We start from the raw sequence: 115343 nt of genomic DNA, 5'->3' as shown, positions 1-115343 counted from the left end.
ATGTCCTTGGGGACGTGTCATGGGTCGTGCCGCACAAATATATCGGCATCTGGTGGGACATGCACATCGGATTGGCGACGTGGGGGGCGGGTGATAAGCACGGCGCGACGACGGAACGGACGAAGGCCTATATCGATTTTGCCGCCGAGCATGGCTTCAGGGGTGTGCTGATTGAAGGCTGGAATCTCGGATGGGATTCGGACTGGTTCGCACGCGGGTTTGATTTTGATTTCTGTAAGGCCTATCCCGATTTTGATCTTGAGGCGGTGGCGGCCTATGCGCGTGAAAAAGGCGTGCGGATTGTCGGCCACCACGAGACAGCGGGCAATATCGCGCTTTATGAATCGCAGCTTGAGGCGGCGCTCGATCTCTATGCGCGGCTGGGGGTCGATTCGGTCAAGACGGGTTATGTCGCTGATGTCGGCGGGGTGCGGGCGCGCGATGACAAGGGTAACATTGTCTATGCCTGGCACGACAGCCAGATCATGGCGCGACATCACCTGAAGGTGGTCGCCGAGGCGGCAAAGCGCAAAATCTCCATTAATGCTCATGAACCTATCAAGGACACGGGGCTTCGGCGCACCTATCCGAACTGGGTCGCGCGGGAAGGGGCGCGGGGTATGGAATATAACGGCTGGGGCAATCCGCCTAACCCACCGGAACATGAGATCAATCTGGTCTTTACCCGCCTGTTGTCGGGGCCGATGGACTATACACCGGGTATATTGAGCCTTGAGGGCAATGGCCAGCCGCTGCAATCGACGCTGGCGCGGCAACTGGCGCTTTATGTCGTGCTCTATTCGCCGATACAGATGGCCGCCGATACGATGGAGAATTTGGCGCGGTATCCTGAGCCGTTAAGATTCATCGCCGATGTGCCTGCCGATTGGGCCGAGACCCGCGTGCTGAACGGCGAGATCGGGGATTTTGTCACCATTGCGCGCAAGGACCGGCATAGCGACGACTGGTATATCGGGGCGGCGACCGATGAGGAGGCCCGCACGCTTGAGGTGGTGCTCGATTTCCTTGAGGACGGCAGGTTCTACGAGGCGCAGATTTACCGCGATGCTGACGACACGCACTATATCGGGGAGACGCGTCATAACTATGTGCAGGAAACGAAGCGGGTCAGAACGGGTGACCGGCTGACGCTGAAACTGGCGGCGGGGGGCGGGCAGGTCATCCGGTTTACGCCGCATTCGGTGGGATAACGTCGGTTTATATCGGGTTCGGCTTGGCAATTCAGCGGCAAGGCGCTAAACACGCAAAAAGTGAATGAACGTTCACTCCGATTCGTGAGGCTTGCCATGTTGAAAATTGCCCTGTCGGGTATCGTCCTGACGTCTGTCATTAGTCTTGTGTCGCCAACTCTGGTTCTGGCGCAGGCGCAGCCGTTCAAAGCAGTGGAACAGCCACGTGACTGGACAGTGGATATTGGCGGCGGCATGGTGCATGGCTTCAGTCCGGCAGGTAAAGACCCCAACAAGACACGCTTCACGCCTTGGGCTAGCGCCAACTGGAAAGGGCGGGTCTATGCCAATGGTCTGGACGGTTTGGGCATCAATACGTTCAAACGCGATGATTTCAATGCCGGTTTTCAGTTGCGGCCGCGCTATTCCGGTCAGTCTGATCTTGAGGGGCTTGATCTGCCCGGTCGCGGGGTTGATCTGGCGACCTATGCCTATAAACGGATTGGTGACCATACAGTGATCGGCGGGCGTATCGCCAGCGACATCAGCGACGAGAGCCGGGGCATGGATGTTTTCGTGTCGGTGGCGCGTCAGGACATAACGCGTGTCGGGCTGTTGCAAAGCATGGTCTATGTGCGCGGTGGCGATAAAAACACCAACCAAGCCTTTTACGGCGTTGACGCCCGCGAAGCGGCGGCGACAGGTCTTGAGCGATATGAACTGGGGGGCGGCCTTCAGAGCACGGGTCTTGTGCTTATGATGATGACGCCGATTGGTGACAAATATGGTGTCGGCACTTTTGTGAATGCCGAACGGGCCCTTGGCGATGTCGCCGACAGCCCTCTGATTGAACGGCGCAAGCACGGGGAAATGGCTTATCGTGGCGGTATCGTCGTCGTGCGCCGTTTCCATAGTCAGTAACCGGGCGATGTCTCCGAAAATTGATTTGACGTTTACGTTTACGTCAAGCATTCTGTGGATATGTCCTCCCAAATGCCGCATTATCCGACACCCTGGGCGCGTCATGCCGATCTGATCGTGCATGGCGTGGGTCTGGTGTTTGCCCTGTTTGGCGGTGGTGTGGCGTTGGGGCTGGCGGTCAGTCACGGCCTGATGGGTATGGTGGCGGCAGTGACGGTCTATGTGCTGGGCATTATCGCCATGCTGGCCTTTTCGACGACCTATAATTTTGCGCGCCCTAACTGGCAGCCGTTTTTACGGCGTCTGGATCATGCGGGCATTTTTCTGATGATCGCCGCCAGCTATACGCCCTTCACCACGCAGGTCTTAAGCGGCGGCTGGGCCATAGGCATGAGCGTCGCCGTCTGGTCACTGGCGGCCATAGGCATGCTGGGCAAGCTTTTTCTGCCCGGTATCGGCAAGGGGTTCTGGGTCGCGCTTTATCTGATACTTGGCTGGCTGATTGTTATTGCCATTGTCCCTATGGTGCGCGAAGTGCCGCTGGCGGCGACGATATTGCTGGTTATCGGCGGGGTGATCTATTCGGTCGGCACCCTCTTTTATATGATGAAGCGTCTTAAGTTCCGCCGCGCTATCTGGCATGGCCATGTCATTGCCGGTGCCGCTCTGCATTATTCGGCGGTTCTGGTCGGCGTGGTGCTGGCGGGCCATAGTTGAGCCTTTACTTTTAACGCGCCATTGCGTATCGCGCAGGCATGAGCCAGTCCCCCGCTATCGAAGCCCCCCGCCGTCGCACCTTTGCCATTATCGCCCACCCCGATGCCGGTAAGACGACCCTGACCGAGCATATATTGCTGGCCGGTGGGGCGATCCGTGCGGCTGGGGCCGTTCGGGCGCGCGGCGAAAACCGTCGGGCGCGCTCTGACTGGATGAAGATCGAAAAAGAGCGCGGCATTTCGGTGACAGCGTCGGTCATGACCTTTGAGCATGACGACAAGATGTTCAATCTTCTGGATACGCCGGGCCACGAAGACTTCTCGGAAGACACCTACCGTACCCTGACGGCGGCGGATTGCGCCATCATGGTGCTTGATGCCGCCAAGGGGATCGAGCCGCAGACGCTCAAGCTGTTTGAGGTCTGTCGTTTGCGCGATATCCCGATCATTACCTTTATCAATAAGCTTGATCGTGAAGCGCAGGACCCTATGGCGCTTCTGGATGAAATCGCCTCACGGCTTCAGCTTGATCCGGCCCCGATCTGGTGGCCGGCAGGCAGCGGTAATCACCTGCGCGGTGTCGTTGAGGTCGGCACAGGCCGTTTCCAGCCCTATGCGCGGAAAGCCGCAGGCGCGGACGTTGATCCGGATCATCCGGCTCCCTTGCCTTTGTCGGAGGCCTCGTCCTATTTCAGCGGCAACGAGTTTGCCGAAACGGTTGAGGCGCTGGAACTGGTGGAAGCCGGTTATCCCGTATTCGACCGTCAGTCCTTCCTTGAGGGGCATATGACGCCGGTTCTGTGGGGATCGGCCCTGCGTCACTTCGGTATCGAAGACCTGCTGCGCGCCATTGGCGAATGGGCACCGGCCCCGAAGGTCATGAAGGCGCGTAAAGAGTCGCCGCCCGAAACCCGTAATGCGCCGGAGCCTCAGGATATCGAGGTTGACCCGCGTCAGGACGAAGTCACAGGCTTTGTCTTTAAGGTTCAGGCCAATATGGACCCGAACCACCGCGACCGTATTGCCATGTTCCGCATGGCCTCAGGCGGTTTCAAACGCGGTATGAAGCTTAAGGTGCAGAACACCGGCAAGCAATTATCGGTCAATGCGCCGATCATGTTCTTCGCGTCCGATCGTGAACTGGCCGAAGAAGCCTATGCAGGTGATGTCATCGGCATTCCGAACCACGGCGTTTTGCGGGTGGGTGACAGCCTGTCCGAAAGCGGACTGGTGCGCTTTGCCGGTTTGCCGAACTTTGCGCCGGAAATCCTGCAACGGGTGCGCGTCAAGGATCCGCTTAAGGCCAAGCACCTGAAGAAGGCGCTGGAGTCTCTGGCCGAGGAAGGCGTAACCCAGTTGTTCCGTCCGTCTATCGGGGCCGATTTTATTGTGGGTGCCGTGGGACAGCTTCAGATCGAGGTCATGGCCGATCGTCTGTCGAACGAATATGGTCTTGAGTGCGTGTTTGAACCGGCCCCGTTTGCCGAAGCGCGTTGGCTTAAGGGCACGCCCGCCAAGATCGAAGACTTCGCCGGTAAGTACCGCAGTGCCATGGGCTCAGATATCGATGATGACCCTGTGTTTCTGGGGAAATCGGCCTGGGAAATCAACTATGTGGCGGAACGTTTTCCCGATGTGCAGTTCCTGAGAACTAAAGAGCGCGGCTAGCAGGGGCAGGGCGGCGCTCAAGCAGCGCAGCGGTAGCGCAAAACCAAGTCCCTGCACCCGTTTGACCCGAGGTGTGCGGTCTCTTCCATTGTTTTTTTAAATCTCCTCCCCGCATAGCAGGAAGGAGAAGGGGCACATCTCAGAAAGCGGCGGGCGCATGAAAGGTTAGGATTTCGGCGCTGGCCGGATGGGGCAGGCTTAGGCGTTCCGCATGGAGCAGCAGGCGTGGGCTAAGGCGTCTTGTGTCTTCGGGGGCATAGAATTCATCGCCGATAATCGGGTGACCCATGGCCATCATATGCACGCGCAACTGATGCGAGCGCCCTGTGACTGGCTCTAGCTGAACCCGTGTGCGGTTGGTTTCGCGGGACAGGACGCGATAGCGGGTCAGGGATGGCTTGCCGATGTCATGATCGACCATCTGACGCGGGCGGTTGGGCCAGTCACAGATCAGCGGCAGATTGACTTCGCCCGTATCGGCAGGCACCTGACCGGCGACGATAGCGACATAGGATTTATCGACGCGACGCTCAGCAAAGGCGATAGACAGGGCGCGGTGGGCTTCGGCTCCGCGGGCCATCACCAGAAGGCCGGAGGTAGCCATATCCAGACGATGTACGATCAGGGCATCGGGAAATTCCGCCTGAGCGCGCAAGGCCAGACTGTCCTTGTTTTCCGGCAGGCGTCCGGGAACACTGAGAAGTCCTGCGGGTTTATCAAAAACCAGCAGATGGGCATCGTGATAAAGCGGTTGCAATGTCACTCAGGCGTTCGGATTAGGGTTGGGGTTGGCCAGTGTGGAGCCTTCGAGCACCTTGGCTACGGCATCGCGCGCCGCCACCAGAATGGCGCGCAACTGACAGTCCTCAGGGGTCGGGCAATCTTCACATTCGGCATAGGCCGTGCGGCTGGCGCAGGTCGAAAGCGCCAGCGGCCCATCGACGATACGGATCAGGTCGGCAATCGAGATCAGATCGGCCGGTTTGGCCAGACCATAACCGCCGGAACGGCCGCGCTTTGAGACCAGCAGGCCTTCGCGGCGCAGTTGCAGCAGGATGCCTTCGAGAAAATGCAGGGGCGATTGGGTGCGCGTCGCCAGTTCGGTCGCCTGCATGGTCTCTCCCTGAGGGAGCTTGGCCAATTCCTGCATTGCCCGTATGGTATAACGGGCGCGCTGAGATAACATGATCCTGCCTGTGATAGTCTGCCTGTAAGGCGCTGTGTGTAACTATACCTAATCCGATTTTGTTTAAATCTCAATAAGTGTAGTCGGGCTTTATGTTCGCGGACTTTGCGGCTATCGTTTGCAGATGACAAAAATCACTCAACACACCACAGCCTTTAAGGTCCGCGATTCTGAATGTGATGCACAGGGCGTGGTGAATAATGCCACCTATCTCGTCTATCTTGAACATGCGCGGCACGAATATCTTGAGGCGGTCGGTGAGCGGTTCTCCGACCTTGTGGCCCGCCATATTTTTCTTATGGTGTCGCATATGGAGATCGACTATCTGCGGCCTCTGAGCGGAGGAGAGTTGTTCGAAGTGTGCTCAACCGTGCGGCGTGAAAAGACCAGGGCGGTGTTTGATCAGCAGATTATCCGGCAGGGCGATGGCGCAGTATGCCTTAAGGCGCGGGTGGATATCATCTGCAAGATCGACGGCAGGCTGACGCGCGGTGACTATTTTGATGCGTGGGTGGCCTGATGACCTTGAAGATCATATCAAGCGGCAGTGATCAGGGCAGTCCCTATAACGAAGACCTTTATGGGGCGGTAAGGGATCGTGTCTGGCTTCTGGACGGGGCCACAGGTCTTGCGCCGTCACGCTTTGAAAATTCCAGCGATGCCCAATGGCTGGTCAGGGCGTTTTCCGATTATTTCAGCACGGCAGACGGCGACACGGTTGAGGTGCTGAAGGGCGCTATTGACACGATGCGGGCGCAATATATCGCGACGGGGCCTTTGCCGGAGGTGCTTTATGCCATGCCGTCAACGGGCCTGAGCATGGTGCGTGAGGTGGGGGCAGACATAGAAATTGCCTCGTTAGCGGACGTGAAGGCCTATGTGGTGCTGAAAAGCGGTGAGGTTCAGGTCATAGGCGGCGGGCCGCTTGAGGCGCTGGATGCGGCTCTGGCGGATGAACTGGTTAAGGTGCAGGCGGTGCATGGGGCTATGGACCTCAAGGCCTCGCGGGCGCATGTGGAGCACATTATTCGCGCCAATCGCGAGAAGATGAACCGTGACGGAGGCTACTGGGTCTTAAGCCTTGATCCGGTCTGCCTGACGGGGCTTGAGGTCGTGCGTATTCCAACAGAGGATGTGTCGCATATTCTGCTGGCGACGGACGGGTTTTATGACCTCTGGGAGCGCTATGAGCCGAAAAGTTTCGCCAAGGTCGTCCATGCCCTGATGGCCGGAAAAGGTGAGGCCCTGATTACCCGCCTCAGGGCCATTGAGCGTCATGACGAATGGGGCGAACAGTTCCCGCGGGTCAAGTTGCATGATGACGCCTCATGGGTGCTGATAGAGGTAGGGCTATAGAGGCCCGCCCTCACCGTTAATCCACACGCCGCGTACCTGAAGCGCCTTGTCGAGCCACACCAGATCCGCCCGTGCGCCGATCTTAAGCTGGCCGTGGTCAGGGCCTAAGCCCATGAATTGCGCCGGTGCGTAGCTGGCCATGACCGAGGCATCGGCAAGGCTTACGCCCAGTGTGTTGACGGTGTTGCGCACGGCGGCGGCCATATCGAGATCGGAACCGGCCAGTGTGCCGTCAGGGCCGACGCAGACGCCGTTTGCCGCCACAATATGTTTGCCCATCAGGTTAAATTGTTTGGTGTCAGAACCAACCGTCGGCATGGCATCGGTCACAAGCATGAAGCGGTCATAAGGCTTGGTGCGCAGCGCAATGCGTAAGGCGGTGGCATCGACGTGGTGGCCATCGACAATGATGCCGCAATAGATCGACTGATCCTCCAGCGCCGCACCCACTACACCGGGGGCGCGATGGCTCAGGGGGGACATGGCGTTGAACAGGTGGGTGACACCGGTAATGCCGGCCTCGATGCCGGTGCGGGCCTGCGCATAGGTGGCGTCCGTATGGCCTGCGGCAATCACCACGCCTGCGGCCTTTAACGTGCGGATAAATTCAGGTTCGGCATGTTCCGGTGCAAGGGTCACAAGGGTCTTACCGCGTTTCAGTGAGGACAGCAGTTTTACGCTGTCTTCGGTCAGGCGGCGGAATTTGTCGGGGTCATGAATCCCCTTGCGTTGTTCCGAGATAAATGGCCCTTCGATATGGATGCCTAAAACACCGGGTACGCCCTGAGCAATGGCGTCTTCGGTGGCGCGCATGGCGGCGTCTATGACCTCAAGCTCATCGGAAATCAGAGTCGGGAGAAACCCTGTGGTGCCGTAGGGGCGATGGGCCGCACCGATAGCCGCTATGGCGTCAGCGGAGGTATCATCGTTGAAGAGGACGCCGCCGCCGCCATTGACCTGTGTGTCAATGAAACCGGGCAGCAGATAGCCGCCGTCAAGATCAAAATCGCCGCCGTTTATTGGGGCGATTTCAGCGATGCGGTCTTTTTCGAGCGCCAGCCCGCCTGAGATCAGGCCGTCTTTCGTTGCGATGTGGCCATTGAAAAATGCGACAGTCATATTGTCTACCTATGCCCCTGCAGCGGGGGGCTGTAATCCGTTTGAAACCCCGTGCGCGAGGCGCAGTGCGCCATAAAGCGCGTCCTGTTCGGGGGCTTGTAAAAGAGAAAGGGCGTCCGGCGTCAGCCAGGGCCTGAGCACCTCGGCCATGCCACCGACCAGACACACGGAGGTCCCGGACAGGGTGTGCAGCTTGCGCAGATAAAGGCCGAGATCGGTGGCCGCCTTACGCAGCAGATCGCTGGCGATGGCATCACCCTTAAGGGCATATTCCACAATCAGCGGGGCGAGTGCGCCATAGTCACGCGGTGCGGCACCTGTGGCCCAATGGACGACATCAGATGGCTGGCCGCCGAAATGGGTCATCAGGGCACGGGTAAAATCCGTATGCGGGCCTAAGCCGTCATGTCCATGCAAGGCGGCAGCGACGGCTTCGCGCCCTAAGACAGCGGCGGAGCCATCATCATTGACCTCAAAGCCCCAGCCGCCAATGGCATGGCCCTGACCGTCGGCCCACGCATAGCCCGCGCTGCCGGTGCCGCTGATCATGATGGCGCCGTTGCGTCCTGAAAAGGCCCCCAAACAGGCGATATGCGCGTCTGTGGCGGCATTGATGAATCCGAAAGTAGGGCCAGCCTCAGTGGTGCGGGTGGCGTCTTCGTGAGTGGTAATGCCCGCAAGCCCCAGCCCCAGAGCCGTGTCAGGAAAGACGCTGCGGTCAAGGCCCGCCTGTGACAGGGCCGCGTCAATAGCCTCCAGCATATTGGCCCAGACGAGATCAAGCCCAAGGCGGATATTGGCCGGGCCGCCCAGACCTTCGCCCAGCGTGGTGCCGTTCGCGTTCTGTAAACGGGCGCGGCATTTGGTGCCGCCCCCGTCAATGCCGATATAGTATGCGTAAGCGGACATCAGGCGGCTGTTTCAACCTTTGCGCGGCTGCCCCACAGGGCGAAGAACAGGATATAGGCATAGGCCGGGGCCATAACCACCAGAAACGACAACTGGAAATCCATATTCTGTTTTAAGAGCACATAGAGTTGCGGCAGAAGCGCGCCGCCGCAGATGCCCATGATCATCAGGGCGGAGCCGATTTCGGTCAGACGCCCAAGGTTGCGGATGCCCAGCGGGAAGATGGCGGGCCACATCATGGCATTGGCGAAACCGAGCGCAGCCACGAAGCCCACCGAGACATAGCCCTGCGTCATAAAGGCCCCGATGCTGAACAGAATGCCGAGCATGGCGGAAAAGGCGAGATAGCGTTCCTGAGAAACGAATTTAGGGATGACCGCCAGACCCACCAGATAGCCGATCAGCATACCGCCCAGCGTCAGCGAGGTGAACATACTGGTTTGTTCCAGCGGCAGGCCAAATTCGGCGCCATAGGTGCCGATGGCGTCACCGGCCATAACCTCAACGCCGACATAGAGGAACAGGCAGACCACGCCGAGCCACAGATGCGGGAAGGCCAGAAGGCTTTTGCGGGCACCGGTCTGTGAGGGTTTTTCCTGATCGCTGCCCTTGATTTCAGGCAGGGGTGATTTGACCACCAGAAGCGCCAGCAGGGCCAGCAGGGCGGCCATGCCCATATAGGGCCACAAAACCTTTTGCGCGAAGGTATCAAGAAGCGCGGCCTTGGCCGCCGGATCAGCGGTGGCTTCAACCTGAGCGCCGAAACTGTCCACGCCCTGCATTACCAGAACGCCGAAGACGATTGGCGCCAGAATGCCCGCGAACTTGTTACATATCCCCATGACGGCGATGCGCTGGGCGGCGCTTTCGATAGGGCCGACAATGGAAATGTACGGATTAACCGCCGTTTGCAGCAGGGCAAGTCCGCCGCCAATGACAAACAGGCCCGCCAGCGCGCCTTCAAACATGCGATGGGTCGCTGCCTGACCAAACAGAACCGCGCCCAAGGCCATAACCAGAAGCCCCAGCGCCATGCCTTTTTTCATGCCCGTGGCCTTAAGGATAAAAGCAGAGGGCAGGGCCAGAAACAGATAGGACATATAGAAGACCATCAGCACCATAAAGGCGCTGACGTCATCCAGCGTAAAGGCCAGTTTGAAAAAGGTGATCAGCGGGCCATTTAGCCATGTGACAAAGCCGAAGATGAAGAACAGCAGCCCTATCAGGGCCATGATCATCAGCGGCGAGCGTGCCGGTTGCGGGGCGGTTTCCGTCATGGCGTTATGACCTCTTATTGTTTTTGGTATTGTATGAATAAGACGTCAATTCGGGGATTTGTCTAGGGGATTCCTTATGAAATTGAAAAATAATAAACGGGAACAAGCGTGATGGCGACAGGTTTTGTCTATGCTTTCAGGCAGGGATAATTTAGAATATTTTATATAAAGTTATATAATTCAATTAATTGAGGTGTATAGTTTTGTTTGGATTCGCTTTGGCTATATCACGTGAGGCGTGAACCTGTGGTGGGCATAAACAAACCCCTTCGCGCCGGATCAGGGGCGTGAAGGGGTATGATAATTGGAATTATATTGGATATGTTTTAAGGGATTCGCGGCGGCTTTACTGCCCCATATTCAGCACAAAAGCCGGGCCGAGATCGAGTTTCACGGCCTGTCCCCCCAGTTGCAGGGCGATATTGGCCTCCCCTGCGGCGTAATCAGTGGGAGATACCCCTTCAAGCGTCGCCATTTTCCATTCGGATGTGACCGTCAGGGTGCTGGCGACAATGGGCGTATAGGGCGGGGAGCCTTTTTGGATAACCGCCGGAATTTCCACAGTGCCTTCGCCCTCATGACGCGCCCAGACAATCAGGATCAGCTTGTCTCCGGCCTTTATCGCACCGGTAATTGGAGCCGAGGCGCCAATATCCCAGACATTGGGGCGTGCGGCGGAAATATCTATGCGCAAGGCCCCGCCGCCCTGAACGTCCTTGTCTTTGCGGAACTTATGGCTCTGGCCGTCACCGTACACGTTCCAGCCTTTGACATCGGGGGCATTGATCAGGTTCTTTTCAATACCGTCCTGAGCTATTGCGGCGGGTGACGCCAGACTGAGGCCTGCGGTCAGCAGGATGCTTACAAAACGCGCTTTCATTTTATGCTCCCTAAATTTGGCCTAAACCTTGATGATCCATTTTTTACGACGCAGATACTCAATCGGCAGCCAGATCGCCAGAATGAACAGGAAGACAGGGAACAGGGCGGCGACGGCTTCGCCGACATGGTCGCGTGTCAGGAAATAGGTCTGGGTCAGAAGCTTCCAGCCCATCAGCGAATTCATCAGGAAATGCAGCACATAGGCGGCAATGGCGTTGACACCGAAGGCCAGCGCAAAGGTTACCGGAATGGTGGCCAGACCGCTGACCGGCTTACCCTTATCAAGCCAGCCATGCAGACCGGAAAGCGCGATGACGGTGATGCCTGAGGTCACCAGCACGAAGCTTGAGGACCAGATATCTTTGATGACAGGAAATACAAGGCCCCATGCCGCGCCGACCAGAACCATGATGACCCCCACACCCAGAAGCGTCAGGGCCGTTTTCTTTTCCTTGTTTCGTATCAGATATTCGCCAATGGCCATGCCGATCAGGCCCTGTGCAATGGCCGGTAACGTGCCTAACAGGCCTTCGGGGTCATAGCCTTCGGGGCCTTTGACATAGTTGTGTCCGCCTGCGCCGAACATCACCCGATCAACCGAGGCAATGAAGTTCTGGCCCCGCGCCCACAGGTCAGTGGCAATGCCGTCTAGCGAGGGGATGAGCGCTAGCGGCCAATAGAGAATAAGTATGGCGGCGATCAGCCATAGCCTCAGTTTGGGCGACAACAGGAAAAACAGGACGGCACAGGCGCCATAGACAAGGGCGATACGTTGCAGCACGCCCCAGAAACGCCAGGGCTCAGCGAAGGTTGCCAGCCAGCTCAGGTTGGACAACAAAAAGCCGATCAGAAACAGACGAAAGGTGCGCCAGAAAATCTTGCGACCCTGCTCGGCATTAAGGCCGGTGGTGGCTTTGGCCTTACCCAGCGCCATCGGGATCGACACGCCGACCATCAGCAGAAAGGCGGGAAACACCACATCGGCGATTTTCAGGCCGTCCCAGTGGGCGTGCAGCAAAAGCGGAAACACCTTGGCCTCAAGGCCGTAATACATGCCGGCGGTAGCGTTGACCAATATCATGCCGATGACCGTCAGTCCGCGCAGGACATCCAGCGAAATCAAGCGTTGTACAGGCGCGGACATATCAGTTTCCCCTTATCGATTTTGAGGCAGTTGAAGGTAAAAGCGTGATTTGATCAATAGCCCAGACCGGATCGATGGACGGGCGATTAAAGCTGAAGCAGATATCGTCTGTGCCACTTGTGGCGGGCATCTGACCCGTTAGGGTGGAAAGGGTCGGGGTTTTTGTATTATTTGCACTGAGGGGCAGGGTGGCCAGTATCTCACCGGTGCATTGATCTGTGGTGTCTGTACGGCGGCGGATGAGTAATTCACCGAGTGGCGTTTCCGGTTGCCCGACAATGACTTCACGTCGTCCACCGGCAAGCTGGAAATTGAAGGGCACCTGCCCAATGCGGACGGTGACGTCATAGGTCTGGCTCAGGTCAATCTGCGGCCAGATCCAGCAGGATTTATAGACATTGATGGCGAAAACGGCGCGCTCACCGCTGGTCGGGGCATCGTCTTCTAGGAGGTGCGGGAAGATGTCGGCGGCACAGGGCAAGAGCTTATGGCTCTGACGGGTGTGGGCCGCTTCTGTGGTCAGATCGTAAACGCGTTCCGGCCCAAGGGGTTTGCCGTTAAAATGCGTCTGCGCCCGTAAGGTCACGGGTAAGGCCGTATCGAATGCGCCCTGATAGGGGCGGTAGGCCGCGTCATTCAGACGATAGTGAACCTGACCAATTTCCAGCGGCAGGGTGAGGCTGACGCGCGCCTTGTCGCTGCCGTTGGGGGTAAGGCTTATGTCTGGTGTGAAGGGGATGGCATTATATTTCACGCCTATTTCATCAAGGCGTTTCAGGCCTGAGGGGAGGCGGTTGCTGAAGTCTTGCCAGTTCCGATTGGTCTCGCTTGTCCAGCCAACTTCGGACAGGGCCAGCAGGCGTGGGAAGGTCATCATTTCCAGCCGTTCCGAGGTGCGCATATGTTCGGTAAAGGCATTGGCCTGAACGCCGATAATGTGCCGGTGCTCGGCGGCGGTCATATCCTCAGGTGTTGAATCAAAATCATAGACCATGCGCAGGGTGCTTAAGGCACCTCTGCCGGGCAGGCCGTCGGGCGTCAGGCTCTGGCGGCTGTCGAGATAAAGCTCAGGCCAGGGCGACAGGACCGTGTCATGGCCCATTCGGGCGGCGGCCTTGGCCCCGTCCAGACCTTGCCAGCTCATGACCGTGGCGTCAGGGGCCAGGCCGCCCTCGAGGATTTCATCCCAGCCGACCAGTCGCCTTCCGCGTTTGGTGAGGTGTTCGCCTATGCGGGTGATGAACCAGCTTTGCAGTTCATGTTCGTTTTTCAGCCCAAGTTCGCGGATGCGGCGCTGGACGTAAGGGCTTTGTTCCCACTGGTTCTTGATCGCCTCATCGCCACCAATATGGATGTAGGGCGAGGGGAACAGGTCGATGACCTCATCGAGTATGTCGGTCAGGAAGGCGAAGGTCGCGTCATCGACATTATACAGATAGGGATAGATACCCCAGTCATTCATATCTTCATCAGGCGTTTCGCCGGTCACGCCATACTGGGGGTAGGCGCGGATGGCCGATAGGGCGTGGCCCGGCATCTCGATTTCCGGCACAATGGTTATATGGCGGGCCTGCGCGTAGGCCACCAGATCACGCACCTCTGCCTGAGTATAAAAGCCACCATAGCTTACGGGCTGGCCATTGGTATCAAAGCCTTGCGCGCCGGCGGGCTGGCGATGGGCGGAGATCTCGGTGAGGCGTGGATATTTGCGGATCTCAAGCCGCCAGGCCTGATCATCTACCAGATGCCAGTGCAGCAGGTTCAGCTTATGGGCCGCCATGGCGTCAATAATACGCTTCAGCTCATCAGGTGTTTGAAAGTGACGGGCGGAATCAATCATCAGGCCGCGCCATTTGTAACGCGGCGCGTCCGTAATCGTCATGGCGGGCAGGGTGGTGCCGTGAGTGGTCATTACCTGCCACAGGCTGACCGCGCCGTAAAACAGACCGGCGCTGTCGCCTGCCTCGATGCGGATGCCATCGGGGGTGATGCGGAGGATGTAGCCTTCGATTGGTATCTTATGGTCAGGGTTAAGGATCAGGCGGATTGTCGGAGTGTGAGCCGAAATCTGGGGGGCGGATGTGTCGGTGGAGGAAGTCAGACGTAATCCCGTGGTCTTGAATATCTGGTCAGCGAGATATTGGGGGATGTGCGCGGCAGTACCCTCGTCCTGAAGATGTATGATCGTGGTGGCTGTCAGGTTAAAATGACCTGTCGCTGCCTGCCATTGGGATGGGGCAGGGGTGATATCGGGGGACGCTGCAGACAGGGTTTGCGCATGTCCAGCACAGGCCAGACCGAGAATAAGGCAGGCGCTGACAGGTAATCGTGAGCGCAACAAAGACCTGATCAGGTGCCGCCGCTTTTCAATCATTGTTTCGCCCCTTTCCCTGACCTGAGTCGCCTTTGTTTATGTATCCAATTAAATACCAAATGGACATCGTGCGCTCAGTTCTTTGTTTAAAAAGGATTTGTTTGGGAACCTCTGTCAATGTTTTTTTGCAACAGTTTTAATGAAATGGGTATTATGAAACCGCACAAAATATTATAGAAAATCAAAAATATTTAAAAAAATCATTTTTAAACAATGCTGTAAGTGTGTTTCACGTATGGATAATATTTGTGTCAGATTTTTATAGACAATATAAATATTTTATAGTCTAGTTGTTATGCCAATATGGAAATTGGTTATGCTTCTGCGAATGTCAAGATGATTGTGTTCAGGCTCGGTTGGCTGTTCAGGCTTGAGTTATAAGTAACTTTTGTCTGCATCCTCCCTGCAAAATGGTAATGCCCTTTCTGGTTTGAATTAGTCTGGAAGGCGAGTTTTCGGCATTGTCAAAGGGCTTGGGCGTGTATTTTCGAGACCGTTTTCAGCGGCATGGCAACAGCGTGAAGTAAATCTTGCAAAATGCGTCCTATCGATGGGGCGCTATGTGAGACAAAGCTCTGAGATTTCCAGGGAAAAGGCATTAAAAATAAAAGCTTATGTCTTCTTTGGCTAAATTTGCCAGAGAAGGGGAGTAATAAGACCAATAGGCGACTGGTCATGAAGAGGCCGTGCTGAGGATAATAATAGGAGGTTTAGGGTTATGAGTAATACAAGACGAATACCAGAGGGGCGATATAACCTCATGCGCGGTACGGGTCTGGCGACGATTGCCGCCTTTGCGATGTTTGGTACACAGGTTTCCGCACAAGAAGCGCCAGCTTCTGAAGTGACCGAAGTGGTTATTGTCGGCGCACGGCAGAACCTGAAATCCGCGCAGCAGCTTAAACGCAGTGCAGACACGGTTGTGGATTCCATCACGGCCGAAGATATGGGGTCTTTTCCTGATAAATCAGTGGCCGAAGCGCTTCAGCGTGTGGCAGGTATTACGGTAACCCGTTTTGCCGGTACGGATGATACCTCGCACTTTTCAGCGGAACCCTCAGGCGTGCTGGTGCGTGGCCTGACGCAGGTGCGTTCGGAATTTAACGGGCGTGACACCTTTACGGCAAACTCTGATCGTGGGTTGAACTGGGGTGACGTCTCGCCGGAACTGATGGCGGGGGTAGATACCTATAAGAACCAGACCGCTGAACTGATTGAAGGGGGGATTGCAGGCTCGATTAACCTGCGAACACGCGTGCCGTTCGATTCCCGCGGAAGAATGATGGCGTTGAGCGTGGATTATTCCATGGGCGACATTGCTAAAAAATGGACGCCACAGGTATCGGGCATCTGGTCTGATCGTTGGGATACAGAGTTGGGTGAGTTTGGCCTTATGGCTAACTTTGCCTATTCAAAGGTAATAACGGCCAGTCAGGGCCTCCAGTTGGAGCGGTATATTGCCTTTGATGTACCGGCCTTTGGTGATGGTCTGAAATATCTGCCCGGTGCCGTCTGGGCGCGGGATAATACCTATGACCGTCGTCGTAATGGTGTGGCGCTGGCCGCGCAGTGGCGTTCGACCGATGGGAAAATGTTGCTGACCGGGCAGTTCAATCGCTCGGATTATGATAATTCCTGGCAGGAACGTGCGGTTGGTGCCTGGCTTTATGATACGCACCAGAAGCCGACGACCTATATTGAACGAGACGCGACGCAATTTATGGTTCTTGAAGGCACCAGTCCCTTTGAGTTCGATAGCAAGGGCAACTTTATCTACGGCAGCCCGGCCACCTTTGGCGGAAGCTGGGTAGGTAATGACGATGCTGAGTCCGCCTTGCGCGCCGCTAATGCGGCGGGGGACCCCTTCCTGAGAGCCTGTTATGGCTGGGCGGGGTGTACGGGGCCATCGACACGGGCGCCAGCTTTGCAGACACAGGCGAATTTCCTGAAGAACAAGCAATATACTCAGGATGCGTCGCTTAACTTCAAGTGGAATCCGACTGAGCGTCTGGGACTGAATTTCGACCTGCAATATGTGACGTCGGAAGTGAAGAACTATAATGCCTCTGTAACCATGAGGTCGTGGGCAGAACTGGTAATCGACGCTCGCGGTGATCATCCGACACTGACCTTCAATGATCAGGATATCGATAATATCAACCTGTCTCCCGGCGGTCTCGATAACCCCAACAACTATCACTATTATTCGGTGACCGAGCATACGGAAGACAGCGAAGGCAAGCAGATTTCAGCCCGTGCTGATCTTGACTATGCCTTTGATAACACATGGCTTAATTCACTGCGGGCCGGTATACGCTACGCCGACCGTGATCAGGATATCTATTGGGGCGCCTATAACTGGGCCAATATTTCGAACCTGTGGTCGAATAATGCGGATACCTTCAACGCCGATAAGCCGGTATATGATCAGGATCTGTATGAAAGAGCGGCGATTTCGAGTGATTTCTACGGCGGGGGTGCCTTGAATCGCAACGAATTCCTGTTCTTCAATATGGATAAGCTGGCCGACCGTCAGCAACTGGCGGCGGGACTGGGATATCCCACCCTTGGGTTCGGTGGCGAGCCTTATTATCCCTCTTGCTCAGGTATCGGGCACCGGGCGACCGAAGTCGTTGAACGGGAATATGGCTGTTATAAGCCGGGTGAAATCCTGAAAGTGAATGAGACGACCAATGCGGCCTATGTCATGCTCAAGTTTGGCGGGCCTGATGCTTATATTGGCGGAATTCGTGTTTCGGGTAATATCGGTGTTCGTTATGTCGAAACACAGGACAGAACGGATGGGTCTACGACCTATGCGTCACCCTGGACGACCGAACAGCAGGTGTGTACGCGGGGCGTTGATGGCAATAATCAGCCTACCGCGACAGTGGGTTGTGTAATTACGCCGGATGAACTGGCGTTCAATGATGGGGCGCAATTCCTCACACGATCCAATGCCAAGCATAAAAACACCTTGCCGAGCTTTAACCTTAAGCTTGACCTGAATGATCAATGGGTTTTGCGTTTTGCGGCCTCACGCGCACTCTCGCGCCCGGATATTGGTTTCCTGAAAAACTACATTCAGATTCAGCGTGTTGCGCCTGATCTGGACAATCCCAATAACGAGCGTGTCACACGCAATGCGCAGGGCGAAGCCATTGCCTATGATTTCCAGTACACGGTGCGGCAGGGCAACCCGTATCTGAAGCCTATGACGGCAGATCAGTTTGACGTTTCGCTTGAGCACTATTTTGCGGAAGTCGGGTCGTTCACGGCAACCGTCTTCTTCAAGCAGTTCAATGACTATGTGCAGTTCCAGCGCTTCACACAGGATTACACCCATAATGGGGTAACCCGTGAGGTTGAGGTGGGGATGCCGGTCAATGGTGATGGGGCGAAGATCAAGGGCTTTGAACTGGCCTATCAGCGTTTCTTCGACTTCTTGCCCGCACCGTTTGATGGTCTGGGGATACAGGCAAACTACACCTACGTATCTAATGACGGGATCACCAACTCCAATCTGGTGTCTGCATCTGCGGACGGTAACACAAACACCGGAGGGGGCGGGCTTAATCAGGATACGGACTCGATTAACCCCAATGCTCTGGAAGGCGTATCGCCACGGGCCTACAACTTCGTGGTTATGTATGAAAAGGAAAAGATTTCCGCACGTGTCGCCTATAACTGGCGGTCGCGCTTCCTGGTTACGGCCTTTGATTGCTGTACCGCAGGGCCTGTGTGGCAGGACTCTACGGGCTATCTGGATGCCTCATTGCGCTATAGCGTGAGCAACAATCTGGAAATCGCCATTCAGGGGTCGAACCTGCTGAACAGTGAAACCGTTTTGAAACAACAGCTGAACAATCAGCGCCATTTGGCCCCTAATGCCTGGTTCAAGAACGATCGTCGAATTCAGATGGGTATCCGCCTGAAGTACTGATGCGCCTGTTTGTGTGTAAATGACTGAAAAGCGCGTTGCCTTTTGACCAAAGGTGACGCGTTTTTTGTTTTGTGAGCTGAGCGGTGAATTGCGCTTGATTAAGGGCGGAAACTGCAAGAGGTTAGAGGAAAACAAAAATGGAGCGGGGAGTATCATGACAAGACCTTTGAAGGTAGTCATCGTTGGCGGCGGCACGGCCGGTTGGATGTGTGCCACTGGGTTGGCGGGGGCGGTCAGGCCGGGGCTTTGTGATGTGACCCTGATTGAATCCGATGAGATCGCCACGGTTGGCGTAGGTGAGGCAACCTTACCGCAGCTTAAGGATTTCAATGACTTTGTCGGTATTGACGAGGTCGAATTCATGCGCAATTCGAATGCGACCTTCAAGCTCGGGATCGACTTTGTTGACTGGGGCAAGAAGGGGAACCGCTATATGCATCCCTTCGGCGTCTTTGGTCAGCCTATGGGCGGGGTCGCGTTTCACCATCTGTGGATGAAGGCCAAACAGGCGGGGCTTGAGCACGCGCTTGAGGACTATTCCTATCCGATCGTGGCGACACGCACCAACCGGTTTGAATTTCCTTCGGAAGATAAAAGCTCGGTGTCGGCGGCCTATGCCTATGCCTATCATTTTGACGCGTTTCTCTATGTGCAGTTCTTGAGGGGCTTCACGCAGGCGCGCGGCGTCAAGCGTCAGGAAGGCCTGATTGTCGAGACAAACCTTGATCCGGATACCGGCTATATCCGTTCGGTGACACTGGCTTCGGGGCAGGTGATCGAGGGCGATCTGTTTATCGATTGCTCAGGCTTTCGGGCGCTGCTGATTGATAAGGCCATGAAGACCGAATTTGAAGACTGGTCGAAGTGGCTGCCGAATAACCGCGCCTTTGCGGTTATCTGTGAACGTAATGATGAGAATTTCACCCCCTACACCCGTTCGACTGCGCGCGAAGCGGGCTGGCAATGGCGTATCCCTTTGCAGCACCGGACAGGTAACGGTTACGCCTATAGTTCGTCCTTCATCAGTGACGATGAAGCGCGTCAGACCCTGCTCGATAATCTTGATGGCAAGGCGCTGAATGATCCCTGGCAGCTTAAGTTCGTCTCGGGGCGGCGTAAGGACTGCTGGGTCAAGAACTGCGTGGCCATAGGTCTGGCCAGCGGGTTCCTTGAGCCGCTTGAGTCCACCTCGATCTATCTGATCCAGATGGGGGTCATTCATCTCATCAGGCTGTTGCCGCGCGGGCCGGAAATGGAGCCGGTGGCCATAGAGGAATATAAGCGTTCCATGGACGTGGAATATCAGCGAATACGCGATTTCCTGATCCTGCATTATCACGCCAATGAGCGCGATGATGCCGAACTATGGCGCTATACGCGCAACATGGACATCCCCGACAGCCTGAAAGAGAAGATCGCCGCTTTCCGGCATCGGGGCCATGTACCGTTTTATAAGGACGGTTTGTTTGCCATGCCGAGTTGGGTTTCGGTGTTTTACGGACAAGGGATTACGCCTGAAAACTATGACCCGTTGACGGATAATATGGAACTTGAGGCGGCTCTGGCGCGTATGCGTGACATGCACGAAAAGATCAGAACCCACACCGCTGCCATGCCGAGCCATGATGAATTTATCCGTGGCTATTGTCCGGCGGTGGATACCGAAGTGAGAGCCACACGAAAGGCAGGCGCACGATGATGACCGGAAATCGTATCAGCCGTGTCGTGATTGTAGGTTCGGATGAATCCGTGTGGCTCAGTGCCTTGGCCCTGCATCGGGGGTTTGCCCGCTCAGGGGTGTCCATTGAGGTCATTGAACTGCCGACCCTGTTGCAGTCGTCGGATGTCTGCGCAACCCTGCCAAATATTCGCAATTTTCACAGGCTTATGGGGCTGGATCAGGCGGAGCTTATCCGCCACTGCGGGGCGTCATTCACCGTGGGCCAGCGGTTTGTCGGATTTGCGGAGAAGCCGTTCCTGCATGTCTATTCTTCGGCAGGGGCCAGCATGAAGGGGCTACCTTTCGTTCAGGCCTGGCTTAAGGCGCGGACGGAGGGGCTTGAGGTCCCCTATGAGGAATTTGCTGTAGGCGCAGGTCTGGCCAAAAGCGGACGCTTTGCGCCGCCGCGTGATGCACTTGAGGCCGAAACGTGTGACTATGCCTACCATATCCATGCGGCGTCCTATGCCGGATGGCTTAAGGCCCATGCCCTGCATCGGGGCGTCACGGTCAGTTCGGTGCCGGATATAACGCCGCAGGTGGGTAATGGGCGGATCGAAGCCATCATATTGCCTGATGGGCAAAGGATTGAGGCCGATCTGTTTGTCGATGCGACGGGGGCGCAGGGGAAGCTTATCGCGGCGCTTGAGGGGGATGATTTCGAGGACTGGTCTGAGTGGTTGCCGCTTAATCGCCTGCTGGTGACGGCGGGTAAGGGCCTGTCGCCCCTGCCGCTCTATGCGCAGATTACCGCCCATGCGCACGGCTGGGCTGGGCTTTATCCGCATCAGGGGCAAACCGGTATGGTCATGGCCTATGACGGGGCGGCCTTGAGTGATGACGAGGCGCTTAAGGCGCTGGTGGCGCTTACCGGCGTTCAGCCCACGGCGGGGGCGACGGTCAACGCCTTTACCGCCGGACAAAGACGCAAGCCGTGGATTGGCAATTGCGTGGCGATTGGCGAAAGCGCCTGCGTGCTTGATCCGTTAGATGCCAGCCGGTTGCATGTCACCCAGATTGGCCTGACGCATCTGATGTCACTCTTTCCGATCGAGCGTGAGGTGATGCCGGAGCAAAAGCTGTTTAACGATGATGTGCGTTCGCATTATGAGCGGCTGCGCAATGTCTCGGTTGTGCATTATAAACTCAATCAGCGGCAGGGTGAGGGGCTTTGGGACAGGGCGCGCGACACCGAAGTGCCGCCGGAACTGGCCTATAAGCTGAAGCTGTATGCAGATCGCGGGCTTTTGATGCACATGGATCATGAAAGCTTTACCGAAGACAGCTGGCATATGCTGCTGCTGGGGCAGGGGCTTATACCGCGGACCTATGATTATAAGGCCGAAAACATGTTCTCCGATAAGCGTGAGGCGGTGCATCGCTTCCAGAGCCTGCTGGGCGGTATAAAGGCGCAGGTTATGACCTTGCCGTCGCACGAGCAGGCGCTGGCACGGGCTGCCGGATTAAGTGGCGCGGACAGAGGGCGCAATGCAACCGACTGGCTGAGCAGTGCGGCGGCAACATCGGCGCCCAGCGAAGTACGTCGTGATGGCTGGCTCAGGCCGGATCAGGCGGAGGTGTGGGCGAGGCGTGGCTAAGAGACGGTTTGAAAAGGGTCGTTTTCTGGCCTGCAAAGTCGCGTCTTCTGCGCTTCCGATACTCACGTACCAATGTACGCTGCGCTTAGGTTCTCGAAGACACGCCTTTTCGTCACAGACTCCAACCCTTTTGAAACAGTCTCTGGCGGAGCGTTTTGCGAAAAGCGCTCTAAATATCGTTCAGTTCCGCAACGACATCATAGGCATCGCCGCGATAATAGGACTGGGTAAATTCGGCGGCGCGGCCATCCGCAAGGAAACCACGCCGTTCGATAAACAGACCCGGATCACCGGCCTTGACGCCAAGCGCGTCGGCCTGTTCAGCGGAAAAGGATACGGCGCGCAAACGCTGAAGGGCGCGGACGGGGCGGTGGCCCGATTTTTCCAGTGCTTCATAAAGTGAGCTGCCGACCGCTTCTATGGCAGGCAGGCAATAGCCGGGCACGGTGGAATATTCGATGGCCATGGTCGCTTCGTCGGCATAGCGGATGCGGTGAAAGCGATAGACCAGCGAACCGGGTGACAGGCCGAGCGACAGAGCCTCTTCGGGGGTGACGCCACCGGCAGAGCGGTTAACCCAGACGCTGTGGGGTTTGCGCCCGCGTGAGATCATGTCCTCGGAAAAAGAAGACAGTTTTGAGAAGCTTTTTTCCACCCGCGCGGCGACAAAGGTGCCTGCGCCACGACGACGTGTCAAAAGCCCTTCGTTGACCAGTCCGTCTATGGCCTTGCGCACCGTGATGCGGGAGACATCAAATTCTTCGGCCAGATCGCGCTCAGGCGGAATGGCGTCGTCAGCGACAAAAACGCGGGTGCGGATGGCATCGCGCAAAACCTTTTGCAGTTGCAGATAAAGCGGTGCGGGATCGTCTTTTTCAAGACGGCCAACAGTTTCAATAAACGACATGATTTCAGGGCTCCGCTAATCGTCAGATGGCTTTTTGAATCGTTAGTTGACGCGCCTCTGCAACGGGTCAGGTCTATTATATTGGTATTGGCTAGTCAAACCTAATCTTGAGACGGAAACGGGCGGGATGGCGGTGTGAAAATCGAGCGATTATCATTTAACTGTAAGGGGTTTTGGAAATATGAAAGTTCTGGATAAACCCAATATAGTGGTAGCGCTCACCCTTATTGGTTCTCTATTGGCGCTGTTAAAAGCCCGCAGACTTTGCAAAGAGGGTAGACAAAAAGACATGAAACGGACAGGATCGTTTCATCAAAAAACAAATATAAATTTGTGGGGATGCAATGAAAACGACCTTGATGGCCGCTCTGGCGGTAAGTGCTGGCCTGTGTTTTGCGGGGTGTCAGGCTGAGCCTGCCAAGCCGGCGGGGGAACAGCTACTGCTTACGGGCACCTACAGTAATGAGGCGGCCAAAGGTATTCAGCTTCTGCGCTATGATGCTGAAAAGGACAGCTTTACGGCAGTGAGCAACTTTGCCGAGGTCGAGAATGCGTCTTTTGGGGTCTATGATGCCGAAAACCGCAGACTCTATGTCACGGATGAGCGCGATGACGGGCGGGTGGCGGCCTATGATGTGGCAACCGGTGAGATCGCCCTTACGTCCATCAATGCGGTGTCATCCGGTGCCGGTGCACCCTGCTATCTGGCGCTAAGCCCCGACAAGCGCCGTCTGGCGGTCGCCAACTATCACGGGGATATTGTGGCGGTCTATGCCATCGATCCGGCCACCGGCGCGATTGACGGTGAGCCGCAGATTCTCAAGGCGGCTACCGAAGGCGAGGGCCATGCCCACTGGGTGCAGTGGTCGCCGGAAGGGGATCGCCTCTATGTCGTCGATCTGGGGCATGACGAGGTGCGGGCCTACGACTATGATGCGCAAACGGGACGGGCGGGCGCCCCCGTGACGGCGCTGAAGCTGCCGGCCAAGGCCGGGCCGCGCCACATGGCCTTCAGTCCGAACGGCAGCTACGCCTATGTGCTGACCGAATATGCCAATACGCTGGTGGCGACCAAACGTGAAGCCGACGGCACGCTGACGGAAATTCAGACGATCTCTACGCTTCCGGCGGATTTCACCGGTAAGTCCTTTGCGGCGCATATATCCATCAATGCGGCGGGTGATCGGGTATATATTACCAATCGCGGGCATAATTCGATCGGTGTCTATGAGATTGCGGCAGATGGTCGCCTAAAGTCTTTGCAAACCATCGCTACCGGCGGCGACTGGCCGCGTTTCTTCCTGCTGCTTGAGGCGGAAAAACGGCTTTTGGTGGCACATCAGAATGACCATGTCATTACGGTATTTCACCTGAAAGACGATGGCACGCTTGAGGCGACGGACAAGCGCTTTACGTCCAACCTGCCGGTGTGGTTGCAGCCGGTAAGTTAGTTCAGAAGAACGGTGCTGAGGAGAACCTTGGCACCTTTTTTCTTCAGAACCTCGTCTGTGGCGGCCTGAAGTTCCTGAGTCATGTAATCGAGATCGACCAGACTGCTGCGGTTCAGGCTCAGAGCATAGGTTTGCAGGCGACGCACAAAGGCATCGCGCAGGCGCGGCAGGCTCATGGCGATGGTCTGCCTCAGGGCCTCATCTTTGGTGTCCAGACCCATTTCGACAGTGAGCGTGCCATGCCGCTGATGCCATGATTGCGTGAAGACGGTAATCATCGGCAACTGAGTATAGGAGGCACCACCGCCCTTCTTCTTCACCGGCCCGGCCGCGAGGGCAGGCAGGGGTAGAAGGGTACAGGCGGCGGAAACAGACAGAAAGGCTCTGCGCGATAAGGCTCTGGAGGTCATAGGCCTATCTGTAGCCCAAAGACTTTGATAAGCGATTTATCTCTATGCTTAACGCGTCTTAAGACCTGCAATAATCAGGCGTACCTGCACATCAAGCCACTCAGCTACCTCAACGGCCCCCAGGCCGCTGTAGAAGGCACGACGAATATTGGCATAGCCAACATCTTCGAGAATTTCAGCGGCCACCGCAATATTGGCGGTCTCAGGCAGTTCCTTAAGCTCAACGGCGTGTTTCAGGGTATCGGTAATTACCTGACGTGCCAGATCACCCTGGCGATTAAGGTCTTCGGGGGTAGCGGATTCGGGGCGCATCCAGTCCATGACAAAGGCCGACAGGATCAGCTGGATATCCTGCTGGGCGGCCTCATAGGCCACGACCATCTGTTTGATCAGTCGATCTTCAAGCGGCAGAGACGTGTCATGCGCGTCGATCATGGCCGTCAGAATGCGGGCCGTTTCCTCTTCGACAATCTTGAGGAAAATCTCGTTCTTATCCGAAAAATTGGCAAAAACGGCACCGGTAGAAAGCCCGGCTTCGGACGCAATATCGCGTAAGGTAGCGGCTTCGTAGCCACGTTCCCGGAAAAGGGTTCGGGCAGACGCCAGAATCTTCAGGCGGTTTAGCTCCTTCGATCTCGCTCTGGCCCCGAGGGGCAAGCGGGGCTCTTCCTGAACAAATTTCTCTTTCAACAGATACGCCTTATACATAATCGCACACAAATTAAAGGTTACGCCAATAGTGCCCCCGTAAGGGGTGCGTCTCGCATATGGGGAGGGCAAGACGCAAAAACATCCCTATGCCAATTGTGGCGGAAGGATAAAGTGGGTTTGCCATCACAAAACGGCGGTATTGGGGCATTTACAGGTAAAACGTGAATGAGCGTTCATTTCCGTCGCGCAAATTTGAAAAAAGCCGGATAAAAAAACCTCGTCTCAGGGCACAAAAAAGCGTATGAGCAGGCCTATGAGCACGTTCTTATTCTATCTGACGCTGGCGGCCATGGCTGCTGTTTTGGTGGTGCTGCTGATCGGTGTGTTCAGCATGGCACGCGGTGGTGAATTCCGTGATCGCTGGTCCAACAAACTCATGCGGTTGCGGGTATTGCTTCAGGCAATTGCCATACTGTGTCTGGGCGCCTTTATCTGGTGGCAGGCTAATCACTAAGTCCGATGGTCAGGCTCAATCGCATCTACACAAAAACCGGTGATGAAGGCACGACGGGGCTGGCCGACGGGACGCGCCGTTCCAAGGCCGACGCCCGCATTGGGGTCATCGGCAGTGTGGATGAACTCAATGCCTCTCTTGGGGTGGCGCGGTTGTATGCCAGCGGCGAAGTGGACGCGCTTTTGGGGCGGGTTCAGAACGATCTGTTTGACCTTGGGGCGGATCTGGCGGTGCCACAGGCCACCGAGGATCACAGCCGCGTAGTTTTACGGGTAAAACCTGAACAGGTGCTGGCGCTTGAAGGGGATATTGATGCGCATAATGCGGAACTGGCGCCCCTGACGTCTTTTGTGTTGCCCGCAGGCACGGCCCTGAGCGCGCATTTGCACGTGGCGCGTACCCTGGCGCGGCGGGCGGAACGTGACGCTTTTGCGCTGCATGAAGTTGAGCCGCTTAATGTCGCGGCCCTGACCTATCTTAATCGCCTGTCAGACCTTTTGTTTGTACTGGCGCGGTGCGCCAATGACGACGGCAAGGCGGATGTTTTGTGGGTGCCTGCCGGAGGCAGGCTGTGATGACATCTGTAAACCTGTTCTCCTATGGCACCTTGCAACTGGAACCGGTGCAGATGGCCACTTTTGGCCGACGGCTGGAGGGACAGGCGGATGCGATGACCGGCTGGTTCATGGATCAGCTTGAGATCACCGATCCTGAGGTGCTGAAAACCAGTGGCGAACGGTTTCATCCGGTGGCGAAAGAAACCGGAAAGGCACAGGATGAGATCGCGGGGAAGGTGTTCCGCATTACGCCTGAAGAACTTGCGCATGCTGATGCCTATGAGGTGTCGGACTATAAGCGGGTCGAGGTGACGCTGAAGTCCGGTGAACGCGCATGGGTCTATGTTAAGGCCTGAGCCTGACGAGACGTCTTTGGGACAATGAGCGCCACAGCCATTCAAACGGCCCGTAGCGGAAGTGTCTGAGCCATATAGGGCTCCAGATGATCTGAGCGACCCAGATGACCGCAACAATAGCCATAAGTTGCACATAGCCCATAGTGCCAAACAGGCCCAGACCTCTGCCACCGTAAAAAAGGGCGGTCATAATCAGGGATTGCGTCAGGTAGTTGGTAAAGGCCATACGCCCGACCGGTTCCAGAAGGCGTGTAAAACCGCTGCCTGCGCGGGCCAGTGACATCAGAACAAGCGCATAGGCCAGACTGACGAGGGGGGATAAAAATTCATTGGCCAGACCATAGATGGCTTCGTGGTCGCCCGGTGGGAATCCGGCCCGCATGTCCAGAAGATTCTGCCAGCCGATCAGGCCCAGAGAAATGGCTCCCGCCGCTATGAAGGGCCATGCCGGATAGCGGCCCTCAAAGAAGCCGGTCTTGAACAGGCCGAGACCAATCATCATCAGGCCCAGAATCTTGGGCATATAGAGGATCAGCGTAAAGATTAGTCCGTTGGTCCATTCATTAAGGTTACCGCTCAGGGAGTGCAGGAAGTTGCCGCGCATAAGGGCGGTCTGTGCCATGACACCTGCCTGCGCCTGAGACGCGAAGTCGGGATGGGAGGCATAAAGCGGTTTCAGGCCGAACAGCATGCTTGCCATGAGGGCAGAACCGGCCACCCAGAAAACCGTGCCCCACAGAAGTAACTTCGGCCCGCTCACCGTGCGCCAGCGCCAGAAAACAAAGCCGGTGACGGCATACATCACCAGTATATCGCCCCACCAGATCAGCGCCCCATGGATCAGACCAAACAGCAACAGCCAGCCCAGTCTTCCGGTCAGGGGGTGTTTGGCAAACGGGGTTGCGCTGTCGGCCTTTTGCCCCACCAGAAAGAGGCTGATGCCGAACAGCATGGCAAACAGGGTGTAGAATTTGGCCTCGAAGAAGGTGTGTATGCCCCACCATGTCCACAAATCCGCCGGTGACAGGGCTATGGGCCACAGGGTCGGATTATTGGCCGATTGCATGGGGGCGGCAAAGGAGGCGGCATTTACCGCCAGTATGCCCAGCACGGCCAGCCCGCGAATATAGTCAAGGCTGGCCAGACGCGCAGAACCCATGCCTAGCCTGCCTTTGGACGTTCGGGCGACAGGATAATCTGTTGTAGTAAGGTGGCGGATGGCAAGGCCAGAAACAACTGCCCCAGCATCATCAGCAGGGCATATCCTGAAAACAGCAGCAGGTTACCGGGCGCAAAGGCGACATTCTGAGCCACCATCCAGTTGAAAAAGGCCACCGCTGACCCGAGCAGACAGACGACAAAGGCACAGGCCATGATGTGAAACAGGGCCGTCAGCCGGTTCTTAGGCGGGCGCATGGACCACAGCGCTATGGCGCTGACCATCCAGAACAGGGCCAGTATCACCTGTCTCTGGGTTTCATAAAACGCTTCTGCGGTGTCCATGGCAAAGGCACGGGAAAAGAACCACGCCAGACCATGCAGGCTCAGTGCCCCGATCAGGCCGGTAATGATCCACGGGAAGGCAGGTGGGCGAAATTGCATCTATTACCGTGTGGGCACCGGCTTGTCGCCGCGATAGTCATAGAAGCCGCGTCCGGTCTTACGCCCAAGCCAGCCCGCCTCGACATATTTCACCAGAAGCGGGCAGGGACGGTATTTCGAATCCGACAGGCCGTCATAGAGCACATTCATGATCGCCAGAACCGTATCGAGACCGATAAAGTCGCCAAGCTCAAGCGGCCCCATCGGGTGGTTGGCCCCCAGCTTCATGGCGGTGTCGATGGCCTCAACCGTGCCGACGCCTTCGTATAGCGTGTAGATGGCTTCGTTGATCATCGGGATCAGAACGCGGTTGACGATAAAGGCCGGATAGTCCTGCGAATTGGCGGTGATCTTTCCCAGAGATTCGGCAAAGCGAACAGCGGCTTCGTAGGTTTCGGCGTCGGTGGCGATACCGCGAATGATCTCAACCAGCTTCATGACCGGCACAGGATTCATGAAGTGCAGGCCGATAAATTTGCCCGGCCGGTCTGAAGCGGTGGCCAGACGGGTGATGGAAATGGACGAGGTATTGGACGCCAGAATGGCTTCGGGTTTCAGGTGCTCACTGACGGCCTTGAAGATTGCTTTTTTGATGTCTTCGTTTTCAGTTGCCGCTTCGATCACCAGATCGCAATCAGCCAGATCGCTGGCGGAGGCCGCAGGTACCAGAAGCGTGCGCGCCTTTTCACCGGCATCGGCGGTGATGATGTCTTTTTCGACCGAGCGGGTAATGCCCTTATTGATACGCTCAAAAGAGTCGGCAACGGCCTGAGCCGATTGGTCAAATACAATGACCGTGTATCCGGCCTGCGCACAGACCTGTGCAATGCCTGATCCCATCTGACCGGCACCGATAATGCCTACTTTTTTGATATCAATCATGTAATCCGAACCTGATGCAACTGAGAGACAGAGACTATAGTGCCCCCGAATATAATCAAGGCCCTGTCACCGGTTTGACAGGGCCTTGAAAACAATAAACGCCGAGGGTGACCTTATGGCAACCTCAAGGCCTAACCCAGCGCCTTCAGAAGATCAGGCAAGGCCGTCTTGTAGTCGGCCACCAGACCGAAGTCGGCGACCTGAAAGATTGGGGCTTCGGGGTCTTTGTTGATCGCCACAATGACCTTGGAATCCTTCATGCCTGCCAGATGCTGAATGGCACCGGAGATACCGACGGCGATATAAAGATCAGGGGCGACGACCTTGCCGGTCTGACCAACCTGATAGTCATTGGGGGCGTATCCCGCATCGACGGCGGCGCGCGAGGCACCAATGGCGGCCCCAAGCTTGTCAGCCAGAGGCTCAAGCACCGAGGTGAATTCTTCGGCTGAACCCAGCGCCCGTCCACCGGAGACGATGACCTTGGCCGCGCCCAGTTCGGGACGGTCGGAGGTGACTTTTTCGTCGGAGACAAAGCGGGTTTTCAGGGCCACGGCGGGCGCGGAAACGGCTTCGACGCTGGCGGACCCGCCGGTAGCGGTGACGGCCTTAAAGGCGGTCGGGCGTACCGTCAGAACCTTTTTGGCGTCCGAGGTTTTAATGGTCTCCAGCGCGTTGCCGGCATAGATCGGGCGCGTGAAGGTGTCGGCAGATACGACGTCGATGACATCCGAAATCAGCGACACATCAAGCTTTGCGGCAATGCGTGGTGCGAAGTTTTTGCCCGAAGCCGTGGCCGGAATGGCGATGGCTTCATAGTTGTCGGCCAGAGACAGGATCAGGGCGGACACGGCTTCGGCGATATCGGCCTTAAGCTCAGGGCTTTCGGCGGTCAGCACCTTGCGCACACCGGCGAAGGAGGCGGCCTGAGGGGCAACGGCTGAGACGCCTTCGCCATAGACAAGCACATCAATGTCACCCGATAAGCCTTGCGCCGCGCTCAGGGTTTTCAGGGTCGTGTCACGCAGATGCGCGCCGTCATGATCGGCAATAACCAGAACAGCCATATCAGAGAACTCCCGCAGTTTTGAGATTGGCCACCAGCGCTTCGGCGCTGTCGACCTTGATGCCCGCCGAGCGTTTGGCCGGTTCAGTGACCTTAAGGACGCTCAGGCGCGGGGCGATATCGACGCCGTAATCAGCGACCGCCTTGGTATCGAGCGGCTTTTTCTTGGCCTTCATGATATTGGGCAGGGACGCATAGCGCGGCTCATTGAGGCGCAGGTCGGTGGTCACCACGGCAGGCAGGGCCACGCCAAGGGTTTGCAGACCGCCATCGACTTCGCGGGTCACCAGAAGCTCAGAGCCCGATACCTCAACCTTTGAGGCAAAGGTCGCCTGCGGCCAGTCGAGCAGGGTCGACAGAATCTGACCGGTGGCATTGTTGTCGCCGTCAATTGCCTGCTTGCCCATGATGATCAGATCAGGCTTTTCCTCTTCGGCAACGGCCTTAAGCAGTTTGGCGACGGCCAGAGGCTCAAGGTCTTCGTCGGTCTGTATCAGAAGAGCGCGATCCGCACCCATAGCCAGAGCTGTGCGCAGAACGGCTTCGGCCTGTGCCACGCCGATTGAAACGGCGACAATCTCGGTGACTGTGCCTTTTTCCTTCAGGCGCACGGCCTCTTCGACAGCGATCTCGTCGAACGGATTCATGGCCATTTTCACATTGGCCAGATCAACGCCGGACTGGTCACTCTTAACTCTGACCTTGACATTGTAATCTAACACCCTTTTTACAGGCACCAATATCTTCATGCTGTTTGTCCTTCACGAAGCGGAAACAGACGGTTTCGCCAATGCGGGATAAGTGACGAGAGGCGCGGCCAAAGTCAATCACAGAAGTGACAAAAACAAGGTTTAAGCCCGTCGCGACAGTAAATTGCACATGACCTTAGGGCAGTGTATGAAGGCGGAAATTTAAGGACATCGAATGAAAAACGCCAATAAATGGATACTGCGGGTAAAGCTGATCGCGCTGGGTGTCTTTATTTTTGCCAGTGCCGGTGTCCTGCTTTATGGCAACTATTATGAAATGCCGCGCCGCAAGTGCGAAGCCGAAGGCATGTGGTGGTCAAACAAGTACCGGAGCTGTTCCGCCCCTATCTATCTGCCGACCCTGACGGGCCGCACAGAAGGTGAGCCTCAGAAGATTATATGGCCGTCCGAAGATGCCGCCCGCGTATCAAAACCGGCGGCAAGGACGCAGACGGCTCCTGCCTCAGCAACCGCTCATTAACCTAAACGGTTAAAAGCGCCGCCGCGTCGTCGGCGGCGGCGACCAGTGCTCTCAGGATGCCGATGTCGGAAGACGAATGACCGGCCTTGTTGACCACATTGAAACGGGCTTCGGGCCAGGCTTTGTGCAGTTCCCACGCCGTCTGCATCGGGGTGACGACATCGTAACGGCCCTGCACGATCCAGCCCGGCACGTCTTTCAGGGCATGGACGTTCTCAAGGATCCAGTTATCGCTGTCGAAAAAGCCCTTATTGTGGAAATACCATGACTCGATGCGGGCAAAGGCGATGGCAAATTCCGGTTCGGCAAACTTTGTGGCCGTTTCCGGAGGGCCTTCGATTGACAGGGTGTTGCCCTCCCAACCGGCCCATGCGAGGGCGCAGTTCAGTTTCGCTGCATAGTCGTCACCGTGCAGACGCTTGAAATAGGCGCTCATCAGGTCGTGACGTTCGTTTTCCGGAATGGGAGCCAGATAGTTTTCCCAAAGGTCGGGATAGATCTGCGAACAGCCCTCCTGATAGAACCATTCAAGCTCAGAGCGGCGCACCAGAAAAATGCCACGCAAGATCAGCGCCGACACACGATCCGTATGTTTGATAGCATAGGCCAGTGACAGGGTTGACCCCCATGAGCCGCCGAACACCACCCATTTGTCGACCTCAAGTTTTTCCCGCAATGCTTCCATATCGGCAATCAGGTGCCAGGTGGTGTTGTCCTCAAGCGAGATATCCTGTGAGGCATGGGGGCGCGATCTGCCGCAGCCGCGCTGATCGAACAGGATGATCCGGTAAAGTTCGGGGTTGAAATAGCAGCGCAGGTTCGGGCTGGTGCCGCCGCCGGGGCCGCCATGGACGACGACCACCGGTATGCCCTCCGGATTGCCGCTTTGCTCATAATAGATTTGATGTTTGCCGTCGGTCGGCATATAGCCGTAGTCATATGGCTCTATGTCGGGGTAGGGGCTATGTACGGGTCTGCGGCTATGCGAAGCGCTGTGTTGATCGGTCATCATGTCTTTGGATTACGCGTAGTCGGCCAATGTGCCGTTTTTTGATCAAACACTGAAAATGCCGCTCCCGCCAACCCTTTTTAATTTTTCCACCCAATGGCGACAGGCCATCTTCTACGGCTTACTGCTGATCGGTACGGGAGCCAGCCTGCCCTACATGCCTTTGTGGTTTGCCGCCAAGGGCATGTCAGGGGCGCAGATCGGGCTTATTCTGGCTATTCCCCTGTTGCTCAGGGCGGTGTCGGGGCCGGTGATCGGGATATGGGCCGATACGTTCAGGCTTTATCGTACACCGATGATCTTTATGGCCGCGGCAGGGGGCAGTCTCTATGCGCTTCTGGCCCTGTGGCCCCTGTTTAACGACAATCGGTTTTTGTTGTTTGTCATTGTCTGGTTGCTGGGCTTTACCTGCACGACTTCCATGACGCCTCAGGCGGACGCCATGACCATGGAGCTGTCGCGGCGGCAAGGGTTTGACTATAGCCGTGCGCGCGCCGTGGGGTCAGTCTGTTTCATTGTCACCAATATTGCGGTGGGCTTTCTCCTTAAGGTGTTTGGCGTCGATCTCATCCTGATATGGATTATCATGGCCGCTGCCCTGACGGCTTTGGTGGCGCGGTTTATCCTGCCTGCGGCCCCCAGATTGGAAGCGGCCCCAGAAGTAAGCGCGCCGACAACCAGTGGCTGGGCGCGCGTAAAGGTGCTGGCGCGGAATTCAAATTTCATCTGGCTGATGATTGCGCTCGGGTGCATTCAGGCGGCCCATGCCTTCTATTACGGCTTTTCCAGTCTGATCTGGAAGGGCGAGGGCTATGACGGCTTGAGCATCGGCTATCTCTGGGCCACGGGCGTGTCTACCGAGGTGCTGATGCTGGCCTTTGGTCTGAGGATGCGGCGGCGGTTCGGGGCGTGGAACCTGTTGCTGGTGGCCGGTGGTTTCAGTGTCCTGCGCTGGGCGGCCATGGCCTTTTCACCGCCCATGTGGATGCTGTGGCCGTTGCAGATGTTGCATGCCCTGAGTTTCGCGGCCTGTTATCTGGCGGGGCTTGAGCTGACGCGGAAATTTGCACCCGAAGGGTATCAGAACCTCGCCCAGACCATAAGCGCGGCCTATGTTATGGGGGTGATGATGGGGCTGGCGACACTGGCGGCGGGGCCGATCTATGATGTGCTGGGTGCGCGCGGCTATGGGGTGATGGCGCTTATGGCAGCGGTCGGTTTTGCCGTGGCGCTTTGGCTTTATCGCAAGCATATGGGGCAAGCGGAGCCTGCTTAGCCCCAAAGCGCCGGTTCGGGCGGTTCCAGTATGGACCCGATGGTCCCAAGACCCGGTTCGCGATCCTTCGCCAGCAGAAGCGCCCCGTCGAGGTCGATGAAATCAGCCCCCTGCGCCAGTAACATGGCGGGGGCCATCGACAGGGAGGTGGCGACCATGCAGCCGACCATGATCTTAAGGCCCTTGTCCTGAGCGGCTTTTTTCAGAAGCAGGGCCTCGGTCAGGCCGCCGGTCTTATCGAGTTTGATATTCACGGCATCATAAAGGGCCGCACAGTGATCAAGGGTATCACGGGTGTGCAGGCTTTCGTCGGCACAGAGCGGCACCGGACAGCGATAACCCGCCAAGGCGTGATCCTCACCGGCCTTAAGCGGTTGCTCAATGAGCACCACGCCCAGCCTGTGCAGTTCGGGGGCGAGTGCCTTAAGGTCGTCCAGCCCTAAGCCCTCATTGGCATCGACGATCAGGTGTGGATTGGGTGCATGGGCACGCACAGCCTCAACGCGCCTGAGGTCATCCGGCCCGCCGATCTTGAGCTTAAGGGTCGGGCGGCGGGCATTAAGTGCGGCCTGTTCGCCCATGGCTTCGGGGGTGTCCAGGCTTAAGGTGTATGCGGTTTTCAGGGGCTTGAAAATCTCAAGGCCGGCGGCGGCAAAGGCGCGGACGCCCGTCTGCTTGGCACGTAAATCCCATAGGGCACAATCCACCGCATTGCGGGCGGCACCGGCAGGCATCAGCGACATAAGCGCCTCAGGTGTCACGCCTGCTGCGATCTCAGGGCGCACGGCTTCGATGGCGGCGACAGAAGCCTCCATAGTCTCGCCATAGCGGGCATAGGGCACGGCTTCGCCATGACCTGAGTGATGGCCGTCGCTCAGGCGCACATAGAGCAGATGGGCTTCGGTTTTTGAACCGCGGGCAATGGTGAAACGCCCGGCGATGGGCCAGACCTCGGTGCGGACATCCAGCGACAGCATCAGATCAGATCGCTGATGGCCGCATCGAACATCAGATAGGTGCGGCCTGCCGGATTGCTCAGAAGCTCGGTCAGGGCCGTTTGTGCATCCGGCGTCAGAAGCGCGATATTGATCTGGCGATCCAGAGCGCCGACAAATTCATTGACCTGTTCGCGCAAGGTGGCATCGGTGGTCAGGCGGCGGCTCAGGCGGCGGATGGCGGCAGGCGCGACGCGACGGATAACCAGACGTGCGCCTTCGTTATCATCGGCGATAATGGCGGCGATGATCTCATTCAGGCGGGTACGGTTAAGCAGGGAGTGGGTATCGACCCCCATGGCCGTAACTTCGGCGACCAGAAGATCATCAAGGCTTTCGTAAGACTCAGCCTGCGGTTCCGGTGCGGACGATTTTTCAGGTTTTCGGGCCTCAGGTGCCTTTTCGCGGCCCTCCATGCCATTCAGGAGATCGCGCCACGACCAGCCGTCCTGAACTGATTGTCGCTCATTAGAACGCTCAGGGGGGCGTTCGGTCGTGGGTTCAGCGGAGCGTTCATTCTGACGGTCCGGGCGCGGTTTGCGCGTCGGCAGGATAGGGGCCGGTTCAGGACGCAGAGGCTCGGTCCTCACGCGGGCAGGTTTGGCGGTGTCGCGGCTGCGGTCGAAGCGTTCGACATAGGGGTTGGGAGCAGAAGCCGCCGAAGGTTGCGGCTGGCCACCGACCACACCCATCAGGCGCACGGCTTCGGTCAGCATTTCATAGTTGCGCCGGACACGTTCCTGAAACACCTGATCGACAGCTTCGGTTTCTTCGGTAGCCTTACGGGCGGCGTCGGTCATGGCCATAAGGCCTTCCTCAACCGAGCGGCGAATTTCCTCAAGGCGCGCCTTTGATTGTTGCGGCAGTTCGTCAACGCGGGCATTGATCTCGTTCAAAGCCTCATCGACCTGCGCAATGGCGTCACGGGCATGGGCGAAGCTGTCGTCCAGCCTTTGGGCAGCCTTGTCACCGGCATCGTCAATCAGTTCGACAGAATCTTCGATCAGGCGACGGGCTGAGGCCATGCGGGAATCAAATACATCTTCGGCTTTTTTGCCTGCCTCGAACAGGGATTCATTCAGGCGATCGACCCGCGTCTGGGCCGAGGTGGCGGCCTGATCGGCGGCGGTGCGGGCCTCAGTTGCCGCCTGATGCAGTTGTTCAAGGGCGCGCTGGGTCTCGCTGACCATCTCATCGCGGGCATCAGCGGCCATCAGCGAAATATTGGACAGGGTGGAATGGATGCGGGTTTCAAACGCCGTGCGCTCGTTTTCAGCACCGGTCAGCACCTGACGGAACTGGGATTGGGCGTGCAGCACCAGATCACGCAGCACATCTACGCCGCGTGACGAGGTTTCCCCCAGTTCGACGGTTGCGGTGCGCGTGACATTGAGTGCCTCGGCCAGTTGCGCGCGCTGGTTTTCCAGATGCACGGCAAAGTCTTCCTGATCCGCTCTGAGCGACAGGGCGGCGGACACCAGACCGGCGCGTTGCTGACTAAGGCCTTCCTCAACGGTGCGGATCTGATCGGCGACGCCGGTGCCGGCGGTTTCCAGACGCAGGGTCTGACGGCCAAGATCTTCGGCAATGACACGCACGCTTTCCTGAGCGTCATTGGCGGAGGTGGTCAGGTCAGCCGCACGGGCGGCAAGGGCGGCTTCGGCTTCCTGAAGCTGGGTTTGCGCCAGATCAGAGGCATCGGCGACCATACGTGCCTGACGGTCAACGGCTTCGATAACGCCCTGTGCCTGTTTGTCGAGAATTTCGCCCATGGCAGTAATGGCCGTGCGCTCATGGCCCAAGGCATCGGTGATGGTTGAGGTGGTCGAACGGGCGAGGTTTGCGGCCTCGTTCAGGGCTTCGGTTTCCGATTTCAGGCGCTGGCTCAGGTCGCTCAGGTCGCTATGGGCCACACGTACGGCGCGCACCGCCTGTTCGACCTGCTGGCGCAGGCTGTCCACCAGTTGCGAGGTTTCAGCGGCCGCGACCGTGGCAGGCGCAATCATGGCATCGGCCAGAGCGGCTGTGCGGCGCGCTTCCTGAGACAGGGCGGCGGCATGGCGCAGGGCGACTGCCGTGGCGACAATCAGGCCGATGGGAAACAGAGCGAGCGCCCCCAGTATGACCAGCCGGAACGGTTCAGTCGTAAAGGCATTGAGGTCGGTTTCCGCCCCGAGCACAAAGGCGGTCAGGCTTAGGGCCCACAGCAGGCTGACGAAAATCGTGCCGCCCCAGAAGAGGCCGCCCGAGCCGCCGGAAACCTTAAGGATGCCATTGGGCCGCGCCTTCAGGGGAGGGGTATGGGCAGGCGGCGTTTCGTTTGCGGTTGCCGGTTCGGTTGTTGTGTCCTGAGGTGCCGGTGGCAGGGTTTCCGGCGGAGAGGGTTCCGGTGGCGGGGTCAGTGTCACGTCTGGTTGTTCGGCAAAGGTCACAGGCTCAGGCTGACGTCCCGGTATGTCCAGATCATCGTCCGCTGCACTTTCGACTTCGTTATCCAAAGGCGTGTCCGTTTCGGAACGCACCTCAGAGGAGGACAGGTTAAGAGGGGTAAGAGGGGGGCGTATGCGTGATTTCATCTGCCTGTCTGTTCCTGTCGCGGGCCGGATCGTAGGTAAGGGGTTCTCCCAGGAGGCGAAAGGCTAATGCCAAGTCAGGGAATAGGCAAAGTTTATTTGAAAAACGCATGGAATTTTTGCGGATTTTGACGACGGGCGACAGGCGGTTTGCCACACTGAATTTTTATTATGTGACGGCTAGGCTGGGGCCTGGCGTTACCCTTAACCCTTCAGGAAAATCCGATGGCTAATCTGTCTGTTGCTGTCATTGTCGGCAGCCTTCGCAAGGACTCATTTAACCGCAAGCTGGCTGAGGCGCTGGTTAAGCTGGGGCCGGATACTGTGAGCTTCGAATTCCTGCGCATTGATGACCTGCCGCTTTATAATCAGGACGATGACGGCAATCAGGCTGAGGCGGTTTTGCGCCTCAAGCGTGAGATCAAATCGGCGGACGGGCTTTTGTTCGTCACGCCGGAATATAACCGCTCTGTGCCAGGGGTATTGAAAAATGCCATAGATCATGCGTCGCGCCCCTATGGCCAGAGCGCCTTTGCGGGTAAACCAGCCGGGGTTTTAGGGGTGTCGGTCGGGGCCATTGGCACGTCTCTGGCCCAGCAGCATCTGCGTAATATTCTGGCCTATCTCGATGCGCCGACCCTTGGGCAACCTGAGGCCTTTTTACAGGCGACCGATAGTCTTCTGACCGCAGACGGGCAGGTCGGTGACAAGAGCCGTGATTTCCTTCAGGGGTGGCTGGATGCCTTTATTGCCCATGTCCGGCGTTATGCGGACTGAAAACGCAACAAAATGACCCGAAGAGGGCTTTTGGGTTGAAAATGTCTCTTGTGGCGCGCCATGGCCGCATATAATCTCAATTTCATGGCTGGGAGCGATAAATTTTCCGATCTCGATTCGTTTGACCGTGAACTCATCAAGGTGTTGCGCGCTGACGCCCGTGCGACGGCGGCGGAACTGGGTGAAAAGGTTGGTTTGTCGCCGTCTGCGGCGCACCGGCGGGTCAAGCTGCTTGAGCAGCGCGGCGTGATTGCCGGTTATCGTGCGGTCATTGCCGAAAGCGTTCAGGGCAAACAGGGCGTGGTTTTTGTCCACGTCACCTTGCAGGATCAGCGCCGCGAAACCTTTGAAAAATTTGAAAAGGCCGTGGTTCAGATTGCCGCCATTGAGGAATGCCATCTGATGTCGGGTGAGGCGGATTACCTGCTGAAAATCGTCCTGCGCGAAAGCCTGTCCTATGAGGATGTGCACCGTGATGTGTTGTCGACCATGCCCGGTGTGTCCAAGCTGGTGTCGCTGTTTTCTATCCGCACCGTAAAGGTTGCCTGAGATCAGGCCTTAATATTCAGCAACTGTCCGACCATGTCGTCGGCAGATTTCAACACCTGTACATTGGCTTCAAAGGCGTGGCGCGCTTCGATCTGATCGACGAAATCGCTCAAGACATCATTCTTGCCGGCATTGGCGGCAATTCGGCCTGCCGATGAGGCAAAGGCCTGCGACGCATTTAGTGCGCCGGCAGCAGCTATATTAAACGCAGACATGACCACTTATCCCATTCAACGGCGCCCTATCCGTCCACTTTAGAATAGGCCGGAATGTTTAAGGGCGTGCTGAGAGAAAGGGTTAAGCCCGGTTAACTGAAATAGCCGAGGTTTGACGATCCGAAGCGGCCAATATTGGGCAGAACCGTCGGCAGTTCCGAATTTGATACCCCGAACCAGCGCGCCAGTGTCGCGCCCATCTGATCAACCGAGGTGGAGGGCAGGAGGCGTCCCTGACCGACCTGATCATCGCTTATGATGGATATGTGCGGTGCCGTGCCGAAGTAGCGCCCGCCATTGACCGCACCGCCAACGACAAAGTGGTGACTGCCCCAGCCGTGATCCGACCCGTTACCGTTTGATGACAGGGTGCGTCCGAAATCAGAGGCTGTAAAGGCGGTTACCTTGTTGGCGACACCCAGTTCAACGGTAGCATTATAAAAGGCGGTCATGGCATCGGACACCTGACGCATCAGGGCCGGATGGTTTTCCATCAGAAGGTCGTGGTTGTCGAATCCGCCCAGCGAGACAAAGAATACCTGACGTTTAGCACCCAATGTGTTACGCGCCCCGATCAGTCGGGCGACGATACGCATCTGCGCCGCCAGCGAATTATTGGCAGGGAAGGCTGTGTTCAGACTGACCGGCGACAGGGCGGCATTGACGATGCCCTCCATTTCGATGGATCGCCGCGTGACCCTGGTAAATTCGTCCTCAAGCACATGGGAGCTTGTGCGGGTGATCAGGGTGCGAAGGGCGTCTCCGGCGGCCTGAGAACCATAAAGACCGGTCTGAAGCGGGTTGATGGCCACGGCCCCATTAGGGCTGATCTGGTATTGCAGGGCCTGATCGCCGGAGACGAAGACCGCATTACCGGCCGCGGAAATACAGGTCAGGATCGAGCGGTTATTGCTCGACATAGCCAGATCACCGATGCGCCCGCCCCATCCAATGGTTGACCCTTCGGACGCCAGAGACTGCCAGACCGATTGCTGGTCATTGTGGGAAAACAGCTTGGGCGGCAGGGGATAGAGCACCCGGTTGGGGCTGTTGAATTGCGCCAGTGTCAGGGGCGTCATTAATGGCCCGACATTAAGCTGAATGGCGGCTTTTCCGGCATCGAACAGGGATTTCAGGCCGGTCATCTGCGGATTGAGTGCATAGCGCAGATCATCGGTCAGGGTTTGTGACGCCAGAGGCGTCAGGGCGGTGGCGCTCAGGTCGGCGCGCGCGACGGCAATATGACCGGCGGTACGACCGGGGCCGCCGCCGCGAATAGCATGATAGCGATCGTAATTATCAAGGTCATAGGGGATCAGCGTATTGTTATGGTCCGAGCCGCCATAAAGGAAGACGCAGACCAGCGCCTTGTAGTCGCTGTTATCGAAGGCGGCGGCTTCGCCGAAAGCGGCCAGATTCATCGCCAGAGGCAGGGCCGTGCCGGTCATGGCCAATCCTAAGGCTCTGCGCATCATGACGCGGCGGGTAATGTCGTTGGTTTTGTCGATATGCATGTCCGCGTCCCCCTTACTTTTGCACCAGATATTCCGGTGAGGCCATCACCAGAAGCGTTGCCGCGTGCAGACGTCGGCGTTTTTCATCATCCGAACCCGAAGGCATAGTGTTTATGGCCTCGCGGATGGTGGTGCGCGTATCGGCGGATAACTGATTGGCGGTGAATTTCATATTCAGCCAGTCAACCAGCGCTGTGGCATCAGTGGTACGGCTGAGGTCCGTATAGGTCATGCGTACATCATTATAGCCCCACGGAATAAACCAGTTCAGGAAGTTGATATATCCGGCGGTGGTGGTTTCGTTATGTATCTGAAACTCAGGGGCCACCTGGCCATGGGTCGCCAGCGCCGTATTGGGCGGCACATAGCCCGGTCTGAAAAAGTTGAAAACGGACGGCGAGCGGACAGGGCTTTGGCCTAAGCCATTGTCGCTGGAGGAGGTGTCATAGATCTCATACTGGCCATTGGTCGAGGTGTGGCCAAAGGTGCGCACCAGTTGCACGAAGCGCACCATAGGCTCGCGCACCTTGCCGCCGTTGGGGGCAGTGTTGAGGGCGCGGGCCTCGGTATCAGTCAGGATGGCACGCCACACGGCCTTAAGGTCACCGCGCACGCCTGAGCCATTATTGGCAAAGGCCGCAGCCACGCGTCCGACATAGGCCGGAGAGGGGTTGGAGGTGATCAGCCTCTGGATCATCTGTCTGGCGAAAAACGGGCCGGTATTGGGATGATTAAACAGGGTATCAAGTGCGGTTTTCAGGGCTGCCGCCCCGCTGGTATTGGCTGGAATATGGGTGCCCAGGAAATCGACGGCTTCGGGCGAATGGTTGAGGGCGGAAAAGCCCATCCGGTCGCGTACCAGTTCGGTTGAGGGCGCATGATAGCCCAGCCAGGGCGCATAGGTAAGGGTGACGCGGGCATAGCTGAGATCATAGCCAGTAAAAACGCGCGCCAGATTGGTGATGTCGGACTGGGTGTAGCTGTCTATGGGGTTGCCGTTGCTGTCTTTTTTCTCGGTGCCGTCGGGATTGAGTTCATGCAGGCCTATGGTGAACAACTGCATGACTTCGCGGGCATAGTTTTCATCCGGCACGCGGCCCGTGGTCGGATCAGCCCTGAGATTACCACGCGTATTGAGAAAGAACCCCATCGCCGGATTAAGCGTGATCTCTTCAAGCAGGGCGCGGAAATTACCAAAGGCATGGTTCGTCAGGTGATCCCAGTAGGCGGCAATGGCATAGCCCGGCCAGAAGCCATCCAGAGGCGTCAGGGAGACCACAAAAAATTCAGACAGGGCCAGCGCCATACGTTTGCGCATCTGATCCGAACCGGTCAGCAACTGGTTCCAGATCATGAAGTCGCCGTATTGCGGCCAGAAATAGCGGCCTTCGGCGGTGATCTGGTTGTGGCCGATGCTGTCAAGAAAGGCGACGCCGGTGCGAGACGGCGGGGTATTAAACTGGGTGTTCAGCCAGTTTGAGTAACCGGCGGTGCGCAGGGCGCTGACTTCGGCATCGGTCGCGGAAAACTGCGCCTGAAGCAGGAAACGCGTGGCCTCAAGTTCCGTCAGTACAGGGACAGGCGGCGGGGGCGGGGGGCTGATGCCGCCGCCACTTCCGCCACCGCCTCCGCCCCCACCGCAGGCACTCAAGGCTGTCGCGGAAAGGGCCATAACCGAGGCGGTGGTGAATGTGGTGGCGTGCTTAAATTGCGTAGAAAGGCTTGGTGTGCCCGCGCACGGCTCTGCTGCCGTTTCCGGCCCTGTTTCCTGCATCCTGTCCCCGACTAAATATTTTGTCTTTATTTAGTCGGAGGCTAACACGGATAAAGGAAATTACCAGACGTGAAATCAGACGCCAGATCAGGCCCGCAGCGTCGCCCCGATTTTCTGAGCGGCGGCAACGATTTTGGCTGAAACGGCCTCGATTTCCGGGTCGGTAAGGGTCTTGTCGGTCGGTTGCAGCTTGACCTCGACCGCCACGGACTTCTGACCTTCGGCGACGCCCTTGCCCTGATAGATATCAAAGACGGCGGCATCGGCAATCAGCAGCTTATCGGCGCTGCGGATGGCTTTGACGACGGCATCAGCGCTGACGGTGTCTTCGACGACAAAGGCGAAGTCCCGCGACAGGGGCATCAGGTTCGACAGGCTAAGCGCGCCCTTCGATTTGCCGGATTTGGCCTTGGGTTGCGGCAGGTTGCTGAGGCTGATTTCAAAGCCGATATAGGCACCATCAAGATCAAGCGCCTTCAGGACCGACGGGTGCAGTTCACCAAATTCAGCGACAATGTTCTTGGGCCCCAGTTGCAGGCGCGCCGAGCGTCCCGGATGCCAATGGGCCGCGTTTTGCCCCTGCACCAGTTGCAGCGAGGCGACCGGCACATTCAGATCGTCAAGCAGGGCGAACAGGTCGCTTTTGAGGGCGAACAGAGTCGATTGCCCCGCCTGTTCCCAGTGGCGGGTTCGGGATGGGGCGGCAATGGCGGTAATGGTCGTTTTTTGATCCTGCGGCTCAAGGCCCTGATAGACCGGCCCGATTTCAAACAGTTTCACACCGTCGAAACCGCGCGCGCCGTTGCGACCGGCGGCCTCAAGCAGGTTCGGCAGGATGGACGGGCGCATGCAGTTCAGTTCCGAGGCAATCGGATTGGCCAGCACAAGCCTGTCGTCGCCACCGCCAAATAGTTTGGCCCAGTTCTGGCGCATGAACGACCAGGTCGCGGCCTCACTATAACCGTAGGCGGCCAGTGCCCGACGCGCCGTGCGGGCGCGCGACTGAACCGGTGTCAGAACGCCACCGGCCTGAGGGGCTACGGGTGGCAGGGGCGTGGCGGGGATATGGTTGAAGCCGTAGATACGGGCGACCTCTTCGACCAGATCGGCCTTGCCTTCGACGTCGCGACGCCATGAGGGCACGGTGACGGTCCACGGATTGCCCTTGGTGACGCCAAAACCGAGCGCGGTCAGGATGCGCGCGGTGTCGTCTTCGGTAATCGTAAGGCCGGTCAGTTGCCCGACATAGGCGGGGTCAAAGGTCACATCAGGACGGCCCGCAGGGATTTGACCGGCGATGACCACTTCGGATGGTTCGCCGCCACAGAGGTCAAGGATCAGCTGCGTGGCCAGTTCCAGACCATCGACGACCGACGCCGGATCAATGCCACGGGCAAAGCGATATTGGGCATCGGATGAAATCTTGGTGTCGCGACCGGTTTGGGCGATGCGGATCGGATCGAACCACGCCGATTCAACAAACACGTCGGTGGTGGTGTCGGACACGCCGGTGCTTTCGCCACCCATGACGCCACCCAGACCGATTACGCCTGAGGCATCGGAAATGGCGATCATCTCAGGGGAGACGGCGTAGGTTTTGCCATCAAGGGCCAGCAGTTCGGAGGTGTCTGTGCGCAGACCCGCTTCGATGGTCGTGCCGCTGAGTTTGGCGACGTCATAGACATGCAGCGGACGTGCGCGGTCAAACGACAGATAGTTTGTGATATCGACCAGAACCGAAATAGGCTTAAGGCCAATCGAGGTCAGCTTGTCCTGAAGCCATTTGGGCGACGGGCCGTTTCTCACGCCACGTACAACGCGACCAGCAAAGACCGGACAGGCTTCGCCATCGACGGTGATGTTGATGGGGGAGGGAAACTTACCCGCTACGGCCGGAATGGTTTTCTCGGTGAATGTCCCAAGGCCGGTCGCGGCCAGATCACGGGCAATGCCATGTACGCCCAGCCAGTCGGGGCGGTTAGGAGTCACTTCAAAATCAATGACCGGTACGGCACCGAACACCTCAGCGGCAGGCGTGCCGACCGCCAGATCGTCCGACAACTCAAGGATACCGGCGGCATCGCCTTCGACCAGCAGTTCTGCACCCGAACACAGCATGCCGTTTGACACCACGCCGCGTACCGGCTTTTCGACCAGAGTGACATCAAGCCCCGGCACATAGGCGCCGATGGGGGCATAGATGGTTGTCAGGCCCGCTCGTGCATTGGGCGCACCGCAGACGATTTCCTTGCGGCCATCGATGGTGTCGACCTGACAGACCTGAAGCTTGTCGGCATTGGGGTGTTTGGCGGCTTCGACGATCCTGGCGACGCTGAAAGGGGCCAGCAGCTTTGCCGGATCGGTGACGTCCTCGACCTCAAGGCCTGCCGCGGTCATGGCAGCGGCGACGGCGTTGATATCCGCGTCGGTATTGAGGTGATCTTTAAGCCAGTTCAGGGAGAATTTCATGGTCTTGACTTTGTATAGAGGTCAAGGAGGCCGCGCCTCCTTGTCTTTTTAATCTTGCTTACGAAAGGCCGCTGGCGGGGTTAGGGGCCGCAAAGCCACTAAAGCCGTAGTGTGACAGCCAGCGGGCATCGGCGGCGAACATGTCGCGTAAGTCAGGCACGCCGTATTTCAGCATGGCCAGACGATCGACGCCCATACCCCAGGCAAAGCCCTGATACTCCTCAGGATCAATACCGCAGGCTTTCAGCACGTTCGGATGCACCATGCCGCAGCCCAGAATTTCGAGCCATGAATCGCCTGAACCGACCTTAAGCTCACCCTTTTCCCACGAGCAACGTACATCCATTTCGGCGGATGGCTCAGTAAAGGGGAAGTGGTGCGGGCGGAACTGGGTGGTCACATCGCCGGTTTCAAAGAAGCGCGAAATGAAGGTTTCCAGTACCCATTTCAGGTGGCCCATATGCGCGGTCTTGTCGATCACCAGACCTTCGACCTGATGGAACATCGGCGTGTGGGTCTGGTCGGAGTCATTGCGGAACACACGGCCCGGCACGATCAGGCGGAACGGTGGTTTGTCCGCAATCATCGAACGGATCTGCACCGGAGAGGTGTGGGTGCGCAAAAGCTTGCGTACGCCATTTTCGTCCGGATTAAAGAAGAAGGTGTCGTGCATTTCCCGCGCCGGATGCTTTTCGGGGAAGTTCAGCGCTGTGAAGTTATGGAAGTCGTCTTCGATATCCGGCCCTTCGGCGACCGAGAAGCCCATTTCCGCAAAGATGGCGATGATTTCGTCGAGCACCTGAAGGGTCGGGTGGACACCGCCCTTGGCGCGCGGTGCGGCAGGCAGGGACAGGTCAATCCGCTCAGAGGCCAGACGCTGCGCCAGATGCGCTTCCTCAAGCACGATTTTACGCGCCTCAAGGGCCGATTGCACGGCATCGCGCACGACGTTGATCGCCGCACCGGTGGCCTTACGTTCTTCGGGTGGCAGGGTGCCGAGTGTTTTCAGGAGGCCCGAGACGCGTCCCGTCTTACCCAGTGCCGAGAGGCGCACGGCCTCAAGGGCAGGGAGATCGGATGCCGCCGAGATTTCGGCTTCGATTTCGGATTGTAAGGCTGCGTATTCGCTCATGATCGGATCGTTGTTTGAAATGATGGCTGTGTTTAGGGCAAACGGTTGGGCGGATAAAGGGGAAAATAAAAAACCCCGCGACCGGTTAAGGTGCGGGGTCTTTATATGTGTCTAAGTCAGAAAGACTTAAGCAGCCAGAGCGCCACGCACCTTGTCGGCGATGGCCTTAAAGGCACCGGCGTCATTTGCGGCGATGTTTGCCAGAGCCTTACGGTCGAGCGTGATGCCCGCAACGTTCAGGCCGTGGATGAACTGCGAATAGGTGAAGCCTTCGATCCGGGCTGCGGCGTTGATACGCTGAATCCACAGGGCGCGGAAGTTACGCTTGTTAACGCGACGGTCGCGGTAAGCGTATTGACCGGCCTTATCGACAGCTGCCTTGGCGGTACGGATGGTATTCTTGCGGCGGCCGTAGAAACCCTTGGCCTGCTTCAGAACTTTTTTGTGTCTGGCGTGAGATACTACGCCTCTTTTAACGCGTGCCATAGTTCTGCGTCTCCTTAGGCGTAAGGCATGTAGGATTTGATCTTCTTCGCATCGGCGTCAGCCAGAACCACGGTGCCGCGGTTTTGACGGATGTACTTGCCGTTGTGCGAGATCAGGCGGTGGCGCTTACCGGCGACGCCGGCTTTCACCTTGCCGGTTGCGGTGAAGCGAAAACGCTTCTTGGCACCGGACTTGGTCTTCAGTTTTGACATTTTGTGTACGGCGCGGTTAACGCCGCCCTCTTTAGGATGGATAACCCGCCAAGGCATGTCATTGGCCCGACGGGTTTTGGAAAGAGGCGCTAATATCCGAAAGGGATATGAAACGCAAGTGCTGTCAGGCCGATAGGCGGTTTTGTCCGGCCTTTTCTACCTTAAGCGCCAGAAAGGCCGCCACAAGGCACATGACGGCCCCGAACCACAGAGGGGCATCGGTGGTGATGCTGAACAGGAAACCGGCGGCAATCGGGCCGATAATGCGGGCCGTGGCCCCGGCGGCCATATTAAGCCCTAAGACCGCGCCCTGACGTTCGGGCGGGGCATTGAGGCTGATGAGGGCCGAGATGGTGGCAAAGACCACTGCCTGACCGGTGGCGGCCAGCATGACAATGGGCGTGACCAGCGGGGCGAGATTATTAAAACTCTGGAGGATGAAGCCCAGGCCAAAGACCACAAGCCCGCCCGCGAGAACACGGGTTTCGCCAAAGCGGCGGACAAGGCGGCGGGTCAGATAGACCTGCATGACGGCGGCAGCAACGCCGATCCCCAGAAACACAAGGCCGACTTCGCGGGCCTGCCAGCCATAACGGGCGTCTGCCCATAGACCGAAGGTGGACTCCAGACCGGCAAAGGCGGCCATGTAACAGAGTGTCGTCAGGATGATGCGCACCAGAATCGGGTCTTTGCGCACCATCATAAAGGTCTGACGCAGATTGACCGGAGGGGCCGAGGTCGTGCGCTTTCGGCTTTCTTTTACGTACAAAAGCACGCCGATGGCAGCGGTAGCCGCCATGCCTGCGGCGACAAACAGCGGCAGGCGGAAACCGGCGACGCCGTCTTCTTCATGCGCCAGAAAGCCGCCAATCACCGGCCCTATAATAAAGCCCAGTGAGAAAGCCGCGCCGATCAGGCTCATGCGGCCTGCCTTCTGGTGCGGTTCGGACATGTCCGAGACATAGGACTGAATGGTCGAGACGTTGCCTGAGCCGATACCGTTAAAGAAACGGATAAAGATCGCCCACCAGATGGTCGGGGCAAAGGCCAGCGCCAAATAGAACAGGGCGTTCATCGCCGTGGTGACCACCAGAACCGGCTTGCGGCCAATTTTATCGGACAGGCTGCCCCAGAAGGGTTCAGCAAAGAACTGCCCGAAGGAATAGGCGGCGAACATCAGGGTCACCTGCCATATCTGGGCCTCAAGGCTCTTGGCGAAGAAGGGCAGGAGCGGCACGACAAGGCCGAAGCCGACCAGATTGACGAACACTACCGCCAGCATAACGCTCAGGGCACCGTTCTCCTGAATGATGCTTTTCAGTGAGGGCTTTTTGGCCGGTGCGGGTTCGGGGGCTTGTGACGGCTCAACCGGCGATGTGGGTGTCCCAGACATTTGGCCCCTATAGAGCATCGTGACGCAAATGCGAACCGCTGATTTTGCAGAGCAATGCGGCATTTGCAGGGTGGATGGCTTGATTGAGGTTATTTGTTCATGTTATGTTCTAATAATGAACAGCAAAACGCACAGATTTTGGGTCGATGATGGCGGAGGGCTAAAATGGCTCTATCTCGACATGAACAGCTTTTTCGCCAGTGTCGAGCAGCAGCGCAATCCGGCCCTGAGGCGTAAGCCGGTGATTGTCGTGCCGGTGATGAGCGAGCACACCTCGGCCATTGCCGCCAGTGCCGAGGCCAAGGCCCTGGGTATCAAGACCGGTACGCGGGTCAGTGACGCGAAACTGATGTGCCGTGATCTGAAAGTCGTTGAGGCCAGACCGGATATTTATGTCGATGTGCATAACCGTATACTGGCCGAGGTCGATCAGGTCATACCGGTTGAAAAGGTCTGTTCGATTGATGAAGTGGCCTGCCGGTTGATAGGGCCTGAGACGCAAGAAGCGGTGGCCCGCGCGCTGGGGCATCGTATTCAACGCCGGATTCTGGAAAATGTCGGCGAATGTCTGACGGCTTCGATCGGGATTGCCCCCTCACGCATGCTGGCCAAGACGGCGGCGGATATGCAAAAGCCGCTTGGCCTGACGGTGCTGCGTCTGGATGAGTTGCCAAAGCCCTTGCTGCATCTGCCGGTCGATGATCTGCCCGGTGTCGGGGCGGCGATGACGCTCAGGCTGGCGCGGGCCGGTGTTTTTGATATGGCCCAGTTGTGGGCTATGTCGCCGACCCGTTTGCGCCAGATCTGGGGCGGGATCATGGGGGACAATTTCTGGTACAGTCTGCACGGTATCGATCCGCCGGAGGTGGAAACCGAACGCAGCACGATCAGCCATTCGCATGTTCTGGCGCGAGAGTTGCGTCCCCTACCTCAGGCGCGGATGGTGGCACGGCGTCTGACGGCGAAGTGCGGATCGCGGTTACGCCGGATGGGCTATAGATGCGGTGGACTTTATCTGTCGCTGCGCGGGGCGCCGGTCGGGCAGGGTAAGGCGAGCCTGACCTTCACGCCGACCTCTGACACCTTCCGGTTGCTGGAGGCCACGGATCAGTTATGGGAGACCTGTGTGGCGCAGGTCAATAATGACCGCATTAAGAAAGTGTCCGTTACCTGCCTGCATATGATACCGGCGCAAGGTTCGCCTGACCTGTTTGGCTGGACGCCTCAGGCACAGGAAGACGGGCGGCATATGCAGCTTCTGGCGGCGATGGATGGTCTCAATCAGCGCTTTGGCAAGGATGCGATTACCATCGGGCCACGACCGAAGCTCCATGCCTTTGTCGGGGCGAAGATCGCTTTCAATCGTGTGCCGGAACAGCCGGAATTTTGGGAATAGTCTATTGCGCTAAGGCGCAGACGTCTTTGGTACGCGCCTCAAGACGCCCAATAGCCCCATCGAGTGCGATAATTTCGGTTTCATATTCGCGGGTGTCTTCACCCTTGGCTTTGAAAAGTTTGATCAGGCCTTCATTATGCCAGCGCAGGGTTCGCCCATCGCCGACCGCCAGTGCCAGAGAGGTACAGGCCGTCAGGTAATCAGACTTCTGATAGGCTTCAAGACCCGCCTTCAGATTGGTCTGAAGGCTTTGGCTCACCGCCTTGATAGCCTCGGGGGTATGTGGGGTTTCTTCGGCGCTGACCGACGGGGGCAGCACGGCCATTGCTAAGATCATGGATAAGCATTTAAATGTCGTGTGCATGATCTGTCCCCCTCCGGATCCTGTGCGCAGCATATCCGGCGCGGGTGACAGCGACAAGCGAGATTTCATACGCAGCGTTCGCCGGAGAGCATTGCAGGCAAGCCAAACGGGGCGGTAAGGTAACTCAGGGTTTGACAGTATGAATTCCTGTAAGCTAGCTTGGGATTTCAATCATCAGAGATGAGGGCAGGGTGACTATACCGGTATCTGACGACGCCACGCGCCGTTCCAAGGGCTTTCTCGGGGCTGTCGAGCGCGTAGGCAATCTGTTGCCTGATCCGGTCATGATCTTTGTCTGGCTGATTCTCGCCCTGATGCTGTTATCGCTGGTGGGCGCGCATCTGGGGTGGCAGGCCTCGATTACCTATAGCGGCGATAAGCCCCCTGCCTGGGCCGAGCTTGAAAACGGGGTCCTGACCTATCGCGCTGACAGCCTGTTTACGGCGGAAAATATCGGGCGGCTGTTTGTCGAAATGCCCAAGACCCTGACCGGATTTGCGCCCCTGGGTGTGGTTCTGGTGATCATGTACGGGGCGGCGGTAGCGGAACGCACGGGCCTGTTCAGCGCCCTGATCCGGTCGTCTTTGCGTCAGGCCCCGCGGGCCATTCTGACGCCCTGCGTTATCGTTATAGGCATGGTGTCGCACCATGCCTCCGATGCCGCCTATGTGGTGTTTATTCCTTTGGCGGCGCTGATCTATGCCTCGGTCGGGCGGCATCCGTTGGTCGGTATTGCCGCAGCCTTTGCCGCGGTGTCGGGGGGGTATGCCGGCAATATCACGCCGGGGCAGATCGATGTGCTTTTGTTTGGTTTTACGCAGGAAGCGGCCCGCATCATTGACCCTGAGTGGACGATGAACCCGATCGGCAACTGGTGGTTTATTCTGGCGATTGTCATTGTGTTCACACCGGTCGCCTGGTTCATCACCGACCGCGTGGTGGAGCCGCGTCTCGGGGCGTGGGGCAGCAAGCCGGATGATGAGATCACGGCCGAACTGGCCAAGTCCGAAGTGACCAGAGAGGAAAAGAAGGGCCTGAAGTGGGCGGGACTTGCGGCGGTGGTGCTGGTGGCGGCCTTTGCAGCTTTGGCCCTGTGGCCCGGCTATTCGCCACTTATTGATCAGGCGGCTGAGGGGCCTTCGCGGTTACAGCCCTTCTATGCCTCGCTGATTGCCTTTTTCCTGATCCTGTTTCTGGGGACAGGGGTGGCTTTCGGTATCGGGTCGGGGACAGTCAAGTCAGATAATGACGTCGTCCAGATGATGACCGATGGTATCCGGTCGATGGCCCCCTATATTGTCTTTGCCTTTTTCGCTGCGCATTTCGTGGCCATGTTCAACTGGTCGCGTCTGGGGCCGATTGCGGCGATTAATGGCGCGGAAATGCTGAAAACATGGGATTTGCCCTCGCCTATCCTGCTGGTCAGCGTGTTGTTGTTCTCGTCGGTGCTCGACCTGTTTATCGGCTCGGCCACAGCCAAATGGTCGGCACTGGCCCCTGTGGTGGTCCCCATGTTCATGCTGGTCGGGATTTCACCGGAAATGACCACCGCCGCCTATCGGATGGGCGACAGCTATACCAATATCATGACGCCGCTGATGTCCTATTTCCCGTTGATACTGGCCTTCTGTCGACGATGGGACAAGTCGATGGGGGTGGGGTCTTTGCTGGCCCTGATGCTGCCCTATGCGCTGGCCTTTATGGTGTTCGGTATCGCCATGACGGCGGCCTGGGTCTATTTCGATTTCCCGCTCGGGCCGGGCGCAACGGTGCATTACACGCCGCCGGGCGGGCTTATGCCCTGAGGAGCGCCATGAAGTTACGCGCGATGTCGCGGGTGGCTTTTTCGGCGTGATCCACAAGCCCTGCGAACAGGGTGAAACCGCAAGGCAGGGTGTCGTAGCGGCGATAGATGACCGTGGTACGGGCCTCAAGCAGGCGGTGGACATAGGCTTCGGCCTGCGCTGCCAAGGGATCAAGGCCTCCCGCCACGATAAGCGTGTCCGGTTGCCCGATGATCAGCTTTTCTCTTAGGGGCGAAAGGGTAGGATCGCTGAGCGACAGACCGGCACCGGCATAATGGCCGATCATGATATCCAGATCGGTGGCGCCTATGGGCCAGCTTTGGGCATAGGGGCTTGTGCGGAATTGGCTGTCGGCGAGGTCAAGCAGGGGCGAAATCAGCAGTTGCGCCACAGGCAGGGGCTGGAAATCACGTTTTAAATCAAGACACAGACGCGCGGCCATATTGCCGCCCATGGATATGCCCCCAAGCGCGACGGTGCCAGACTTAGCGCCCAGCCTTTCGACATTGGCCTGAGCCCAGACAAAGGCGGATCGCGCATCGTCAGCGCCAGACGGAAACCGGTGTTCGGGAGCAAGGCGGTAGTCTGGCAGGAAGACGGGGCAGCGGGCTTCTTCGGCAAAGACGCTGGCGAAGGCCAGACTGAGGTCAGGCCCGCCAAGTACGCCGCCGCCTTCATGCAACAGCACCAGAAGCGGCGCATCGGGATCAATAGTAACCGGCCGCACCAGACGACCGGTAATATTATCAGACCCGACGGCTTCGATCCTGATGTGCGGGCTTGTGTAACCGGTCAGCGTGGTAAGGTTTGACCAGTCTTCGCGTACCCCCGCAAGACTGCCGCCGGTAAGCGAAAAGGGGATGCGGTCGTTACGAGTAAAAACCACCTGACGGAGAAACTGTATCTGGGGATCGAGTGTACGCCCCTTGATGTGGACGATACTGCCGCCGGACAGAAATTTCAGCACGGCAAAGGGCAGGGTCAGGGCCTGTTTCAGGGCGAAACGCCTCAGTCGTGACGCACGGGGCAGGTTGAAACGCATGGCAATCTATCCGATCAGGAGCGACAGGCATTGTTAGGTAGTTTTGCAGATAACAACAAGAGGGTGAGCATGTGCGCCCTGAGGCTGCATCCGGAAACGTGATCACTGAATACGTCTAAAATAACATGGTTTTTTATGTAATTTCATAAGAAACCATGTGTTTTTTTGTTTGACGGTTGCGGAAAGTAAGGGCTTAATCCTGTGCACAATTCGTTAATCTGAGCTGCCCGAAACCGGCTGTAGGGTCGGTTTCAAACCTGCTGCTACCGAGATAGGCGATTGTTTCAGGGGGACACCCCCGCACACCTCGATACTGGCTCGTTTAAAAAGGGAGAGCGTAAATGGCTGAAGGTACAGTTAAGTGGTTTAACACCACCAAGGGTTTTGGTTTCATTCAACCGGCTGATGGCGGCAATGACGTGTTCGTACACATCTCGGCTGTACAGCGCGCAGGCCTTCAGGGTCTGGCTGACGGCCAGAAGGTTGCCTATGAACTGCAATCCGAGCGCGGTAAGACCGCAGCGGTCAATCTTCAGATCCTCTAGGATTTGCTGAGATAAATCTAAAAAGCCGTCCGGTCATTTGATCGGGCGGCTTTTTTAATGCCTTTATTCGGCAGGGGTTCGGGCAATCAGGGCTTTGATATCCGTAACGCTGAGACCCTCATGCCGGTAGTCGCGCAGGGATTTTGAGCCTTTGCGTTTAGCAAGGCGTCGGCCCTGATCGTCCAGTAAAAGCGCGTGGTGTGCATAGGTGGGCGTCGTAAAGCCAAGCAGGGCCTGTAGCAGCACCTGCGTGTGGGTAGCGTCATAAAGATCAAGGCCGCGGTGGATGTGGGTTATGTTCTGACGGGCGTCATCGACCACCACCGCCAGATGATAGGCGACGCCGACATCCTTGCGGCCCAGAACGACATCGCCATTAACGGCGGGATCGGCTTTTTGCGGGCCTTTGTGAAGATCAGTAAAGGACAGGGCGTCGTAAGCTGCACCCAGAAACTCACGCGCGGCCTCAAGTGACAAACGCCATGCCGGTTCAGCGCTGTCTGAAGGTGTGAAAGCTGTGTCACCGGCCTGAGGCGCGCTTAAGGCGGCTTCGGCCTGTTGCTTGCGGGTGCGGTAATCAGCATAGACCAGACCAGAGGTCTTGAGCTGCTCAAGGGCTGTCTGATAGTCAGCTAAATGGTCACTTTGGCGCAATACCGGCTGCGGCCACTCAATGCCCAGCCACGACAGGTCTTCGTATATGGCCGCTTCAAATTCAGGGCGGCAACGGGTGTGGTCGATGTCTTCGATACGCAGAATAAAGCTGCCCCCATTGGCTTTGGCTGCTTCAAAAGCGGTTCGGGCCGAAAAAGCATGACCCAGATGCAGGAAGCCCGTAGGGGAGGGCGCAAAGCGTGTGCGGTAAGACATGGTCTGATCTGTAAAACGCCTGAGACGGACGGACAAGATCAAACGGCGTCACCAAAAATTCACTGTTTCTTTTTGCGTGAATCGGGTTCTTAATCACGGTGTGGATAAATTCCGGTCAGAAGGAGCTTCGTCTTCAGCTACGCTTGTCCCGACACACCTCATGATGCACGCGACTTTAAGGGGAGCGCATTATGAGGATATTGAAAAATCCCCCTTCTGACCGGCGGGCACTGGTTCTGAACGCCGATTTTCGTCCCTTGTCCTATTATCCCCTGTCCACGCGACCGTGGCAGGAGGTCATCAAGGCGGTTTGCGAAGAACGTGTCGATGTGGTGTCAACCTATGACATCGAAATCCGATCGCCGTCGATGAGCCTTAAGCTCCCCAGTGTTATTTCGCTTAAAACCTATATCGATCAGAACCGGCCACCGGCCTTTACACGCTATAATGTGTTTTTGCGGGATCAGTTCACCTGTCAGTACTGTGGGGCCCATAATGATCTGACCTTTGATCATGTGCTACCGGTATCTCAGGGCGGACGCTCGACATGGGCCAATATTATCACCGCCTGTTCGCCCTGTAATTTGCGTAAAGGGGGAAAAACACCCCAGCAGGCACGCATGGCCCTGAACCGCCAACCCCACAGACCCAGCATGTATCAGCTTCAGGAACTGGGGCGGCGTTTCCCGCCGCATTATTTGCATGAAAGCTGGGTCGATTATCTGTATTGGGATACGCCATTAGAGGCGTAAGGGGCGACATGGGCCAGCGTATAGGATTTGAGCCGGATCGGCATCGCTTTGGTGTGGTCGTTTTTCAGAACATGGGCGCACAGCTTGAGCGCTTAAGTCAGGCACTGGAAACCGCCCTGAACGCGCGGGTGACGCATCGGCGCAAGGGCTGGTTCGGGCCGAAGTCGCACGTGCTGCATTTTCATCAGCAGGACGCGGGGCTCACAACCTCGAAAGCCGGTGACGCCGAGCTTGATATATCGTCGATGGATGATGAAACCCGCGAGACCCTGCATGAGATGCTGCATCAGGCCGAAGATTTCGACCGGATTTAATGCACTGTTACGGGTCAGATTTTTTCACTGAGCTTGATCGCCACGCGGCAGCCGGTTTTGATGACGGCGGTCAGCAGCGGATAGAGCGGGGCGTCGTGCGCGCCTTCGTTGACGGCATGATCGTGGTGGCGCAGTTCGTCATCACGAAACTGCGTCAGCTGGGCCGACAGTTCGGGATCGCGGTTCTGCGTTTCTGTAATCTGTTCGGCATAGTGATCGGCAATAACACTTTCGACCGCTTCGGTGCAGGCATGGGCGGCCTTTTCACCGAGCAACGCCGTACCAGCTCCAAGGCCCAATGCCGCCAGACGCCATACCGGCGCAAAGGCCGTCGGGCGGATATGTTTTTCGCGCAACAAGGTTTCAAAGCGTTGCAGGTGGATGTCTTCCTCGCCCTCCATGCGCTTGAGGTCTTCGCTTAAGGCGCGGTTGGGTGTGGCGGCGAACACGGCTGCCTGTGCGCGATAGATATGCACCGCCGCCAGTTCACCGGCATGATCAACGCGCAGGATTTCATGCAGGCGGCGCTCGGTTTCCCCCTGACCGGGGCGTGACGGGTTCGCACTCATGATTTGCCTTTCAGATAAGCCTGATTCTTAAGATAAGCTTGGCGTTGCGACAGGCGGAAAAACAGTTGCAGGCGAAGGGACGCGATCAGGCTGAGGATCGCCAGTGTACCAGAAATAATAGCGTTCCAGGCGGCCATACTTAGGCCAAGGAAGGTCCACGCCACCACATCGCATTGCGGGGCCTTGATTTCGGCCCCGGAGAGCATGGCGGCAATGGAGTCGATGCTGACATCGGTGCTGGCGCCCGAACAGGTCGCGGGTAAGGCCCACCAGTGCTGTTCGCCACCGGCATGGAACAGGGCAATGGCCGCGCCGGTGGCAAAGACCGCAAACAGGACAAAGGAAAACACCCTTGGCGGGCCCTTGGCACCGGTAAAAATCGCCCAGACCGTGGCCGTCAGGGACACACCGGTGGCAATCCAGTAAAGGTCACGCTGTTTAAGACACAGATAACAGGGGTTGAGATCGTCAAAGGTCTGAAAGGCATGGGCAATGCCCAGAAGCAGCAATGAGGCAATGAGGGCGACGACCGACCACCAGCGGCTGAAAAAAAGCACGGCTTTCATAGGACGATCATCACCCGAAATCAGTTTGCGAAACCGGCGTCACTTTATACCGGACGGCGCAAATGGCAATGTCTCAGGGCCGGTTACGCTCAGATAAACTTCATGATGACAATGCCAAAGACGATCAGCAGGGCAACGCCGATCATCACGCTGTTCAGGCGTTTGTCCATCAGGTCGCGTGCCTGTGGGCCAAAGCGCTTGAGCAGATAAGCGGTCAGGTAAAAGCGCACGCCACGGGTAATGACCGAGGTAGCAATGAATGCCCCCAGCGAAAACTGCGCCAGACCGGCCGGAATGGTCACCAGTTTGTACGGGATCGGGGTAGCGCCTTTGAGCAGGATAACCCACGTGCCCCATTGGTTAAACAGGTGCTGGAAGTTGTTGAGCGCATCGGGCTGCCCCATCCATTTCAGCATATCCAGCGCGAACGGGGCCAGAAAATAACCCAGCGCATACCCGAACAGGCCCCCGAGCACTGATCCCAGCGTACAGATAAAGGCCAGCGTATAGACACGGTCAGGCCGGGCCAGCGCCATAGGCACCATCATTACGTCAGGCGGGACGGGGGAAAATGAACTTTCGGCGAAGGAGATACTGCCCAGTACATAATCAGCGTGTGGCTTGGCGGCCTGTCTTAAAGTCCAGTCGTAAAATGGGCGGAACAACGCTGTTTACCTTAATAAATTCAGATATCTGGGCTAAAGGGGTATATGGCCCTGAATGTTGGGAGTGCAATAGCAGGTGTCGGTATTTTTGTCGCTTCACACCTTGTACGCAGTGCGAAACAATTGCGTAAAATAATGGGGCGGAAAAATGACGGGAAATGCTGCTGACGTATATTTGCCTGTATTTATGTCAGGTGTGACTAATATGCCTGTTCTGTGAGGCGGAGATAAGTTGATGAGCGATATCAGAAGCGGCGGGTGTCAGTGCGGGGCGATACGGTTTCGTGTAGAGGGAGATTTGGGAAAGGCGTCTATCTGCCATTGCCGGATGTGCCAGAAAGCCTTTGGCAATTTTTTCGCACCTCTGGTCAGTGTGCATGAGGGGACGCTGTTCTGGATAAAGACAGAACCGAAGCGGTTTCAGAGTTCCAATCACGTCCGGCGAGGGTTCTGTGGTGACTGCGGCACGCCCCTTACCTATGAAGCGCCTGATGGCCTAGCTGGCGATTGCGGCGTTTGATGAACCCGCAGATATTGCACCGGTCATTCAGTTTGGCACCGAGGGGAAGCTGCCTTATGTCGATGATTTGCGGGATTTACCATCGCGCACCACGCTTGACGACCTTGCGGCCGCGCCTTTTCTCAGTGAGGTGATAAGCTTCCAGCATCCGGATCGGGAATATCCGTAAGGGGATAAGCCTCAAAGACTTCTTGGCCAGTCATGACGGGTGTCTCATTGGCGAGATCGTAATAGGCGGGTTTCTCGTCGATGAAAATCTGCTTCGTGACCAACATACCTGAGGCTTTGGTGAACAGGCCAGCACCAATCGTGTGGAAGCCATCCGTTTTCATGCGGTAATAAAGATGTGTCCCGCAGTGTTTGCAAAAGCCGCGATCGGCCCAGTCCGAGGAACTGTAGTCGGTAATATGCTCACGGCCTTCGATAATAAGGTCTGAGGCTTTAAAGCCGATAACAAAGGCCGGACCGCCGGCCCAGCGGCGGCACATATCGCAATGGCAGACTTCGATTTCTGTGTGGTCGGGCGCGGTCAGGGTAACCGAACCGCAAAGGCAACGTCCTTGCATGGGAACTCCGGTGCTTAAGGGGGCAATTGCGTCAGTCAGGGATTGTGACGGGTAAGGCTGCGGCATAAGGGCGCGAAAGACAATAGCCAACCAAAAGGCAGGGCTTTTTTATGCCTTGGGGCTTGTGTAATCGGCCCGCAGGTTTTAGCTGATGCCTGAGTTTTTTTAGCCGGAATGTTTTCCGTTCGCAGAAGTTTGCCCTATGTCCGTTATTACCTCTGATACCCTGACCGATCCCTTACTGGGCCTGTTGCCCGATAAGAAAGTGACTGTGCGCGAAGCCTTTGGCGTCGATTCAGACATGCTGGTGCCTGCCTTTTCGGTGCGCGATGATCATGTGCCGGAAATCGACGACAGCTACCGTTTTGATCCACAAACGACCTTGGCGATCTGTGCGGGCTTTGCCTATGACCGCCGCGTCATGGTGCAGGGTTTTCACGGGACGGGGAAATCAACCCATATCGAACAGATCGCCGCCCGCCTGAACTGGCCACTGGTGCGCGTCAACCTCGATAGCCATGTATCGCGGATCGATCTGATCGGTAAGGATGCCATTGTCCTGAAAGACGGTCAGCAGATAACCGAATTCAAGGAAGGCATCCTGCCCTGGGCGTTGCAACGGCCTGTGGCGCTGGTGTTCGATGAATATGATGCGGGTCGTCCCGATGTGATGTTCGTCATTCAGCGTGTCCTTGAGGCACAAGGTCGTCTGACCCTGCTCGATCAGAACAAGGTCATCCGTCCGAACAAATTCTTCAGGCTGTTTTCCACGACCAACACCATTGGCCTGGGGGATACGACCGGCCTTTATCACGGTACGCAGCAGATCAATCAGGGCCAGATGGACCGCTGGTCGATTGTCACCACGCTTAATTACTTAAGCCACGAGGCTGAGGTTGAGATCGTTTTGGCCAAACTGCCGGAATTCGATACCTCTGAGCGCAAGCCGCTCATTGAGGCCATGGTGCGGGTGGCTGACCTGACGCGCTCGGCCTTTGCCAATGGCGATATTTCCACCGTCATGTCGCCACGTACGGTAATTACCTGGGCGCAGAACACGCTGATCTTTGGCAATGACCCCGAAGTCGCCTTCCGCCTGACCTTCCTTAACAAGTGTGATGAACTTGAGCGGCCGACACTGGCTGAGTTCTATCAGCGTAGTTTCGGTACGGACGTTAAGGAATCGGCGCTGAAAGTTAAAGTCATCTAATGCCTTCTCCCCTCGGGGAGAAGGTGGCCGACAGGCCGGATGAGGGGCTGTCACGCGACCCCTCACCCTACCCCTCTCCCCGAGGGGGAGAGGGAAGCAGGAAGAAAAACATGGCCAAGCCCGTCACAGTCTTATCCGAACCGTTCCGTAAGGCGCTGATCCATTCGACCCGCGCTCTGGCCGAAGACGCCGAACTTGAGGTGGTGTTCGGCCCCGATGGTCCGCGTCTGGAGGGTGGTAAGCTGATCCTACCCAATCCGCCACGTGATCTGAATGCCAAGCTGTCGGCGCAGGTGCGCGGTCAGGCGGATCGTCTGGCGCTAAAGGTGGCGCACCATGATGCGGCTATCCACAGCCGCGCCCGTCCGGCAGATGCCACCAGTGCCGAAGCCTTTGACATCCTTGAGCAGACGCGCCTTGAGGCGTTAGGCGGGCGGGCTTTCGGGGGCGTGCGCCAGAATCTGCGGGCCGCGCTTCAGGGTGATCTGGAACGCAGCGGCCTGACGCGCAAGGAAGAAAAGACTGAGCTTAATCTGGGCGATATTCTGGGCCTGATTGCGCGTGAAGTCATGACCGGCGATCCGGTGCCCAATGAAGCGCAACGCGTGGTCAATCTGCTACGTGACGAGATCGAAGAGAAGACCGGTACGCGCCTGACCGATCTGGCGGCGTTGATTGCCGATCAGAAGGCCTTTACGCAAAAGGCGCGTGAGGTCTTGCGGGCACTTGATCTGACGGATGATTCTCAGGACGCGGAAGACGAAAAGAAAGATCAGGGCGAGGAGGAAGACTCGTCGCACGGCGATGATCCCTCCGTTGATTCCGAAGACAATACCGAAGATGAAAACGGCGACTCCACGCCTGATCAGGAAGACCAGCCGACCGGTGGTGAGGATCAGCCTCAGGAAGCTGAGGAAGATTTCACCCAGATGTCGGGCGATCCGCAATCGGTGTCCGACGCCAGTGCCGATGAGGCGATTGACGGTGAGGCCACACCATCGCAAACCGGTGAGGGCGCAGAAGCCGAGCGGGTGCGCCGCGACTATGAGGTCTATACGACCGAATTTGATGAAATCATCACCGCCGAAGAGCTGTGTGACCCCGAAGAACTGCAACGTCTGCGCGGTTTTCTTAATCAGCAACTGGCCAGCCTGTCGAATGTGGTGGCCAGACTTGCCAACCGCCTGCAACGCCGTTTGATGGCGCAGCAGAGCCGGTCGTGGTCGTTTGACCTTGAAGAAGGCGTGCTCGATGCGGCGCGTCTGGCACGGGTAGTGATTGATCCGTCAGCGCCTTTGTCGTTCAAGCAGGAAAAAGACACCGAGTTCCGCGACACAGTGGTGACACTGCTGCTGGATAATTCCGGCTCCATGCGCGGGCGTCCGATCATGGTCGCGGCCATCTGTGCTGATGTGCTGGCGCGGACGCTGGAGCGTTGCGGCGTTAAGGTCGAGATTCTGGGCTTTACCACCAAGGCGTGGAAGGGTGGTCTGGGGCGTGAAAAGTGGGTGCGCGAAGGCAAGCCTGCCGCTCCGGGGCGGCTCAATGACCTGAGGCACATCATCTATAAGGCGGCGGATAATCCCTGGCGTCGGGCCAACAAAAACCTTGGGCTGATGATGCGCGAAGGGCTTTTGAAGGAAAACATCGACGGCGAGGCCTTGCAGTGGGCCTATGGGCGTCTGTTGGCTCGGCCTGAGTCGCGTCGTATCCTGATGGTGATTTCCGACGGTGCGCCGGTCGATGACAGCACCTTGAGCGTCAATAGCGGTCATTATCTGGAAAACCACCTGCGTAAGGTGATCGCCGAGATCGAAGGTGCGGGACGGGTCGAACTGGCGGCTATCGGCATCGGCCATGATGTAACGCGCTATTATCGTCGCGCCCTGACCTTGATTGATGTTGAGCATCTGGGGGGGGCGTTGATAGAGAAGCTGGCGGAACTGTTTGATGAGAAAACTGCACAGGCTCCGCGTGGGCACAGGCGTTAGGCTCATGCGTGTTGCAGGGGGGCTTATCGCACTGGGATTGTTTCTGGGCGGCTGTGCCGGTGCGGAACCGCGGGCCTATGATGCCTCCGCAACCTTGCGCTTTGAGGCGATAGAGGTTTCTGACCCTGAGGCCGGTGAACGGGCCCGTTTGCGGTCGGCCTATATGCTGAAGCCTGAGGGGACATCGCATTTTGCCGGCCTGTCCGACCTTTTGGTGCACCCTAAGGCAGATGGTTTGCGCATCGAGGCGATCAGCGACTTTGGTGATCATGTGGCGTTTGATTTCAGGCCTGAAGGGCCTGTGGCCCTTGAGATCGGGGTGCTAAAAGATGCCGCGCTGAAACCTTTTGGTAATAAGACCCTGAGTGACGCCGAAGACATGGCGGTCGATCCTGAAACCGGCGATTATTATGTGTCGTTTGAGGGCAATCACCGCGTCATGCGCTATGCCGACGGATTGGCAGGGCCGGGGGAGGTGCTGCCTTTGTCGGGCTTGCCGAAGTTCCCTGACAATCAGGGACTTGAGGCCCTGACGGTTCATGGGCGTAATCTGATCATCGGCGCGGAGACAGGCGGATTCTGGCGCTGTGGTCTGACGGATTATGTGTGCCGTCAACTCAAAGGCTTGACCACGCCGGGTATGGGCTATGCGCTGGTGTCATTGGCCCCTTTGGGCGAAACCGACGACCTGCTGGCGCTTTATCGTTACTATACGCCGTGGACGGGCGCACGCAGTGTGTTGCGTCGCCTTGAGGTGGACGGTGATAGCTTGCGTCTCAAAAAGACCATCCTGACGATCAAGCCGCCTTTGCCGCACGATAATTACGAAGGCGTGGCGGCGGTGAAAACCGATACGGGCTATGATCTTTATCTGCTCAGTGATCCGATTGGCGATGGGCCGACGCGGCTGCTGATATTTGATTGGGCGTCAGGCGGGTGATACAGGTTCTGGCCCCCGCTACGGCTGCCGCTATGGTGATGTTGTCGCTGTTGATCTGGCAGGGCAAGGCGCTATTCGGCAAACGGGCTTTTGTGTTGTCCATGAGCGTCGGGGCGCTCTATTTCCTTTATTCAGCCTATCCGGAAAACCTGAGGTTCCTGTTTCCGCTGCTGTTGTCGGGGCCTTGGGTCTGCAACTATGCGGCACGGGCCGGTTTCGATATTCGTCAGCGCCCGCAATGGGTCGATGCCTTGCTGCTGGTGGGGCTGATCGGTGCCGGAAGTCTCGGCTTCTGGCCGTTGAACCTCAAGGCAGCGCAATGGGTGTCGCATCTGCTCAGTTTTTATCTGTTTCTGGAATTGCCGGTACTGGTGTGGCGGGGCTTGCCGGATGATCTGTTGCGCGGGCGGCGTCTGGCGCGGTTTATCGTTCTGGGGTTTGGGGCCGTGTTATGCAGCCTCATGGCCATTGGTGCGTCCCTGAAATGGCAATGGATGCTACCGGCAGGGGCAATCCTTACGCTGCTGATGTGTTTTTCGGCGGTCGCCTTCGATCATGAATGGCGGCGTAAGCTGGCGGCGGAGGATGCGCCTCTGGATCAGCGCGGGCAGGTGATCCTCGGGCGACTCAGGCGGGAAATGACCGAAGCCTATTGTGACCCGCAACTAAGCCTGTCGCGGCTGGCGCAGCGGCTTGAGGTGCCTGAGCATCATCTGCGGCGGGTCATACATGTCGGCGAAGGCTATGGCCATTTCAGCGCCTATCTCAATCACTATCGCATCGAAGCCTTTAAAAGGCGGGCGGATGAGACGGCGACCATCCTCGAACTGGCGCTGAGTGTCGGTTATAATTCGCTGTCGGCCTTTAACCGCACATTCAAGGCAACCGAAGGCGTGACCCCCAGCGCCTTTCGTGCCGCGCGTACAGCGAAGACGAGCGATACACAGGTCGCCACCCCGACAATACCCAAAGGCACATAGCTGACGGGCCAGAAAGTACCGGCGGCCACCGAAGCCAGCACCCCGATAAGGCCGGTCATACGAAAGGCATGTTCGGCCGGATTAAGCCAGCGCCTGAAGCTTTGGGGCAAAAGAGTGCGGCCCACATCCCAGCCGCCATAAAGCGTCATTGATCCCAAGGTGGCATAGACCAGTGGCTGCGCCCAGTTAACGTCACCGCCCTGTTGGATCAGCCAGAAGGTCACGCCGCTTAAGGCCAGCAGACCGACCGCTGGCCCAAGGTCAGGCAGGTTGCGTCCGCGATTTTTCAGCTTCAGCGCCCGAAAGGAGGCCCACATCTGATAGGCCACCAGAACGCTGACGCCCATCAGGTCAAGCTTGCTGCGAAACAGAAAGGCCCCGATCAGGGCGCACAGCGTGCAGAGACCAATCAGCCCATAGGCCACCCAGCCTGTACGCCTGTGGCTCTGCGTGCCTTTCGGGCGACTGAGGATAAACAGACCGACTAACAGGGTGAGGCTGCCGGAAAGAATATGGGTGGCGATGTTGAGGCTGTGGAGGTCGGGCATGACAGGTTCCTGCGTGAATGACAGGGCCTGTGTCGGGCCAAATAGTGCGAGCGGCTTGCCGGTTTCAGAAATCAGTCAGGCTGTAATTGCTTTTCGACGGCATAATTATGGATGGCGACGCCACCCACCTCAAAGTCACGGCGGTGCAGGCAGGTGAAGCCCTGACGCGTGAAAAAGGGTAGGGCAACTTCGCTGGCCTCGGCATAGAGACGCGTCAGGCCCTGAGTTAAGGCAAAGGCTTCGGTGCGCTGATAAAGCTGTTTGCCTATGCCTGTGCCGGTCACTTCGGGGGCGGCATAGAACAGGTCAATGTGGCCGTCCATCTCAAGATCAATGAAGGCAATGGGTTCCGTTGTTACGGCCACAAAACGCCAGCGGTTTGTCATCAGCGCCTCAAGACGCGCCGCATCCGGTGCCAAGGCTGTCCATGCGGTGACCTGTGCCGGACTATAGCTGCGCGGGCCGGTAACCCTGACCGCACGGTCATAGATTGCGCTTAAGCCTTCGGCGTCACTGGATTGATAGGGACGAATGTGCATGACAAAAAACCCCGAGACCAGAGGTTTCGGGGTTTTCTATGTGTTCGGCAAAAGCGACTAAGCTTAGGCTGCGTTTTGTTCAGCAATCTTAGCTTTGATCTGCTTCTTCAGGCGACGGGCGCGCAGAGACAGCTTTTCATCAGAAGCCTTGACCAGAAACGCATCCAGGCCACCTTTGAAGTCCAGCGTGCGCAGGGCAGCGTTGGTGATCTTCAGGCGGAACGACTGGTTCAGCGCTTCGGATTGCAGAGCGGTTTCACGGAGCGAGGGCAGGAAGCGACGCTTCGTTTTGATATTTGAGTGGCTCACGCTGTGGCCGACGAGCGGGCCAACACCGGTGAGTTCGCAACGACGCGACATGGGATCCACCTTCGGATAAGATAAATGACAAACGAACGCCTGTAACAGGTACAGCGCTCAGGAGGGGCGTTCTATAGGCAAAGCCAGCCAAGCCGTCAAGGACAAAAACACCGTAAGGCCTTGGAAAGACTCTGAACTGAGCGGATGATTTACGCCTGTCTGCGCTGAAGGCGCGAGAAGGCGAAAAAGCAAAGGCCCCCTGAGGTGACTCAAGGGGCCTTAGGTCGTTTTTAACCGGCTTTTCTCTTAGGCCGCCTTGATGAGCGACTTGTTGAGAATGGCGACGGCGGCGTCACGATCGATCTTTTCGATCGCGGCGACTTCGCGGGCCATACGATCGAGGGCCGATTCGTAAAGCTGACGCTCGGAATAGGACTGTTCCGGCTGATTTTCGGCACGGTGAAGGTCGCGAACAACCTCGGCGATGGAGACGAGATCGCCGGAATTGATCTTGGCTTCATATTCCTGAGCGCGACGCGACCACATGGTGCGCTTGATGCGGGCGCGACCCTTAAGGGTCACGAGCGCCTGAGACATGACGGCTTCGGCCGCCAGATGGCGCAGACCTGCAGTCTTGGCCTTTTTGGTCGGTACACGCAGGGTCATTTTTTCATGATCGAAGGTCACGACGTACACTTCAAGCGTATAACCCGCCACTTCCTGACTTTCGACGGCGGCCACTGTGCCGACGCCATGCGCCGGATAAACGACCTTATCACCAATGGTAAATTCCAAAGCAGATGTCGACATTGCGATCCTTTCGCTAAAGGCAGGGCCAGAGCAGGTGTCTGTTTCGTATCAATGTCTGGCGGTAACCCGGCAGACGCACAAAAAAACGATGTCCCGATATTGAGGCGGGTCATCGTGTGCGCAATTGAAGCGAAGCTAAGACAATCCTGTCATCCGACCTTTGTCGAAGGTGCTGTCCGGTCAAGAAGGTCGGGCAGACACTTAAAAGATGAATATAGAAGCATGGGCCAGTCAGTGAGTCGCGCTAAAAGCGTGTGGATGACTCAGGGGCGTTCCCATCTAACGACACCTTAATATCACACTTTTGCGAAAAAACAAAGCGTCCACATCGGATTTTTAACTGAGCTTATCCTCGTGTGGGCTTTCGTGCGGTGACTTTTGCCCGAAGCTTGGCAGGTGCAGGCCATAGACAATGGCCACTGCCCGAAGGGCGAAGGCAGCGCCGAAACCGGCCAGGCCGGCAGGCCAAAAGGATAGTCCGACCAGCCGTAACCCGACGAACAGGCCTGCGCCCAGTATGGTAGCGCTGATATAGATTTCACGGCGTACGATGAAATTGGGTTGTCCGGCCAGCACGTCACGAATCACGCCGCCGAATATGGCGGTAAATATCCCCATCAGCATGGCCGAAAAGGGATGCACCCCAAGGCTTAAGGCCTTAGCGGCCCCGACTACGGAAAAAGCGGAGATGCCCAGCGCATCAAGCCAGGCCAGAGCGCGAAAGCGCCAGTTGAAGCCCGCGAGAAACCATGCCAGCAGGGCAATGCCAAGGCAGACCATGATATAGCCCGGCCGCTGCACCCAGAATACCGGCGCGTCGATCAGCAGGTCGCGCAAGGTGCCGCCGCCGACACCCGTGATGGCGGCAAAAAATCCGAAGGTGATAATATCCTGTTTGTGGCGCGCAGCGACAAGCGCGCCGGAAGCCGCAAAAACGGCTACGCCGGCATAGTCAAGCCACAGAAGGGCGGTGTTCAGGGCTTCGACCGGATTGTCGGTAACAGGCAGCACGGCTTACCTCTCCTAAAAGCGGGGGAGGGTTATTTACCATCTCCGGGATTTTCAGAGAAGTATTTCTCGAACTTGCCTTCTTCGCGCTCAAACTCTTCGCGGTCAGCCGGTGGCGTGCCCTTGACGGAGATGTTTGGCCACACGCGTGAGTATTTGGCGTTGACATCAAGCCATTTGCCGTCCGGCTCGTCCTCAGTATCGGGCTTAATGGCGTCAACCGGACATTCAGGCTCACACACGCCGCAGTCGATGCATTCGTCCGGATTAATGACCAGAAAATTCTCGCCTTCATAGAAGCAGTCCACGGGGCATACTTCGACGCAATCCATGAACTTGCATTTTACGCAGGGGTCAGTGACGATATAGGTCATCGGAACTCTTGTTAGCCTGAATGGGCCGACCAAAGCGGACGGACTTAGGACAATAAAAAACAGACGCGGAGTAAACCATCGTGGAAACCGTTCAGGCAACGCACGGTGAATTATCGCATGGTTTCAGTGGGCGTCATGACTTTTGATCACTGTCCTGTCAAGGCATAAAGCCTGTGGCAAATGGTCATTTTTACTAATGGGTGCGGGTTGAATAATTACGAGGCGGGCTGATTATTGAGATTGTAAAGCATTCGCGCTTCGGGGGCGGGGCCGCGACGTTCCCCCATATCGACAATCGTCAGGTCAATCAGTCGGGCCCCCAGCGCAAAAATCAGCCGGTCATCAGCCCTTAGGGTAAATCCTGCCTTGGTTAGGCGCGTTATCTGGCCAAAGCGTTCCAGACGTATGGTGCCTGTGTCGATGAATTTGGCCGACAGGGCGCGGGTTTTGAAAAACCGCGCCCGCCACAACCAGATATCTGCCCGACAGGTCTCATCGCTCATGGATAGAATGATACATCAGTCTGCGATAACTGGCCAGTCATCAACCCAGTTCAGGTTCTTGATGAACAGATAGGGCAGGCCGTTCTGCGACAGGCGGCGGGCATGGAAAACAATCAAGTCTTCGCTGCCGCTCAGATAGACATGCTGGCCACCGGGGCCGCTGTACAGGCTGTTGCCCTCAAGCAGTAAGGTCCCGCCGCCCGCCGTCAGCGCCGTGCCGTTCTTGTCAACGAAGGGGCCTGTGGCTGAGGTGCCGCGCCCGACAGTGATCTTATAGGTGCTGTTAGCGGCATTGGCCTCACAGCAGAAATCCCATGCGGTGAACAGGTAATAGTAGCTGCCGCGTTTGACGAGTGAAGGCCCTTCGATGGGGTTGTGGGTCACCGAAGGGGCGCGTCGCGCCAGATGCGTGGCGGTGCCAGCCTTAAGCATCCCTGTCGTTGGTTCGACCTCGCGCTGATAGATGCCGTTCCAGAAGCTGCCGTAGCTAAAGTAAATCTTGCCATCTGTATCAACGAAGATGTTGGGGTCGATGGCGTTGAAATTGTCACTGGTGCTTGAGCGCAGAACCATGCCCTGATCTTCCCACGCGTAATCCGGACTTGTGCGATCAAGCGTCTTATTGGTCGCCAGCCCCATCGCGGAGATATTCGAGCCAAAGCTCGAGACGGAATAATAGAGGTGATATTTTCCGTTGAAATAGCTGATGTCCGGCGCCCAGGTCAGGGTGGCGTTAGGCACTATACCGCTGACCCAGGACGGCATGGTGGCAAAGACAAATCCGCAGCGTGTCCAGGCTACCTTATCGGTTGAGCAGCGAATCTCGACAAAGCCGCCTTCGGTGGCGCTCTTGTCGGTATGGAAGACGTAATAGGTACTGCCCTGTTTGATAATGGCCGGATCATGAACGAAATCCGTAGCGCCGGTCAGGCTGTAGCTGGCCAGTGGCCCGCTCAGGGACGAGGATGACGACGAGGAGGATGAAGCGCTGCTGCTTGAGCTACTTGAACTGCCACCGCCGCCGCCTCCGGAACTTCCGCCCCCGCCCCCGCCCCCACCCCCGCAGGCTATAATAGTCAGACAGAACAGACTGGCCATGCCAGTGAGTAACAGGCTTTTTGAGGTAATGTTTGACATTTTAAGCGTCCCTGCGGTGACTTTTTATGCGGATCAGGATTAATTCTCCGCTTTATTGTCAGACATTTATGCACGGGTTTGCGCTTTTGAAAAGCGAAAAGGCGACCGTTTCCGAACGACGCATGTCATTTCGGCTGTTAAAAGTTTGCAATACGGTGCGGTTTAACCGTCCCGCAATACCGCAAAGGGGGAGTAGGGGTTTATATAGGCGGGAGCGGCCTGTGCCGCCTTTGGCTTTGGCGCATGGCGCGGTCGCCAGCCGGTGCGCTCATCGCCCTCACCGATCTTAAGTGGCGGGGTTTTGACAAAGCCCAAAGCGTTCATAAGCCGATCCTGAGCGACTACGCCGGATTTAAAATAGGTCGCGCCCTTATGGAAGCGGCCTTCGGAAAAGGCCTTATCCAGTTCCGTCAGGGCTTTAAGCGACACCGCCCCATAGCCGTCGATGATCACGCGCCCCTTAAGACTTTGGGCACGCTGAGGGTGATCGGCCGCACGGGCAAAGGGCTTCATCTGAGCATGCGGTAGTTTAGGTAATATCCAGACAAACCGGTTGGCATGAACCCCCAGACCCTTAATCAGTTTCCGCTCTTCGGGGCTGAGTTTCAGCGCCTCGTTGCGTCGCGTGATGCCGCCGTTTTCATACAACTGATAGGCGATGGCGCGAACATTGGCCGGTGTTTTTTCGTCGTGCGCCGCGCTAAACAGGCGATGCAGGGGCTTCAGGGTGTGGATCATCTGCTGACGCACAAAGTCGGTCAGTCGTTTCTGTGCCGTCTGCTGCAAGGCCGTGTGGTCAATGTCGCACAACAGCCTGACCTTAGGGTTGAAGTAGTCCGACGGCTCTATGCGGCCCACAGCCGCGCCTTGCCAATGGATCTCTGCGCCGCGCAGCCTGAAGGCCTTTGAGGGCGCATGCGCCAGTTCGTTCAGACGTTCCTTAAGGATCGGCATGACCGCGCGATGGGCGGCCTGACGGATGGCCTTGTCCTCAATCAGGCTTTCACCGCTGCTTTGGGTGAACATCAGACCGTTTAACTGACCGACGCTCTGGCCCTCAAGGAAGACCTCGCCGGTTTCACTGATTTCCGGCTTGGGTTCCTCAAAGGCATTCAGCGCCTTAAGCAGTGCGCTGGTGCGCTGATCGACAAAGCGCTTCATTAGGGCTTCGTGCAGGGCGTCCGACAGGCGCTCCTCAAGGTCACGTGTGGCGGCGCGCCAGTGTTCCGGCGTCTTCAGCCAATTCGGGCGGTTGGCGATATAGGACAGGGTGCGCACGCCGCTTAAGCGCCCCGAAAGCGTATCGATATCACCATCCATATGGTTGAGGTGCATCAGCTGTTCGTCGAACCAGTCATGCGGCACAACGCCTTCGGAACTGAGGCGCGACCAGAACAGAAAGCTGACGGTTTTCAGGAATTCATCGAGCGACACCTTGCGGAAGTCCGGCAACTGACAAACTTCCCACAGGGTTTTAAGCGTGACCGGATTGCGGGCCTTAAAAGCGATATCCTCGTCCTGGCTGAGGTGGCGCAGGGCCTTTTCGTCCAGCGCTTCCTTGGCCAGTCGCAAGGACGGGTGCGGTGAGGGGCGGGTCAGGCTTTTGAGCAGCTGTTCAAGGCTTGAAAAATCAAGCTCACGGTTGCGCCACTGGGCGGCATCGATACTCAGGAAGCGGTGGTTTTCAATGGCCTCCACAAGGTCTTCGTCCATTTCAGGACAATCGCCGGTGACCCCGAATGTGCCTTCATTGGTGAAGCGTCCGGCGCGACCGGCAATCTGGGCGGCTTCCTGAGGCGTGAGCGGCCGCACGCGTTTGCCGTCAAACTTCGACAAACCGGCAAAGGCTACATGCTCGATATCCATGTTCAGCCCCATGCCGATAGCATCGGTCGCCACAAGGAAATCGACCTCGCCACGCTGAAACAGGTCAACCTGAGCGTTACGGGTCTTGGGGCTTAAGGAGCCCATAACCACCGCCGCGCCACCGCGTTGGCGGCGGATCAGTTCGGCAATGGCATAGACCTGCGCGGTTGAAAAAGCGACAATGGCGGAGCGTTTCGGCAGCCGCGTCAGCTTGCGCGGCCCCGCGTACCGGAGTTGCGACAGGCGCTCACGGAAAATGATCTCCGCATCGGGAAACAGATTGCGGAACAAGGGCGCAAAGGTGCCCGCGCCCATAAACAGCGTTTCTTGCCGACCGCGGGCGTGCAGGAGGCGGTCAGTGAACACGTGGCCGCGTTCAGTATCGGCACAGAGCTGGATTTCATCGACCGCGAGAAAATCGACCTGCCGCTCAAGCGGCATGGCCTCAACCGTACAGACAAAATAGGATGGCAGGCGCGGTATGATCTTTTCTTCGCCGGTAATCAGGGCGACGGCATTGGGGCCTTTTTGTTTAACCACACGGTCATAGACTTCGCGCGCCAGAAGCCGCAGCGGCAGGCCGATCATGCCGGTGCCATGCCCCAGCATCCGCTCAAGGGCATAATGGGTTTTGCCGGTATTGGTTGGCCCCAGAACGGCCACAAGGCGGCCAGTGTCTTTGGCGGGACGCGGTAGGGCCGCAGAAGGGGAAATCAGGTCAGGCACAGCTGATATGTAGCCACGCAAAGGGGCTTTGGGAAGGGCAGATCGGCGGGGCGGATTGAAAGATTAACGGCTCAGGTCATATGTGCGGAACGACATGGAAACGAATCATGACCGAATCAGTGACATCGCTAAATTCTGATTCTGTTCTATACCATATGTAGGGGTAAAAGTCCACGTTAACCATACAGGCTGATTTCTCGGTGCAAAAGCCGGTTCAGGCCTTCTCAGGCGTGGCGGGATTATGCTAGAGCCATAGAGCGACGGCCCCTTAGCTCAGCCGGATAGAGCAAGGCTTTCCTAAAGCAGAGGTCGGGGGTTCGAGTCCCTCAGGGGTCGCCAGTCATTGTCCATTCCGGATAAGACAGGTCGTTTTTCCGGATAAGACGTGTCGATTCCCGGACAATCCTGAAAATCTTTCAAAGCTGCATATTGGCTTAACGGGATGGCGGCTCAGATTAATCGGCTGCTGTTGGCCCAATGCGGAAGTATCCCACGGGAATGGGCGGCAAAAAGCGGACAGATAATATTCCAACTGCTGGAACGCTACGTTATCCTTCCCTCTTTGATGCTACCCATAGGACTGTGAAGTTCTTAAAGTTTTGGCAGGCCGATATACAAAAGTAGCCTCATCGAAACCTCATCTTGTCGAGCAAGTCCATCTCGCCTTCCTCTTCAACACGGTAGAATCTTGTAGGCCTATCGTCCAACATTAAGAGGGATAGCGAAAAATCGTACAGTTCAGCAAAGATAGTGAATTCTTCAACGGGTTCCGCAAGCCAAACGCCAGGCCCGTGCTGCATACGTCCTTCGCCATCCAACAGCGCTGCTGGGGACGCCGCCAGGGAGGATATCGGTATTTCTACTGGTGCACCGGCTGTTCGAAAGAATGCGCCTGATTTCAGTGCGGCCTCACTCGACCGCGACCACAGAATATAACCGTCGCGGGCTACGACCAGAACCGCACGCTTCTGTGTGTAACCTAACCAGCGGAGCGTAGCAGCCACAAGAGAGACCCCGTACCGTGCTGCGCACGCTTTTATTTCATCAAGGTCAATCCTGTCGTTGTCAGGAATTTGGCGACGGTAATCGTCAAGCGGCATGAGAATATTCGACGCGAAAACGTTTGCTTGGTGTTCGATTTGGCCATAATCCGAATCCCAACGCACAATGTCTTGTTGTCCACATCGCAACCCATCAGGGAAAGCGGTACGGTGGAGCAAGTAATGACCAAACTCATGTGCTAGAGTAAAATTAATGCGCCCTTTCGAACGGATGCTGCTGTTATAGATAACTGCCCAGCCTTTTCGGTCAGAGGACAGCCTGTAAAGAGCGCCCTCAAAGCCAGGCAAATCTTCTCCCACGATCCTGACAATCGGCTCATCGCCAAAGCGTTGACGTGAATAATCCTGCGCGAAAGTAATGATGTCTACAGGGAAACGATCCGTCCCATAAGCGGCATTCAAAACGTGTGTTAGTTCAAACGCCCAGCGCTCCGGTCCATTTGAAGCGGTCATTCATCATCACCTAAGACATCGAGCATACGCCGGATTTTTTCTTTGGTGGTGGGATCCATCTCCCGATACTTACGAAAAAAAGCGTTGTCAGTTGCGTCTTCGACCTTAATAGCGTCTGTAGGGTCAATAAGATAATCGGCGGTGACGCCCAATACCGCAGCGATCTTGCCGATTTTCTCCGCCGAAGGTCGGGGCGGGTTTTTATTTTCCAGTTCCCAGATATAGCTCTTACTCGAATCTGACAACTCGGCGAGCCTATCAAGGGTATAACCCTTCGCTTTTCGAAGGTCGCGGATTTTTTCGCCTAATGGCGTGGCCACAGATGTCTCCATTTAAAATGAAATTAAGTTCAGAGTAGCGATACATTACGTCCTTGACAAGGCGAAAGGCGTTCACCATATTTGTTCGGAGTAGCGATACTTTTTGTTTTTAGCAGCCATAAAGGAGAGTTCTCATGGCAGGCAAAAAAGGTCCCGACAGCCATCATGTCGTACCCAATGCTGGTGGCGGCTGGGACGTGAAGCGCGGAGGCGGTGAACGTTCTTCTGGCCATTTCGACACAAAGCGTGAGGCTATCGATTACGGCCGGCAGGTAAGCCAAAACCAGAGGACGGAGCTTCGCATCCATAATCTGGACGGCCGCATCGCTCAAAGCGATAGCCACGGGCGCGATCCGAACCCGCCGAAGGGCTAACAGAGCGGGGTCGCATTCGCGGCCCCATTTCTCAACGACAAACAGACGCAATTAAGCGCTGGCAAAAGAAGACATCAGAAGGATAGTGCACATGGCTAACAATCTTCACATTTCATATGATTTGTACGCACCCGGACAAAACTATGAGAAAGTTATCGCCGAAATTAAGACGCTAGGGGGCTGGGCCAAAATCCACAAATCGTATTGGTATGTCAATTCGACCCTGACGGCCTCGCAGGCTGTGACGCGCTTGTGGGCGGTTATGGACAGGAATGATTCTGTTTATGTAGTGGATGCTACGAACAATAATGCCTCATGGCAGAACGTCTCAGATGAAGTCGCGGAATACATCAGAAAGAATTGGGGTTTGTAGCCTCAACCATGATTCAATCTATGGTGTCACGGCGGCGCTTCTAGCTTGACATGCTTACGGCCTATCATGAAGCTTAGTGATGACAAAGCCGGAGTAAAGTGTTGGCTAAGTTCAAGTGGAAGCGACCTGTGCAGCAGGATGTCGTAAGGAAAGAAGCGGACGATAAACACAAGCTCAGGCTTCAAGAACTGTATGATCGACACGAGGCCGACGGCTGGAAGATAATTGCTGCGAACCACGATGCCTTTGACAAGCAGGTGCTTACGCTATCAACGGCATTTCTCGCTCTCTCCGTGACGTTTTTGAAAGACATCATCAAAGCTCCATCTACCGCTCAATTGTGGTTACTGTACGGATCTTGGATCGCCTTTGGCGTGGCTGTGACGGCAACAATGTTTTCGTTCTTGATCAGTAATCAGGCAGTGAAAAGGCATATCTACTTCTGCGAACAGTGGTATCTTAAGCAGGACAAAAAGTTTGAAAACAAACGGAGCCGGTGGAACAAAACCTTGGCTGTTGTGAACTGGTCATCAGCGATCGCGTTTTTCTTAGGCATTGTGCTGACAATTATCTTCTGCATTGGAAATGCAGGTTATACTCAGAAGAAGGTAGCCGAAACGCCAAGTGTCCAAAGGCCTCAGGTGGTGTTCGAAATGCCGAGTGTCGTTGCGAATTCGAAAGTAGATTTAATCATCGAGGCGAGTCAAATACAGTCTGACTCCCAGTCCAGCATAGGAGGGGTCGAATCCCATGAGTGATGAAAATTTTCTGCCGGTTGATCCTTTGCAAAAGGCAATTGATGCGAGGAATATGACGCCAATTCCAGAAGAAGCGTCTCCGCCCCAGCCGACCACGCCTCAAGATCCACCGCCAACTATTATTAACGAAGAGGAATAGCATGAGTTCCGGTTACCAGGAAAAAGGCGGCGTACCATCCCGACCGATGACACCCCCGCCGCCGCCGGCACCACCAGCAAAGAGAGGAAAGACACGTGACTGAACGGAAAATTGCGCAAGACGGTATGCCGGCCCGTTTAATGACGCCCGCGCCGGCACTTCCGCCTCCGCCCCCGCCCAGTCCGCCTGCTGCCAAGTCACTTCCTCAGAAGGGGAAGTAGATTGAGTAAAAAGCCTACATTCATTGGAAACGGTGCGTTCCCGCCGAAAATGACCGCTGTACCGCCACCGCCACCGCCACCGCCGAACTCTAGGAAGAAATGACCGCGCCATCAGGTCATCGGCATGTCAGCCAGCATCTGACAGTGGTTTGCTTTCGATGCGGTTGGGCCACACCTAATCACAAGTTCCAGTTTTAGTGAAAATTGTTCGTTGTTAACCTTTTCGAATCAGCACGTCCTTGGTGCTGAACCCCAAGGAGACCGAATATGACTCGGATGAGCTTAACTACGTTTCTATTCCATGATTGCCTCGATTCGGTTGCACGGACAAGAAAATTGGCTCAATACGCTGAGCCTGGGGGCAGGGATTACTTTTGGGCGGCGAAGCGAGCGGCGGGTCAAATTTTCTTAGACGATAAATCGTTCGATCAGGCCGTCGGTGACGTGATGATGAATATGTCCAAAGCCCATCAAAGGCAGGATAATCATGATGCACTCAAGGGTATGTATAACTGGAAATTGGCCAATCCCGGAAAAGCGCACCAGCCTCCGGTCGGGGAGTTCGCGGGGCCCCAAAATGAGCTAATCGTCACGTTGAGGCCGACCTTCGCCTTGGAAAAGAAGGGCGTGATTACGACCTATGTACCCTGGATGTACAAAGATGAGCGACTGACATCGGCAGTAGCAGGAATGGGCATTCATCTGATGGAGCTCATTTTGCAACAAAACGCCTACTCAGACTGGCGGTTTGCGATGATTGATACGGTTGCTGGCAAAATCTTCACCAAGACTCATAAGCATACCGCCGAAGCCGTCATGGCATCCCTGAAGACGCAGGAAGAAATTATTATAGCTCACAAAGCAAAAAAGGCAGCTTAGAATGGCCTACAACGCGACTGTCGTTCCTGTGATGATAGTGTCACCAAGTGACGTCGCCGCTGCCCACCATTGCGCCATACGGACCTGTTCCCCCCAGTGCTTGCCGCGGTGATAGCGACTTTGCCCCCTGGAATTTTATCCCTTAGTGCGGACTAAGGTTCTTCCGATGCAAAGCCAGCCAACTGAAACTATCGTGCCTCCTGAAGGGCATGGGGGTACTGTAGAGTAGTGAGGCGACCGGCAGCACCTAGCCTCTTGTAGGCGGCGAAGATCGAGCAACCATCAGTCGACATGCTAGTTCCGGCTTGGAGTGGCGAACGGCAAACGTCTCAGAGACTTCAAACCACCCCCCGCTACTGCCGCTTCCATGATGCGCTCCCATGCATGAGCATTGGCATTCGTGACCAGTTGCTTCCATGCAAGCACGCGCGCAGATTTCTTGTTCGCGGTAGGGTTGGATCACATACAACTGGCCATATTTTACAAGAGCGCTATCGACGAATTTGTTGAACCAACTTTTGGGAAGTTCCCAGCATAAAAGCTTAGGGTTTGACATCCAAACCGGGGCTGATTTGCCGCATGTCTGCAACCAAGTGCGATTGCTTTCGCTGAAAGGCAGCCTGGCTCGCAATCTCTCGCCGTTACCATCCCTCCGGAGGATCACTGGAATTTTGGTCTGATTCCAAATCTCCGCCAGCTTGCCGTCCGTAACACTCATTTTACTACTCGATGCAATTGTGAGTGGTGAATTTGTTCGGGTTCGTGATGTCTGTCAACATGGCGAAACTAGCTCAAGGCGATGAAGTCATCAATGCTCTAGGCAGCGTTCGGTCGTCCGCTTTCCGGCAAAATTATCCTTCGCACCAAGAATGTCTACATTGGGCGCCGACACGACTGGTGCCAGAGCAACTAGAGCCACCAGGCGGGCTTATCCCCGTTTCAGTTACGGTGTAGACGGGCAGACACGACTTAGGCAATGCTGCTCATTTCAACACGTCAGCGAGCTCTTTCAACCATTGTAGGGATTGCTGAAGCCAAGGTTGCTTGGCGATTAGATTGGAGATCGGAATGAACCGCCAAAGCACATTACCGATCAGCGTCACAATGCCGAGCGCGGCGGCTGTGGAGAGATAGTCTTGTGTCTTCTCCGCTGTCTTTGCCGCCAACCCAGTGCCCCATTTTACCACGACTGTCGCTAGGTTTTGCAGCGAGAGCGCAACTGCGAGCACGCGCTTTTTGGAGACTGGTTGATCCTCGCTAATTAAGCTGCTCAGCCATTCGAGCTTTTCGGTGACCTCGTGTTCGACTGCGTCCGGCACAGCTATAGCGGACGTCATATCCGTCAGTACGGCTCTGAGGTCTTCCAGAAGTTCAGCTTCGAGGATTTTCGCAGACACAGACTTTTCCAAGAAGCGGTGCCAATCGGGAAACTGAGCCACATAGTCGGTTAAAGTGGCAAAGTAGCTGGCCAAAAGCGCGATGTAGTGAGGCGCAAACTCGTCTTCATAAGCCCTGGCGGCAATTTGACACTGTTGGCTTTGAATGCCGATATAGACGATGTCATTATTGTCGCAGACCTCCCCGTGCAGGGTTTGCATCCTTTTGAGGAAGCGTGGATCGCATTGCGATGTGGCAAGGTCAGCCAGCAGATCGTCGCCGGCTTGCACGACAGCTCTCCGTACTGATGCGACCAGTGCCTTATCCCCGGCGGTGGGGGTGGCAGGGGTGTGCAGGACGGAGAGTTTGGTACCCGTAAACTGGAACTGGACGGGCGCGATCTGCTGATCAGGAACCAATTTCTCGATCTCGGCGATCACCTGAGGTGACAGAGCAGTCGGCAGGGGGGCTTGCTCGGCGGGCCCACCGCGGGCGCCGGCCTGTACCGCGATTTGCGACATCGCGGTCAACGCGTCGGAAACTGTCTCCAGACCTGCGAAATTCGGGTGCAGTCGGGCGTTAAAAACCTGACGCTGTGCTGGTGTGCCCCGCTTACGCAGTATGTGGGGTGCCTCATTGGCTATCGCAAACAAGCGCTGTGGGTAGGACGAGTCGTGACGCACATCGAAAGCATCCCGTACAAAACGCGTAATGTTTTGAATAGACGCGCGCTCGACAGCGTCCTGTCCGCGCCTTTGTAAAGCGGTTTGAATGGCGTCGACTAACAGGATGAACTCGCGATGGGGGGAGGGGAAGGTACGCCTGTAACGGTCACCATCCCGATGGAGAATGGCCGGATTAGGGTCCCCGCGGATGATATCGAAATCCTCTTCAGCTGAAGCCAGATGTGAGAAAACCGACTCCTTATAGCCATTCTCAGCCTGATAGGCCTCGTTCTCGGCGACAATTGACAGGGCGTTCAGTACATCGGCCAGTGGCGTCCCTCTGGGTATGCCCGCGTAGCTGGCCTGATCGATGGGTAGGTCCGTCGAGAGCAGAAACACCTGCCCCCGTTCCGTCTCATCAAAGAACTTTGAAAGCCGCTGGGCCGCGTCAGCAATAATGATCAGTCGCCGCACATAATCATAGGTGCTGTGCCCGCCACGCTTTCCATCGACACTCAACCGCTCAATGGCCGTGCGGATGTCCATCATGTCTTCCATTACGCTAGCGTCGGCGAACAAGGGATAGCGTGTGCGTTGCGCCTTCAGATCGTCTTCGATCCGCAGCACTAGCCGCATCAGCGAATGTTCGACACCTTCTGGAAGTTTGAACGCCAAAGCCGCCCCCTTTTGTTGGATGCCCTCACAGGTAAGGCATCGTGATTCGAAAAGAATGCTAAGGGCTTCACCCTCGTGCAGGCAAGGATAAAGGCGCGGTGTTCCGCGCCCGCCTAGGGCGGTAACCAATGTCTGGTTTCGAGATTTTGCCGTTCGTGTCGCATGTCCGGAATGGGCGCTAAGTGCTCAACCCTACTAGACCTTCACTGTGATGAGAGGGCAGCATGGGGCCTAATTGCGGGATCGCCCGATGACTTGGCTCTCAATGTTTCGTACAGTCCTGCCGGGCCAAGCAGCGTATCTTTGAGCCCGTCGCGTATGCGTTCGGAATTCAGCGCTTGTGAACTCATGGTGCTATGCGCGTCGAGTGCATCCATGATGGCATTGACCAGGGCGGTCTTCAGGTCCGGCGAATTGGCGAACTGTTCCTTGGAATTGTTGGCAGCCTGTTGAATCAGCGTTTCGTTTTCGACCATTTTCATGACCAGACCGTTGACATAAACCAACTGATCATTGTCCGTCAGTTCGCCCTCGAACAGGCCATTGACCTTCTCGATAATTTCGTTGAGCAGCGCCTTGTTTTTTTCCTGCACCGAACCCGTGCCGGCCGCGTCCATGGGTTTCAGCTTCTCTGACTGACCAGGGTGGAGGTTCAGCGGCTGCTTACCTGTATTGCGCAGATTGTGATGGGTGAGGATTACCTTGGACAGATCGACAGTATCGCGCTCGCGCCCGAACTCCAGTAGCGGGATTAAGCGTTTATAAAACAGGAAACGCTTTTCGATGTCCGTGTTTCCATAGTCAAATATCTGCGACAGGAAGGCGTACAACCGCACAAAGGTCTGCATGTCGCCCTTAAATAGGACTAGGCCGTCCATTTCGTCCTTGGCATCTTGGGCGGCTTTTGTGTCCTCGCGGTCTTCGGCGGCCGCCTTTTGAGCCTTGGCGGCGGAAAAGCGTTTCAGCAGGCGGTCGCCCACGGGCGCAATGGCTGCGCTCAGTTGGGCTTGCGTACCCTTGGGATCCATTTCGACCTGGGCCACTCTATCAACCTCGAAATTGTCATAGTGACCGCTGGAATCAAGCTTTGCCCGCAGATCGTAGACCATATGCGGGTCGGTCATGGCTTCTAGTTCGGCGGTTTCAAAATAGGTTTTGAAGGCCGTCAATACCTCGGCGGGATCGTTCACGAAGTCGAGGATGTAGGTGGTGTCCTTGTTCGGGTAAGCCCGATTGAGCCGCGACAAGGTTTGCACGGCCTGAATGCCGCCCAAGCGCTTATCGATATACATGCCGCACAGTAGAGGTTGGTCGAATCCCGTCTGGAATTTATTGGCCACCAGCAACAGGTGATAATCGGCACCGGCAAAGGTTTCACGGATGTCGCGGCCATTCAGACCCAGATTCAACGCCTTACTGACCTCGGTGACGGGTTCGGGGTAGGATTCCTTGTCGTCGATCTCACCGGAGAAGGCGACCAGACAGCCCAGGGCGTAGTTCTGTCGCTCGATATAACCCCGGATCGCCTTTTGCCAGCGCACAGCCTCTTTCCGGCTGCCGACAACGACCATGGCCTTGGCCTTACCGTTGAGAAGCGGCTGAACGTTTTCGCGGAAGTGCTCAACGACGACCTGAACCTTTTGGGCGATGTTATAGGGATGTAGCCGCACCCACTGATTAATGCCTTTCAAGGCCTCATTGCGTTCGACCTCACGTTCGTCCCATTCCTCACCATTATTGGCAAGGCGGTAGGCCAGCTTGTAGGTCGTGTAGTTTTGCAGCACATCGAGGATGAAGCCCTCTTCGATGGCCTGACGCATCGAATAGACGTGAAACGCCTGAGGAATGCCGTCCGCGTCCTTGCGCCCGAACAGTTCAAGCGTCTTTGCCTTGGGCGTGGCCGTGAAGGCAACATAGGTCAGGCCGTCCGAACCTGACCGGCCCGCCATTTGTGCCGCCAGCAGGTCTTCCGTGCCAATTTCGCCGCCGTCGCTGAGTTCCGCCAATTCTTCGGCCGAAAGCAGCATCTTCAGCTTGGCTGCGGCTTCTCCGGTCTGAGAGGAATGGGCCTCGTCGGCAATGACCGCAAAGTGCTTGCCTTCGGTGGCCGATAATTCCTTTACGGCCTCAAGGGCGAACGGAAAGGTCTGGATAGTACAGACGATAATCTTCTTGCCGTCTTTCAGAGCTTGCGAAAGCTGTGCGCTTTTTGAGCCCGTATCGTTGCTGATAGTCGCCACCACGCCCTTGGTGCGCTGAAAATCGAAGATGGCTTCCTGAAGCTGGTTATCCAGAACCGTGCGATCCGACACGACCAGAACGCTGTCGAACACCTTCTGGTTCTGAGCGTCGTGCAGGTCTGCCAGAAAATGCGCCGACCAGGCGATAGAGTTGGTCTTGCCCGATCCTGCCGAATGCTGGATCAGGTAGCGTTCACCGGCACCATTGGCCAAAACGTCGGCGATCAATTTGCGCGTGGCGTCCAGTTGATGATAGCGCGGGAAAATGTAGTGCGACAGCGCTTTGGTCTTGGTGTCACGCGCGCCGATCATGTAGCGGCCAAGGATATCCAGCCAGCTATCACGCGCCCAGACTTCTTCCCACAGATATGATGTGGCAAAGCCGTCAGGATTTGGAGGATTGCCCTTGCCGCCATGGTCGCCTCTGTTGAATGGCAAAAACACGGTCTGTGGCCCCGCAAGTTTGGTCGCCATCATGACTTCGGACTGCGATACCGCGAAGTGCACCAGCGCGCCACCGGGGAAGGCCAGCAGAGGCTCGGTTTGACCGCCTTTGGGTGTGGGGTTTCGGTCGAATTTATACTGGTCGACCGCGTCTTCGACGCTTTGGGTGAAGTCGGATTTTAGTTCGGCGGTGGCGACGGCGATGCCATTCAGAAACAGCACCAGGTCGAAACAGGCGGCGGGGTTATTGAGCGAGTGCTTGACCTGCCGCACGACGCGTAGCCGATTGGCCTCATAGAGCTTCTGGATTTCGGGGTTGATCCCCAGCGCCGGTTTGAACTGCACCAGTGACAGCGGCTTAGTCAGACCAAGCATCTCGACACCACGGCGCAGCACCTCCAGCGTGCCGCGTTCATTCAGGCCCTTGCGGATACGTTCGGCCAGCCGCTGCGGTAACTGTGCGCCGTGGGTCTTGGTCAGCTTGGCAAAGCTATCGCCTTGCGTGTCTTCAAGCCAGGCCATCAGGTCAGGCAAATAGAGCGCGCTTTGGCGATCATAAAAGGCGGCATCGCCGGGCGCAAAGTGCCAGCCATTCGCCGCCATATGGCCGCAGATATCGTCCTCAAAATGGATTTCCCGGTGCAGGTTCATACGAATAACCGTCCTGTCTCGGTTTTCGGTCCAGTACCGGTTGGCACCAACCCATTTCGACGCATCCAGTTGAGGCGCAAGTGAAGTTCCTGAGCTGTAAAGTTTTCGCTTTTTCTAGGGTGCCAATCGTTGAGGAACCCATTAACGATATCGTCATCGCTCGGTTCTTTTTGCTCGATCAGGTAGTCATTCCAAACAGCAAACAAAGTCGCAACACCCTCAACATCATGTGTGTTTAACGGAGCTAGTAAGGCGTAAAGTCGTTGCAACTTCGTGTTGCGTTCAGGCCCAAGCTGTCGCGCGAGCTCGTCGCTAAGGCTGCCCACAGGCCGTGACAGGAGATAGGTGATGGATCGATTTGACCCTGTGGGCGTTTGAGTAATGACGCCGCAAAGCGCTTGGGCCTCACTTTCCATGTCATCGATCATATCTCTATCAAGCGGGCCATAGTCGTTGCGTAGATATCTCCCCGCAAGTTCATCCACACCCGCATAGGCTTCCGCCAAATAGGCATGTTTTTGCAGCGCCGTACGACCGAAGGTCGGCCGCCCCTGGGATTTCTCAATGAGTTCGATCGCTAGTAGGCCACGTAATCGGCGCCGGGCCGTCGCCAAATCGATTATTTCGGCTGACGGGCGGCGTACGTCGATTTTGCCGGTGACAGCAGCCGAAATCAGGGCCGTGCGTCGTTCTTTTAGGATGTCTATGACTCTGGTGGCCTCGGCGGTAAGTGAGTCAAGCTTTGCTATTTCTGATTTCAGAAACTCGACGATTTTATTGCGCTCTGGAGTAGGCGGCCAACCAATCTTAAAGTTTGAGACAAAACTGTCAGGAACTCTTTTTAAGCCCCCGGCACCTGTCATTTCGCGAACCGCGACGCCGCGAAAATTTGGCGAAATTGTAAACCACCAAATAATAGTGGCATCACCAGCATGTTTTGGTCGAAGCACTGTGAGCTCTGTAGTGCCAAATCCATGGCCCTCACGCAGCCCCTTCATAATCGCACCTTTCCCATTTTCGAAGCATGGCGTCACCTTCGCAATAACGACATCGCCATTTGAAAAATAAGAATAGCCTGTCTCGACGTCAGAAATTGCACGCACTCGGTTGAGTTCAAGCTGTCCGTTTTCCCCTATACATTCCATTGGTAAAAAACTAACCTCCGTCGTCTTATCCATCCAGGAGATTTCGGATTTAGAGGGATTTAAGTTTGCCACGCTTTTAACCAGACGTACTTCCCAATGCGCTGGGATATGACCGAGCCATTCGACGCCGGAGTCCTTCATGGGGGCGGCGGGGTTGAGGCCCTTGGTCACGGCATGTGAAATCGTCGCCTGACGCTTTTCGGCCAGCAGCGCGATCAGCTTTTCCTGCTCCGCAATTAGCTCGTCGATCTTGCCCGTTTCTCCATCCAAAAACGCTGCGATGGCGGTTTGTTCAGCTTGGGTAGGAACTGGCAGTAGGATGTTCTTCATTTCAGAGTAGTTTGTGCTCCATAGGTCGGCGACGATACCTTTTCCAAATCTATAAAACTCCTCTTGGAACATCTGGCTTCGGAGCAATTGATTTGCGTATTCCGACACAATTTCGGGCCTCGGGGCAAGCACCGTGTTAATTAGGGAAACAGAGCCATCGAGGTAGGAAATTCCCGATGAGCCTTTTCGGTCTGAGCGGCTGTTGATTACAAAATCACCGGAGCATACCTTTTTTCGATTGTCCCCATCATCGGTCTTTGCGGCTGTATCTAACTGCGGAACAACGCCGTTCTTTGTAACCGAAAGTGCCTGAAAGTCCTTGTCACTGACCTTCTCACGTCGTTCATCGAAATAAAATCCAAGACGGCGCAATTCCCAATGCTCGGGCACTCGCCCAAGCCATGCCACGCCGCTGTCCTTATAGGCGGGATAGGGTTTCAGGCTCATAGACCAGCCTCCACTCTAAGCCATTCAGGCGACCATACTGCCTCGACCAGCCCCCTTAAGACCTCCCGCCGTTCGGACTGTTGCTCGGGGCCGAATTCTGTGTAGGGCCTGAAAGCCAGGTTGCTGCGTTCGATAAAGTTCCTGAATTGCGGTTGATGTTCATAGGCACCGGCGGTGAGGCTGGCGGCATACAGATTTTGGCCGACGTAATGTGGTGATTTGTCGGCAAACGCTTTGCCCTGATAACTGCGATTAACATCTGCCGACAGTAGCAGAAGCCCGGCGACGTGATTTCGCCAGTTCTGGAAATCTGAATTGTTTGTGAACCAGGATTGGCTGTCGAAAGCATCCGGATAAATATGCTCAATATCGCAAGGGTTGGGGCGTTCACGGTCGACCAGCTGCGCGAACAGGTCGGGTTTTCCAGCCTGAACATCGACGTAACTCGTCACGCGTGCGAGCAAGTGATAGATGTAGCGGCGGCTGAATTGATTGACCCGCAGATCGTCCAGCCCGCTACGATCGCCGCTTTGGCGCCCATTGAAGGTTACGTCGTCATGCGCCAGGCGGGAGGTGAGGATGTCAACCAGGTCAGGCAAGGATGCGCGGCGGATGTCTTTGCACAATCCCCACATCGCATAGCTTACTGCGGAATATCCCACACGTATGTAGTTGACCGTCCGTCGCATCAGCCAGATGTCGAGATATCGAGCTGTAACAGCGAGCTTTCGATCGACCGTTTCGCTGCTATCGGACGGCTGCAAAGGCGCCAGAAGGACGGTATTTTGCCACGTGAACTCGTTGTGGGCGTTATAAAAGACTGCCTTCAAGGCCGGAAGGTAATGGGTGCTTGCAGCCTGGATGCGCTGATACGCGGCGGCAAAAAAGGAAGTTCGGTATTAATGACTTCGAGGTTTCGGTCTTGCGTTCCCAAGCGCAGGCGGGTTGCATTGTCTCGAGCCCAGCGATGAAACGTCGTTGCGATGAGTTCCCAATCCTTGTCGGTGGCTCCGGCCTTACGTTCCCGGATCGTTTCGGCGTACTGGGCGCGAAACCAGGCGCTCATGCACTGAGAGTCACGTTTTTCGTCGAGTTCGCCGCCTGTGCTGATTAGCGCCAGGACTTCTCGTTTCCACGTGGCGTTAGCAAGGCGGCGAAGGTGCTCGTCGGCTATTGGGGCCAGCAAGTAAGCCTTCAGCATATCCACGGGGCTAAGGGGCTTGCCTCGGTCATTCATCGTCTCAAAGATGGCATAGGCGTAATTGTCATTGTCCGTTGAAATTTCGATCAGCCCGACCTTGTTCATTAGCCAATAGATGAAGTGGGGCAGAGCGTCGCCCAACTCCTCGATCAAACCTTCCTGCATGATGTCTTCGTACCGTGCAGCCATGTTCTGGATCGACTCGTCCCTGCCGTCGGCGCTGAAGGGAGTCTTGTGAAACAAGGCGTCGATGACCGGGCGCCGCTCAGGAATATCAAGATTGAAGGCCGGGGCGCCGAAGTTGTCAGAATATATCAAGGCCGCCAACTGAGCGACCATCGGAAGTTTGGCCGCCTCCGCCGCGTGGTACAAATATATCAGTAGCAGTGTCAGTGACGTCGTTCGCTGCTGGCCGTCCACGAGATATTTGCGGCCGTCACGCAGGGTCACGATGATCGAGCCGAGGAAATAATTTTCGTATTTGGCGACCTTACCGGTGTCATCTCCTAGCTGATAACACGAGAAAAATTTGGCGCGCAAGTCACTGACGAGGGCGACAATGTTGTCCTTCCCCCATTTGTATTCGCGCTGATATTCATCGATCGAAAATACCTGATTGCTCAGCAGTTCTTTGACCGTCCTGTAGTTGGGAATGACCTTGCTCATTCCGCCAGCCCTTCGATCAGTTGCAAAATCCGTGTCGTGACGACTTTCAATTCCTCGTCAATCGTGTGCAGATCACGCGGCGGTTCAAAGACGTAGAAATGCCGGTTAAAGGGGATTTCATATCCGACCTTGCTCTTACCCTCGTCAATCCAGGCATCGGGCGCATGGGGCAGAACTTCGCGCTTGAAGTAGGCCGCGATGTCGTCCGACAGAGGCACGTTTTCGGTGTCCCGCAAAGCGCTGTCGGCCATGGGCTTGCCTTTGGCCTTACCCTTTTGCCCCAGCACAATCTTGCCTACTTCATCGCGCAAAGGGCGTTCGACTGTGATGGTCGTGTAGCCGAAATCTTCGTTTCTGAATATGCGTGAGATCGGCACGACCTTGACTTTTCCGCCTTCGGGCGCTGTCGGCGGCGTGCGTCCGTCGATCAGTAAGTCACGCGTGATCTCCTTACCTGCCCCGTCGGTGATAATAACCTGTTCCGCTTCCGCGAAGTCTCCAAACAGCCGGGTGATGTCGGCGATATGGGCGTCATTCAGTTCCTTGCGCTTGCTGCCGAGGGACTTGCGCATTTTCTGCCAGAAAGAACTGGCGTCGATGAGTTGCACAAGACCCTTGCGGGCTTTCGGCTTCTTGTTTGACAGAATCCAGATGTAGGTGCTGATGCCCGTATTGTAGAACATGTCGGTCGGCAGGCCGATAATGGCTTCGACCAGATCGTTTTCCAGCACGTAACGGCGGATTTCGCTTTCGCCGGATCCGGCACCACCGGTGAATAGGGGCGAGCCATTCAGGACGATACCGATACGCGAACCACCATCGACAGCCGGACGCATCTTCGACAGAAGGTGCATCAGGAACAGCATGGAACCATCCGACACACGCGGCAGTCCAGGGCCGAAACGGCCGTTAAAGCCCTTCTCAGCGGCCTCCTTGCGGACTTCCTTTTCAACCTTCTTCCATTCGACACCGAACGGCGGATTGGACAGCATGTAGTCGAACTTGCGGCTGGTGTGACCGTCCTCAGACAGCGTGTTGCCCACGACAATATTGCCGACGTCCTGCCCTTTGATCAACATGTCCGCCTTACAGATGGCGTAGGATTCGTCATTTAGTTCCTGCCCAAACATAGTCAGGCGAGCCTGGGGATTATGGTCGTGCAGGTGCTCACCCGCAACGGACAACATGCCGCCGGTGCCTGCGGTCGGGTCATAGATCGTACGCACTACGGCATTGCCGGCAGTCAGCACATCGTCGTCTTCGATGAACAGCAGGTTGACCATCAACCGGATGACTTCGCGCGGAGTGAAGTGTTCCCCAGCGGTCTCGTTCGAGATTTCCGCAAATTTGCGGATCAACTCTTCGAACACCAGACCCATCTGGGCGTTGTCGACACGCTTGGGGTGCAGGTCGATATTGGCAAACTTTTCCGTCACCAAATACAGCAGGCTGGATTTCGCTAGCCGTTCAACCTGAGAGTAGAAGTCAAAGCGCTCAAAGATGTCACGGGCAGAGTCCGAGAACCCTTGTATGTACGAATAAAGGTTCGGTCGAATGTTGTCTTGATCGCCCAGGAGCTTCACCAAATCAAGCGGCGAGGTGTTGTAAAAGCTCTGGCCAGCTTTGCGCAGTAGGAATGAGTCTGGGTTGAGGCCTATTGCAGTTTTAGCTTTATATTCGTCCACCACGGCATCTTTTGTATCCACCAACACGCAATCAAGGCGACGCAGAACCGTGAAGGGCAGGATTACCTTGCCGTATTCAGATTGCTTGTAATCGCCACGCAGTAAGTCAGCAACCGACCAGATAAACGATGAAAGTGTTTGGTGATTCAATTTATGCCCCTTAGCTTATAGCCTTTATACCCCCGCTTCGGGTTAACAGGAGCTTTAAGCAGGTCGGGAATCAACTGGCAAGCGATTGAACGGGCAGCGCTATTTGTTTGATTTGACACGCAGTACGGAGGCCAGTTTTTAGTTCTTAACCATGGGCGCGAAGATGTTCGCAAAACCGCGTTTTCTTGGTGCGAAGGCTAATAGAGGTCGATCAAATGCCTTTACAGACGAGTATGCTAAAGTCATGTTTCACGGTGCGTGGGATCCGCATAAGGATGTTCGCATCAAACTCAACTATTCATCCTATAGCACGGAGCGCTTTTTGGAATTATAATAAGATAATTCTAATCTGGAGCGGTCCTTGATCCGAAAGTGTTAAAATGAGACGGGTGATAAGGCCAAAAGAGACGCGCGCGACCACGCAGAATGACGTATCAACTGTGCTTCAACTCCGGAAAGAGTTCATAGACCGAGTTGAGGAAGATCGTATAAGCTTATCAAAGCTTCTCATCATCCCAGCGGGATCGAAAAGGAGCTTTGAAGAATTTCTGGCCATGATAAAGCGTGTTTCCTAATTTCTCGCCCGTTGCTGCATGAGGAGTTTAGCTTCCTTTGTAAGGTTGATCTCCTTTCGCCAATATTTGACGTCTAAGAGAAATGCGACCGAGGACATGCAGAGAAGAGCTAACAGGCACCAGTCGAGGATAGTCTGCGGATACCGATTGAGACACGCTGCAAAGACCGACCAGAGTGATATCAATGTAAAAATCGGAAGCCTGGGCCAGGTGCCAATAATCTTATCAATCTTGTCTTCCACCATTTTTGCTGTTTTATCGTCCATACTGAAGCCCATTTTTTGCTCTTCAAGCGTATACTCGATGGCCTCAGCAATTATTGCCTGGTCGACCTTTCGTTCGAAAAAACTGGATGCGTCCACCAGGTTATCATTGTCCCTCTCCGTCATGACGCCAACTCTACAAACTCATCGGCTTCTGCTTGGATGTTGGAACTTTGGGCGATACGAACTTTCTTATAGACGGCTGCGACCAGAGCGGCTGTCTTTTCGGGCGAGACTTGCAGTTGTCTGTTTTGAATAGCCCGAGTGACGGCGGCTGTTACTTTAGCAAACATATCTAGAGAAGAACTGTGATGACCGCTCAGCGAGGTGTCGCCTTCGCCTAGGAGCAACCATAGAGGATCGACCCCGAAACGATCAAACAGTCTGATGAGGAACTCTGCAGAAATATCAGATCTACCTTGTTCGTAGTTCTGGATTGTTCGACGTGGAACGTCGAGTGCAAGTGCGAATGCTATCTGACTCGTACCAGAGATACGATGCCGGACGCTAATTAAACGGCGGCTAACATCCTCTCTTGAATACCTTTTTTTAGCTGCCGTGACATCCTTATTCATAAAATTTGACTCTGCGTAAAAGATGAATAGACTTGAACTATATATGGCTCAGTTGATTGGGAATCAAGTCAAGTTATGTTGTTGAAAGTTCGCCTTACGACTCACGATTGGGTTAAGGAATGCCTGCGAAGACGTGGAACGAATTTTTCTTCGATCGCACGTCAGGCGGGTGTGAGTACATCCCTCGTCTATTCAGTTTCAAAAGGAATAACCCGATCTGCTCGAATCGAAAACATGTTGTCATCGGCAATTGGATTTTCGCCTGAGCAAATTTGGCTTGATCGGGGTGCGGCGGATCATGTGAGTAACGAGCCCCCGTCGGCCTAGCTGATCGGCATATTTTAAGCCGTCGAACCAAATGGAGTTTCGGCCATGTCACCATAAATAAAGAGCGCCCTACCGAAGTCGAGCGCCCTTGATATTTTACTTAGCACCTAAATCATCAAGGTATTTGATCAGATTGTCAATGGGCCTGTTGCGCCCATGCGATTCTGTGCGCGCTCTCCCATCTTTCAAAAACCAAGTGGCATCTCCTGTAGCGCCAATTGCTGCAGCCTATGGCGTTTGGCGTCCCGCATCCCACCGGTTTGGTGGAGGAGCATTGAGCTATGGATATTATCCAATACCCACCAACGACGGGGTCACCCGTTTTGACCCAAAATTACAATCATACGGCCTATCCATCATGGTGGATCGGGTCTTCAAAGCACCTGAACTGGACACCGACGCTTAGCAAGGCGCTGGATCTTCCCGAACAAGGCAAAATTGAGAAGGAAATCTTTGTGTCGCGTCCCAGCGCAAAGGTATCGATCAATTTATCTCCTCTTGGTGTAAGGGCTGTAAGGGCCTCTGCTCACATTAATCGTGTCAGCTATATGCCTTTGGTAACGTCGGGTATTGCCCTTCAAGCCGAGTCTGATCCGGAAAGATGGTTTCTTTACACCTCTGATATCGACCCTGGGGTGGTGGATATTCGCACCCAATGCGTGGCCGTCGAGTTTATTTACGACGAAAAGATGCGACGCTACACCTTGGATGTTCTGCGTCTTACGAGGTCAGGAAACATCCAGGCTGTGGAGGTGAAGTCCAGTCTCGAAAGCATTCGGCGTCCAGCTTATCTGGAAAAGCTGAACATCGTTCGTGAAATCCTGGAGGGGCTCGGTATCGAGTTCATCGTAGCGACAACAAACAAATTAATCGGAAAGAATGTTCTGGCGCACAACATACAGAGCTTAGTGTCCCACCGCTTTGTCCGGATAGAGCCCCGAACCCTTGCGACCTGTAATTTGCTTCTGGAGGGTAACAATAAAACACTTGGGCAGTTGCTGACAGCCTTAGGAACATCGCCAACGGGACGTGCGCAACTCCTATCCCTGATTGCCCGAAAGCATGTCTATTGCGACATTAGCCGCCGCCTTACGGCCTCGACGATTGTCCGCAAGACGATAGGAGGGAGCTATGCTTAAGCCTCTTATTAGTAAGGCAACTAACCCTCTCAACGACGCTTTGACCAGTGTGGCAGTGCCTAAGCTGCGAAGGGGAGGACTCTACGTTTACGATGGGGTGGAGGTCGAATACATCAAGCCCCTGAATGGCAATCTGCATTTTTTTATCGACCCCAATACTGGCCGCCCACTCACCGGGGGCGTAGACGGTGCCGTTACCACCGAGTGGCTGACAGAAATGATGGCGGCAGGGCGGTTTTACTGCCTTTTCTCACTGAATCGGGCCGTATCTATCCCTTGCGGTGAGAGCCTTGAAGAAATCGCTGAAAGGCAACCCGGTGCCCTTCTTTTGCAGAAGATTGTGCTCAAGTTAGACGAACATCTGGAAAAAATCGGACGCCTATCAAAAGGGATGCGCCAGACAATCACGGTGCAGGTCTGTCATGCGAATCCAGAGTTGGTCAGCAAGCTGAACGGCATGCCCTCTGACCGGCAGGTTGTTAAGGCTTTGAAGTCTCATACCGCATATGGTGAGAGGTCTATCCGAGACTTCATGTCTATGAGAGGCCGGGTTCCGCGCAAGCCGAAACTTTCTGCGGACTTGCAGGAGTTTATCAGACAAGCTGTAACCTGGTACGTCGAAACGAAAGAAAGCAACAAGATCGCGGCGTGGGGGTATTTTTGTCTAAAAATCGAAGAGGAGAACCGGGGGCGAGCCAGCCAGAACACCATCAACCTTGTGAAACCATGCTCCAAGTCGACCTTCTACGCCCATTTTGATGGGTTCCTTGACGCAGCACATTTGCGAAAAAAGTACGGCTCTCAGCATTTTAACCGCAATCTTAAGGGTGTCGGAAAATCGGGGCTCGTATTCGCCCCCGGTGAAGCTTACCAGATTGATCACACGGTTGCAGACATCTTCCTGATACACCCAGAGCGGAAATTTGTCATTGGTCGGCCGTACATTACGTCCATTGTTGATACCGCCTCAGGCGCATTTCTTGCCTTGGTGGTCGGATTTACGCCACCTGGCAGGGCGTCTGTATTCCAGGCCATCAAAGCGGCTTTTACCCCATCGGCGGATGTGTATTTGGGTGACGCTTATCCGGCGCTTAAGAGCATTTACGGCATTCCTGCGCGTATAATAGCTGATAGGGGATCCGAGTTTATATCGGGGAGCTTTACGACAGCCCTGAACGATATGGGGGTTGAGGTCTCGTTTGCCCGCGTTCGAACGCCAACGGATAAGCCGTTAGTTGAAGTGTCCTTTGGTACGTTAAATCACAAAGTCATCCATCGGCTGAAGGGTGTGGCATTTAGAGATGTGTCTGAAAAGCTGGGAGACTATGACTCGGTGAAATCGGCCACACTCGATTTGCCTAGCTTTAGTGATGTGCTGCAGAAATTCATTTCAATTCATAATCTTACGGCCAAGGAGCGACTGGAAGGTGCGCCACCTGCTATGGTGTGGCACGAACATATCCTGATGCATCCGATGCGTGCGTTCTGTGATCTTTCAGAGCTTCAGCGGATTGCAGGCATATCGAGGATGCGATCATTGAGCCGAAAAGGCGTGCGCGTGGAGCACCTTCATTATGGATCAGGTGCCGAGATTGACAGTATTCTGGCTGAATTCCGGCAGGTTCAGGGAGAACGAGGGTCGTTCCGCGTTCGGGTCGTGAGCGATCCTATGGATATGGGGCAGATCCAGGTTTACTGCCCGCATTCGAAGCGCTTCGTAACACTTAAAGCTAAAGAGTTTGAATACGCTTCCGGACGGTCTTTGTTTTTGCATAAGATAACGCGGAAAGCGCGTAAGGCACACGCCGATGATTTGTATCCTCAGACAAACATCACGGCCAGACATGCGGAACTGATCGCGTCGGCGAATAATCCCGTGAAACGGCGATCCCAATTGCGAAATAAACAGGCCGCAAAATTGGCGGCTGATATTGCAGCTAAAGATCGATCCGATAATGCTTCCACTCATGTCGTTGCGACAAACTTCGCGTCTGAGAGAGAGGATGGCGCGCTCATGCCTCCCGGGAAAACCGTCCGAAAGCGGAGAAGCCTGTCCAAGGCACCAATTGCTGCATCACCGCACCTGCCGCAGGCACCGGCAAAGGATAAGCCCAAGGGTTTAGTTGCCGGCCATGATGCATTCCACGAATTGCCCAATTTTTCGGATTTCTAAGATGAAGTTTTATGATCACTTTGGGCGAGATATGTCGCCCGATGCCAACCTGCGCGCCGCAAAAGTGCGCAAGGCTTTACGTTCAGTTCATATCAACTACCGTCCTCAACTCGAACTCGCCAGCAAACTGGACTATCTTATAAAACTTAGTGAGTTGGATTCTGATGATATCCGGCCCGGCCTTACAGTATTTGGTCCTGAAGGCGCGGGTAAATCATACCCGCTCGCGAGGTTCGCAGAGATGACTAACAGGCGTGCCGGATGCGAAAAGGTTGTCTATTTCAGCTTCAAGACCGCTCGCGGAACAGGTGCCTTTCTAAATCGCCTTCTCACGGAGATTGGTGCCGATCGATGGAAGCCCAGGCCCGGCGAGCGGCAGGCTCAGCTCGAAAATATGCTCGCCGACGTCATTCGGGCGAATAAAACGCTGGTGCTGATTATAGATGAAATCGCCAACGCAAATTTCGTCAATGCCGAAAACACTGCGATGGCGAACTGGATTAAGACCGCTCAGAGTGACCGCCTGCTGAGTATTGTCTTAAGCGGAACGGAAGATTCACGGCTCCTCCTGACACGACGGGATGTCCGCCGACGGCTGGCCGAGGATTGCCAGATTCCACTGCTTACCCAGTCAGCACAGGATATTATTTTCCTCAATCAGGCGCTTACACACTATGAGGGCCAAATGCTCGCGCTCGGGATCGTGCAGCAAAGATCTCATCTTGCCGATCCTGAGACCCTCTCGAAAATCATCGCGGCGACGGGGGGCGGCCTTGGCTACATCATTGATCTTCTGAAGAAGGCGGCCGTGAACGCTACACGCCGCGGTGCCAGCATGATCGCGGAGATTGACCTGGCTCTTGGCGTGGAAGACTGGCTCATCGCCCAGAAACTTATCAAAACCAACCCATTTTCTTATGATCGATAGGTGCCGTCATGCTGCTTAGACTCAAGCCCGAACAGAATGAAGGTTTCGGTTCCTACCTACTGCGCCTGGCCTCACGCAATCTTATCCGAATGAAGAAGGAGCTGCACGCGGAGATTGGTCTTGCGCCCTTAAGTGCAAAACAAGGGACTGAATTTATTGAAGACATAGCGGCATTCAAGCGGGCGACGGGCTTGTCAAAGGCCGAAATCCAGACCCTGGTGCCGATGATACTTGAAGGCGGAGATATATGTGTTCGCCACCTGCATCTTAAGGAATTTCATTTCCAGACCATCAGACGGCGTTATGGGGTGATGCATCTCCGCACAGCCAAAGCCTGCCATTACGCCTGGCAAATCGATTTGCTGCCGATCTGCCCGACGTCATTTGAAGTGCTCCGGGATCGCTGTCCCAGTTGTCTACATGCCCTGGAATGGCCGGTATCTCGAGGGCCGAGCTACTGTGACGACTGCGGATACAATCTTACTCTGGCCGAGCCGGTGACAATGGAGGATGACGAGCGGCAACTGGCGAAACCAATCATGGATTATGTCTTCGGTGATGAGGTTCAGAAAAAACAAGCTGAGCTTACCTTACCCCCCTTATTTAGACATTTCGATAGAGCGGTTTTACTTCAACTCGTCATAATCTTTGGACGTGCAGCAAGATATCTGAATGGGGACGTGCGTGAGTTCAGGAATCGATACGACTATGCCTCAACGCTTGCGGAGTTTTTAGAAGGGGCTCGCCTCATCATAGGTGCCCCGGATGCTCTGCACGAGGTTATGCGGAGCGAGTCCAGGTTTCGGGCCAGCAAATTTCTGGGGGAGGTGAAGCGCTATGCCCGACAGATCGGAACCGTGGCCGCACAGGAAGCGGCTGTCGGTATTGCGAAGGCGCTTAAACCTGATGCTCCCCGGCATATCTCCGCTATCTCTACCGCCCGAAAGAAACATGGCCTGCTCACCTTGAAAGAAATGGCTGCTGACATGGGGTTGCCGGATAAGAGCAAGATAAAAGCATTGGTCGATGCAGGGCTGCTTAGTAGCGAAACTCAACCCGGCGACTTTAAGCGTATCACCTACGTCCGGCGAATTGAGTTTGAGAGGCTCAAAGCCTCAATCGCTGACAGGGTTTCAAGTGTGGAAGTCAGTCAAGCCACGGGGTGGAAAGCATATCATCTGGAGCAGTTTGTAGATGCAGGCTTGCTGGAGTGGCACCCAAGTCAGGCCATACCGCACCTATATTGTCGTGAATATGTCGAACGTGATCCGTTTGAAGCCTTAGTGCGGAGGATTCGAACCCAAATCCCCAATCTTCTGGCGGAGGATGAGAGAATTCCTTTGAGCAAGCTGTATCCGGTCATTGGTGCTACACATAAACCCTTAGCAACCGTCGTTAAGACCGCGCTGACCTTCAATAATCAACTTGAGCTTGGGATCGTAAACCCTTCTGGGCCGTTAGTTGCTGAAAATCTCTCAGTTCCTATGAGGCTTACAGGCTCTGTCGTAAAGGGCGATGTCCCTTGGTATCAACTACCCTTCACGCGGCCCTATATGATGCAGGAAGAAGTGCAAGAGTATCTCAACCTGTTGCCTAAAAACCTTTTCCAGCTTTTGAGGTGTGGAATTCTGGAGTACGCCTCCTTTAATCGGGTGCGGATTGCCACGGATACTGTGGTGCAGGCGGGTGTGGATTATATCGGGGCATGGGAGATCGCGGCGAGGATCGGGAACACTGCAAAGCAATCGGCGCGCTGGGCTCAGGAACGTGACCTTAAGAAACCATCCAAAGACCATGACTTGTGGCGGCGTGAGGATGTCGAAGTCTTCCTGCCTGCAAACAGATATTTGACGCACGTGACGACGACAACCAAACCGGTCAAACGCATGCCCCAATTCGGTCCTGAAATAGAAGAGGAGGAGTGTCCAGGAGTGCGTCGAGCGGTCTAAAGAAGGCAACCCGCGCATGGGATATGCGCGAAATCAATCCAAGAGGAAATGAAAATGGAAAAAGAAGACATAACAAAATCCGGCTGGAATGTTGAATGGCAACGTCTTGATAACGGTGACCTTTTGTGGACCATCCCGGATGAAATAGTGACACAGCTTCAACTCCGTGAAGGACAGAAAGCCTATGTTTGGGTTGCGAATGAGACGATTTTTATCAAGCCGAAACCGCGATTGAGCCAGATAATTGGCCGATGGTTCAAGAGCGCTTCTGGTCTCATTTCTCGCGATCTCAGGACGTAGTGAACCGAGGGCGCTAATGCCTTCTTGGTTCTCTCTGGCACTAATAGCGACCTGATTATGCGTGTTCTCTGTCATCGAAGGAACTGCAATAAGAGTTTCGACTTGCGGGAATAAAATCTATTGTTTCAATTGCTTGCGTGTTCCCGTTTCCGTTTTGCCTTTCTTATCCGCAAAAGTTATATGTTTTCGACAGATTAGCGGTAAGCACCGGATGCACCAAGCTGGCGCACGTTGCAAAACCTAAACAGTTCAGTATGTTGGGGCGCGCGGTTTATTGAGTCCGCACAGTCATTGTCCATTCCGGATGGGATGGGTCGTTTTTCCGGATAAGACGTGTCGATTCCCGGACAATCCTGAAAATCTTTCAAAGCTGCATATTGGCTTAACGGGATGGCGGCTCAGAATAAGCGGTGTTTCGCGAATATCGCGGCACCTTTGGCGGATGTGCATGTCGCTCTTTTGCTTCAGGCTTCATTCTTCCTCAGACAGCAATAAGCGCTGCCTGAGGCTGCGGTCGGCCTGAAGCTACATGTAAGGGCCCCACATGAACGCAACAGCGCCGCCAATGCCGAGAGCCATGAAGGCCGTCCAGAAGAGTACCAGCACACTGACCAGCCGTTTCGTAAGCCTGTGCTGACTACGCTGGGCCAGGAAGTAGAGTTCGAGTACGCTGAGCGGAATGAGAAACGCGCCAAATTGCAGCAGGATGTCGAGGGGACCGGACATGTCCTTCGTTAAGCCCGCGCCACCTTGGCTGATCAGTACCCAGCCCATAATGCCTATACGCAGGAACCATACGCCATTTACGACCATGAAGGTGCGCATGGCCCATTTTCGATGCGCCTCTATCTGACGCTTTATGGCAAGACGCCAAGTTAAGGTAGCGAAGATCAGGATCAGCACGCCGTCAACGGAGACGGCAACTGCGGAAATTATCGACAGATAGGTTGGGCGCATCCAGGTCATCCAGAGTCCGCCTATCGCCAGAATATAAGCAATCACTATGAAGGTGCGGCCGTTCCAGCGATGTAACCAGGGCAACCGTCTGCGAATGACAGGAATGAGCTGAAGCAGGCCGCCAAGCGTAATGACTGCCGCCAGAAGTACGTGGACGATGAATAGAAGATTTCCGGCTTCGTCGCCTTCGACATAACCCTTGATGATCGGCTTGTCGTTCCAGCCCTGATAGTTGCCGCTCATTGTTTTGCGGCCGTAATGGGCGATAATCATCCAAATGAAGGCCAGTTGGCCCGCAGCGGCCGTAAGGTACCAGATCAAGCCTGAGCGTTGCAGTAAGGTTCCGCCGGCGGGTGTCGTTTGTTGTGTCATTTTAAGGCTATGTCTCCCTCAAGCCACGCGACGATGGCCGCGAAAAGGGCGACGATTTATCTTACGGTACGAGCCCGTCTCGCCGATTTGGAAATCGGCGATATATTTTCATTGTTGCCCTCTATCCCTTCACCAAGCGCAATGGTGTAAGATGAAGCGTGTTTCGCGAGTGGGGCCAGATCATAATGAACAAGATGTATGTGTTTCCGCCGATATTTGCGGTTATCGCAGTGACCGTGACGCTGCTGGTCAAACGTGGTCGCAAGATCGAAGACATGCATGTTTACGGAGCGCTGTTTATAGGAGCGATTGGCTTTTTTTGTTTGGGCCGGTTGATCGGTGATGGTTTCGGCGTGGTCTCTGGGCTCATCGCTGTGGCTGCCAATGCGACCTGCGGATGGTCCTGGCTTATGGCACGCGCATTGTTTCGCCCTAAGGCCGTCAGAGCTTCGCCGTGGCCGTTGGCCACAGTCCTGATCCTGGTGTTGGCAGGTGGATTTGTACAATTAGCGGGGCCCTCAATGGAGCCGCTGACACATATGGTTATTAATATTCAGGGACTAACCGGCTCGACCGTGCTTTTGCTTGCGCTGAGCGAGCCGCTGCGGGACATTCGCAATAATATGCCACAGGCCGAACGCGGGTTCCGTGTGAGTTTCCTGACGGGATATGCGACGCTTACGGCAGTCGCAGTGTTGTGGGCCAGCGGTGCTCCGGAAGGCAGTGTAACCGCAGAATGGAGCAACGCGGTTAAGGTTAGCTGCGCGTTTTTGGCGATGTTAGGAGCCAGTATCGCGATCTATTACCGTAGTCATGCACCGCTGTCTGAACCTGTAAAGCGACGAGCGGCGACACATGACGATGAGCTTCTGGCGGCGCGCATTCTAAATCTGATTAGCGACGACAGATTTTACACGACTCCGAACTTGAAGGTCGCAGATCTCGCGCGGCATGTGAACGAAGCGGAATATAAGGTGACGCAGTGCATTACCGGCGCGCTGGGCTTTCGTAACTTCAATCACATGATCAATCACTTTCGCATCAATCAGGCCGCGAGCCAGTTGGCAGACCGCGATTTTGATCATCTGCCGGTGCTGACGATTGCGCTCGATTGTGGCTTTGGGTCTATCGGCCCGTTTAATCGTGCTTTTAAGACGCAGTTTGGAGACACGCCAACAGCGTTTCGAGAAGTGCAACGCCGAGGCGCTGGGTTCGGTTCAGCGATCACCCAATAGCGCAGGCGTCAGACATGTATTCGAAAACGCCAGTATCATTTAGCCACAATGATGCTCAAATCGTTGCCGCAAGTCCTTTTGCCTTGATAGTGAACGTCACCAAAGTGCCTCCGCTATTCGGTGCAGATTGTAAAACTGTTGTTGCTTGGTTTTCTGTGCCGCAGCGGGCGTGAAGGGCCCCATCCATTGTAAGGCACGCACATACCTTTAGCCATGGTGGCCGCCCTTGAAGGAAAGGCGGCAAGACGCCCGTTTGTGCTGGCGTGAGGATGGGCTCAGTTGTCCTGACGCTCTGAGGTAATATGACCGTCGGTTTCGTTATTATAGGGCAGGCGGTCCGCGCCCTCTTCGGTGAGAATGCCGCTCACCGGTGTGCCGTGCAGCACCTCGAAGCTAAAGCCGCGATAGGTCTGGGCCTGAAGATCAAGCTGTAAACCTTCAAGGCTTTCAGCGGGCATATCTGCAGCGAACTTCATCAGTTCGGCATAATCCTCAGGCGTGAGTTCAAGCTCGATAATCTCAGCGCCTTCGGACAGGGTGGTGTTGATGGCCGTGTCCATGCGTTCAAGAACTGACATAGTCTGTCTCCTTTTTGATCCTTGAGCAATCATAAGGGGGACGCGTCTAAATTCTCGATATGGCAGGCTCGGTCGGATAGGTGGGCCGGTATAAAATTAAAGTATAAAATTAATTGAGCACACATTCCGCAAGGCTGCCGTTTTTCACGACACGCGAATTGGCGACAATGGCATTGGAGCGGCGTTTGACATAACGGCCTGAGTTGGCGGCTTTCCATTTCAGTGGGCTGGGGAGGATGGCCGCCAGACGCGACGCTTCGGAACGGCTCAGTTCCGAGGCGCTTTTGCCGAACCAGTGGCGGGAGGCCGATTCTGCCCCATAGATGCCCGGGCCCCATTCAATGCTGTTGAGATAGACCTCAAGGATGCGTTCCTTGGGCCACATCAGCTCAATCAGGCCGGTATAGTAGGCTTCGACGCCTTTACGCACCCACGAGCGCTGCGGCCAGAGGAAGGCATTTTTCGCTGTCTGCTGCGAGATGGTCGAGCCACCGCGTACCTTGCGGCCACGGGCATTGTTTTTCTGGGCCTTTTCGATGGCGTCCAGATCAAAACCCTGATGGGAGCAGAATTTGGCGTCTTCGGCAGCGATGACCGCGACCTTAAGATGATCGGATATTTTCTCCATCGGCACCCAGCGGTGGTCGATGCCGTGGCCTTCGAACGCCCGCTGGAACATCAGGAAGGTAAACGGCACCGGCACGAAGCGGTGCACGGCCACCGAAACTATGCTGAAGATAAACAGGCCGACACAGATTTGCAGCAACAGGCGAAAGGGCCTGAAACGTTTTTTAGCTGTGGCCGCCATGATGTCCCCAAACGCGAAATAGATTATGCTTCGTAGATATAGACCGAACCGTCCTCGTCGCCAATAAGGATGCGGTTGGCTTCGCCCGACATGGCCAAGGCGCTGATGGCGGCACCTTTTTCGCGCTTGATCCATTCCTGAGCGGTGGATTTCAGCTCCGCCAGCCACACGCGCCCATCATCAAGTCCGGCGGAGAGGATGGTGTCCTCGGAAGCGCCTGAGACCACGGTAACAAGGCTTGATTCGTCCGCAGCGATTTCAGAGGCGTTTTCGCCCATCGGGCCATTGGCCTTGAGGAACGGCCAGACGACCGCGCCATTTGCCCCTGAGGTTGCCAGCAGCTTGCCCTTGGCGAAGAAGTCGAGCGACTTGATCTTGGACGGATAGCCGCCCATGCGCATGTCTTTGGAGTCCGCCAACCGCCAGCCGTGCAGCGCATTGTCCTGCATGGCAGTGATCAGGAATTTATCGTCGGGGCTAATGGCGATGTTGGTGTGTGAGCCAGCCCATTTCAGAAGGCTTGGCTTCTGCTGCGCCAGACGGGCAAACCACACATAAGCCCCGCCGTATGAGGATGCGTAAAGCTTGCGGCCCTTGGAATCGAAGGTTAGGCCTGAGACGGAGGAGGGATGCTCCAAAACTTTTGGGGCGTCTTTTTTCACCAGATCATGCAGGTAAACCGTCTTGCCTGATCCGGCGGCCACAAGGTTCGAGGCTTCGCTGACGGCCAGCACGTCAAGCCATGCGCCTTTGTGGGCGGAGATTTCGACCGGGCCAGCCTCTTTGGTCGTCCAGACGATGCGCCCGTCATCACCGCCGGTAATCAGGCCGACGCCTGACGGGTGAATGGCGGCGCTCAAGATGCCTGCGTCGGGATGTGCGGCAAATTCAGCGCCTGCATCAGGGAACGCCACGCGCCCGTCGGCAATGGCCACCACAGGCTCATCGGCAGAGTCGAACAGGGCGGCGACGATGTAATCGCCGTAGTTTTTTTCAAAAGCAAAGGGCATGTAACTATCTGAAAATGGCCGTGAGGCCCATAAAGCGGGTTAGATATTCTGGTTTTGCGGCTGACGTCTGGTATTTGCAAGCGATCGGCCAAGCTTGATCGGAGGGGTTTCTATATATTTGAAGGTCAGCAAGGCAAGCGGAATTGTAGTGATAAACACGGTGAGTATGAACCATAATCCCGTTAGCGGGGTCAGGCGCAACAGAAGGATGATTATAACGCTATGGAGCAAATATAAGGAATAGCTGACTTCGCCAAGCCACCGAAGAAATGCTGCGTTCCAGAATCTGCTGTGACGATTGGCAAAAACAAAAATAAATATCGTTGTTGCAATAACCCAGGCAATCAGGTCGTTCAGCATGGATGGGTTATCGCTTTCGGCGAAGGTGCGTACGGTAAGATTTGCCAATATGGTAAGCAGTAAAGTCGATACAAAAAAAGTGAATTGACGAAGGTCCATTTGCCCAGCGCTGTAACGATAGAAAAACATGCCGGTAACGCACGCAACCAGCATGCTGAGACGTCCGAGAGGGAGTGGCGTTACAAAGAGGGACAGGGCCTGAGCAATGAGGCAGACACCTGTAACAGACACGATTATAAAGATGTTGTTCCGATTAAGCTTCGTAAAGAAGAGAAACGCAAAACCAATATACCATATAGCTTCGAGAGAGAGGGTCCACGAACCGCCAACATAATTTTGCTGTTTCACATATTCCTGAACAAACAGGAGATGTGCCGTCAGATTGGGTAAGAAGTCCGGAGAAAAAAGGAAATTTATCTGCCCCGAAGCCAGTATCGTCAGGAAATATATAAAAATATACAGAGGATAAATTCTAAGGGCACGGCTTATGAAAAACAGCTTTATGTCGCCACGTTTTTCAAGGCTTATAGGTATGATATAGCCGCTGACAAAAAAGAAAACCGCGACCCCGGCGACCCCGAATGCGCCATAGCTTATCCAACTGAACAACCCGTTCCACAATTCAGTGAATTTGCTGTGCTCCAGAGAATGAGCCGTAATAACCAAAAGGGCGGCCCCGCCCCTAAGGGCATCCAGAAAGGCAAACCGTTGTCCTGAGTTTTCGATCGCCGGAGCGCCAACCATAATATCCCGCCAGTCTTAGAAACAGATGCTTCCCGTGCGCACCTGAGAGGTATACGGCCACGGGAAGTTTCTGTGACATAGCAAGATTTGCGCCACCATATCAGCGTTTTGTCAAATCGGGCGTCGTAAGCTGTCTTGCGATCTGCTTAAGCGATTGTTTGGTGTCAGGCTCTCACCCCGGAGGAATTATTTCTCGATGCAGGCGTTGAAGCCGGTGCGCAGGGCGGCTTCGTCAAGGTGACGGCCAATGAACACCGCCCGGCTGAGGCGCGGTTCATTTTCGCCCCAAGGCTTTTGCAGGTCGCCTTCAAGGATCATGTGCACGGCCTGAAACACCAGTCGGCGGTCTTCGTCCTTGATATTGAGGATGCCTTTGGCGCGCAGGATGTCCTGCCCCTTTTCCGCCAGCAGTTTGTCGAGCCAGCGGGTGAAGGCCACGCCATTGATCGGTTTGTCGGTGCTGAAGGAAACGCTGGTGATCTCGGTGTCGTGGATCGGGTTGATGTGGTCATGATTGTGGTGATCATGGCTGTGGTCATGGCCACAGTGCTCGTCATGGACGTGGTCGTGGTCATGCCCGTGATCATGATGATAGTGATCATGCGCATGATCGTGGCCGCAATCATCTGCGCAATCGGGGCCGTGATCGTGGTGATTGGCCACTGAGTCCATTTTCTCAAGATCGAAGCGGTGCTGATTAAGCAGACTTTGGATATCGACGCCTGAACGCTCGGCACGTTGAATGGAGGCCAGCGGGTTCAGGCCCTTGAGGCGGGCTTCGATCTGATTGAGCGTATCACCATCGACCAGATCGGTCTTGTTGAGGATGATATGGTCGGCAAAGGCGATCTGTTCCTTGACGACACGATCGGCGGCCAGCGCCTGATCGAAGTGTTTGGCATCGACCAGAGCCGTCACCGAATCAAGATAGGTCTTGGCCTTCACATCCTCATCCACAAAAAAGGTCTGGGCGACGGGGCCGGGATCGGCAAGGCCGGTGGTTTCCACAATAATCGCATCGAAGCGGCCCTTGCGCTTCAGTAGGTTCGACAGGATGCGGATCAAGTCGCCGCGCACCGTGCAGCAGACGCAGCCGTTATTCATTTCGAACACTTCTTCGTCCGCGCCGACAATCAGGTCGTTATCAATGCCGATTTCACCGAATTCATTGACGATGACGGCGTATTTCTGACCGTGGTTCTCACTCAGGATACGGTTCAGAAGCGTGGTCTTGCCAGCGCCCAGGTAGCCGGTCAGAACCGTTACAGGGGTTTTTTGCGAGACGGGGGCGGTGTCGGCCATGAGATTACGCTTTCGGCTGTCAAATACAGAGATTTGCGCCTTAGTTAAGCCTTTGACGGATGAAATCAAGGAAACAGTGGGGCATTGATCGGGCAGGGGCTGAAATTTTCGACAGCCCAATGCGTAAAGTGTCGGAAACAGGCCCAAAGTGGCTGAAACAGGCATTGACTCAAGGTGCAAAAACTATATAAAGCGCCCCTCTCTCCCGAAGGCAAATGTCTTGCGGGTAATGTTCTTATTTGCGTGAACCTTAGGTGATAACCTGCCGTTCGGGTTCGCGATGCTGAAAACAAAAAGGCACTGAACCGATGTATGCGGTAATTAAAACTGGCGGTAAGCAATACCGCGTATCCGCCGGCGACCTGCTGGTGGTCGAGAAGATCGAAGGCGAAGCCGGCGCAAAGGTTCGTTTTGAAGAAGTCCTGCTCATCGGTGATGAAGCCGGTGCAGTCGTTGGCACGCCTGTCGTTGACGGTGGTGTGGTCGAAGGCACGCTCATCGAAACCCGTAAGGGCAAGAAGGTAAAGATCTTCAAGAAGATCCGTCGTCAGGGCTATCGTCGTACCAATGGTCACCGTCAGCCGGAATCGGCTATCCGCATCACCGCTATCAATGGTGCAGGTAAGTCGGCGGCCTGGGAAGGCACCGTTTCACTGGTGACCAAGGCTGAGCTTGATGCCCGCGCCCGTGGCCTTGCGCCGCGCGGTCTGGCCGAAGCGGTTGAAGCACCGGTTGCCGAAGAAGCCCCCGCCCCAAAGAAGCGTGCTGCGCCTAAGAAAAAGGCCGAAGCCGCGTCTGAAGAAGCGTAATCAGCGAGCCTAAGGAGTTATATCATGGCACATAAAAAGTCAGGCGGCTCGTCACGTAACGGTCGCGATTCAGAATCCAAGCGTCTTGGCGTGAAGCGCTACGGCGGCGAAAACGTCCTTTCCGGCAACATCATTGTTCGCCAGCGTGGCACGAAGTTCTTTCCGGGTGACAATGTAGGCCTCGGCCGCGATCACACCCTTTTTGCGACGGCGCACGGCGCGGTGAAGTTCACGACCAAGCGTGACAACCGTACCTATGTGTCGATCATTCCGGTGGCTGAAGCCGCCGAATAAGCGCTATCTGAGAATTGTCACAGATCGCGCTTATACTATAGGCCGATCTGGACGAAACCAATGAACGGGGAGTCCGGATTTTGTTATCCGGGCTCCCTTTTCGTTTTTCAACTCAACTGAGTTGGGCCGGTCAAGGCGCTCAGACGGATAATCGGTTTAACCTCATCCCCGTTCGTTACCAGTAAGTCGGGACCAGTAAGTCGGGCTTTGTGCCGGAAAAATCAGTTTCTGATATCCGGCGAAATGTTTCGGGTTTTACAGGCTCTTTATGCCTGATGCCCGACAGGTGGCTGTCTTTTTATGCGGGCTCTGACACATTGCCCCGCACAAAATAACCTCAGCGACCCGATAAAACTGGTTTTCAAGCCTTCCGCTGCGGCGGGAACTTAACCTTAACGAAGACAACGGGAATAAGCCAATGATTGCCCCGACCATAGAGACCTTAATGCGCCCCGCAACCGATCATCTGAGCGGTCAGGTGATGGCCAACGAAGTGAAGACGGATCGTCTGTCGCTCAAGAGCCTGCGTGCAGGTGACCTCTATGATCTCATGCAGGTGTTTTCCGATAAGCGCCTGATGCCGCTTAGTGAGTCCGAAGCCGCCGCCTATATTGAGCGTGCGCGTCTGCACTCAAGTGCCAAAATGCCCATCTATGGTGTACGCACTGAAGATGATCGTCTGATCGGCGTTGTCAGTCTGGCCCGTTATGCAACGGGGCAGGGTAATCTGCATATGTTTGGCCCGACCCTTGGCGTTTCAATTGCGCCTGAGTTTCAGGGTATGGGCTATGGCACCGAAGCCGTGAAGGCGCTGGTGGCGCAGATTGCCCGTTACGGTGGACACCGCATCCTGCACGCTGCGCATGTCGCTGATAATGAGGCGGCGTCGCGCGTACTGGTAAAGGCCGGTTTCCTTTACACCGGACGCCGGACAACTGAGTCTGATGCTGCGTCCGGTGACCACGAAGTGTTGCATATGATCCGCTTACTCTGATCTGAGGCGCAAATATCCTCATTCTGAGCATAAGAAATCCGCAAAGATTTGATCTTAGGGCGGACTTAGTTCACAAAGGCGGCTGATACTCCTGTCAGCCGCCTTATCTCTGCTAGTAAGTTACAATGAAATTTCTCGACCAGTGTAAAATCTATATTCGCTCCGGTAACGGAGGCGCGGGGTCCGTGTCGTTCCGGCGGGAGAAGTTCATCCCGAACGGCGGGCCGGACGGTGGCGACGGCGGCAAGGGCGGCAGCGTATGGATCGAAGCGGTTGAGGGGCTGAATACCCTGATCGATTACCGTTATCAGCAGCATTTCAAAGCCAATACCGGCGAACACGGACAGGGCCGTCAGATGCACGGGGCCAATGCCGAGGACCTTATACTTAAGGTGCCGGTGGGTACGCAGGTGTTTGAAGAAGATCACGAGACGCTGGTGGCTGACATGGATACGGTTGGCCAGAAACTGCTTCTGGCTAAGGGGGGCAACGGCGGCTGGGGCAATACGCGCTTCAAGGGGCCGATCAATCAGGCCCCGAAATTTGCCTTGCCCGGACAGGATGGCGAGGAGCGCTGGCTGTGGCTGCGCCTGAAACTGATCGCCGATGCTGGTCTGGTGGGCTTGCCCAATGCCGGTAAATCGACCTTCCTCGCGGCCTCATCGGCGGCAAAGCCCAAGATTGCCGATTATCCGTTCACCACCCTGACGCCTAATCTCGGGGTGATTGACCTTGGGGTCGAGCAGCGGTTTGTTATTGCCGATATTCCGGGCCTGATCGAAGGGGCGTCTGAAGGGGCAGGTCTGGGAACGCGGTTTCTGGGCCATGTCGAGCGTACCAAGGTGCTGATCCACCTGATTGACGGTACGCAGGAAGACCCTGTTGAGGCCTATAAAATTATCCGCAAGGAACTGGCGGCCTATGATGATGGTCTGGCGGATCGTCAGGAAATTGTCGCCATCAACAAGGCGGATTCGCTTGATGCCGATCAGCGTAAGGCCTTGGTCAAGGCGATTAAAAAAGTTTCAAAACAGACGCCGCACCTGATTTCCGGTGTCACCCACGAAGGTGTTCGCGATCTGTTGTTCGCCACGCTCGGGGTGATCAACGAACAAAAAAGCGCCGAGAAGCAGGCGGAAACCCCTGCCGAAAGCAGCTACAGCCCTTGGGATGACTAGGGGGGGATGACTAGGGCTGCCAAGCGGAAAAGCGTACTTAGGGCAGGCTTCCATCTCGGGGCCGCTCAGGTGGTCGGCCTGTTTGGCGGCTCATTCAATCCGGCGCATGAGGGGCATGCCCATGTGGTCAATACGGCCCGCCAAAGATTGGGGCTGGATCGGGTAATCTGGCTGGTGTCGCCGCAGAACCCGCTGAAATCAAAGGCCGATATGACTCCGCTTGAGGCGCGCATAGCTTCGGTTGCACCTTTGGCAGGTGTGGGGGATGTGGTTTCCGATTTTGAGACACGCATCGGTACGGCCTATACGGTCGAAACCCTGCGAGCGTTAAAAATGCGGTTTCCGGCGGTGCACTTTGTCTGGATCATGGGGGCCGACAGTCTGGCGCAATTTCATCGCTGGCGGGACTGGAAAGAGCTTGCCGCGCTTATGCCCATTGCCGTTGTTGCGCGGCCGGGGCAATCGATGAAAAGCCTGAGGTCACCAGCCGCCGCCTATCTTAGGGTGAAAAGGCGGGCCGAACGGCAGGCGCGGCTATTGCCGCACCTTGAGGCACCGGCCTGGATATATCTGACGGCACCGCTGAATAAGACATCGTCAACAGCGATACGGGCGCAAAAGACCGCGCAAAAGTAAAAACTTTGGCATATTGGCAGTCAAAGGATGACCCCTGTCGATGATTGTGCTAAGGTCAACAACAGTTTGTAATCTCAAGGAGCTACTCCTCTGCCCCGTCAGCTAGCGCAAGACGCGCCGACTTCACCTTCCGCCGAACCTCCGGCGGCCGATATTGACCAGAGTTCCACCGTCACTGAGGACGGTCTGGCCGTTGAGACCCTGATTCTCAATCGCCTTGAGGATGATAAGGCGCAAGACATCGTATGTATCGATCTGCGCGGCAAAAGCTCGGTCGCAGACACCCTGATCATCGCTTCGGGTCGTTCCCATCGTCACGTAGGGGCATTGGCTGACCACGTGCTGCGCGCGTTGAAAGAAAGCGGTTTCGGTAAGGCCCGTATCGAAGGTCTTCCGGCCTGCGACTGGGTGCTGATCGATGTCGGTGATGTGGTTGTCCATATCTTCCGTCCCGAAGTGCGCACCTTCTATAATATTGAGAAGATCTGGTCTGTATCGCCCACCGGCGAACGTTCGGGTCACCTGCTCGATTCCCGCCCTGAATAAAGGGCTGGCCTGATCCATGAAACTGGTTCTGGCGGCGGTTGGAAAACTCGGCAATACGCCTGAAAATAATCTGACCCGAGACTATCTGGGCCGTGCCGCGCAAGCGGGACGGCCTTTGGGTTTTGGTGGGGCGGAGTTACTTGAGATCGAGCCTAAGAAAACCGCCCGATCGCAGGATGTGGCGCTCAACAAGGCCCGTGAAGCCGAGGCAATCGTGGCCGCACTGGGTGAAGGCGTATGCCTGATCACCTGTGACGAACGCGGCGACCTTCTGACCTCGCGTCAGATCGCGCAGCGGTTTGATAAGCTTAAGGATTCCGGTGAGCGTAAGCTGGCCCTGCTGATTGGTGGGGCAGACGGGCTTGATCCGGAACTGGTCAGATCAGCGCGGTTTTCGCTGGCCTTCGGGCCGCAGACCTGGCCGCATGCGCTGGTGCGATTGATGCTGGCTGAGCAGATGTATAGGGCGGTAACCATACTGGCCGGATCGCCCTATCATCGGGATTGATACGAAGCGTTTTCTAATCAAGCCTTAACCATAAACGGGTAATTTTAATCATGCGCCGCGCCCGATTCCTGTCACGTCTCAAGCCTGTGGTGGCCCTGTGCCTCATGGGATTGTGCGTGTCCGGTGCGCAGGGGCAGGCGGTCTTAAGCAAACAGGCGCAAGCCGAACTGAATACCATTCAGGCGGAGTTACGCGCCAACGAACGCAAGAGCGAACAGAAGCGCCGCTCTGCCCGACAAATCGCCCGCGAGATGGAAGGCCTGCGTCGTGAGATTATCAATATCGGCCAAAAGCAGGGTGCGTCTGAAAAACGGGCAGCGGTTTATCGGGCGCGTCTTGAGACGCTCAATGCCCATGAGGCTGATCTGACGCGACGTCTGGGGACCATGCGTAACAAGCAGGCGCGTCTCCTGAGCGCCCTGCAGGTCTATTCACGTAATCCGCCCCCGACTATTTTTGTGTCTTCGCGTAAGGCCAATGATGCCGTGCTGGCGGCGATCATCCTCAAGGAAGTGACGCCGGAGCTTAAAAAAAGCGCCGATGCCCTGTCTGAGCAGAACCGTAACCTGCTGGCGGTAAGGCGCGAAGCGGTCCTGCAAAGCGAGGCGCTGTTTATTTCCGAAAGCGATGTCGCTGAACAGCAGGCGCAGCTTGAGGCGCTTCTGGCTGAACGCGGGCGGCTTGAGGATCAGCTTTTGAGTGAAGCCGATGCCTTTGAGGTGCGTAATCTGGAACTTGAGGCGCGCGCGCGCGTGCTGCGTGGCCAGACGCCGCTGAAAGGCTTGCTCGGGACGCAAAAGAGCAAGTCCTTAAATCTGGTGGTGCCGGTCGTGGGCGAAAAGCTGGCAGGCTATGGCGAAACCGTGGACGGGCGTGTCATTCGAGGCGTGCGTCTTAAGGCGGCGGCGGGCGCACAGGTGCGTTCACCGGCGGAAGGCGAAGTGGAATATGCCGGGCCGCTTGAGGGCTATGGTCAGGTGATTATTGTCCATGTCGGCGGCGATTACCGCGTGATTATGACAGGCATAGGCCGGGTCTATGTCGAGGCCGGAAAAACCGTCGGGGCCAATGAACCTTTGGGGCGATTGCCCAACCTAAGCGAAAAGCCGCAATCCTTCTATTTTGAGCTGCGTAAATCCGACCGGCCGGTTAATCCGGCTACGGGTTTTGATCTGTCAAAATTGTAATTGATAACGGGGCTTTCTGCCCTGTTTACGCCTCATTGCAGACTGTAGTATGGTCGGTCAAAGTGTCCGGTGTTTCGGGCATACAGGTAACGGAGCGGGGGCTCCGGTTTTGAGGATTTAGATGAAGAACTATCTGTTGAGTGGCATTGCTATTCTGGCTTTGAGCGCAGGCGCGGTCTCCTATGCCAGCCAGCCGGCTTTTTCGCCTAAATCCGACACCTATGAGATGCTGGAACTTTTTGGGGATGTTCTGGCGCTGGTCAAGCAGAACTATGTCGTCGAGGTCGATGACAAGAAGCTGATCGAATCGGCCCTTCAGGGCATGTTGTCCTCACTGGACCCGCATTCAGGCTATTTGCCAGCAGAAGATTATGCCGATCTTCAGGAAAAGACCAAGGGGGCCTATGGCGGTATCGGGCTTGAGGTGACGTCCGAAGACGGGGCCGTCAAGGTCGTCACCCCCATGGATGACACACCGGCCATGCGGGCGGGGCTTGAGTCCGGCGATTATATTACAGCGATCAACGGCACCAGCATTCTGGGCTTGCGCCTCAATGAGGCGGTTTCCCAGATGAAGGGTGCCCCTAGGACCGACCTGACCCTGACCATTGTGCGTGAAGGCGTCGATGAGCCGTTCGAGGTCACCCTGACGCGGGAAATCATCAATATCAAGTCCGTACGCGTGCGCATGGAAGGTGATTTCGGTTACCTGCGTATTTCCAATTTCAATGAAAACACCACGCGTGAAGCGACTGAGGCCCTGACCCAGCTTAAGGCGGAAAATCCGGCGATGAAGGGCCTGATCCTTGATCTCAGGAATAATCCGGGCGGTCTGCTCGATCAGTCAGTGGGCATTGCCGACCTGTTCCTTGAGGGCGGCGAGGTGGTCTCACAGCGCGGACGTAAGGCGTCGGATATCGTGCGCTATCAGGCCAAAAAAGGCGACATCATGGATGGCAAGCCGATTGTCGTCCTGACCAATCCCGGTTCGGCCTCGGCGGCGGAAATCGTCGCCGGTGCCCTGCAGGATCACAAGCGCGCCTCGATCGTTGGCCTGACGACCTTCGGTAAGGGGTCGGTGCAGAGCGTGGTCAATCTGGGGGATAACCGCGCGGTCAAGCTGACCATTGCGCGTTATTACACGCCTTCAGGCCGTTCGATCCAGAAGACGGGTATCGAGCCTGATCTTGAGGTGGCACAGTCCCGCGATCAGGCGAAAATCCTCGCTAACCGCGCCTTCAGCTTCTCTGAGGCCGATTATCGCAATGCGCTTGATGCTGACGAAGGCAAGAAGCGCCGCGATCCGCATGTGGTCTCCGAAGTGCCGCCCGATGATTATGACACTAAGGAAGGTGACTTCCAGCTTCAACGCGCCAAAGACGTGCTGGGCTATGGCGGCGACGTGCTGAAGGCGGCGAATAATCCCCGTGGCTTGAAGCTGGCGGCGGCGGATCTGGTGGATGAACCGGGCAAGCGTTTCCGTGACAAGGCCAAGGCACCGCTAAAGACTGAGTCCGCCAAACCGGCTGCGCCGAAACCTGAGGCAGCCGCTCCGAAGCCTTAGGCAAAATGCGCCGGACATATGCCCTGATTAGGGTTTGTTAACTATAAATTGGCAAGCTGCATCCCTATTGGATTGCGGGATTTCCCGCTGTGGAATCATCGGGTCGGGTCATGTTCACCAGAAAGAAGTTGTCGGCACTGTCGTCGTCGTCACTGGTGCGTCCATCCGGCTCTGTACAGGCTCGCCTTAGAGGTATTGGCACGCATCTGTGGGCCGGTGTGAAAAAGCCTTATGTCGCACCGCTTCTGGCTCTCGGTGTTCTGGCGGGGGCCGGTGCCTTGTTTCTGGGGCTTGCGGCCAACCCTGAGGCGGGTTCCCCCCAGATACGGGTCAATCTGGCGCGTTTTACCCCCACTGAAACCCATGCCAATGAAACCGGTGAGATGCCACTAGCTCCTTTATCGGGGGATGCGGCCTTCGGGCTTGATTCGGTAGGTATGTTTGAGGGCAGCTCAGCCAGCGGCTTTGCCTTGCAGGCCGAAGCTGGCCCTGTGGACGGCACCGCGGTGATCACCCTGCCCGATGACGGATCGCCGATCACGGTGCCTGCGCGCGGTAAACTCGCCGCCAGGCCCCTGACACCTGCGCCGATTGCCGGACTGTTTGAGCCGGGGCCGGATGGAAATTTACCGATTATCGGGGCGGATGGCCGTACGCCGTCTCAGGCCTATGCCCGTCCGTTTAAATCAAACGGCAAGCCCAGAGTGGCGCTGATTGTCGGTGGGCTGGGGCTTAATCCGGCGACGACACGGGCGGCCATTGAGCAATTGCCTGCCGAGGTGACCCTGTCCTTTGTGCCCTATGCCGACGGGTTGCAGAACTGGATCAACATGGCACGTGCGCAGGGCCATGAGGTGCTCATCGAGATGCCGATGGAGCCGGTCGATTATCCGGCGACCGATCCCGGCCCTAAGACACTGATGATCAAACAATCGGCCGATGAAACCCAGTCGCGCCTGAAATGGGTTCTGGGGCAGGCCAGTGGCTATTTCGGTGTCATCAACTATCAGGGCAGCGCCTTCCTGCGTGACAAGACGGCGGCACCGGCCTTTACTAATGCGCTTAAACTACGCGGCCTGACCTTTATCGATGACGGGCAGGGGCGTGGCCTGACAGGGGCCTGGGGGCGGGCCAGTGCTGACCGAGTCGTTGATGCTCAACTGAATGCCGCCAGCATCCAGAATCAGCTTTCGGGGCTTGAGGCGACCGCCAAAGCGCGCGGACATGCATTGGGGACAGGCTTTGCCTATCCGGTGACGCTGGCAGTGGCGATAAAATGGACGCAGGGACTGGAAGAAAAGGGGCTGCAACTTGCGCCCGCTTCGGCTATAGCACGGCCATGACCGATACGCCGCACACTGACACTCTCGATGCCTATCGCCCCAATGTGGGCATAGTGGTGTTTAACCGTGACAATCAGGTGTGGATCGGCAAGCGCTTTGGCGTCGGCGGACATTTCAGCTGGCAGTTTCCACAAGGCGGCGTCGATAAGGGCGAAGACCTTGAGGCCGCGGCACTGCGTGAACTTTATGAAGAAACCGGCATACGTTCGGTGACGCTTCTGGGGCGGACGCAGGATTGGGTGGTCTATGATTTCCCACCCGAAGTGCTGGCCAACAAAAAGATCGGCCGCAATTTCAAAGGTCAGAAGCAGATATGGTTTGCCTATCGCTTTGATGGCGAAGACACGGAAGTTGACCTTGAGGCGCACGGCGAACAGGAGTTTGAGCGCTGGGAGTGGTGCGACCTTGAGACGGTCATTGACCGTGTGGTGTCCTTTAAGCGCGACTCATACCGCACGGTCATCGGGCAGTTTCAGAACCTGATCTGAGACGATCAGGCCTCGTCTTCGGGCTTAGGATCGGCAATGACCTCTTTCGGCGGCACCACGACAACAAAGCCATCGGCAATATTCACTTCAGGCACATTTTCGCGTGTGAAGGCGAGGTAGTAGCTGGTGCCTGAGGTTGGCTGAATGTCGAGCAGGTCGCCCGCGCCGAAATTTTCGACGTTCTTGATGCGGCCATGTTTCGAACCGTCAGGATTGCGTACCTCAAGACCGATCAGGTCGGTGATATAGTAATCATCCTCATCATCAATTTCCGGCAGGTCTTCGCGTCGGACATAGAGCTTCTGGTTCTTGATGGCCTCGGCCTTGTCCTTGTCGGCAATGCCTTCGGCCCTGACGATCAGAGCGCCCTTGTGGCCGCGCGCACCGGTGATACTCAGGGCCGGTTCGCCCTTGTCGTTCAGCAGCGGATTATATTCCAGAACCGCCAGAGGGTCTTCGGTATGGCTGATGAGCTTGAACTCACCTTTGACACCAAAGGAAGCACCCACCTGTGCGACGAAAACAAGATCAGACATCTGAGACATATACCCAAAGAAAAAGGCCGGAGGCTTACGCTTCCGGCCTTAGCCTTAATTCCGTGCCGTGAAAAGCAATTAAGCTTCTGCGGCAGGGGTTTCTTCAGCAGCCGGTGCTTCTTCTGCGGCCGGTGCAGCAGCGGCTTCAGCCGCTTCCGCCTTGGCAGCAGCTTCGGCATCCAGACGGTCCTGTTCGCGTTGAGCACGTTCAGCGGCACGTTCCTGAGCCTTCTTGCCAGGCGTACCCTTTTGCGGGTTGTTGCCATGTTCCCACTTCACGAGGCCTTCCTTGGATAGGAAACGTGCCACGCGGTCGGTAGGCTGGGCGCCTTTTTTCAGCCATTCAGCAATGGCTTCGACCTTAAGGGTGACGCGTTGCTCGGAGTCCTTGGCCAGCATTGGGTTATAAGAACCCACCTTGGCGATGAACTTACCATCGCGCGGGGCGGCGGCGTCAGCAACAACGATATGATAGTAAGGGCGCTTCTTGGAGCCGCCACGCGACAGACGAATTTTCAGCATTTCAAGATCCTTAGAGTTAAGCTGTTTCGAGTGATTTCAGTTATTTCTTTTTGGGATTAAACGAGGAAGCCCCGCCTAAACCCGGAAGTCCGGGAAGCCCGCCACCACCCATGCCGGGCAGCTTGAGACCGGGGGGCATTTGACCTGCCCCCAATTGTTTGAGCCGTTCCATATCCGCAATCGGATCAGCACCGATTTCGGGGGTTTGCTGACCGAGGGATTTCCCCATCTGCTGCATCTGGGCGGCGCTGGGCATGCCCCCCATACCGCCCATGCCAAGCATCTTGGCCATATTGCCAAAGCCCTTGCCGCCGTTCTTCGACATCATCTTGAAGGCGTCGGCCATTTGACGGTGCTGTTTCAGTAGGCGGTTGATTTCGGAGACATCGACGCCGGAACCGGCGGCAATACGGCGCTTGCGCGAAGCATTGAGCAGGTCAGGTTTCTTGCGCTCTTCCTTGGTCATCGAGGTGATGATGGCCACCTGACGGGCAAAAACCTTATCGGAGATGTTCAGATCATCGATCTGCTTCTTGACCTTTTGCACGCCGGGCAGAAGGCCCATAATGCCCTGCATACCGCCCATGCGCTGCATCTGGCGCAATTGTTCGGCAAGGTCATCAAGGTCGAACTTGCCCTTAGCCAGTTTTCTGGCCATCTGTTCTGCCTTGGCGGCATCGAGTTCCTGCGCGGCCTTTTCGACCAGCGCGACCACGTCACCCTGACCCAATATGCGACCGGCGATACGGCGGGCGTCAAAGACATCCAGCGCATCAACTTTTTCGCCCGAGCCGGTGAACTTGATCGGCAAGCCCGTAACGGCGCGCATGGACAGCATGGCACCGCCGCGGCCATCACCGTCAACGCGGGTCAGGATCAGGCCGGTCAGGGGCAGGCGCTCATGGAAGGCCGTCGCGGTACGCACCGCGTCCTGACCGGTAAGCGAGTCCGCCACAAGGAAGGTTTCAACCGGTGTGGCGATTTTGGCGATTTCCGCCGCTTCGCTCATCAGGGCTTCATCAAGCGTGGTGCGACCGGCGGTATCAAGGATCAGGACGTCAAAGCCCTGAAGCTTTGCCGACTGAAGGGCGCGCTTGGTGATCTCGACGGCACTTTGTCCGGCGATGATAGGTAAGGTGGCGACCTCGATCTGCTCACCCAGCAGGCGCAATTGCTCCTGCGCCGCCGGACGGCGGGTGTCGAGCGAGGCCATCATGACCTTCTTGCGGTCAAACTTCGTCAGACGCAGGGCCAGCTTGGCGGAAGATGTGGTCTTACCCGAGCCCTGTAAACCGGCCATCAGGATGACGGCGGGCGGGGTGGCATTGAGATTGATCGGTGTAGGCTCTTCGCCGCCCAGCATGTCGATCAGACCGTCATAGACGACCTTAACGACCTGATCAGCAGGCTTAACGGCCTTGATGATCGCTTCGCCGGTGGCCAGCTCTCGGGCCTTGGTCATGAACTGACGCACGACCGGCAAGGCGACATCGGCATCAAGGAGGGCGACACGCACTTCGCGCAGCGCTTCGTCAACGTCCTTCTCAGTGAGGACGCCGCGTCCGCCCAGACGGTCAAACAGACCGGATAAGCGTTCATTCAGCGTGTCGAACATGGCTTTCCTTCTTAAGTCGGGTCTTTGGATCAATAGTTCGGGCTATTTTACAAAACAAAAACACCCCGTGAGCGCAACGCGCCGACGGGGAGCCTCTCGATCCCCGTCCGATTCCAGATGATCGGGGTTGTGATCGCAGAGGTTTGCTACGTAAAAAGCCCTGATAAGGCTTTAGAGGCGGCCTATCTGCCCGTTTTGCCCCAAAGAGTCAAGTCAATGGCCCTAAAGCCATGAATTGAAGGGCAGGGGTGCAAGGGCTTCAGATGACCATGCGGCGTTCACCTGATTGGAAACCGCGCGCGCCGCATCGCCCAGACGCTGGCGTAAGGCCGCATCGGTGCATAAGTGATACAAGGCCTGCGCTG

The 115343-nt window shown here is 56.1% G+C and carries 112 protein-coding genes and 1 tRNA gene (2 of these 113 only partly in view); 51 read left to right on the top strand and 62 right to left on the bottom strand.

Going from position 1 to position 115343, the window contains the following annotated elements:
* The 4 genes from E5201_RS10175 to E5201_RS10160 form a co-directional block, all read left to right on the top strand.
* On the top strand, positions 1-1211 hold the 3' portion of the coding sequence (locus E5201_RS10175; protein ID WP_140985908.1) for a glycoside hydrolase family 97 protein. The gene continues 811 nt to the left of window position 1, outside the view; 1211 of the gene's 2022 nt are visible here — the last part of the coding sequence; the start codon falls outside the window, past its left edge; its stop codon occupies positions 1209-1211.
* Positions 1212-1307: 96 nt separating this feature from the next.
* Positions 1308-2111 (top strand): MipA/OmpV family protein, encoded by an 804-nt coding sequence (locus E5201_RS10170; protein WP_140985907.1) that lies wholly within the window; start codon positions 1308-1310, stop codon positions 2109-2111.
* 60 nt (positions 2112-2171) lie between these two features.
* Positions 2172-2828 carry a PAQR family membrane homeostasis protein TrhA gene (gene trhA, locus E5201_RS10165; RefSeq protein ID WP_140985906.1) on the top strand — a complete coding sequence of 219 codons (657 nt, stop codon included), beginning with the start codon at positions 2172-2174 and terminating at the stop codon, positions 2826-2828.
* A gap of 38 nt (positions 2829-2866) precedes the next feature.
* On the top strand, positions 2867-4495 hold the full coding sequence (locus tag E5201_RS10160; RefSeq protein WP_140985905.1) for a peptide chain release factor 3: 1629 nt from the start codon (positions 2867-2869) through the stop codon (positions 4493-4495).
* Positions 4496-4634: 139 nt separating this feature from the next.
* Here the strand turns inward: E5201_RS10160 and E5201_RS10155 are convergent, their stop codons facing one another.
* Complete coding sequence (locus E5201_RS10155) at positions 4635-5258, bottom strand: pseudouridine synthase (RefSeq protein ID WP_181404592.1); 624 nt, start codon at positions 5256-5258, stop codon at positions 4635-4637.
* Positions 5259-5681 (bottom strand): RrF2 family transcriptional regulator, encoded by a 423-nt coding sequence (locus E5201_RS10150; protein ID WP_140985904.1) that lies wholly within the window; start codon positions 5679-5681, stop codon positions 5259-5261.
* A gap of 124 nt (positions 5682-5805) precedes the next feature.
* Here E5201_RS10150 and E5201_RS10145 point away from each other — a divergent pair, with 124 nt between their 5' ends.
* Both E5201_RS10145 and E5201_RS10140 read left to right on the top strand, forming a co-directional pair.
* The gene (locus E5201_RS10145) at positions 5806-6201 is read left to right on the top strand and encodes an acyl-CoA thioesterase (RefSeq protein ID WP_140985903.1); all 396 of its coding nucleotides are present in this window, start codon (positions 5806-5808) and stop codon (positions 6199-6201) included.
* A complete protein-coding gene (locus E5201_RS10140) occupies positions 6201-7037 on the top strand; it encodes a protein phosphatase 2C domain-containing protein (RefSeq protein WP_140985902.1) in 837 nt (278 codons plus the stop codon). The genes E5201_RS10145 and E5201_RS10140 overlap by 1 nt, the downstream gene beginning before the upstream one ends.
* Here E5201_RS10140 and nagA read toward each other — a convergent pair.
* The 6 genes from nagA to E5201_RS10110 form a co-directional block, all read right to left on the bottom strand.
* On the bottom strand, positions 7032-8156 hold the full coding sequence (gene nagA, locus E5201_RS10135) for an N-acetylglucosamine-6-phosphate deacetylase (RefSeq protein WP_140985901.1): 1125 nt from the start codon (positions 8154-8156) through the stop codon (positions 7032-7034). The two genes, E5201_RS10140 and nagA, sit on opposite strands and share 6 nt — an antisense overlap.
* 9 nt (positions 8157-8165) lie before the next feature.
* Positions 8166-9065 (bottom strand): glucosamine kinase nucleotide-binding domain-containing protein, encoded by a 900-nt coding sequence (locus E5201_RS10130; RefSeq protein WP_140985900.1) that lies wholly within the window; start codon positions 9063-9065, stop codon positions 8166-8168.
* Positions 9065-10342 (bottom strand): sugar MFS transporter, encoded by a 1278-nt coding sequence (locus E5201_RS10125; RefSeq protein WP_140985899.1) that lies wholly within the window; start codon positions 10340-10342, stop codon positions 9065-9067. Before E5201_RS10125 ends, E5201_RS10130 begins: the two co-directional genes overlap by 1 nt.
* 346 nt (positions 10343-10688) lie before the next feature.
* A complete protein-coding gene (locus E5201_RS10120; protein WP_140985898.1) occupies positions 10689-11222 on the bottom strand; it encodes a carbohydrate binding domain-containing protein in 534 nt (177 codons plus the stop codon).
* A gap of 21 nt (positions 11223-11243) precedes the next feature.
* Entirely contained in the window at positions 11244-12368 is a 1125-nt protein-coding gene (locus E5201_RS10115; RefSeq protein ID WP_140985897.1) for an acyltransferase family protein, read from the bottom strand.
* A gap of 1 nt (position 12369) precedes the next feature.
* Complete coding sequence (locus E5201_RS10110) at positions 12370-14742, bottom strand: beta-N-acetylhexosaminidase (RefSeq protein ID WP_140985896.1); 2373 nt, start codon at positions 14740-14742, stop codon at positions 12370-12372.
* 718 nt (positions 14743-15460) lie between these two features.
* Between E5201_RS10110 and E5201_RS10105 the strand changes: the two genes are divergently transcribed.
* The 3 genes from E5201_RS10105 (at position 15461) to E5201_RS10095 (ending at position 22003) form a co-directional block, all read left to right on the top strand.
* Positions 15461-18685, top strand: a complete 3225-nt coding sequence (locus tag E5201_RS10105; protein WP_140985895.1) for a TonB-dependent receptor — start codon at positions 15461-15463, stop codon at positions 18683-18685.
* A gap of 154 nt (positions 18686-18839) precedes the next feature.
* On the top strand, positions 18840-20384 hold the full coding sequence (locus E5201_RS10100) for a tryptophan halogenase family protein (RefSeq protein WP_140985894.1): 1545 nt from the start codon (positions 18840-18842) through the stop codon (positions 20382-20384).
* Positions 20381-22003 carry a tryptophan 7-halogenase gene (locus tag E5201_RS10095; protein ID WP_140985893.1) on the top strand — a complete coding sequence of 541 codons (1623 nt, stop codon included), beginning with the start codon at positions 20381-20383 and terminating at the stop codon, positions 22001-22003. Before E5201_RS10100 ends, E5201_RS10095 begins: the two co-directional genes overlap by 4 nt.
* 169 nt (positions 22004-22172) lie before the next feature.
* On the opposite strand, the gene E5201_RS10090 is transcribed toward E5201_RS10095, so the two are convergent.
* A complete protein-coding gene (locus E5201_RS10090; RefSeq protein ID WP_140985892.1) occupies positions 22173-22910 on the bottom strand; it encodes a GntR family transcriptional regulator in 738 nt (245 codons plus the stop codon).
* Positions 22911-23254: 344 nt separating this feature from the next.
* On the opposite strand from E5201_RS10090, the gene E5201_RS10085 reads away from it, so the two are divergent.
* The gene (locus tag E5201_RS10085) at positions 23255-24361 is read left to right on the top strand and encodes a lactonase family protein (RefSeq protein WP_140985891.1); all 1107 of its coding nucleotides are present in this window, start codon (positions 23255-23257) and stop codon (positions 24359-24361) included.
* On the opposite strand, the gene E5201_RS10080 is transcribed toward E5201_RS10085, so the two are convergent.
* Both E5201_RS10080 and E5201_RS10075 read right to left on the bottom strand, forming a co-directional pair.
* Positions 24358-24771: a Tat pathway signal protein gene (locus E5201_RS10080; protein ID WP_246050561.1), complete on the bottom strand. Its 414-nt coding sequence runs from the start codon at positions 24769-24771 to the stop codon at positions 24358-24360. The genes E5201_RS10085 and E5201_RS10080 overlap by 4 nt on opposite strands.
* A gap of 48 nt (positions 24772-24819) precedes the next feature.
* Positions 24820-25461, bottom strand: a complete 642-nt coding sequence (locus tag E5201_RS10075; protein ID WP_246050559.1) for a TetR/AcrR family transcriptional regulator — start codon at positions 25459-25461, stop codon at positions 24820-24822.
* Between the two features lie 274 nt (positions 25462-25735).
* On the opposite strand from E5201_RS10075, the gene E5201_RS10070 reads away from it, so the two are divergent.
* The 3 genes from E5201_RS10070 to E5201_RS10060 are packed head-to-tail and all read left to right on the top strand — an operon-like array spanning position 25736 to position 26849.
* Positions 25736-25936 carry a twin transmembrane helix small protein gene (locus E5201_RS10070; RefSeq protein ID WP_140985889.1) on the top strand — a complete coding sequence of 67 codons (201 nt, stop codon included), beginning with the start codon at positions 25736-25738 and terminating at the stop codon, positions 25934-25936.
* Between the two features lie 5 nt (positions 25937-25941).
* Complete coding sequence (locus E5201_RS10065; protein ID WP_140985888.1) at positions 25942-26511, top strand: cob(I)yrinic acid a,c-diamide adenosyltransferase; 570 nt, start codon at positions 25942-25944, stop codon at positions 26509-26511.
* A complete protein-coding gene (locus E5201_RS10060; RefSeq protein ID WP_140986122.1) occupies positions 26511-26849 on the top strand; it encodes a gamma-glutamylcyclotransferase family protein in 339 nt (112 codons plus the stop codon). Before E5201_RS10065 ends, E5201_RS10060 begins: the two co-directional genes overlap by 1 nt.
* Here the strand turns inward: E5201_RS10060 and E5201_RS10055 are convergent.
* The 5 genes from E5201_RS10055 to E5201_RS10030 all read right to left on the bottom strand — a co-directional run bounded on the left by E5201_RS10055 (position 26839) and on the right by E5201_RS10030 (position 31148).
* The gene (locus tag E5201_RS10055; protein ID WP_140985887.1) at positions 26839-28008 is read right to left on the bottom strand and encodes a DUF418 domain-containing protein; all 1170 of its coding nucleotides are present in this window, start codon (positions 28006-28008) and stop codon (positions 26839-26841) included. The two genes, E5201_RS10060 and E5201_RS10055, sit on opposite strands and share 11 nt — an antisense overlap.
* Before the next feature lie 2 nt (positions 28009-28010).
* On the bottom strand, positions 28011-28451 hold the full coding sequence (locus E5201_RS10050; protein ID WP_140985886.1) for a hypothetical protein: 441 nt from the start codon (positions 28449-28451) through the stop codon (positions 28011-28013).
* Between the two features lie 3 nt (positions 28452-28454).
* Positions 28455-29333: a 3-hydroxybutyryl-CoA dehydrogenase gene (locus E5201_RS10040; RefSeq protein ID WP_140985884.1), complete on the bottom strand. Its 879-nt coding sequence runs from the start codon at positions 29331-29333 to the stop codon at positions 28455-28457.
* A gap of 131 nt (positions 29334-29464) precedes the next feature.
* Positions 29465-30400, bottom strand: coding sequence for an electron transfer flavoprotein subunit alpha/FixB family protein (locus E5201_RS10035; protein WP_140985883.1), 936 nt, complete (start codon positions 30398-30400; stop codon positions 29465-29467).
* Between the two features lies 1 nt (position 30401).
* Positions 30402-31148 (bottom strand): electron transfer flavoprotein subunit beta/FixA family protein, encoded by a 747-nt coding sequence (locus E5201_RS10030; protein WP_140985882.1) that lies wholly within the window; start codon positions 31146-31148, stop codon positions 30402-30404.
* Positions 31149-31323: 175 nt separating this feature from the next.
* Here E5201_RS10030 and E5201_RS10025 point away from each other — a divergent pair, with 175 nt between their 5' ends.
* On the top strand, positions 31324-31629 hold the full coding sequence (locus E5201_RS10025) for a hypothetical protein (protein ID WP_140985881.1): 306 nt from the start codon (positions 31324-31326) through the stop codon (positions 31627-31629).
* A 1-nt stretch (position 31630) separates the two neighbouring features.
* Here E5201_RS10025 and pip read toward each other — a convergent pair whose 3' ends face one another.
* Positions 31631-32638: a prolyl aminopeptidase gene (pip, locus tag E5201_RS10020; RefSeq protein WP_140985880.1), complete on the bottom strand. Its 1008-nt coding sequence runs from the start codon at positions 32636-32638 to the stop codon at positions 31631-31633.
* Between the two features lie 58 nt (positions 32639-32696).
* Between pip and E5201_RS10015 the strand changes: the two genes are divergently transcribed.
* Positions 32697-33914 (top strand): MFS transporter, encoded by a 1218-nt coding sequence (locus E5201_RS10015; protein WP_140985879.1) that lies wholly within the window; start codon positions 32697-32699, stop codon positions 33912-33914.
* Here the strand turns inward: E5201_RS10015 and dgcA are convergent.
* Positions 33911-34891: an N-acetyl-D-Glu racemase DgcA gene (gene dgcA, locus E5201_RS10010; RefSeq protein ID WP_181404591.1), complete on the bottom strand. Its 981-nt coding sequence runs from the start codon at positions 34889-34891 to the stop codon at positions 33911-33913. The genes E5201_RS10015 and dgcA overlap by 4 nt on opposite strands.
* On the bottom strand, positions 34891-37407 hold the full coding sequence (locus E5201_RS10005) for a tipN (RefSeq protein WP_246050557.1): 2517 nt from the start codon (positions 37405-37407) through the stop codon (positions 34891-34893). The genes dgcA and E5201_RS10005 overlap by 1 nt, the downstream gene beginning before the upstream one ends.
* 300 nt (positions 37408-37707) lie before the next feature.
* On the opposite strand from E5201_RS10005, the gene E5201_RS10000 reads away from it, so the two are divergent.
* Together E5201_RS10000 and E5201_RS09995 are read left to right on the top strand one after the other, a co-directional pair.
* On the top strand, positions 37708-38259 hold the full coding sequence (locus tag E5201_RS10000; protein WP_140985877.1) for an NADPH-dependent FMN reductase: 552 nt from the start codon (positions 37708-37710) through the stop codon (positions 38257-38259).
* A 60-nt stretch (positions 38260-38319) separates the two neighbouring features.
* Positions 38320-38808, top strand: a complete 489-nt coding sequence (locus E5201_RS09995; RefSeq protein ID WP_246050556.1) for an Lrp/AsnC family transcriptional regulator — start codon at positions 38320-38322, stop codon at positions 38806-38808.
* Positions 38809-38810: 2 nt separating this feature from the next.
* Here E5201_RS09995 and E5201_RS09990 read toward each other — a convergent pair whose 3' ends face one another.
* From E5201_RS09990 to E5201_RS09955, 8 genes are all read right to left on the bottom strand, one after another.
* On the bottom strand, positions 38811-39023 hold the full coding sequence (locus tag E5201_RS09990) for a flagellar basal body rod C-terminal domain-containing protein (protein ID WP_140985875.1): 213 nt from the start codon (positions 39021-39023) through the stop codon (positions 38811-38813).
* A 92-nt stretch (positions 39024-39115) separates the two neighbouring features.
* The gene (locus E5201_RS09985; RefSeq protein ID WP_140985874.1) at positions 39116-40537 is read right to left on the bottom strand and encodes a DUF1501 domain-containing protein; all 1422 of its coding nucleotides are present in this window, start codon (positions 40535-40537) and stop codon (positions 39116-39118) included.
* Positions 40538-40550: 13 nt separating this feature from the next.
* On the bottom strand, positions 40551-42311 hold the full coding sequence (locus E5201_RS09980) for a DUF1800 domain-containing protein (RefSeq protein WP_246050554.1): 1761 nt from the start codon (positions 42309-42311) through the stop codon (positions 40551-40553).
* A gap of 87 nt (positions 42312-42398) precedes the next feature.
* Positions 42399-44780: a phenylalanine--tRNA ligase subunit beta gene (gene pheT / locus E5201_RS09975; RefSeq protein ID WP_140985873.1), complete on the bottom strand. Its 2382-nt coding sequence runs from the start codon at positions 44778-44780 to the stop codon at positions 42399-42401.
* 58 nt (positions 44781-44838) lie between these two features.
* Positions 44839-45912, bottom strand: a complete 1074-nt coding sequence (pheS, locus tag E5201_RS09970) for a phenylalanine--tRNA ligase subunit alpha (protein ID WP_140985872.1) — start codon at positions 45910-45912, stop codon at positions 44839-44841.
* 126 nt (positions 45913-46038) lie between these two features.
* Complete coding sequence (rplT, locus tag E5201_RS09965; protein ID WP_140985871.1) at positions 46039-46398, bottom strand: 50S ribosomal protein L20; 360 nt, start codon at positions 46396-46398, stop codon at positions 46039-46041.
* Between the two features lie 14 nt (positions 46399-46412).
* Entirely contained in the window at positions 46413-46610 is a 198-nt protein-coding gene (rpmI, locus tag E5201_RS09960; RefSeq protein WP_140985870.1) for a 50S ribosomal protein L35, read from the bottom strand.
* A gap of 124 nt (positions 46611-46734) precedes the next feature.
* On the bottom strand, positions 46735-48003 hold the full coding sequence (locus E5201_RS09955) for an MFS transporter (RefSeq protein WP_181404590.1): 1269 nt from the start codon (positions 48001-48003) through the stop codon (positions 46735-46737).
* A gap of 115 nt (positions 48004-48118) precedes the next feature.
* Between E5201_RS09955 and E5201_RS09950 the strand changes: the two genes are divergently transcribed.
* Positions 48119-49399, top strand: a complete 1281-nt coding sequence (locus E5201_RS09950) for a Y-family DNA polymerase (RefSeq protein WP_140985868.1) — start codon at positions 48119-48121, stop codon at positions 49397-49399.
* Position 49400: 1 nt separating this feature from the next.
* On the opposite strand, the gene E5201_RS09945 is transcribed toward E5201_RS09950, so the two are convergent.
* Positions 49401-49724 (bottom strand): hypothetical protein, encoded by a 324-nt coding sequence (locus E5201_RS09945; protein ID WP_140985867.1) that lies wholly within the window; start codon positions 49722-49724, stop codon positions 49401-49403.
* Between the two features lie 230 nt (positions 49725-49954).
* On the opposite strand from E5201_RS09945, the gene E5201_RS09940 reads away from it, so the two are divergent.
* Entirely contained in the window at positions 49955-51568 is a 1614-nt protein-coding gene (locus E5201_RS09940; protein ID WP_140985866.1) for an AbgT family transporter, read from the top strand.
* Here the strand turns inward: E5201_RS09940 and E5201_RS09935 are convergent.
* Positions 51558-52610, bottom strand: a complete 1053-nt coding sequence (locus E5201_RS09935; RefSeq protein ID WP_140985865.1) for an alpha/beta hydrolase — start codon at positions 52608-52610, stop codon at positions 51558-51560. The two genes, E5201_RS09940 and E5201_RS09935, sit on opposite strands and share 11 nt — an antisense overlap.
* Positions 52611-52951: 341 nt before the next feature.
* On the opposite strand from E5201_RS09935, the gene E5201_RS09930 reads away from it, so the two are divergent.
* Positions 52952-53155: a cold-shock protein gene (locus E5201_RS09930; RefSeq protein ID WP_140985864.1), complete on the top strand. Its 204-nt coding sequence runs from the start codon at positions 52952-52954 to the stop codon at positions 53153-53155.
* 63 nt (positions 53156-53218) lie between these two features.
* Here the strand turns inward: E5201_RS09930 and gluQRS are convergent, their stop codons facing one another.
* Complete coding sequence (gene gluQRS / locus E5201_RS09925; protein WP_140985863.1) at positions 53219-54025, bottom strand: tRNA glutamyl-Q(34) synthetase GluQRS; 807 nt, start codon at positions 54023-54025, stop codon at positions 53219-53221.
* 191 nt (positions 54026-54216) lie between these two features.
* On the opposite strand from gluQRS, the gene E5201_RS09920 reads away from it, so the two are divergent.
* Complete coding sequence (locus E5201_RS09920) at positions 54217-54777, top strand: HNH endonuclease (RefSeq protein ID WP_140985862.1); 561 nt, start codon at positions 54217-54219, stop codon at positions 54775-54777.
* Positions 54778-54785: 8 nt separating this feature from the next.
* Positions 54786-55091, top strand: a complete 306-nt coding sequence (locus E5201_RS09915; RefSeq protein WP_140985861.1) for a hypothetical protein — start codon at positions 54786-54788, stop codon at positions 55089-55091.
* 14 nt (positions 55092-55105) lie between these two features.
* On the opposite strand, the gene E5201_RS09910 is transcribed toward E5201_RS09915, so the two are convergent.
* From E5201_RS09910 to E5201_RS09900, 3 genes are all read right to left on the bottom strand, one after another.
* Positions 55106-55660: a demethoxyubiquinone hydroxylase family protein gene (locus E5201_RS09910; protein WP_140985860.1), complete on the bottom strand. Its 555-nt coding sequence runs from the start codon at positions 55658-55660 to the stop codon at positions 55106-55108.
* Positions 55657-56226: a disulfide bond formation protein B gene (locus tag E5201_RS09905; protein WP_140985859.1), complete on the bottom strand. Its 570-nt coding sequence runs from the start codon at positions 56224-56226 to the stop codon at positions 55657-55659. The genes E5201_RS09910 and E5201_RS09905 overlap by 4 nt, the downstream gene beginning before the upstream one ends.
* Positions 56227-56315: 89 nt before the next feature.
* A complete protein-coding gene (locus E5201_RS09900) occupies positions 56316-56762 on the bottom strand; it encodes a YqaA family protein (RefSeq protein WP_246050552.1) in 447 nt (148 codons plus the stop codon).
* Between the two features lie 364 nt (positions 56763-57126).
* On the opposite strand from E5201_RS09900, the gene E5201_RS15080 reads away from it, so the two are divergent.
* Positions 57127-57411: a GFA family protein gene (locus E5201_RS15080; protein WP_342774723.1), complete on the top strand. Its 285-nt coding sequence runs from the start codon at positions 57127-57129 to the stop codon at positions 57409-57411.
* Positions 57412-57533: 122 nt separating this feature from the next.
* Here E5201_RS15080 and E5201_RS09890 read toward each other — a convergent pair whose 3' ends face one another.
* Entirely contained in the window at positions 57534-57977 is a 444-nt protein-coding gene (locus tag E5201_RS09890; RefSeq protein ID WP_140985857.1) for a GFA family protein, read from the bottom strand.
* Positions 57978-58179: 202 nt separating this feature from the next.
* Here E5201_RS09890 and cobS point away from each other — a divergent pair, with 202 nt between their 5' ends.
* The 4 genes from cobS (at position 58180) to E5201_RS09870 (ending at position 63098) form a co-directional block, all read left to right on the top strand.
* Positions 58180-59187, top strand: coding sequence for a cobaltochelatase subunit CobS (cobS, locus tag E5201_RS09885; protein ID WP_140985856.1), 1008 nt, complete (start codon positions 58180-58182; stop codon positions 59185-59187).
* 110 nt (positions 59188-59297) lie between these two features.
* Positions 59298-61178 carry a cobaltochelatase subunit CobT gene (gene cobT / locus E5201_RS09880; protein ID WP_140985855.1) on the top strand — a complete coding sequence of 627 codons (1881 nt, stop codon included), beginning with the start codon at positions 59298-59300 and terminating at the stop codon, positions 61176-61178.
* A gap of 4 nt (positions 61179-61182) precedes the next feature.
* Entirely contained in the window at positions 61183-62118 is a 936-nt protein-coding gene (locus tag E5201_RS09875) for an esterase-like activity of phytase family protein (RefSeq protein WP_181404589.1), read from the top strand.
* The gene (locus tag E5201_RS09870) at positions 62115-63098 is read left to right on the top strand and encodes a helix-turn-helix domain-containing protein (RefSeq protein WP_140985853.1); all 984 of its coding nucleotides are present in this window, start codon (positions 62115-62117) and stop codon (positions 63096-63098) included. The genes E5201_RS09875 and E5201_RS09870 overlap by 4 nt, the downstream gene beginning before the upstream one ends.
* 619 nt (positions 63099-63717) lie before the next feature.
* On the opposite strand, the gene E5201_RS09865 is transcribed toward E5201_RS09870, so the two are convergent.
* From E5201_RS09865 to E5201_RS09830, 8 genes are all read right to left on the bottom strand, one after another.
* A complete protein-coding gene (locus tag E5201_RS09865; protein WP_140985852.1) occupies positions 63718-64185 on the bottom strand; it encodes a GNAT family N-acetyltransferase in 468 nt (155 codons plus the stop codon).
* Between the two features lie 63 nt (positions 64186-64248).
* Positions 64249-64545 (bottom strand): 50S ribosomal protein L28, encoded by a 297-nt coding sequence (gene rpmB, locus E5201_RS09860; RefSeq protein WP_140985851.1) that lies wholly within the window; start codon positions 64543-64545, stop codon positions 64249-64251.
* 246 nt (positions 64546-64791) lie between these two features.
* On the bottom strand, positions 64792-65295 hold the full coding sequence (locus E5201_RS09855) for a CarD family transcriptional regulator (protein ID WP_140985850.1): 504 nt from the start codon (positions 65293-65295) through the stop codon (positions 64792-64794).
* A gap of 336 nt (positions 65296-65631) precedes the next feature.
* Positions 65632-66303, bottom strand: a complete 672-nt coding sequence (locus E5201_RS09850) for a trimeric intracellular cation channel family protein (protein WP_140986119.1) — start codon at positions 66301-66303, stop codon at positions 65632-65634.
* Positions 66304-66335: 32 nt separating this feature from the next.
* Positions 66336-66677 (bottom strand): ferredoxin FdxA, encoded by a 342-nt coding sequence (fdxA, locus tag E5201_RS09845; RefSeq protein WP_140985849.1) that lies wholly within the window; start codon positions 66675-66677, stop codon positions 66336-66338.
* A gap of 215 nt (positions 66678-66892) precedes the next feature.
* Positions 66893-67180, bottom strand: coding sequence for an RNA-binding S4 domain-containing protein (locus E5201_RS09840; protein ID WP_140985848.1), 288 nt, complete (start codon positions 67178-67180; stop codon positions 66893-66895).
* A 15-nt stretch (positions 67181-67195) separates the two neighbouring features.
* Positions 67196-68317 (bottom strand): arabinan endo-1,5-alpha-L-arabinosidase, encoded by a 1122-nt coding sequence (locus E5201_RS09835; protein WP_140985847.1) that lies wholly within the window; start codon positions 68315-68317, stop codon positions 67196-67198.
* 162 nt (positions 68318-68479) lie between these two features.
* Positions 68480-70909 (bottom strand): helicase-related protein, encoded by a 2430-nt coding sequence (locus E5201_RS09830; RefSeq protein WP_425456576.1) that lies wholly within the window; start codon positions 70907-70909, stop codon positions 68480-68482.
* 262 nt (positions 70910-71171) lie between these two features.
* On the opposite strand from E5201_RS09830, the gene E5201_RS09825 reads away from it, so the two are divergent.
* A tRNA-Arg gene (locus E5201_RS09825) sits at positions 71172-71248 on the top strand.
* 287 nt (positions 71249-71535) lie between these two features.
* Here E5201_RS09825 and E5201_RS09820 read toward each other — a convergent pair.
* Positions 71536-72423, bottom strand: coding sequence for an ImmA/IrrE family metallo-endopeptidase (locus E5201_RS09820; RefSeq protein WP_140985846.1), 888 nt, complete (start codon positions 72421-72423; stop codon positions 71536-71538).
* Positions 72420-72743, bottom strand: coding sequence for a helix-turn-helix domain-containing protein (locus E5201_RS09815; RefSeq protein ID WP_140985845.1), 324 nt, complete (start codon positions 72741-72743; stop codon positions 72420-72422). The genes E5201_RS09820 and E5201_RS09815 overlap by 4 nt, the downstream gene beginning before the upstream one ends.
* Positions 72744-72877: 134 nt before the next feature.
* On the opposite strand from E5201_RS09815, the gene E5201_RS09810 reads away from it, so the two are divergent.
* From E5201_RS09810 to E5201_RS09795, 5 genes are all read left to right on the top strand, one after another.
* Positions 72878-73117 carry a DUF2188 domain-containing protein gene (locus E5201_RS09810; protein WP_140985844.1) on the top strand — a complete coding sequence of 80 codons (240 nt, stop codon included), beginning with the start codon at positions 72878-72880 and terminating at the stop codon, positions 73115-73117.
* Between the two features lie 91 nt (positions 73118-73208).
* Complete coding sequence (locus E5201_RS09805; RefSeq protein WP_140985843.1) at positions 73209-73490, top strand: hypothetical protein; 282 nt, start codon at positions 73209-73211, stop codon at positions 73488-73490.
* 101 nt (positions 73491-73591) lie between these two features.
* Positions 73592-74248: a hypothetical protein gene (locus tag E5201_RS09800; protein ID WP_140985842.1), complete on the top strand. Its 657-nt coding sequence runs from the start codon at positions 73592-73594 to the stop codon at positions 74246-74248.
* On the top strand, positions 74241-74387 hold the full coding sequence (locus E5201_RS14800) for a hypothetical protein (RefSeq protein ID WP_181404588.1): 147 nt from the start codon (positions 74241-74243) through the stop codon (positions 74385-74387). Before E5201_RS09800 ends, E5201_RS14800 begins: the two co-directional genes overlap by 8 nt.
* 488 nt (positions 74388-74875) lie before the next feature.
* Positions 74876-75487, top strand: coding sequence for a hypothetical protein (locus E5201_RS09795; RefSeq protein ID WP_140985841.1), 612 nt, complete (start codon positions 74876-74878; stop codon positions 75485-75487).
* A gap of 983 nt (positions 75488-76470) precedes the next feature.
* Here E5201_RS09795 and E5201_RS09785 read toward each other — a convergent pair.
* From E5201_RS09785 to E5201_RS09755, 8 genes are all read right to left on the bottom strand, one after another.
* Positions 76471-78204, bottom strand: coding sequence for a hypothetical protein (locus E5201_RS09785; RefSeq protein ID WP_140985839.1), 1734 nt, complete (start codon positions 78202-78204; stop codon positions 76471-76473).
* Positions 78205-78407: 203 nt separating this feature from the next.
* Positions 78408-81539, bottom strand: a complete 3132-nt coding sequence (locus tag E5201_RS09780; RefSeq protein WP_140985838.1) for a type I restriction endonuclease subunit R — start codon at positions 81537-81539, stop codon at positions 78408-78410.
* Positions 81536-83461 (bottom strand): restriction endonuclease subunit S, encoded by a 1926-nt coding sequence (locus E5201_RS09775; RefSeq protein ID WP_181404587.1) that lies wholly within the window; start codon positions 83459-83461, stop codon positions 81536-81538. The genes E5201_RS09780 and E5201_RS09775 overlap by 4 nt, the downstream gene beginning before the upstream one ends.
* The gene (locus E5201_RS14940) at positions 83458-84291 is read right to left on the bottom strand and encodes a GmrSD restriction endonuclease domain-containing protein (protein ID WP_219993585.1); all 834 of its coding nucleotides are present in this window, start codon (positions 84289-84291) and stop codon (positions 83458-83460) included. Before E5201_RS14940 ends, E5201_RS09775 begins: the two co-directional genes overlap by 4 nt.
* Positions 84288-85328 carry a DUF262 domain-containing protein gene (locus tag E5201_RS14935; protein WP_219993583.1) on the bottom strand — a complete coding sequence of 347 codons (1041 nt, stop codon included), beginning with the start codon at positions 85326-85328 and terminating at the stop codon, positions 84288-84290. The genes E5201_RS14940 and E5201_RS14935 overlap by 4 nt, the downstream gene beginning before the upstream one ends.
* Entirely contained in the window at positions 85325-87163 is a 1839-nt protein-coding gene (locus tag E5201_RS09765; RefSeq protein ID WP_140985837.1) for a type I restriction-modification system subunit M, read from the bottom strand. The genes E5201_RS14935 and E5201_RS09765 overlap by 4 nt, the downstream gene beginning before the upstream one ends.
* 571 nt (positions 87164-87734) lie before the next feature.
* Complete coding sequence (locus E5201_RS09760; RefSeq protein ID WP_140985836.1) at positions 87735-88127, bottom strand: hypothetical protein; 393 nt, start codon at positions 88125-88127, stop codon at positions 87735-87737.
* Positions 88124-88576, bottom strand: a complete 453-nt coding sequence (locus E5201_RS09755; RefSeq protein ID WP_140985835.1) for a helix-turn-helix domain-containing protein — start codon at positions 88574-88576, stop codon at positions 88124-88126. The genes E5201_RS09760 and E5201_RS09755 overlap by 4 nt, the downstream gene beginning before the upstream one ends.
* A gap of 75 nt (positions 88577-88651) precedes the next feature.
* Between E5201_RS09755 and E5201_RS15125 the strand changes: the two genes are divergently transcribed.
* The 6 genes from E5201_RS15125 to E5201_RS09725 all read left to right on the top strand — a co-directional run bounded on the left by E5201_RS15125 (position 88652) and on the right by E5201_RS09725 (position 95392).
* Positions 88652-88903 carry a helix-turn-helix domain-containing protein gene (locus E5201_RS15125; protein WP_140985834.1) on the top strand — a complete coding sequence of 84 codons (252 nt, stop codon included), beginning with the start codon at positions 88652-88654 and terminating at the stop codon, positions 88901-88903.
* A gap of 281 nt (positions 88904-89184) precedes the next feature.
* Positions 89185-90042: a TnsA endonuclease N-terminal domain-containing protein gene (locus E5201_RS09745; protein WP_140985833.1), complete on the top strand. Its 858-nt coding sequence runs from the start codon at positions 89185-89187 to the stop codon at positions 90040-90042.
* Positions 90035-92215 (top strand): DDE-type integrase/transposase/recombinase, encoded by a 2181-nt coding sequence (locus E5201_RS09740; RefSeq protein WP_140985832.1) that lies wholly within the window; start codon positions 90035-90037, stop codon positions 92213-92215. The genes E5201_RS09745 and E5201_RS09740 overlap by 8 nt, the downstream gene beginning before the upstream one ends.
* Before the next feature lies 1 nt (position 92216).
* The gene (locus E5201_RS09735) at positions 92217-93143 is read left to right on the top strand and encodes an ATP-binding protein (protein WP_181404586.1); all 927 of its coding nucleotides are present in this window, start codon (positions 92217-92219) and stop codon (positions 93141-93143) included.
* Positions 93144-93151: 8 nt separating this feature from the next.
* Positions 93152-95092 (top strand): hypothetical protein, encoded by a 1941-nt coding sequence (locus E5201_RS09730; protein ID WP_140985830.1) that lies wholly within the window; start codon positions 93152-93154, stop codon positions 95090-95092.
* Positions 95093-95146: 54 nt separating this feature from the next.
* Positions 95147-95392 (top strand): AbrB/MazE/SpoVT family DNA-binding domain-containing protein, encoded by a 246-nt coding sequence (locus tag E5201_RS09725; protein ID WP_140985829.1) that lies wholly within the window; start codon positions 95147-95149, stop codon positions 95390-95392.
* A gap of 525 nt (positions 95393-95917) precedes the next feature.
* Here the strand turns inward: E5201_RS09725 and E5201_RS09720 are convergent.
* A complete protein-coding gene (locus tag E5201_RS09720) occupies positions 95918-96721 on the bottom strand; it encodes a DUF2306 domain-containing protein (RefSeq protein WP_140985828.1) in 804 nt (267 codons plus the stop codon).
* Between the two features lie 185 nt (positions 96722-96906).
* Between E5201_RS09720 and E5201_RS09715 the strand changes: the two genes are divergently transcribed.
* Entirely contained in the window at positions 96907-97956 is a 1050-nt protein-coding gene (locus E5201_RS09715) for a helix-turn-helix domain-containing protein (RefSeq protein WP_246050546.1), read from the top strand.
* 275 nt (positions 97957-98231) lie between these two features.
* On the opposite strand, the gene E5201_RS09710 is transcribed toward E5201_RS09715, so the two are convergent.
* The 5 genes from E5201_RS09710 to E5201_RS09690 all read right to left on the bottom strand — a co-directional run bounded on the left by E5201_RS09710 (position 98232) and on the right by E5201_RS09690 (position 102758).
* The gene (locus E5201_RS09710; protein WP_140985827.1) at positions 98232-98534 is read right to left on the bottom strand and encodes a hypothetical protein; all 303 of its coding nucleotides are present in this window, start codon (positions 98532-98534) and stop codon (positions 98232-98234) included.
* Positions 98535-98643: 109 nt separating this feature from the next.
* Complete coding sequence (gene mtgA / locus E5201_RS09705) at positions 98644-99342, bottom strand: monofunctional biosynthetic peptidoglycan transglycosylase (RefSeq protein WP_140985826.1); 699 nt, start codon at positions 99340-99342, stop codon at positions 98644-98646.
* 23 nt (positions 99343-99365) lie between these two features.
* Positions 99366-100352: a WD40 repeat domain-containing protein gene (locus E5201_RS09700; protein ID WP_140985825.1), complete on the bottom strand. Its 987-nt coding sequence runs from the start codon at positions 100350-100352 to the stop codon at positions 99366-99368.
* Positions 100353-100391: 39 nt separating this feature from the next.
* Positions 100392-101456 (bottom strand): acyltransferase family protein, encoded by a 1065-nt coding sequence (locus tag E5201_RS09695; protein WP_140985824.1) that lies wholly within the window; start codon positions 101454-101456, stop codon positions 100392-100394.
* Between the two features lie 186 nt (positions 101457-101642).
* Positions 101643-102758 (bottom strand): CobW family GTP-binding protein, encoded by a 1116-nt coding sequence (locus E5201_RS09690; RefSeq protein WP_140985823.1) that lies wholly within the window; start codon positions 102756-102758, stop codon positions 101643-101645.
* Between the two features lie 308 nt (positions 102759-103066).
* Here E5201_RS09690 and rplU point away from each other — a divergent pair, with 308 nt between their 5' ends.
* The 11 genes from rplU (at position 103067) to E5201_RS09635 (ending at position 112305) form a co-directional block, all read left to right on the top strand.
* The gene (gene rplU, locus E5201_RS09685; RefSeq protein WP_140985822.1) at positions 103067-103567 is read left to right on the top strand and encodes a 50S ribosomal protein L21; all 501 of its coding nucleotides are present in this window, start codon (positions 103067-103069) and stop codon (positions 103565-103567) included.
* A 24-nt stretch (positions 103568-103591) separates the two neighbouring features.
* A complete protein-coding gene (rpmA, locus tag E5201_RS09680; RefSeq protein WP_140985821.1) occupies positions 103592-103861 on the top strand; it encodes a 50S ribosomal protein L27 in 270 nt (89 codons plus the stop codon).
* Between the two features lie 418 nt (positions 103862-104279).
* On the top strand, positions 104280-104855 hold the full coding sequence (locus E5201_RS09675) for a GNAT family N-acetyltransferase (RefSeq protein WP_140985820.1): 576 nt from the start codon (positions 104280-104282) through the stop codon (positions 104853-104855).
* Between the two features lie 125 nt (positions 104856-104980).
* Entirely contained in the window at positions 104981-106033 is a 1053-nt protein-coding gene (gene obgE, locus E5201_RS09670; protein WP_140985819.1) for a GTPase ObgE, read from the top strand.
* Between the two features lie 6 nt (positions 106034-106039).
* The gene (locus E5201_RS09665) at positions 106040-106669 is read left to right on the top strand and encodes a nicotinate-nucleotide adenylyltransferase (RefSeq protein ID WP_140985818.1); all 630 of its coding nucleotides are present in this window, start codon (positions 106040-106042) and stop codon (positions 106667-106669) included.
* Between the two features lie 153 nt (positions 106670-106822).
* Entirely contained in the window at positions 106823-107215 is a 393-nt protein-coding gene (gene rsfS / locus E5201_RS09660; RefSeq protein WP_181404604.1) for a ribosome silencing factor, read from the top strand.
* A 16-nt stretch (positions 107216-107231) separates the two neighbouring features.
* On the top strand, positions 107232-107723 hold the full coding sequence (gene rlmH / locus E5201_RS09655; RefSeq protein ID WP_140985816.1) for a 23S rRNA (pseudouridine(1915)-N(3))-methyltransferase RlmH: 492 nt from the start codon (positions 107232-107234) through the stop codon (positions 107721-107723).
* A 50-nt stretch (positions 107724-107773) separates the two neighbouring features.
* Positions 107774-108910, top strand: coding sequence for a murein hydrolase activator EnvC family protein (locus tag E5201_RS09650; protein ID WP_140985815.1), 1137 nt, complete (start codon positions 107774-107776; stop codon positions 108908-108910).
* Between the two features lie 121 nt (positions 108911-109031).
* The gene (locus tag E5201_RS09645; RefSeq protein WP_140985814.1) at positions 109032-110474 is read left to right on the top strand and encodes a S41 family peptidase; all 1443 of its coding nucleotides are present in this window, start codon (positions 109032-109034) and stop codon (positions 110472-110474) included.
* Between the two features lie 110 nt (positions 110475-110584).
* Positions 110585-111817: a divergent polysaccharide deacetylase family protein gene (locus E5201_RS09640; protein WP_140985813.1), complete on the top strand. Its 1233-nt coding sequence runs from the start codon at positions 110585-110587 to the stop codon at positions 111815-111817.
* Positions 111814-112305, top strand: a complete 492-nt coding sequence (locus E5201_RS09635) for an RNA pyrophosphohydrolase (protein ID WP_140985812.1) — start codon at positions 111814-111816, stop codon at positions 112303-112305. The genes E5201_RS09640 and E5201_RS09635 overlap by 4 nt, the downstream gene beginning before the upstream one ends.
* A 5-nt stretch (positions 112306-112310) precedes the next feature.
* On the opposite strand, the gene rimM is transcribed toward E5201_RS09635, so the two are convergent.
* The 4 genes from rimM to E5201_RS09615 all read right to left on the bottom strand — a co-directional run.
* Positions 112311-112841 (bottom strand): ribosome maturation factor RimM, encoded by a 531-nt coding sequence (gene rimM, locus E5201_RS09630; RefSeq protein WP_140985811.1) that lies wholly within the window; start codon positions 112839-112841, stop codon positions 112311-112313.
* Positions 112842-112919: 78 nt separating this feature from the next.
* Positions 112920-113363 (bottom strand): 30S ribosomal protein S16, encoded by a 444-nt coding sequence (rpsP, locus tag E5201_RS09625; protein WP_140985810.1) that lies wholly within the window; start codon positions 113361-113363, stop codon positions 112920-112922.
* A 40-nt stretch (positions 113364-113403) separates the two neighbouring features.
* The gene (ffh, locus tag E5201_RS09620; protein WP_140985809.1) at positions 113404-114978 is read right to left on the bottom strand and encodes a signal recognition particle protein; all 1575 of its coding nucleotides are present in this window, start codon (positions 114976-114978) and stop codon (positions 113404-113406) included.
* A gap of 222 nt (positions 114979-115200) precedes the next feature.
* Positions 115201-115343, bottom strand: partial view of a glycosyltransferase family 4 protein gene (locus tag E5201_RS09615; protein WP_140985808.1) — the 3' end only. The gene runs 1099 nt beyond the window's last position; only the last 143 of its 1242 coding nucleotides appear in the window; its start codon lies beyond the right edge, outside the window; it ends in the stop codon at positions 115201-115203.

The organism is Asticcacaulis tiandongensis (genome assembly GCF_006475605.1).
In the GTDB taxonomy this organism is placed as follows: domain Bacteria; phylum Pseudomonadota; class Alphaproteobacteria; order Caulobacterales; family Caulobacteraceae; genus Asticcacaulis; species Asticcacaulis tiandongensis.
Note: the sequence above shows the minus strand (reverse complement) of the source record. Positions and strands in the feature narration are given on the sequence as shown.

Coding starts and splice junctions, on each gene's coding strand:
- E5201_RS09645 (WP_140985814.1), top strand. CDS start 109,032: ATGAAGAACTATCTGTTGAGTGGCATTGCTATTCTGGCTTTGAGCGCA.
- E5201_RS09915 (WP_140985861.1), top strand. CDS start 54,786: ATGGGCCAGCGTATAGGATTTGAGCCGGATCGGCATCGCTTTGGTGTG.
- E5201_RS10110 (WP_140985896.1), bottom strand. CDS start 14,742: ATGATTGAAAAGCGGCGGCACCTGATCAGGTCTTTGTTGCGCTCACGA.
- cobT (WP_140985855.1), top strand. CDS start 59,298: ATGGCCAAGCCCGTCACAGTCTTATCCGAACCGTTCCGTAAGGCGCTG.
- E5201_RS10150 (WP_140985904.1), bottom strand. CDS start 5,681: ATGTTATCTCAGCGCGCCCGTTATACCATACGGGCAATGCAGGAATTG.
- E5201_RS15125 (WP_140985834.1), top strand. CDS start 88,652: ATGTTGTTGAAAGTTCGCCTTACGACTCACGATTGGGTTAAGGAATGC.
- E5201_RS09930 (WP_140985864.1), top strand. CDS start 52,952: ATGGCTGAAGGTACAGTTAAGTGGTTTAACACCACCAAGGGTTTTGGT.
- E5201_RS10120 (WP_140985898.1), bottom strand. CDS start 11,222: ATGAAAGCGCGTTTTGTAAGCATCCTGCTGACCGCAGGCCTCAGTCTG.
- E5201_RS09735 (WP_181404586.1), top strand. CDS start 92,217: ATGAAGTTTTATGATCACTTTGGGCGAGATATGTCGCCCGATGCCAAC.
- E5201_RS09995 (WP_246050556.1), top strand. CDS start 38,320: ATGGCCGCATATAATCTCAATTTCATGGCTGGGAGCGATAAATTTTCC.
- mtgA (WP_140985826.1), bottom strand. CDS start 99,342: ATGGCGGCCACAGCTAAAAAACGTTTCAGGCCCTTTCGCCTGTTGCTG.
- E5201_RS10070 (WP_140985889.1), top strand. CDS start 25,736: ATGAGCACGTTCTTATTCTATCTGACGCTGGCGGCCATGGCTGCTGTT.
- E5201_RS09875 (WP_181404589.1), top strand. CDS start 61,183: ATGCGTGTTGCAGGGGGGCTTATCGCACTGGGATTGTTTCTGGGCGGC.
- rpmI (WP_140985870.1), bottom strand. CDS start 46,610: ATGTCAAAACTGAAGACCAAGTCCGGTGCCAAGAAGCGTTTTCGCTTC.
- E5201_RS09890 (WP_140985857.1), bottom strand. CDS start 57,977: ATGCAAGGACGTTGCCTTTGCGGTTCGGTTACCCTGACCGCGCCCGAC.
- E5201_RS10000 (WP_140985877.1), top strand. CDS start 37,708: ATGGCTAATCTGTCTGTTGCTGTCATTGTCGGCAGCCTTCGCAAGGAC.
- E5201_RS09675 (WP_140985820.1), top strand. CDS start 104,280: ATGATTGCCCCGACCATAGAGACCTTAATGCGCCCCGCAACCGATCAT.
- E5201_RS09810 (WP_140985844.1), top strand. CDS start 72,878: ATGGCAGGCAAAAAAGGTCCCGACAGCCATCATGTCGTACCCAATGCT.
- E5201_RS10040 (WP_140985884.1), bottom strand. CDS start 29,333: ATGATTGATATCAAAAAAGTAGGCATTATCGGTGCCGGTCAGATGGGA.
- E5201_RS09980 (WP_246050554.1), bottom strand. CDS start 42,311: ATGCAGGAAACAGGGCCGGAAACGGCAGCAGAGCCGTGCGCGGGCACA.
- E5201_RS09740 (WP_140985832.1), top strand. CDS start 90,035: ATGCTTAAGCCTCTTATTAGTAAGGCAACTAACCCTCTCAACGACGCT.
- E5201_RS09715 (WP_246050546.1), top strand. CDS start 96,907: ATGAACAAGATGTATGTGTTTCCGCCGATATTTGCGGTTATCGCAGTG.
- E5201_RS10025 (WP_140985881.1), top strand. CDS start 31,324: ATGAAAAACGCCAATAAATGGATACTGCGGGTAAAGCTGATCGCGCTG.
- rpsP (WP_140985810.1), bottom strand. CDS start 113,363: ATGCTGAAAATTCGTCTGTCGCGTGGCGGCTCCAAGAAGCGCCCTTAC.
- E5201_RS09935 (WP_140985865.1), bottom strand. CDS start 52,610: ATGCGTTTCAACCTGCCCCGTGCGTCACGACTGAGGCGTTTCGCCCTG.
- E5201_RS10170 (WP_140985907.1), top strand. CDS start 1,308: ATGTTGAAAATTGCCCTGTCGGGTATCGTCCTGACGTCTGTCATTAGT.
- rplT (WP_140985871.1), bottom strand. CDS start 46,398: ATGGCACGCGTTAAAAGAGGCGTAGTATCTCACGCCAGACACAAAAAA.
- E5201_RS10080 (WP_246050561.1), bottom strand. CDS start 24,771: ATGACCTCCAGAGCCTTATCGCGCAGAGCCTTTCTGTCTGTTTCCGCC.
- E5201_RS09700 (WP_140985825.1), bottom strand. CDS start 100,352: ATGCCCTTTGCTTTTGAAAAAAACTACGGCGATTACATCGTCGCCGCC.
- E5201_RS14935 (WP_219993583.1), bottom strand. CDS start 85,328: ATGAGCAAGGTCATTCCCAACTACAGGACGGTCAAAGAACTGCTGAGC.
- E5201_RS10085 (WP_140985891.1), top strand. CDS start 23,255: ATGAAAACGACCTTGATGGCCGCTCTGGCGGTAAGTGCTGGCCTGTGT.
- E5201_RS09775 (WP_181404587.1), bottom strand. CDS start 83,461: ATGAGCCTGAAACCCTATCCCGCCTATAAGGACAGCGGCGTGGCATGG.
- E5201_RS09795 (WP_140985841.1), top strand. CDS start 74,876: ATGACTCGGATGAGCTTAACTACGTTTCTATTCCATGATTGCCTCGAT.
- E5201_RS10140 (WP_140985902.1), top strand. CDS start 6,201: ATGACCTTGAAGATCATATCAAGCGGCAGTGATCAGGGCAGTCCCTAT.
- E5201_RS09640 (WP_140985813.1), top strand. CDS start 110,585: ATGTTCACCAGAAAGAAGTTGTCGGCACTGTCGTCGTCGTCACTGGTG.
- E5201_RS09865 (WP_140985852.1), bottom strand. CDS start 64,185: ATGCACATTCGTCCCTATCAATCCAGTGACGCCGAAGGCTTAAGCGCA.
- E5201_RS10160 (WP_140985905.1), top strand. CDS start 2,867: ATGAGCCAGTCCCCCGCTATCGAAGCCCCCCGCCGTCGCACCTTTGCC.
- E5201_RS09760 (WP_140985836.1), bottom strand. CDS start 88,127: ATGACGGAGAGGGACAATGATAACCTGGTGGACGCATCCAGTTTTTTC.
- E5201_RS09650 (WP_140985815.1), top strand. CDS start 107,774: ATGCGCCGCGCCCGATTCCTGTCACGTCTCAAGCCTGTGGTGGCCCTG.
- E5201_RS09855 (WP_140985850.1), bottom strand. CDS start 65,295: ATGTCGACATCTGCTTTGGAATTTACCATTGGTGATAAGGTCGTTTAT.
- E5201_RS09990 (WP_140985875.1), bottom strand. CDS start 39,023: ATGTCTGCGTTTAATATAGCTGCTGCCGGCGCACTAAATGCGTCGCAG.
- E5201_RS09635 (WP_140985812.1), top strand. CDS start 111,814: ATGACCGATACGCCGCACACTGACACTCTCGATGCCTATCGCCCCAAT.
- E5201_RS09985 (WP_140985874.1), bottom strand. CDS start 40,537: ATGCATATCGACAAAACCAACGACATTACCCGCCGCGTCATGATGCGC.
- E5201_RS09950 (WP_140985868.1), top strand. CDS start 48,119: ATGAACAGCAAAACGCACAGATTTTGGGTCGATGATGGCGGAGGGCTA.
- E5201_RS10095 (WP_140985893.1), top strand. CDS start 20,381: ATGATGACCGGAAATCGTATCAGCCGTGTCGTGATTGTAGGTTCGGAT.
- E5201_RS09820 (WP_140985846.1), bottom strand. CDS start 72,423: ATGACCGCTTCAAATGGACCGGAGCGCTGGGCGTTTGAACTAACACAC.
- E5201_RS09665 (WP_140985818.1), top strand. CDS start 106,040: ATGACTAGGGCTGCCAAGCGGAAAAGCGTACTTAGGGCAGGCTTCCAT.
- E5201_RS10105 (WP_140985895.1), top strand. CDS start 15,461: ATGAGTAATACAAGACGAATACCAGAGGGGCGATATAACCTCATGCGC.
- rpmB (WP_140985851.1), bottom strand. CDS start 64,545: ATGTCGCGTCGTTGCGAACTCACCGGTGTTGGCCCGCTCGTCGGCCAC.
- E5201_RS10130 (WP_140985900.1), bottom strand. CDS start 9,065: ATGTCCGCTTACGCATACTATATCGGCATTGACGGGGGCGGCACCAAA.
- E5201_RS09720 (WP_140985828.1), bottom strand. CDS start 96,721: ATGACACAACAAACGACACCCGCCGGCGGAACCTTACTGCAACGCTCA.
- E5201_RS09745 (WP_140985833.1), top strand. CDS start 89,185: ATGGATATTATCCAATACCCACCAACGACGGGGTCACCCGTTTTGACC.
- E5201_RS09805 (WP_140985843.1), top strand. CDS start 73,209: ATGGCTAACAATCTTCACATTTCATATGATTTGTACGCACCCGGACAA.
- E5201_RS10090 (WP_140985892.1), bottom strand. CDS start 22,910: ATGTCGTTTATTGAAACTGTTGGCCGTCTTGAAAAAGACGATCCCGCA.
- E5201_RS10065 (WP_140985888.1), top strand. CDS start 25,942: ATGGTCAGGCTCAATCGCATCTACACAAAAACCGGTGATGAAGGCACG.
- E5201_RS09840 (WP_140985848.1), bottom strand. CDS start 67,180: ATGAGCGATGAGACCTGTCGGGCAGATATCTGGTTGTGGCGGGCGCGG.
- obgE (WP_140985819.1), top strand. CDS start 104,981: ATGAAATTTCTCGACCAGTGTAAAATCTATATTCGCTCCGGTAACGGA.
- trhA (WP_140985906.1), top strand. CDS start 2,172: ATGTCCTCCCAAATGCCGCATTATCCGACACCCTGGGCGCGTCATGCC.
- pheT (WP_140985873.1), bottom strand. CDS start 44,780: ATGAAATTCTCCCTGAACTGGCTTAAAGATCACCTCAATACCGACGCG.
- E5201_RS09900 (WP_246050552.1), bottom strand. CDS start 56,762: ATGGCGCTGGCCCGGCCTGACCGTGTCTATACGCTGGCCTTTATCTGT.
- E5201_RS09945 (WP_140985867.1), bottom strand. CDS start 49,724: ATGGCCGTGCTGCCCCCGTCGGTCAGCGCCGAAGAAACCCCACATACC.
- E5201_RS09725 (WP_140985829.1), top strand. CDS start 95,147: ATGGAAAAAGAAGACATAACAAAATCCGGCTGGAATGTTGAATGGCAA.
- E5201_RS09905 (WP_140985859.1), bottom strand. CDS start 56,226: ATGAAAGCCGTGCTTTTTTTCAGCCGCTGGTGGTCGGTCGTCGCCCTC.
- E5201_RS09920 (WP_140985862.1), top strand. CDS start 54,217: ATGAGGATATTGAAAAATCCCCCTTCTGACCGGCGGGCACTGGTTCTG.
- cobS (WP_140985856.1), top strand. CDS start 58,180: ATGTCCGTTATTACCTCTGATACCCTGACCGATCCCTTACTGGGCCTG.
- E5201_RS09695 (WP_140985824.1), bottom strand. CDS start 101,456: ATGGTTGGCGCTCCGGCGATCGAAAACTCAGGACAACGGTTTGCCTTT.
- E5201_RS14800 (WP_181404588.1), top strand. CDS start 74,241: ATGAGTGATGAAAATTTTCTGCCGGTTGATCCTTTGCAAAAGGCAATT.
- E5201_RS10015 (WP_140985879.1), top strand. CDS start 32,697: ATGCCGCTCCCGCCAACCCTTTTTAATTTTTCCACCCAATGGCGACAG.
- pheS (WP_140985872.1), bottom strand. CDS start 45,912: ATGAGCGAATACGCAGCCTTACAATCCGAAATCGAAGCCGAAATCTCG.
- E5201_RS09690 (WP_140985823.1), bottom strand. CDS start 102,758: ATGGCCGACACCGCCCCCGTCTCGCAAAAAACCCCTGTAACGGTTCTG.
- E5201_RS09755 (WP_140985835.1), bottom strand. CDS start 88,576: ATGAATAAGGATGTCACGGCAGCTAAAAAAAGGTATTCAAGAGAGGAT.
- E5201_RS09710 (WP_140985827.1), bottom strand. CDS start 98,534: ATGTCAGTTCTTGAACGCATGGACACGGCCATCAACACCACCCTGTCC.
- rimM (WP_140985811.1), bottom strand. CDS start 112,841: ATGTCTGATCTTGTTTTCGTCGCACAGGTGGGTGCTTCCTTTGGTGTC.
- nagA (WP_140985901.1), bottom strand. CDS start 8,156: ATGACTGTCGCATTTTTCAATGGCCACATCGCAACGAAAGACGGCCTG.
- E5201_RS09835 (WP_140985847.1), bottom strand. CDS start 68,317: ATGTCAAACATTACCTCAAAAAGCCTGTTACTCACTGGCATGGCCAGT.
- E5201_RS09910 (WP_140985860.1), bottom strand. CDS start 55,660: ATGAGTGCGAACCCGTCACGCCCCGGTCAGGGGGAAACCGAGCGCCGC.
- E5201_RS10055 (WP_140985887.1), bottom strand. CDS start 28,008: ATGGGTTCTGCGCGTCTGGCCAGCCTTGACTATATTCGCGGGCTGGCC.
- E5201_RS09730 (WP_140985830.1), top strand. CDS start 93,152: ATGCTGCTTAGACTCAAGCCCGAACAGAATGAAGGTTTCGGTTCCTAC.
- E5201_RS10145 (WP_140985903.1), top strand. CDS start 5,806: ATGACAAAAATCACTCAACACACCACAGCCTTTAAGGTCCGCGATTCT.
- ffh (WP_140985809.1), bottom strand. CDS start 114,978: ATGTTCGACACGCTGAATGAACGCTTATCCGGTCTGTTTGACCGTCTG.
- E5201_RS10100 (WP_140985894.1), top strand. CDS start 18,840: ATGACAAGACCTTTGAAGGTAGTCATCGTTGGCGGCGGCACGGCCGGT.
- E5201_RS10050 (WP_140985886.1), bottom strand. CDS start 28,451: ATGCAATTTCGCCCACCTGCCTTCCCGTGGATCATTACCGGCCTGATC.
- rpmA (WP_140985821.1), top strand. CDS start 103,592: ATGGCACATAAAAAGTCAGGCGGCTCGTCACGTAACGGTCGCGATTCA.
- E5201_RS10030 (WP_140985882.1), bottom strand. CDS start 31,148: ATGAAGATATTGGTGCCTGTAAAAAGGGTGTTAGATTACAATGTCAAG.
- fdxA (WP_140985849.1), bottom strand. CDS start 66,677: ATGACCTATATCGTCACTGACCCCTGCGTAAAATGCAAGTTCATGGAT.
- E5201_RS10115 (WP_140985897.1), bottom strand. CDS start 12,368: ATGTCCGCGCCTGTACAACGCTTGATTTCGCTGGATGTCCTGCGCGGA.
- rlmH (WP_140985816.1), top strand. CDS start 107,232: ATGAAACTGGTTCTGGCGGCGGTTGGAAAACTCGGCAATACGCCTGAA.
- rplU (WP_140985822.1), top strand. CDS start 103,067: ATGTATGCGGTAATTAAAACTGGCGGTAAGCAATACCGCGTATCCGCC.
- E5201_RS10060 (WP_140986122.1), top strand. CDS start 26,511: ATGACATCTGTAAACCTGTTCTCCTATGGCACCTTGCAACTGGAACCG.
- E5201_RS10125 (WP_140985899.1), bottom strand. CDS start 10,342: ATGACGGAAACCGCCCCGCAACCGGCACGCTCGCCGCTGATGATCATG.
- gluQRS (WP_140985863.1), bottom strand. CDS start 54,025: ATGTCTTACCGCACACGCTTTGCGCCCTCCCCTACGGGCTTCCTGCAT.
- E5201_RS10035 (WP_140985883.1), bottom strand. CDS start 30,400: ATGGCTGTTCTGGTTATTGCCGATCATGACGGCGCGCATCTGCGTGAC.
- E5201_RS09780 (WP_140985838.1), bottom strand. CDS start 81,539: ATGAACCTGCACCGGGAAATCCATTTTGAGGACGATATCTGCGGCCAT.
- pip (WP_140985880.1), bottom strand. CDS start 32,638: ATGACCGATCAACACAGCGCTTCGCATAGCCGCAGACCCGTACATAGC.
- dgcA (WP_181404591.1), bottom strand. CDS start 34,891: ATGCTGTCGCTGGATGTCCGCACCGAGGTCTGGCCCATCGCCGGGCGT.
- E5201_RS09955 (WP_181404590.1), bottom strand. CDS start 48,003: ATGTCTGGGACACCCACATCGCCGGTTGAGCCGTCACAAGCCCCCGAA.
- E5201_RS15080 (WP_342774723.1), top strand. CDS start 57,127: ATGAGCGATATCAGAAGCGGCGGGTGTCAGTGCGGGGCGATACGGTTT.